Here is a 115,343-nt window from a genome sequence, read left to right on the forward strand (position 1 = left end):
GGACCCGGTGACGGGCTCGCTTCGCATCGCCCAGCAAAGATTAAAGAAAGAGCGGCTCCCTCTCCCCTCTGGGGAGAGGGTTGGGGTGAGGGGTGGGTGCTCGGGATCGCGTGGCTACGTAGCCTCCCGAGCCTCACATCATTAGCGCGACGGGCTATACCGCAACGTCAGATACGCCGTACGCCCCAGCTGGTTGTAGAAGCGCACCGTTTCATAGTGGTGGTCGAAGACATTGGCCACGCGTGCCTGCAGACTCCAGCCGGGCTGGAAGTTCCAGCTGGCGCGGAGGTCGACGGTGGCGTAGCCGCCGAGGCGTTGCAGGTTGGCGGCATCGTCGTAGCGGTAGCCTTCGCTGTTTACCGTGCCGCCGATGCTGAAGGCGCCGAGGTCGCGGTCGAGGTCGATGCGGGCGATGCGTTCGGGGCGGCGTGCGAGCAGGTTGCCTTGCTGGCTACCGGCGCTGCGGTTTTCGGGTTTCTGGAAGGTGAGGTAGCCGCGTACGTGCCAGCCGTCCACGTCGGCGCCGAGTTGGCCTTCGAGGCCGCGGATGCGTGCCTTGCTGACATTGATGGGTACGAAGTTGGCGTCGTAGCCGATGAGGTCGGTGATCTTAGTCTGGTAGGCGTTGACCGCCCAGTTCCACACGCCGGGGCGTCCGGACAGGCCGATCTCGGCGGTGCGCGACTTCTCCGGCTTCAGATCCGGATTGGCGGTGGGGAAGCCGAAGAAGGGCGGGAAGTACAGGTCGTTGAAGGTCGGTGCGTGGAAGGCGGTGCCGTAGGAGGCGGTGAGCTTCATCCCGTTGGTGAAGCTATAGCCGTAGGCAGCGGCGCCCGTGTTGTGGTTGCCGAACTGCTGGTTGTGGTCGTGGCGTGCCGACAACTGCAGCTCGTGCGCATCGAACTGGCCCTGGTAGAAGGCGAACACACCGGTGTTATTGCGCGAGGTGCGCAGATAGTCGGTGTCGCTGCGCAGATGTTCCTGCTGGTAGTCCACGCCCGCGCTGAGCAACTGGCCCGGCGCCAGCGTGACGTCGTTCTGCCACGAGGCCTGGTTGCGGCGGGAATACAGATAACCCTCGCGCACCATGTTCGCGCCGAGGTCGGCACGGTTGAGATAGTTGTCGGCGCGGTCCAGGTTCTGGCCGGCGCTCAAGCTCATCTTCCAGGCGTCGAGCACGGCGAAGCTCAGCTTCGTACCGGCCACCTGCTGCGAACGGCGCGTGTAGTTCTGGGAGTCGCCGTCGTACTCGATGTCGCCCTTGCTCTTGAGCAGGCTGGCGCTCAGTTCGGTGCCGTTGTCCCAGCGATAGCCACCGCTCAGGGCGCCGTTGTAGGTGCGATAGCCATCGAGGTCGGGCTCGTCGGTGAAGCAGCCGCCGACTTTCTTCGCGGCGGCACGGCAAGCGTTGATGCCGCGGGTGTACTGGCCACCGATGCTGGCGTTGTACCAGGCGTGCTCGGTGCCGCCGGAAAGACCGAACTGACCATTGACCAGACGATGGCTGCCGGCCGTCACGTTCAGTGACGGCGTCGGGTTCTCACCGGCCTGGCCGTGGCGCGTAAAGATCTGGATCACGCCACCGATCGCATCCGAGCCATACAGGCTGGAGCGCGGCCCGCGCACGATTTCGATGCGCTCGATCTGTTCCACCGGCAGCTGCTCGAAGGCCGGAATGCCGGCGCCGACGGTGCCAATGCGCACACCGTCCACCAACACCAGCGTGTGCGAGGAATTAGTGCCGCGCATGAAGAGCGAAGTCTGCTGACCGATGCCGCCCGCGTTGCCGAAGGCCACGCCCGGCAGGCCGCTCAGCAGATCCTGCACTGACTGCGGCTGCAGACGCTCGATGTCCGCGCGGGTGATCACCGTCACCGGCGCCAGCGTTTCGTCCACCGGCATCGCCGAGCGCGTGGCGGTCACCACGACGGGGGAAAGCTGCTGCGTGCCGTTCTGGTCGGCGGCATGTGCCATCGCGATGCACGACAGCAGCGCCGTCGCCAACAGGGTCTTCTTCATCTTGCGTTCCTCGCCGCGCCACGCGCACGGCTCATGAGTTCACGAGCTGGCGACGACGCAGGAGGGAAGAACGGAACGACGGCAGGCGACATGCGCCGACACGTGGTTCGACATCGCCCGCCGCGAGTCACCAGGTATGCATCCGGGCCGGTCTCCGGGCTCACGAGTGCGATGCATCGCGCATCGCTTTCCGCGGCAGCCTTCCCATGCCAAGGCACAGTGGCGTGTCGCCGCGAAAAAAATCTCTCGCTTACCGTTGCGGGGGCAGCGCCGGCATTGCCGCCAAGAGGCAAGGCGCACCGGCTTCCCGTTTCATCCCTTGGACATGCGGTCGTTGGGACACCCGAACAAACGCAACTTTAACGGTTGGAGTGAGGTGTTGGCAATTGAAGTGGCGCCACTCGAGCCTGCGGATGCGCTATTTCATGCGACCTCGTTTGGGCGTCTATACGTCTTCGATGAAGGAATTTGCGAACACTGCATGCGAGTAATAACCAGTGGATAGCAAGTTTCAAGCAAGCCACAAGCAAGTTTACAGAAAGCTTCATAAGTACTTGTTTAAGCGGTGAATGTAAGCTCCGCGCAAGCGTGAAATTTTTGTTGACGTGCGTCACTTCTCCCGCTTATGTTCGATGCGGAATCGCCAGAAATTACGTACCGGTTCATGGGGCATGGGGATGCCTCTTCTATCCAGAAGCCGGTGACTTACGACGGTCTCGACGTGTTCTTGCGATTCGTGTTCGGCGCTTGCGCCTATCGGCCTTAAGGCCATTTTGGGGAGAAAACTAATGATTAAGTACCAACACGCCCGTCGGGCGCCGTTGTGGCGTCAGACTGCGCTCGCAGCTGCCCTGAGCATGAGTCTGGCCGGTGTTGTCGTCGCTCAGTCGAACGCGTCGGGCACGATCTTTGGCCGTGCTGACGAAACGGGTGCGACCGTTCATATCGAGAACCTCGACAACGGTCTGATCCGCGATATCACGGTTGATTCGTCCGGTCGCTATCGCGCAGCGTCGTTGCCGGTGGGCCGCTACCGCGTGAGCCTCCAGAAGGACGGCAAAACCATCAACTCGCGCGACAACGTGCAAGTGGTCGTGAGCACGGGTACCGAGATTTCGTTTGCTGCCGCGGCCGCCGCGAATACGGGCGCGAAGAACCTCGAAGGCATCCAGGTCGTAGCCAACGCGTTGCCCGCTATCGACGTCTCGTCGGTCGACTCGCGTACGGTGTTGACTTCCGAACAGCTGCAAAAGCTGCCGATCCTCAATAACGTGAACGCAGCGGCATTGCTGGCGCCGGGCACCACCGGTGGCGACAGCCGTTACGGCAACGCGATCTCCATGGGCGGCGCGTCGGCTGCCGAGAACCAGTACTACATCAACGGTTTCCCGGTTACCAACCCGCTTACGGGCCTTGGCTTTACCAGCCTGCCGTTCGATGCCATCGATCAGGCGCAGGTGTTCACCGGTGGTTACGGCGCTGAATATGGTCGCTCCACGGGTGGTGTGGTCAACATCATCACCAAGCGCGGCACCAATACGTGGAAGGCGGGCGCCGAGGTCATGTGGACGCCGTCGGCACTGCGTTCTACTCAGCGCGCTATCTACTTCCCGGTGGGCAGCGGCCGTCCGACCGACGGCAAGGTCTTCTTCCGTCCGGATGAGAAGAGCACCCTGACGCAGTACGGCGTCTATATCGGCGGCCCACTGATCAAGGACAAGCTGTTCTTCTATGGCTCCGCCGAGCTGAACGATACTTCGGGCCTGACACAGTTCGGCCAGAACAATGGCACCACCGGCAACAGCACGAAGACCACGACGGATACGCGTCAGGTCACCCGCTGGATGACCAAGGTCGACTGGAATATCACCGACAGCCACATCCTTGAGTTCACCGGGCTGGGCGAGGATTCGATCCAAGATACCAACATCTATAACTACAACTACAACACGGGTGTTACCGGAACGCTGAAGGGCACGGAACACCAGAAGAACACCGGCATTGCCAATTCGGCACCGGGCGGCAAGGTTTATGTGGGCAAGTACACGGGTTACATCACCGACAGCCTGACGATCAACGCCTTGTATGGCGAAAGCAGCGCAGATCACGTGGACTCGGTGGCCGGCTCCTCTGGCGGCGTTTGCCCGAACATCACGGATAACCGCAAGACGGGCGGTCGCATCAGTTGCGCACCGGTCGGCGGCAATTTGCTCGTGCCAGGCGCCAACGATAAGACGAAGGCATTCCGCTTCGACGTCGAATACCACCTCGGCTCGCACACGCTGCGTGGCGGTATCGATAATCAGACGCTGGAGTCGTACTCCGGTCGAGCGACCCAGGGCGGCGCGCTGTGGACCTACTATGACGCTACGGACAACTTCTCCACTGTTCCGGGCATGCATGTGCCAGCCGGCGCAACCGAAGTCGCGCAGCGCACGATCTTTAGTGCGGCGGGCAAGGTGAAGGTCGAGCAGCAGGCGCAGTACATTGAAGACCATTGGCAGGTCAGCGATCGCTGGCTGGCCTATCTCGGCCTGCGCAACGAGCAGTTCAAGAACTACAACACCGACGGTGTCGTGTTCATCAAGCAGCGTCACCAGCTTGCCCCTCGCCTGGGTCTGACCTGGGACGTGTTCGGCGACTCCACGTTCAAACTGTACGGCAATGCGGGCCGCTACCATCTGGCTGTTCCGTCCAACGTGGCTATCCGCGGTGCGGGTCCGCAGCGTTTCGAGAACCAGTACTTCACCTATAGCGGTGTGGATCCGGCCACCAACGCTCCGATCAACCCGACGCCGATCAGCAATGTGTTCTTCGCGAACGGTGCGAACGGCACGGCGCCGAATCCGGTGACGCTCGCCAAGAAGGGCATCAGCGCCTACTACCAGGACGAGTACATCCTTGGCTTCGACAAGCAGCTGGCGCCTAGCTGGTCCTTCGGTGCGAAAGCTATCTATCGCAATCTGAAGAGCATCATCGATGACGTCTGCGACGCCCGTCCGTTCCTCAACCATGAGGCCGCTGCCGGTACGCCGATCACCAACCCTGCCTTCACCAATTGGGCGACCGATGGCGCACCCTGCCTGCTATTCAATCCCGGCAAGGGCGGCACCTTCACCATCGATCACGATGGCAAGGGCACGCTGAAGAACGTGACATTGTCGGCGAAGGAGTTCGGCTTCCCGGAGATGAAGCGCAAGTACTACGCCTTGAACGTGTACCTCGAACATCAGTTCGACCAGAAGTGGTACGGCAAGGTCGAGTACGTGTGGTCGCACAACTACGGTAATTCGGAAGGCCTGCTGCTCTCCGACATCGGCCAGATCGATCCTTCAGTGACCCAAACGTGGGACTTCAAGGAGATCATGTACGGCGCGACCGGCAATTTGCCGAATGATCGTAGGCATCAGGTCAAGGCCTATGGCTACTATCAGATCACGCCGGAATGGCTGGTTGGCGGTATCGTGCAGGTGTCTTCCGGTCGACCGAAGAACTGCCTCGGTATCTATCCGACCGATCCCTACCAGTACGGTTCGTCGTACTTCTACTGCAATGGTCAGACCGCACCGCGTGGCAGCCAGGGCACGCTGCCTTGGAACTACACGCTCAACCTGAGCACGGAATATCGCCCCGCCTGGGCTGGTCACAAGCTGGCGTTCAACCTCGATGTGTTCAACGTTTTCAACCAGCAGCGCGCACAGAACCAGATCGAGACGTATCAGTTGGGAAGCGGTGCTCGCAGCGGTACCTATGGCCGCGTGATCAGCTACTCGGCGCCGCGTTCGGTTCGCCTGGGCGCTCGCTACGACTTCTCGCTGTAAATAAAAACATAAGCGTCGGGGCAACCCGGTGCGATCTCCCCTTGAAGCCGCCGGTTCCCCCGGCGGCTTTTTTTATTTCATTTGCAGTGGCGCCATGGTTACGACGCATCTACCATCAATGCGACCGGGCGAATGTTGATCACCAGAGTGATCATGTTTGACCCGGTTGTTGATACCTGCAGGTTCGCTACGTTGCTTAATCACAAGGAGTGATTGCTATGAACCGTTCGGTTATTTCAGCTTCGATCTTGCTAGCAGTGGTTGCTGGTGCGTTTTCAGGATCGGTATCGGCTCAGTACGACTGCACCGCGTGCATGCGCAATTATTTGAACTGTCTGCAGCAGGGGCCTGGGAATCCGGCGCAGCAGGCCATTTGCGACCATGAATATGCTGGCTGCCTGGCGCAGTGCGATGGCCTGGAGGCCGCGCAAGTTAAAAGTCCTTTCAAGGACGAAGACGCCATACAGTTCAAGCAAAGCCCGAGTCAGGTAGCCAGTTGGCTCGATCATCGTTCTTGACCTATAGCTAGCGCTACGACCCTCATTGCTTGGTGCCATCGTTATCGCTATGAGGGTCGTCCTCTTCGCTGACTTTTGGGCCTCTCAACCGCATAAAAACGTGGCGCCACGCATGTGGGCCGCACGTTCCCACGCTTGTTTTGCGCGGCGGCGGCGATTGAGCGCAAGCTTGCGTTAAGCTTGGGTTCATGAATTTGGCGCCCGGCTTTACCCGCTGAAACCAATGAATATCAATGGATTGTGATGTAACAGATCGCACGCATTGGCGTGCGCGTCGCCCCTTTGAACCTTAATTTTTTGTTGACTCCTCTCCAAGAGCCCTCCTAAGGTCGGCCAGCGAGTCGTGAGAATTTGCGATGACGGACGGGCAAGGGGTTGCCCTCCGTCTGTGCAGCACCTGCGCGAAGCAGTGTTGCCGCAAGTCCCCGCGCCGCTTTGGGCGCACGACGCCCGTCCTTCTTGGATCGTCTTTGGGGAGATAGCACATGCATACGTTTCGACAACCCGGTTACGCGGCCGTCTGCCGCCGAACCGCATTGGCCATCGCGCTCGGTATGAGTTTTGCCGGTACGGTGATGGCGCAGTCCAACGCCTCCGGCGTGATTTTCGGTCGTGCGGCCGAGCCCGGTAGCACGGTCCAGATCCAGAACCTCGATACGGGCCTCAGTCGCGACATTGCAGTCGATGCCGAGGGACGCTACCGCGCTGGCTCGCTGCCGGTCGGTCGCTACAAGGTCACGCTGCAGAAGGATGGCAAGGCGCTGGAGACGCGCGACAACGTACAGGTCGCACTGGGTAGTGGTATCGATGTGTCGTTTGCTGGTGCTGCCAGCGCAAGCGGCGCTCAGACTCTGGAAGGTATCCAGGTTGTCGGCAATGCACTGCCGGCCATCGACGTATCGTCGGTGGACTCGCGCACCGTGCTTACCTCCGAGCAGCTGCAGAAACTGCCGCTGGCGCGGAATGTCACCGCCGCTGCGCTGCTGGCGCCGGGCGTAATTGCAGGCGACGCGCGCTATGGCAACGTGGCTTCGTTTGGCGGCTCTTCCGCCTCCGAAAACCAGTACTACATCAATGGCTACTCGGTAGCGAATGCGCTGACCGGCCTCGGCTTCGTCAGCCTGCCCTACGATGCGATCGACCAGCAGCAGATCTATACGGGCGGCTATGGCGCGGAATACGGCCGTTCCACCGGCGGCGTGATCAGCATTGTATCCAAGCGCGGCGGCAACACCTGGAAGGGTGGCGTCGGCATGTATGTGATCCCGCAATACTTCCGCGATTCGCCGCGCAGCATCTATCGCGAGAACGGTGTTCTCTACCAATACCGCGGCGACAACAAGAGCTCCTCGACGCAGTACACCGGCTACGTAAGCGGTCCGCTCATCAAGGACAAATTGTTCTTGTACGCCGCCGGGGACTTCACCCGCAGCACCGGCAAGGTCGTCAGCCCCTTCACGGCACCCCAGCTAAATAGGGAAACGTCCAAGGCCACCAAGTATCTGGCCAAGATCGACTGGAACATCACAGATAGTCACATCGTCGAGTTGACCGCGCTTTCGGACAAGACCAACACTGACCGAAGCATCTATGCCTACGACTACAAGACGTTGCAGGCAACCAACTATCTGGGTTCGGACAAGCTCAAGAATGCCGCGTCCTTGGCCGGTTCGGAGCCTGGCGGCGACGTTTATATCGGTAAGTACACCGGCTATATCACCGACGACTTCACGGTGAACGCACTGTATGGCACCAGTAAAACGGACCATGTGCGTAACCTCGCTTACGCCGCCAATCCGAATTGTCCCTGGATCACTGATCTGCGCAGGGGTGTAACCAACCCGATCATTGGTTGTGGTCTGGTCAACGGTACGGTGCTCAATGCTGGAGCAAAGGATAAGACGCACGGCTGGCGTCTCGATCTAGAGTATCGTCTGGGATCACACGATCTGCGTGCGGGCCTGGACAATCAGACGCTGGAATCCTACGCCGGCAACGTCTACGAAGGTGGTTATCGCTGGGTCTATCGGAATGCCGGAACGGTGCCCGGTCGCCCAGATGTCGTTCCGCCTCCCGGTACGCAGTACTACGCCGAAAAACGTCTATTTGAGACCGGTGCTTCGGTCAAAGTGGTGCAGGACGCGCAGTTCATTGAAGATCGCTGGCAGGTCAGCGATCGCTGGCTGGCTTATCTCGGCCTGCGCAACGAGCAGTTCAAGAACCTCAATGGTGCGGGCGACGTTTACGTCAAACAGCGCCACCAATTGGCTCCGCGCCTGGGCTTGACCTGGGATGTGTTCGGCGATTCCAGCTTCAAGGTGTATGCGAACGCTGGCCGCTACCATCTCGCCATTCCGTCCAACGTCGCTGTTCGCGGCGCTTCGGCTTCCACCTACTACAGCGAGTATTACGCCTACACCGGCGTTGGGCCAAACGGCGAGCCCACTGGCCTTACCCAGCTCGGTAATCGCTTTTACCTCAATGGCGAGGACGGCACTACGCCGGATCCGCGTTCGGTGGCCGCACAGAACATCAAGGCCTACTACCAGGATGAATACATTCTTGGTTTCGACAAGACGTTGGGCAGCGATTGGTCATATGGCGCCAAGCTGACCTACCGAAAGTTGAAGAGTTCGATCGACGACTTCTGTGATTCGCGTCCGTTCGAAAAGTACGCCGCCCGCAACAACATCGATATCAGCAACGCGAGCATCGCGGGTTGCTATCTGTTCAATCCGGGTCAGAGCAATACCTTCCTGGTCGACGTCAACGGTCAGGGCAACTTCGTTCCATTCAAGTTGACCAAGGAAGATTTCACGACGCCGGAAGGCGTGAGTTTCCCCGACCTCAAGCGCAAGTACTACTCGCTGGATCTGTACCTGGAGCATCAGTTCAATCAGCGCTGGTATGGTCGCGTCGATTACACCTTCTCGCGCAGCTACGGCAACTCGGAAGGCCAGCTGAAGTCTGACATCGGTCAGCTCGATCCGTCGGTGACGCAGGATTGGGACGCGCCGGAAATCATGCAGTACACCAACGGTCCGCTACCGAATGACCGCACGCATCAGCTGAAGGCATATGGTTACTTCCAGATGAATCCAGAGTGGCTCTTCGGTGCCAATCTGGCGGTGGCTTCGGGTCGTCCCAAGAACTGCATCGGTGTCGATCCCGTCGACGCGATCGGCTACGGAGCTTCGTACTTCGAGTGCGACCTGAAGGCCAGTCCTCGTGGTTCGAAGGGGCGTTTGCCCTGGACGTGGCGACTGGACCTGAATGCCGAATACCGTCCGGCATGGGCCGGGCATAATCTAGCGTTCACCGCGAACGTGTTCAATGCGTTCGGCAGCCAGAAGCAAACGGCGATTATCGAGGTTGCCGAAACCGGTTCTATCGGTTCCAACGGACAGCCGATCAAGAGCGACGATTATCGGCGTGCCGTGGCGTACCAGACGCCCCGCTACTTTCAGTTCGGCGTCCGCTACGACTTCTCGATGTAAGTGTCATACCGGTGCCGGGTGGTTACCCCGGCACCGTTTCCCCAGAGCCGCCGGCATTCATCCGGCGGCTTTTTTTGGGTGAGACTCACTGGAACGCGTACTTCGCACCAATCGTGTAGTACCGACCGATCGCACCGCTCGAATGCAGCGGGTTGTAGTTCATCGCGCCATAGGTGAGCGGATCCAGCGGGGCGACTTTGTCGGTCACGTTCTGGATCGAACCGAAGATCTCCCAGTTATCGGCCGGCTTCCAGCGACCGGAGAGGTCAATGGTGTAGAACGACGGGATCTTGCAACCGCGCGGTGCCGGTGTGCCATCGGCGAAGGTGTTGGCGCAGACGTCACCTTCGAACGCCACGTTCTTGAAGCTGCCGATGTAGTTGACCACCGCGCCGAAGTTGAACGACTTGATGTCCCAGCTGGCGCCGAAGTTGATGCGGTTCTTCGGCGTGCCGATGCAGTTGGTGGTATCGCAGTTGCCGTGGGTGCCGGCGTACTGGCGGGTCACACCGGCATCTTTGCGCTCGAAGGAGTTGGTGCGGCTCCACTGCAGGTCGAGCCGCAGCCTGCCGTAATCGCCCATTTCGAAGCGCTGGCGCACATCCAGGTCGATGCCACGCACCGTGGTGGAGGCGGAGTTGATGTAGCCCACCTGGGTCGCCAGCAGGCTGCCGCTGTTGGGAATGCCCGGCAGATTGTTGTCGCTGCGGATCACGTTGCCTGCGGCAATGGCGGCCGCCGTGTCACCCTGGTTGATCTCGTTGGTGCGTTTGATGCGCCAGGCGTCGATGGTCAGCGATGTGGTGTCGGTCGGATCGAGCACTACGCCAAAGGTGTAGCTCTTGGATTCCTCCGGCTTCAGGTTCGGGTTCGGCGAAGTGATGATGGCGATGGGCACCGCGCAATCGCCCTGCGTTGCACCCGGCGCGGGTGTGCCGCCCGGGCAGCGCACCGGATCGCGTGCCGTGCTGAAGGCCGCCAGGCCGCCCTTGCCGGACTCGGCCGGGTTCGGTGCGCGGAAACCTTCCGCGTAGGTGGCGCGCAGCGCGATCCATGGTGCCGGTGTCCACTTGACGCCCACCTTCGGCGTGGTCGAGGTATCGCCGTGGCGATAAGCGTCGACGCGTGCCGCGGCGGACAGCTCGATGGTTTTCGTCACTGGCGCTACCAGCTCGATATAACCCGCCGCGACCTGCTGCACACCCTTATAGGAGGAGTAGCCGAGGCCGATGATGTCGCCGATATCGGTATACGTCTGCGGAGACAGGTCAATCGATTGACGGCGATATTCGCCACCGATCGACAGGCCCAGCGGGCCGCCTGGCAGATCCATCAGCGAGCGCGAGACCTTGGCGTCGATCGAATCGAGCTTGCTGGTGGCGTCGGCCTGGATGTCCGGCGAGATGTAGTCGTACAGCGCCCTGCTGTTGAGGTAGGCGTTCTGCCCGATGCGCCAGTAGCCGACCGGGCTGTTCGGATCGCTCAACGCCGTGCGTACGTGGCTATAGCGCAGGAAACCATGACGCTTGTTGGTTATGCTGGTTTCGGAGTGCAGATAGCCGACGTCGTAATCCCAGTCGCCGAAGGTGCCTTTCACGCCGACCAGGAAACGATAGAAATCGTTGTCGGTAAGGATCCTGCGCGGGCCCACGTCCCAGGCGGAATAGCGCAGTCGGGCCGCCGCACCAAACGGGTTATCCGGGTGGCCGGCGCCAAGCACCACAGCGCCGGGGCCGCTGCTGGCATTCACCGGGCCGCCGGGGTAGCCCCACGAGCCGGACACACCCGACGGCGTGGTCTGGAACTTGGTCTTCTTGTTCGAATAGCCGAACTCGCTATACAGCTCGGCGTGATCCGACAGCGCATACGTGCCGCGCGCGAAGAAGTTGATGGTGGCGTCGTTCGGGGTCAGCGTGCGGAACCGGCCGACCTGCCACAAGCAGCCACCGCCCGGATCAGCTGGAGAGATAACCGGGCTGAAGGTCGAGCAGCCCGGCAGTGATTGATAGAGGCCCGTCTTCGGATTGCGCACGTTGCCCGTGGGCGAGTTGCCGCCGACCGTGCCACCGCCGGTAATGCCTCCGCCCAGATTCGGGCTGCCGGCCAGGCTGTAACCCCAGTGGCGCAGGTCGCCATTGCCGATCCAGTCGCGATCGCGGCGATCGTTGACGAAGACTTCTTCGGTTTTGGACGCTTCCAGGTTGAAGAACACGTTGTAGCGGTCCTTCGCCAGGGTGCCGGTACCCGCGGTGAGCGAGCCCTTCCACTGGTTGCCGTCGCCGTAGTCGGAAACACCATACGAGGCTTTCGCCACGGCGCCGGTGAAGTCTTTGCGCAGGATGATGTTCACCACGCCGGCGATGGCGTCGGAACCATAGATAGCCGAGGCGCCGTCCTTCAGCACTTCGACACGCTCCACCGCTTCCATCGGAATCGTGCTGAGATCGGTGAAGACTTTCTGGCCATCGTCGGCGAGGCCGAACGGCGCCATGCGGCGGCCATTCAACAGCACCAGCGTGGAACCTGCTCCGAGGCCGCGCAGCGAGATGCCCGCGCCACCGCCGGCGAAGCCGTTGCCGAACGTCTTGGGAATCGAACCCGCGCCATCCGAAGTCAGCGTCTGTAGATACTCGGCGATCGTCGCTTTGCCGGAGCGTTCGATTTCCTGCCGCGAAATCACCTGTACCGGCGACGCGGTTTCCGTATCGATACGCGGAATATTGGAGCCGGTCACCACGATGCGCTCGAGCGTCTTGGTGTCTTCGTCCTTGGTGGTTTGTTGTGCCGCTGCCGTGCTGGCGAAAACCGTGCTTCCTGCCACAAGCGCGAAAACAATCGAATCGCGCAATAACTTTGTCTTGAAACGCATGATGCTTTCCTCCCCAGAAGAAATAATCAGAAGCCAACGGCTTTCAAAGGTCTCCGCAGTGGGTTGCGGAGTGGCGGAAGAACTGGTCCGCGGCGGGGATGTAAGCACCGGTTACGAAAATTTCCTAGTGCCCGGCGTGTAAATTTTCTTGATTTATAACAGACAGTTACACGTAAGTTTCGGAGAATCGGGCAATCGCCGCAGGAAAATGCATGCTTTCGAGGGACTGACGAGTGCGATTTAAATGGATCTAATGCGGCAGAAAATCGCGATCAAAAATTCAATAATTTGCGTCATCGAATGGTCGCTGCAATTTCTTTCGATTCGCGCGACGGAGATCGGGCAAAGCGTGACGCATGGCACGCCCCGAAATTAATCAACAAAAAATCAACGCGACCACGAAAGCGGGCCAGATACGCCAGGCTAGGCTTCAGTCCGTCTGCAATTCGGCCACGAAATCGTAGATGTCGCCGCGATACCAGGAGGTGGTGAACTCCACCACGCGGCCATCGTCGAGGAAGCTGCGGCGTTCGATATTGAGTCCGGCACTGCCGGTGGGCACATGCAGCAGGCGCGCCTGTTGCGCGCCGAGCGATACCGCGCGCAGCCGCTGCAGCGCACGACGCGGACGGCAACCGAGACTTTCCAGCACTTCGTACAGCGAGTCGTGCACCAGCAGCGGGTCGGGCAACACGCTCGCCGGTACCACGGTGCGCTCGATCGCCAGCGGTTCGTCCCTGGCGTAGCGCACACGATGCAGGCGCGCCACCAGCGCGCCGGGCGACAGGTTCATCGCCATCGATTCTTCCGGCGTCACTTCGCCAATGCCGCGCTCGAAGAACTCAGAGCGCGGGTTGAGGCCGCGTGCGCGTAAGTCTTCGGTAAAGCTGGTGAGCCGCGACATCGGCTTGATGATGCGCTCGGCCACGAACGTGCCGGCACCGTGGCGCTGAGTGAGGATGCCCTCCTCGACCAAGCCGGCAATCGCCTTGCGCACGGTGACGCGCGACAGGCTGAGCGCGCGCGACAGGTCGCGTTCGCTCGGCAGCGCCTGGCCGGGTTCGATATCGCGGTGCTCCACCACATTGCGGATGGCCCGGCGCAAGCGCAGGTAGGCCAGTGGCTGGTGGGTGGCCGCATCGCGGCTGAGGCGGAGGTATTCGTTGGCCAGGGCGGTTTCCATGGCGGCCACGATACCAATGAGCATACCAATTCCACAAGCGTGCCTAAAAACGGGGCTGCGCGGGGGGTACCAGTTGCCCGGAAACCCGCCGCCAAGCGCGGTACCGCCAAACTTTCGTCGAAGTGGTGTTGTCTGGTATTTCAGTGGTACGGTACGATCCAGCGACAAGTCCGATAGGCGTTCCCCGGCCATAGGCCACGCAATACGTCGAGGTGATTGAAGTGACGGCTTCTCCCCAGCCGGTCGATGCGTTCGACCTGGTGATTTTCGGCGGCACCGGCGACCTCGCCGTGCGCAAGCTGCTGCCTGCCCTGTTTCATCGTTTTGTCGACGGCCAGATACCGGCCGGCAGCCGCATCATCGGCATCGCCCGCGAAGCGCTGGATGACGACGGCTATCGCGCCAGCCTGCGCACCGCGCTGATCGAAGCCGGCGGCGCCAAGGGCCAGGTCGAGGAATTCCTGCGCCACGTCAGCTACCGGCCGCTGGATGCACGCAAGGACGAGGGCTGGGATGCGTTCGCCGCGCTGATCGGCGAAGAGCCGGACCATGTGCGCGTGTTCTATTTGTCGACGTCGCCCGAACTGTTCGTGGATATCTGCAACCGCCTCGGCAGCTATGGCCTCAACCGCGGCAAGTCGCGCGTGGTGCTGGAGAAGCCGATCGGCCGCGACCTGGCCAGCGCCAACCAGATCAACGACGCGGTCGGTCGCGTGTTCGACGAATCGCAGACCTTCCGCATCGATCACTACCTCGGCAAGGAAACGGTACAGAACCTGCTGGCGCTCCGCTTCGGCAATGCGCTGTTCGAACCGCTGTGGAACTCGGGCCACATCGATCATGTGCAGATCACCGTCGCCGAAACGCTTGGCGTAGGCCGCCGCGGCGCGTACTACGACCGCGCAGGCGCGCTGCGCGACATGGTGCAGAACCATATCCTGCAATTGCTCTGCATGGTGGCGATGGAGCCGCCATCCTCGCTGTCGCCCGACGCGGTGCGCGACGAGAAGCTCAAGGTGCTGCGTTCGCTCAAGCCGATCGACGAGAGCAACGCCGCCCAGCTCACTGTGCGCGGCCAGTACCGCGCCGGCGCCGCCGAAGGGCAGAGCGTGCCGGGCTATCTGGAAGAGCTCGACGGCGGCAAGTCCAATACCGAAACTTTCGTGGCGCTCAAGGCGGAGATCGAAAACTGGCGCTGGGCCGGCGTGCCGTTCTATCTGCGCACTGGCAAGCGCTTGCCTGAGCGCGTGTCCGAGATCGTCGTGGTGTTCAAGGCGGTCCCGCATTCCATCTTCGGCGCCAGCGCCGGCCCGCTGGCACAAAATCGCCTGGTGCTGCGTTTGCAGCCGGATGAAGGCGTGAAGCTTTGGCTCACCATCAAGCATCCCGGCCCGGGCGGTTTGCGCCTGCGCCACGTGCCGCTGGACATGAGCTTCGCCGAAGCCTTCGGCGTGCAGCAGCCGGATGCCTACGAGCGGCTGTTGCTTGACGTTGTGCGCGGCAACCCCACGTTGTTCATGCGCCGCGACGAAGTGGAAGCGGCATGGCGCTGGGCCGATCCGATCCTGGCCGCCTGGTCCGCCAGCGGCGAAGCACCGCGTCCCTACACCGCCGGCACCTGGGGTCCGAGCGCCGCCGTAGCACTGATCGAGCGCGATGGCCGCACCTGGAACGAGGACAGCGAGTAAGTCGCCGCAACCAGCCCTGCAAGGTGTGGTCACAGATGCTTCACCGCGACCTTGCAGATCGCTGCCTACACTCGAACTCCACCGCCACGCGAGTTACCCATCCACCGCTAGCCATGTTGCCGTCATGCCCGCTTCGCTGAACGTCACCACCCACAGCTTCACCGATTGCGACGCACTGGCTCGCGCACTCGCCGAACGCATCGCCGAACGCCTGCGCCAGGGTATCGCCGAGCGCGGCAAAGCCTTGCTGGCGGTGTCGGGCGGCAGCACACCAGTGCGTTTTTTTCAGCAGCTTTCACGCATCGAGCTGGACTGGCCGAAGGTGCAGGTGGTGCTGGTGGACGAGCGCTGGGTGCCGGAGACGCACGAGCGCTCCAATGCGCGCCTCGTGAAAAGCGAATTGCTGCAGCACGCTGCGAGCGCGGCGCATTTCGTGCCGCTCTATGCGGACGCACCGACGCCGGAGGCCGGGATGGTCGCGGTGCGAGCCCGCATGGCGGCGCTGCCGTATCCGTTCGATGCGGTGGTGCTCGGCATGGGCACCGATGGGCATACCGCGTCCTTCTTCCCCGGTGGCGACCGCCTTCCGGAAGCACTGGACCTGGCCGGCACCACGCGTGTACTGCCGATGCGTGCGGCTGGAGCCGGCGAACCGCGCATCACGTTCACCCTGCCCGCGCTGCTCGACACGCAGGCGTTGTATCTGCATATCGAAGGCGAAACCAAGCGCCAGCTGCTGGCCGATGCCCGGCTTGGCCTGGGCGCCGCCAAGGATTACCCGGTGCGCACCGTACTGACTCAGACGCGTGTGCCCGTCGCCGTGTACTGGTGCCCCTGAGCATCAGGCCATGGGAGTGGGAAGCGGGCGGCCCTCAACGCTCGTTTCCCACTTCCGTCCTCTTTCCGGAATGAACCCATGACCACCTTGCATCCCGTTATCGCCGAAGTCACCGAACGCCTGCGCGAGCGCAGCCGCGAGACGCGCGCTGCCTACCTGCGGCGCATCGATGCGGCCGGCAGCGCGGGCACGCATCGCGAACGCCTTTCCTGCGGCAACCTCGCCCACGGCTTCGCCGCCTGCGGCCCGCACGACAAGGCCGCGCTGCGCGAAGGCCATGCGCCAAACCTGGGCATCGTCACCGCGTACAACGACATGCTCTCCGCACATCAACCGTACGAGCGCTATCCCGAGCTGATTCGCCAGATCGCGCGCGACGCAGGCATCACCGCGCAGGTGGCCGGTGGCGTGCCAGCGATGTGCGATGGCGTGACGCAGGGTCGCGCCGGCATGGAGTTGTCGCTGTTCTCGCGCGACTTGATCGCGATGGCCACCGCGGTCTCGCTCTCGCACGACATGTTCGACGGCGCGCTATACCTGGGTATCTGCGACAAGATCGTGCCCGGCCTGTTGATCGGCGCGCTGAGCTTCGGCCATCTGCCCGGCGTCTTCGTGCCCAGCGGCCCGATGCCCACCGGCATCACCAACGAACAGAAATCCAAAGTGCGTCAAGCCTATGCCGAGGGCAAGGTGGGCCGCACCGAATTGCTGGAAGCGGAAGCCTCCGCCTATCACGCACCGGGCACCTGCACCTTCTACGGCACCGCCAACTCCAATCAGATGCTGATGGAGATCATGGGCCTGCACCTGCCGGGAGCCAGCTTCGTCGCGCCGGATACGCCGCTGCGCGACGCACTTACCGTCGACGCCGTCCTTCGCGTCGCCAGGCTGAGCGAGCATGGGCCGCAACACGTGCCGGTGGGCCACATCATCGACGAGCGCGCCATCGTCAACGGCGTGATCGGTCTACATGCCACCGGCGGTTCCACCAACCACCTGTTGCATCTGGTGGCCATCGCAAAGGCTGCGGGCATTCAGTTGCGCTGGGACGATTTCGACGCGCTGTCCTCGGTAGTGCCGCTGCTGGCGCGCGTTTACCCCAACGGCTATGCCGACGTGAATCAATTCCACGAAGCGGGCGGCATGGGTTTCCTGATCGATCAGCTGCTCAGTGCGGGTCTGTTGCACGGTGACGTGAAGACGGTATTTGGCACCGGCATGGAGGGCTACGCACAGGTGCCGTCGCTGGATGCGGACGGCAACCTTGTGTGGCATCCGGTGGCAAAGGAAAGCGGCAACCGCGGTGTGTTGCGCGGCATGAGCGAACCGTTCCGTGCCGATGGCGGTTTGCGCATGCTCTCCGGCAACCTCGGCCGCGCGGTGATCAAGGTGTCTTCGGTGCCGGACGACCGTCTGGTGATCGAGGCGCCGGCCATTGTGTTCCACGACCAGGACGATGTGCGCAAGGCCTTCGAGCAAGGCGAACTCAACCGCGACTTCATCGCCGTGGTGCGTTTCCAGGGGCCGCAGGCGATCGGTATGCCGGAGCTGCATAAGCTGACGCCGACACTCGGCGTACTGCAGGATCGTGGCCATCGCATCGCACTGCTTACCGACGGCCGCATGTCTGGCGCCTCCGGCCGTGTGCCGGCGGCGATCCATGTGACGCCGGAAGCGGCCGCGCACGGCAACATCGCCAAGATCCGCGACGGCGACATGATTCGGCTGGATGCGGTGAACGGTACCGTCGATGTGTTGGTGGAAGCCGGCGAATTCGCGGCACGCGTGCCGGCTACCGCCGATCTGTCGTCGCATCACAGCGGCATGGGCCGTGAGCTGTTCGGCCTGTTCCGGCAGGCGGCGAGCGAAGCCGATCTCGGTGCTGGTGTTCTTTAATTTCGTGTAGGAGCGCACCCTGTGCGCGAAACGGTCCGTAAGGACCGGGCTTTTTGATTAATAGCCCTGCTGGCGCAAGGCTTTCGCGCACAGGGTGCGCTCCTACATCACACAACTTTTGCAGGAATCTCCATGAGCGCCATCGAAACCAAGCAACAGCAAGTCGAAGCCACTTTGCGTCTGGCGCCGGTGGTGCCGGTAGTGATCATCGACGACGCCAGGGCCGCGGTGCCGATGGCGCGCGCGCTGGTGGCGGGTGGCATTCCGGCGATTGAGGTGACGCTGCGCACGCCGGCAGCGCTGGAGGCGATTCGTGCGATTGCCGCTGAAGTCGAAGGCGCTGTCGTGGGCGTAGGCACGGTACTCACCGCCAAGGATCTGCAGGCCGCGCAACAGGCCGGCGCGCGTTTCGCGGTGTCGCCGGGTACGTCGCCGCGTTTGCTGGATGCGGCTGACGATAGTTCGTTGCCGCTGTTGCCTGGTGTTGCTACGGCGTCGGAGGCGATGAGTTTGCTTGAGCGCGGTTATCGCCATCTGAAGTTCTTTCCGGCGGTGCCGGCGGGTGGGTACAAGTTGCTTGGCGCGTGGGCGAGTCCCTTGCCGCAGATTCGGTTTTGTCCGACGGGTGGGATCAGTCTTGCTTCGGCGCCGGAGTTTCTCTCGTTGCCGAATGTGTTGTGTGTGGGTGGGTCTTGGTTGACGCCGGCGGACAAGCTCAAGGCTGGAGACTGGGCGGGGATTGAGGCGTTGGCACGCGAGGCTAAGGCGCTGCGCTAAAGATTGACTCCCTCTCCCCGCAGGGGAGAGGGTTGGGGTGAGGGGCGGGTGCTCGGCTCACCGTTTCTACTTCGTCATCCCTGCGTAGGCAGGAGGCGCTTTACAACAGCGAAGCTGGTCATCCAGTAGTGGTGCGCTTGGTTGTCGCGTCTGCGTGCTCTGGCTCGCCTGCCGCGGGCTTCCACTCGCTGCCGCGAGCCGGGTCACTTTCTCTTTGCTGGCCCAAAGAGAAAGTAACCAAAGAGAAATGGCCTGAAAAGCAGGCGGTGTGCTTTGTAGCTCCGCCTTTCTCCAGTGCCAGACGTCGGAATGGTTTTCTTCGGCCTTGTCGTCTTGCCCACATCGCGGCGCAGGAACTCGCTAGATCGCCAAGCGGCGTAATCACGCCAAGTGAATGCTTCCCTCGATCATGGTTTCGGTTGTTCCACCGATCCACGGCGTCCCCGTTTCGTCATAGCGAATACTCAACCGTCCATCGCGCTTGAGTGCGGTGCCCTGGCGCACGGTGTAGCTGTCGCCGGGGTGCAGGTTCTGTTGGCGTAGCAGGCAGGCGATGCCGGCGTTGGCGCTGCCGGTGACGGGGTCTTCTTCGATGCCGATGTCGCCACCGGTGATCAGGCAGCGGACTTCGAAGGTAGTGGGGCCATCGTTGGCATGGGGGCCGTAGAAGGCAAATTTGTGGATGCCGGTGTCGTAGGCGAAGCGTTCGAGCCGAGCGAGGTCGGGGTGCAGGGCGAGGCAGGCGTCGGCGGATGGCACGCGGGTGACTAGCCATGCGGGGCCGTTGTTGACCAGACATGGCGGTGCGCCGAGGTCGAGTGCATCGGTATGCCAGGCCTGCGCGAGTGCGGCGTGGTGTATGGCGTCCAGCGGCGTGAAGGTTGCCGGTGGTGCGGCGAAGGCCCAGTGGCCTGGCGCCTGTTCGGCGAGTTGCACCAGACCGATGTTGCACTGTTGCACCAGGTGTCCCGCGCGCTTGGGGCGATAACCGTTGGCCAGTAGCGCATGCGCGCTGCCAAGGGTGGGGTGCCCGGCGAATGGCATCTCATACGTGGTGGTGAAGATGCGCACGCGATAGTCGGCTTCCGGATCGGTCGGGCGCAGCAGAAAGGCGGTCTCGGACAGATTGGTCCAGCGCGCGATGGTCTGCATTTGTTCCGTATCGAGATCGTCGGCGTCGAACACCACGGCGAGCGGATTACCTTTGAACGGCGACGAGGTGAAGACATCGACCTGCATGAAACGAACACGGCGAGTGGGGCGCATAAGGGATGTAGCTCGTTGGGGTCAGCGATCTTCGGGCGCCACGCCTTTCAACCTGCTTGCGAACAGCGCGTGCGCGGCAAGGTCGACAGGCTTGTGCGTGACCTTGTCGGTGGCTGGATACTTGCCCAGAAAGACGCCACTGCGCCACTCATGGGCGGGACGCACGGGGCGGGCACTGAACCCGCCACCGCAGTTCGGGCAGACGTTGTGCAGTTGTTCGACGCAATCGCGGCAGAAGGTGCACTCGAACGAGCAGATCATCGCTTCGGTGGAAGCGGGCGGCAGCAGCTTGTTGCATTGCTCGCAGGTGGGGCGAAGTTCCAGCATGGCGGACTCTCTGGGTGTCTTGAGCAAGTATCGTGCAGCGCCCGCGTCGGCGATATCTCAGGCGCCCCGCTCCAGGCCGAAGCCTTCATCGATCCAGCCGGTAAGGCCGCCGATCATTTCCTTCACTGGCCGTCCCAGTTGCGCGAGCTTCACCGCCGCCTTGTTGGCGCCGTTGCAGTGCGGGCCGGCGCAGTAGACGACGAACAAGGTGTCGGCCGGGTACTCGGCGAGGCGCTGTTCGCTGATGGTGCGGGTGGGCAGGTTGAGCGCGCCGGGAACATGGCCGGCGGCGTACAGGGTGGGCGTGCGCACGTCGAGCAGCACGAAATCCTTGCTCTCGTGGTTGGTGGCGTAGAAGACATCGGCGCAGTCGGTTTCGTAGGCAAGGCGCGCTTGGAAATGAGCCAGGGCCTCGCTGCTGGCGGCGGCGGGAATGCGCTGGACGACACTGCTCATGATGCGGCTCCGGGTGGCTGGATGATGAGTGCAGTGTGGGCACTGGCATCTGTTTCCGACATTGGCAAGAATGCCAGTCACCATGAAAAAACCGCCAAAGCGTTCCGGCCCCGCCAATCGTTCCGTCGTCGCCCTGGTCTACGACGGCCTGTGTACTTTCGAGTACGGCATCGCGGTGGAGATGTTCGGGCTGGCGCGGCCGGAGTTCAGTCACTGGTACGAGTTCGCCTCCTGCGCGGTGGATCGCGGCCCAATGCGCGCCGCCGGAGGCCTTCTCTTACAGGCGGATGGTGGCCTGGCGCTGCTGGCGAAGGCGGGCACCATCATCGTGCCGGGCTGGCGTGGTGCGCAGGCGGAGCCGCCACCGGCCTTGCTCGATGCGCTGCGCGCGGCGCACCAGCGTGGCGCGCGGTTGCTGTCGTTCTGTTCCGGCGTATTCGTGCTGGCCGCGGCGGGCCTGCTGGATGGCCATGCCGCCACCACGCATTGGCGCTATGCCGAGGCGCTGGCCGCACGCTATCCCGGGATCCGCATCAAGCCGGATGTGTTGTACGTGGATGAAGGCAACCTGCTGACCTCGGCCGGCAGCGCCGCAGCCATCGATCTCTCCTTGCACCTGATCCGGCGCGATTTCGGTCCGCAGATCGCCAACCAGGTAGCGCGCCGCGCCGTGGTGCCCACGCACCGCGATGGCGGCCAGGCGCAATTCATCCCGGCGCCGTTGCCGGAACAAGGCGCGGCACTGGGCAAGTTGCTGGAGTGGATGCGCCGCCATCTCGATGAACCGCTGCCGCTGAGCCTGCTGGCCGAGCGCGCGCGCATGAGCGAACGCACTTTGTTGCGTCGTTTCGAGGAAGCCACCGGCTGTTCGCCCAAGCAATGGCTGACCCATGAGCGTCTGGCGCGTGCGCGCGAACTGCTCGAAGGCAGCGATCTCGCGGTGGAGCAGATCGCCGACGCCTGCGGCTTCGGCAGTGCGGATACCCTGCGCCATCATTTCCGGCGCAACTTGAAGTTGAGCCCGGCGCGCTACCGCGAACGCTTCGCGCATTGAGGAGAGTGGGAAACGGGGGATAGGGAACGGGGAATGAGAGCGGGCGCTTGCTATGCTCTGCCCGTTCCCCGTTCCCCGTTCCCCGTTCCCCGTCCATGACCTACATCTTCCTCGCGGTCCTTTGCAGCGTGCTGGTTTCCGTCCTGCTCAAGCTGGCGCGCCGGCAACAGGTGGATGTGGGGCAGGCCATCGCCTGGAACTATGTGGCGACCAGCCTGCTGACGGCGTGGATCTTTCATCCTTCTATGGCGATCCTGCAGGGTCCCGGTGTGCCGTGGGTGGGCCTGATCGGCCTGGGTGTATTGCTGCCGGCGATCTTCCTTGCGCTGGCGACCTCGGTGCGGCATGCCGGCATTGTGCGCAGCGATGCGGCGCAGCGACTGTCGTTGCTGATCTCGCTGCTGGCGGCGTTCCTGCTATTCGGCGAAGCGATCAATGCGACCAAGCTTGCCGGCATCGTGCTTGGCCTGGTCGCGCTGTTCTGCATGGTGTGGCGCAGTGGCGGCGACAACACCGGAAATGGCAAGGAGGCCTGGCTATGGCCCGTCGTAGTGCTCGCCGGTTTTGCCGCGATCGATATTCTGTTCAAGCATGTGGCGCAGGCGGGCACGCCGTTCGCGGTGTCGCTGCAGGCGATGTTCGCGCTGGCGCTAGTGGTGTCCTTCGCCATTCAAATAGGGCGGCGCCTGCGCGGGCAGATGCGATTCTCGCTGCGCAGCGCGCTGGGCGGTCTGCTGCTGGGTCTGGCCAACTTCGGCAATATCGTGTTCTACGTGCGCGCACACCAGGCGTTGCCGCAACAGCCGGCGCTGGTGTTTTCCGCAATGAATCTTGGCGTGGTGGCGTTGGGTGCCCTGGTCGGCACCCTGGTGTTCCGCGAGAAACTCAGCCGCCTGAATTTCGCCGGTGTGGCGTTGGCCGTTGCGGCGATCGCGCTGGCGACGCGCGCCTGATCGCTCAGGCTGGTTCCTGCTTCGGCGTCGCCGCTATCGGCAAATCGCTGCCCGGCAGTACGGGATCAACGGTCAGCGACGCATGGCCTGCGAGCAATGCACGTGCTTCGCTGCGCGACGTCACCGCCGGTGGCGAGCCGCGCAGCGGACGGCCCGCGGTCTCGCGCACGAACAACATGGTGACCAGGCCGACACCCGCCGCGGCCATCAGATAGTACGCCGGCACCAGGTGATCGCCGGTCGTCTGCACCAGCCACGCGGTGATCAGCGGCGTCGTGCCACCGAACAATGACACCGATACATTGAAGGCGATCGACAGCGCGCTGTAGCGCACCGGGGTATAGAACAGCGCCGGCAAGGTCGACGGCATCGAGCTGGTGAAACAGGCCAGCGCGGCGCCCAGGGTCATCAGGCCCGCGAACACCCATAGTTCGCTGCCACTGTTCACCAGCAGCATGCAAGGAATCGATAGCACGAGCAGCGCCGTACAGGCGCCGATGATCATCGGCCGGCGGCCGAGCCGGTCGCTCAGGAAACCGCCCATGATGTTGAGCGGCATCATCAGTGCCATCACCACCAGGATCAGCAGCAGCCCCTTGGCTTCCGGATAGCCCAGCGTCACCGAGAGATAGCTCGGCATATACGTGAGCAGCATGTAGTCGGTGACGTTGAACACGAGCACCAGGCCCACACACTTGAGCAGCTGGCGCCAGTGCACGGTGACCAGATCGCGCAATCCGTTAGTGGGCTTCTCGCGCTCGCGCTTGTCCAGCTCTTCCGCATACGCCTGGAACGCAGGTGTCTCTTCCAGCTTCAACCGCATATACAAGCCGAGCAAACCGAGCGGACCGGCGACCAGGAACGGCACGCGCCAGCCCCAGGCCAGCATGTCCGCCGGACTCAGCACGGTGGTGAGCAAGGTGACCACGCCCGCGCCGGCGATATATCCGCCCAGCGTGCCGAACTCCAGCCAGCTGCCGAGCATGCCGCGCTTGCGGTCGGGCGCGTACTCGGCGATGAAGGTCGCCGCGCCGCCGTATTCGCCGCCGGTGGAAAAACCCTGCACCAGACGCGCGAGCAGCAACAACACCGGCGCCCAGATACCGATGCGCTCATAGCTGGGAATCAGCCCGATCGAAAACGTGCCGGCCGCCATCATGATCATCGTGGCGGCCAACACCTTCTGCCGCCCATAGCGGTCACCCAACGGTCCGAACACCGCACCGCCGATCGGCCGCACCAGAAACGCCACGGCAAACGTCGCGAAGGTGGCCAGCAACTGCGCGGCAGGGTTGCCTGCGGGAAAGAACACCTTGCCCAGCGTCACCGCGATATAGCCGTACACGCCAAAGTCGAACCATTCCATGGCATTGCCCAGCGCCGCCGCACCCACGGCACGGCGCACCATCGGTTGGTCGACGATGGTGATGTCGTCCACCTGCACCTGGCGCGCGCGCTTGAACCAGCCAAAGTGGGAACGGTAAGGGTGATGTGGCGCCATGTAGTACTCCCTGTGGCATGCGGATGAACACACCGCGCTCGGGCCGTGCGGTGGCATGGCCGCCCAGGGCGACCTCGACATCCAGATGAAGCAGGTCAGGCGGATGCGGCATGGAAGGCATGCCAGTGAAACGACCTGCGAAGGCGACGCTGATGCGTCGGCGTAAAGGGATGGTACCGGACGAATGTCAAGATTTCGCAAAGCGCAGACTAGGAAAACGCCTGATTGCCGCATGCGATGCACGTCGCGAAACGCATGCAGTTAGGCATCGGCACGACCGCGACTGTGACTTCTGGCGTGTGAAAGCAGACGGCCGCAACACCTAAGCTCGCTGCTTCTTCCGCGAAGGAATGACTCATGCACAAGCGCTCTCTGGTCGCCGCCCTGGCTTCCTTGCTGTTGGTCAGCACCACGTATGCCGCCGACAAGCAGGAGGCCAAGGACAAGCCGGCGGAAGCCAAGCCCGATGCCGCGCTACTGCAGCCGCAGTCTTCCGAAACCACGGGCTCCGTGCGCGTCGAGGGCAAGAGCATCGACTACAAGGCGGTGGCCGGCACGCTGGTATTGCATGGCAGTGGCGACAAAGAACACGAGCCGCAAGTCAGCATGTTCTATACCGCCTACTTCAAGAAAGGCGCGGATGCGGCGAAGCGGCCGGTCACCTTCATCTACAACGGCGGCCCCGGTTCGGCCACGGTGTGGTTGCACATGGGTGCGTTCGGGCCGAAACGCGTAGTGACCTCCGACGACAGCCACACCCCCGCCGCGCCGTACAACCTGGTCAACAACGATTACAGCCTGCTCGACGCGTCGGATCTGGTGTTCATCGACGCCCCCGGCGCTGGCTTCAGCCGTTTGATCGCCGCCGAGGAAGACAGGGGCAAGCGCGAGGAGCAGATGAAGGATCGTCGCAAGACGATCTACAGCGTGGACGGCGACGGCCACGCTTTCGCGCAGTTCATCACGCAGTTCCTCTCCAAGTACGGCCGCTGGAACTCGCCCAAGTATCTGTTCGGCGAAAGCTACGGCACTACGCGCTCCGCCGTGCTCGCCAATATTCTGGAAAACGAATCCAGCGTCGATCTCAACGGCGTGATCCTGCTGTCGCAAATCCTCAACTTCGATACCAGCATCGATGGCCCGCAATTCAATCCCGGTGTCGATCTACCTTATGTGGTCGCCTTGCCCACCTTCGCCGCCGCTGCCTACTACCACCACAAGCTGCCGCAGCAGCCCGCCGCGCTGGAGCCGTTCCTGCGCGAGGTGGAGCAGTACGCGCTGGGCGACTATGCGCAGGCACTGATGGCGGGCTCGCGGCTGGACGCCACGCGCAAGCAGGCGGCGGCTGAGAAGCTGCATCAATACACCGGCCTGCCCGTGGCCTATCTGATGAAAGCCGACCTGCGCGTCACCGGCGGCATGTTCGAGCACGAACTGCAGGGCGACGGCGATCTCACCACCGGCCGCCTGGACAGCCGCTTCTCCGGCCCCTCGCTCGACCCGTTGAGCAAGGACTCCGAATACGACCCGCAGTCTTCCGCCATCAGCTCCGCCTATGTGGCCGCCTTCAACGATTACGTGCGCCGCCAGCTGAAATTCGGCGAGGGCCAGCAGTACCGCCTGTTCGCCGAGGTCGACCATTGGGACTTTGCACACAAGGCGCCCGGCGTCAGCGGCGAGGCCTTGCAGCAATCCACCAACGTCATGCCCGATCTCGCCATGGCGATGAAAACCAACCCCAACCTCAAGGTGTCGCTGCACGGCGGTTACTACGACCTGGCCACGCCCTACTTCGCCGCCGACTACGAAATGCACCACCTGCCGATCCAGCCCGCCCTGCAGAAAAACATCTCCTACGACTGGTACCCCTCGGGCCACATGGTCTATGCCCACGAGGACTCGCTGAAGAAGCTGCACGACAACGTGGCGCGATTCATCGGGGAGACCGATAACGTGAAGCGCTAGGCGGGAACGGGGAACGGGGAACAGGGAGCGGGGAACAGAAGCGCCAGGCTGATAAGCTCTTCCCCGTTCCCCGTTCCCCGTTCCCCGTTCCCAAGGTTCTACGCATGCGCGAACTCATCGACCGCTACATCGACGCCTATAACCGCATGGACGTGCCGGCCATGGTGGCCACCATGCATCGCGAAGTAGTGTTCGAGAACTACACCAAGGGCGTGCTCAGCGTGCGTACGCAGGGTGTCGAGGAACTGAGCCATCTGGCGCTGAGTTCGCTGCACCTGTTTGCGTCGCGGCGGCAGATCATCACCTCGTTCCGCGAGCATGGCGATACCGCCGCCACGGCGGACATCCTGTTCGACGGCACCTTCGCCATCGACCTGCCCAATGGCGTTCGCGCGGGGCAGACCATCTCCATGACAGGACGCAGCGAGTATCGCGTTACGAATGGGCTGCTGGCCTATATCGCCGATTACAGCGAGTAACCAACAGCGGGCCCAGGCAAGCCGCTTGCGATATGCTGGGCCGCCTTCATCGACGACGCAAAACCGTGGCTGAGTTTCCTTTCGATGCCGTCATCTTCGATTGCGACGGCGTGCTGGTCGATTCCGAACCCATCACCAATCGCGTACTTGCCGACATGCTCGGCGAACTGGGCTGGTCGATCAGTACCGCGGAAACCATGCGCATCTTTCTAGGCAAAACCGTGAAGGACGAGGCGGCACTGATCCAGGCGCGCACCGGTTTCGCGATCACCGCTGAGTGGCTGGCGCAGTTCCGGGTGCGGCGCAATGAGGCGCTGGACCGCGAGCTGGTGGAGATTCCCGGCGCGCCCGCCGCGGTGCGGGCCTTGCACCAGGCGCTGGACGGCCGCATCGCCGTTGCTTCAGGCGCCGATCTGCACAAGGTGGAAATGCAACTGGCGAAGGTCGGTATTCTCGATTGCTTCGCGGGGCGCGTTTTCAGTGGTCATGATCTGCCGCGCAGCAAGCCGCATCCGGATGTCTATCTGGCCGCGGCCGCTGTCCTGGGCGTGGATCCCAGCCGCTGTGCCGTGGTGGAAGACACGGTAACCGGGGCCACGGCGGGCCTCGCTGCCGGCGCTACGGTGTTCGGCTACAGCCCGCACCATCCCGGCCACAGCAGCGCCGAAGCCCTGCGCCAAGTCGGCGTGGCTCACGTGTTCCAGGACATGCGCGAGTTGCCCGCCCTGCTTGCGGAGTGGTCCATCGCCTGATGCGCGGACGGGCCTTATCCCGCGCGCGATAACGCGGCGTCAGGTTCCGGGCGCCGCAACAGCGCATGATGCCAGCGCTGTTGCTGTTCCTTGGTAGCTTCGATCAGCCACTGCGGCTTGTTGGCCACCAGCGCCGCCACGGGCACGCCATCCTCATACAGCACACGCGTACCGATCAGCGCAGGAAGGCGGTTACCGCTCAACACGGTGCCGACCAGATTCAGGGGATCGCAGCCGCTCAGGCAGATGTGTTGGCCATCATTCGGCTGCTGCCGCACCTGGCGCAGCTTGCCGATGGCTTCGGGCAGCGCGAATTGCTCGCCGACCAAACCTTCCACGAAACGGCCGCCGCGGATTTCGCCGCGCGCTTCCAGCCGATGGTAGACGCGCAACAGTTCGCGCCAGGATGGGAGCCAGGAAGCTTCGCGCTCCAGCAGTTTCCAGAACACCACGCCGTAGCGGCGCAGCAAGGTGCGTGCGATGTGCTCGATCGCTTCCGCTTTTGCCCCCTCTCCCCTCTGGGGAGAGGGCTGGGGTGAGGGGACACGTTGGTTCGAGGTTTCTAGTGAAGCATGCGTAATAGGCGAATTCTTCTCGAGCACCCGCCCCTCATCGGCCCTGCCGGGCGCCATCTCCCCCTTGGGGAGATGGGAAATAGGCTTGGGCTCCCCAGCGGGGAGAAGGGTTTTTACCAGCGACCACCGCCCTGCATCCTCGATCCCGCTCAGCATGTGCCTGCGCAAACGCTTGTGCCGATGCGCATCGCGCTTCGCCGCGGGGAGCAGCAAGGCGCGCAAACCCGCGAAGCTATCCGCCGTAACGCGGCCGGCGGCCACCAGCTCGCCCAGCGCATCCTCCAACTCGGTGCGCAACAGATGCGCCGCGCTCATCAACTCATCGAAGAACAGCGCGCCGTGCTCGCGCAATGCATCCGCCACTGCCTGCGCGCGCGACGAAAGCAGCACGTCCTGCGGGTTGTTGGTGCCCGCCATGGCGGTCCATAGCGGCATGCTCTTGCGCGGCAGCAGCACGATCGGCGTGGCACGCACCGGGCCGCCGCCACCGCCCGTACCGCCGCGCAGGCGGTTCCAGCCGATACGGCCGGCGCGGCACAAATCGTCCAGCCAGCTGATGGCGTAGTCATCGATGCGCGCGGGCAGGATCTCTGCCTCCCATGCACCGGCGGCGGCTTCGTAACCTTCAAGCTGGGTCAGTGCGGCTGGCAAGGCATCGGGGCCGCTCAGGCGCGTGCCGGGGACTACGTGCTGCCACTCGAACAGGAAGCGCATCAGGTCGCGTCGGCTCACCGGCTCGATCTCGCGGCGCAGCCGGCCGATGGTGTAGCGGTGGATGCGCGCGAGCAGATGGCGTTCGCACCATTCGGTGTCCACTGCCTCGAGCGTGAAACGTCCCTGCATCACATAGCCTTCGGATTGCAGGCTCAGCAAGGCGAGATCGACATCCGACGGCTCCACGGCCAGCGAAGCGGCAAGCTGCGCCACGGTCACCGGGCCGAGACCGACCAGCCGGCCACGCACCAGTTCCAGCAAGGCGTCCTCGCGACTCCACGCTTGCGCGGTGAACTCGGCTGGCGCTTCGACCGGTGGTTGCATCGCGGCGTCGGGGTGGATCGCTTGCAGCAGCGGCAACTTCTCGGCGCAGACCCAGAGTTGCTGTGCGGTCAGCAAGGTCGCCCGCCGCACTTTCGCCAGCGCCTGCAGCCAGCCCTCCCAACCCTGGTTGTCCGACGCCTCGGCCGCGGTGACGAAGCCGAGTACGTTCAATGCCTCATGCATTTCGTCAGTGCTGCGCACCTGCGGCCACGCTTCTTCCCGCACGGCCGCGATGGCATCGGGGTCGAGCCGGCCGAGGTCGTCGGCGCTTTCCGCATCGTTCCAGCGGCGCGTCTGCACCGCCTGGGTGCGACGTTCTTCCAGCGGCGCGTCGTCGAGGAAGGCGTAGGGCGCGGCGCTCAGCACTTCGCTGGCCAGCGGGCTTGGCGCGGTGAGGTCGCGTGCGACCACTTCGATCTCGCCGCCCTCCAGGCCACGCAGGATACGCAGCAGACCGTCCACGTCCATGGCTTCGCGCAGGCAGTCGTACAAGGTCTGGTTGACCAGCGGGTGATCGGGGATCTGCCGCTCGCCGACGATGTTCTCCAGGCAGGCCACCTGATCGGGGAACACCGTAGCCAGCAGATCCTCGCTGCGCATGCGCTGCAACTGCGGCGGCACCTTGCGGCCACCCTGGAAGCGCGGCAGCGCGAGCGCGGTTGTGGCATTCCAGCGCCAGCGCACCGGAAACAGTGGTGCGTCGAGCAGCGCCTGCACCAGCACATGCTCAGCCGTGTTGGAGTGCAGATAGCGTGCGACTTCTTCCAACGGGAAGCTGTGACTGGTCGACAGCGACAGCACGATGGCATCTTCCGTCGCCGCCGCCTGCAGCTCGAAATTGAACTGGCGACAGAAGCGCTTGCGCAGCGCCAGTCCCCACGCGCGATTGATGCGGCTGCCCCAGGGCGTGTGGATCACCAGCTGGGTGCCACCGGATTCATCGAAGAAGCGCTCGAACACCAGCGTGTGCTGCGTCGGCAGCACGCCAAGCGCGGCCTTGGCTTTCGCCAGGTAATCGGCGAGCTGTTGCGCGGCGGATTCGTTCAGGCCCAGCGTATGCTTCAGCCATTCGAACGCGGCCGCCGCGCCGCCTTCGTCCAGTTGCGTGGAGACTTCCTCGCGCAGGCGCGACACACCGAACGACAATTCATCCGTACGCCCCGGTGCCTCGCCGAGCCAGAACGGAATGCTCGGTGGCACGCCATGCGCGTCTTCCACGCGCAGGCGATCGCGCTCGACGCGCAGGATGCGATAGCTGGTGTTGCCAAGCTGGAAGATATCGCCGGCCAGGCTCTCCACCGCGAAATCCTCATGCACCGAGCCGATCACCGTGGCCTGCGGTTCCAGCACGACCAGGTAGTCGGCGGTATCGGGAATCGCGCCGCCAGAGGTGACGGCCGTCAGTCGTGCGCCGCGCCGTGCGCGCAACTGCTTGTGCACGGCATCGCGATGGATATACGCCGCGCGAGCGCCGCGCCGTGTCGTGAAGCCATCGGCCAGCATGCGCACGATGCCGTCGAACTGTTCGCGTGGCAGGTCGCGGTAGGGATGCGCGCGGCGCACCATCGCGTACAGCGCATCCTCGTCCCATTCACGGCAGGCTACTTCGGCAACGATCTGCTGGGCCAGGACATCCAGCGGCTGCGGCGGCAGGATCAGCGCATCCAGTTCGCCACGGCGCACGCAATCAAGCAGTGCCGTGCATTCGATCAGATCGTCGCGGGTGGTGGGGAACAGCCGTGCCTTGGGCGTGCCATCCACGGCGTGACCCGAACGGCCGGCGCGCTGCAGGAACGCGGCGATGGAACGCGGCGAACCAAGCTGACAGACCAGATCCACATCACCGATATCGATACCCAGCTCAAGCGATGCGGTAGCCACCAATACTTTCAGATCGCCGCGCTTGAGCCGTTGCTCGGCATCCAGGCGTTGTTCGCGCGCCAGGCTGCCATGATGCGCGGCCACCACTTCCTTGCCCATGCGCTCGGAGAGATGACGCGCCACGCGCTCCGCCATGCGGCGGGTGTTGACGAAGACCAATGTCGTGCGATGTCCCTGCACCAGAGCCGCGAGCCGGTTGTAGACCAGCTCCCAGCTGTCGTTGGACATCACAGCCTCGAGGGGTACCGGTGGCACTTCGATGGCGAGATCGCGGTGGCGCGTATGGCCAACGTCGATGATGTTGCAACGAGAACTCCCTCCCCTGCTTGCAGGGGAGGGTTGGGGAGGGGTGAGTACTTGAGAAAGCGCTTCGGGAGAGGTCTTCGCAAGAGCTTCACCCCCTCCCAACCTCCCCCTGCTTGCAGGGGGAGGGGCAAGAGCTGCTAGCGCCGCATCTTCACCCTCACCCACCAAAAACCGCGCCACTTCCTCAATCGGCTTCTGCGTCGCCGACAAGCCAATGCGCAGCAACGGCCGCTGGCACAGCGCCTCCAGCCGCTCCAGCGACAGCGCCAGATGCGAACCGCGTTTGCTTGCCGCGATGGCATGGATTTCATCCACGATCACCGTGCGTGTACCAGCCAGCATCGTGCGGCCGGATTCGGAGCCGAGCAGGATGTACAGCGACTCCGGCGTGGTCACCAGAATATGCGGAGGCACCTTGCGCATCAGCGTGCGCTCGACCTGTGGCGTATCCCCGGTGCGCACCGCCGTGCGGATGGCCACGTCGGGCAGGCCCAGCGCTTCCAGTTCGGCGCGGATGCCTTCCAGCGGCGCCTCGAGATTGATGTGGATGTCGTTCGACAGCGCCTTCAGCGGCGACACGTACACCACCGTAGTGGCATCCGGCAGCGCGCCGCCGCGAGCCACACCTTCGCGCACGAGACCATCGATGGCGGCGAGAAAAGCCGTCAGTGTTTTACCCGAGCCGGTGGGCGCGGCCACCAGCGTATGGCGGCCTTCGCGTATGGACGGCCAGGCGGCCAGCTGCGCCGCGGTGGGCGCAGGGAAGGTGCGCTCGAACCACTGGCGGGTAGCAGGGTGAAACTCGTGCAGGGACATGGACTTGGACCCGCATCGCGCAAGGCTGGAAGGCCATTCTAGATGGGGCCAGTCTCAACTGGCGGCAAGGGTTCGTAAAAACCCGCGCTTTCGTCTCTAGCAGCTTTGGATGACAATATTGCGGCACAGCAATGCTGAGGGATGCCCTGATCTATTCAGCGCGGGCGTCACCGGGTCTATCTGCTCGCAGCTCAAAGCGCACCGACGAAGGCAGGCTGGCTGCCTGCAGAGGAGGCGCGCTGCGGAGATGCGGGCAGATAGACCCGGCCCCACTGCTGAATTCAAAAGATGGGGTGATGTCCAGAAGGCTCGCAGGCCGCGGCGCGCGTCTTGCCAAGGCAGCCAGCCTTGGCTGCGCCACGCACCACAGCCTGCGAGCCTTCTGGACATCATGACGCCCGCGCTGAATAGATCAGGGCATCCCCACGTACTGCGTCCGTTGCTACACCGTTGCCTTCACTTCCAGGGAAAACCCATGACCGTCGCCCACCCGTCGCGGTTCGCCGTGCTTGCCGTTTCCATTGCCCTCGCCCTGTCGGCCGCCGCCGCGCAGGCGCAGGATGCCAACGCCCAGCAGGGCACCGCTCCCGCCAAGAAGAAGCCGGTGGAGCTGCAGGCGGTGAACGTCACCGCTGAAAAGCGCGTAGAGAATCTGCAGAAAGTGCCGATCTCCATGACCGTGCTGACCACGGAAAAACTCGAATCCTTCGGCCAGTCCGGCGACACCGTGCTGCAGCTCGCTTCGCGCGCGCCGAGCGTATACGCCGAGACCTCGTACGGCCGTGAGTTCCCGCGCTTTTACATCCGCGGCCTCGGCAACAGCGATTTCGATCTGAACGCGTCGCAGCCGGTGTCGATGGTGTACGACGACATCGTGCAGGAGAACCCGATCCTCAAGGGCTTCCCGCTGTTCGATCTGGAGCAGGTGGAAGTGCTGCGCGGCCCGCAGGGCACGCTGTTCGGCCGCAACTCGCCGGCCGGCGTGATCAAGTTCGAATCGCGCAAGCCGAGCCAGGAAACCAGCGGCTATGCCCGCGTTTCCTACGGCACGCTGGGTACCGCCAACGCCGAAGCCGCCCTGGGCGGCGCGCTCAGCTCGCATTGGTCGGGCCGCGTGTCCGCGCTGGCGCAGCATCGCGACGGCTGGATCGACAACGACTACACCGGCAAGAAGGATGCGTTGGGCGGTTACAACGACCGCGCCGTGCGCCTGCAGGCGCTGTACGAGAACGGCGACTTCAATGCGCTGATCAACGCCCACGCGCGCTGGCTCGACGGCAGCGCCATGGTCAACCGCGCCAATGCGATCGAGCTGGGCGAGAACAGCTTCGTGCCGGGCTTCGACCGCTACAAGGTGATCCAGGACGGCAAGAACAAGCAGCATCTCTTCAGCTGGGGCAGCAACCTGCACCTCAACTGGAAGCTCGGCGATTACACCCTCACCTCGATCACGGGCCTTGAGCGCGCCACCACCTACAGCCTGGGCGACGTGGACGGCGGCATCGCCATTCCGCACAACCCGAGCCAGCAGTCCGCAGTGACGCCGTTCCCGTCCGAGACCGCCGACGCGCTGCCGCATGATCGCCAGATCACCCAGGAATTCCGCCTGGCCAGCGATCCCAAGGAGCGCCTGAGCTGGCAGGTCGGTACCTACTACTTCGACGAAGACATCCAGATCAGCAACTTCTCGTACGACACGCTCAACAACCACGCGCTCAACGGCTACGCCAACCAGACCCAGCGCACCAAGGCCTGGGCAGTGTTTGCCTCCACTGACTACAAGATCACCGACGACTTCGACGTGCGCGCCGGTGCGCGCTACTCGCACGACTCGCGCACCTTCCGCGTGGATCGCCTGCTGTCGCCGATCGGCGGCGGCCCGCTGACGCTCGGCGCCGATCCGCATGACTCGCGCTGGAGCGGCGACCTCACCGGTACCTGGACGATCAACCCGAACGTCAACGTCTACGGCCGCATCGCCAATGGTTTCCGCGCGCCGAGCGTGCAGGGCCGCGTGCTGTTCGCCAACAGCATCTCGCAGGCCAAGCCGGAAACCATCACCTCGTACGAGCTGGGCATCAAGACCACCGGCATGGACAACCGCGTGCGCTTCAACGCCGACGTCTACGCCTACAACATGCACAACCAGCAGCTCACCGCGGTGGGCGGCGACATCAACGTCACCCGCCTGCTCAACGCCCGCAAGACCCAGGGCTACGGCGGCGAGTTCGACCTGGAGGCCTACCTCACGCCGAACTTCATCGTCACCGCCGGCGGCAGCTACAACCACACCAAGCTGAAGGATCCGACCCTGGCAGTTGCGCCGTGCGGTGCCCAGTGCACGGTGCTCAACCCGTTGGACGCGAACGGCAATGCACTGGTCAACGGCAACCCGCTGCCCAACGCACCGAAGTGGATCGGTACCCTCACCGCGCGCTACGGCATCCCCTATGGCGAGAGCGGCGAGTTCTTCGTCTACACCGACTGGAACTACCGCAGCGACGTGAACTTCTTCCTCTACGAGTCGAAGGAGTTCCAGAGCAAGCCGTTCCTCGAAGGCGGCCTGCGCGTCGGCTACAACTGGGACTTCGGCAAGCGTGAGGTGGCGCTGTACGGCCGCAACCTCACCAACAAGCGCGTGATCACCGGCGCCATCGACTTCAACAACCGCACCGCGTTCGTGAATGATCCGCGTGTGATCGGCGTGGAATTCCGCGCCGACCTGTAAGGCTGGAAACAGGTGGCGCCATCGCACCCGATGGCGCCACTCCCCGAATCGGTAGGAGCGCACCTTGTGCGCGAAACGGCCCGCCAGGGCCGTACTCTGGTTGGGTAAGGCAGCGGCCCTGCGGGCCGTTTCGCGCACAGGGTGCGCTCCTACGGGGGGAGCGCTTCCAGGGTCCTGCGACGGCCACCAATGCGCATGCAGACGACACAAGCCCATGTCACTATGCGCGCAGTTCGTCGCGAGCAGGATGCCCGGAGGGGGTGCCGGCGGCGGCTTCATGCGCGGGATACGTATGCACAAAGTGATGGGGTGGTTTGGACGGGCCGATGGAATGGCCTTGGCAGTGCTGCGTCGGGCGGCGGCGTTGGTCATCTGTTTGACGGCAGTGTCTGCCGTCCATGCCGCCAGTCTGGATGCCGGCCTGCTGCCCAGGATTCAGGGCGCCACCTTCGAAGTGGTGGCCGCCAAGCCGGTCAACGATCCGCTGACCTACGAAAAGCCCCTGCCGCTGGACCTGCTTCCCTATCAGGAGCGCAACGACAAGTACCACTCCATCGGCACCGCGTTTGCGATCGGCCATAACCGCTATGTGACCGCAGGCCATGTGTTGCTGGCCGGCGTCGACAGTTTGTGGGGCGCGCCGTCGCTGCGTGACGCGGGCGGCCACGTCTATGCCATCGACAAGGTGGAGAAGTTCGATCTGCGCCGCGACTTCGTGGTGTTCTCGCTGACCGGCGATCCGGCACCTTCTCCGCTGGACGTGGACACCAAGCCGGTGCTCAACCAGGAGGTCTACGCTGTCGGCAACGCGCTGGGTACCGGCGTGGTGATTCGCGATGGCCTGTACACCTCCGACACCCCGGAGCAGCAGGATGGCGCGTGGAAGTGGATGCGCTTCTCCGCCGCGGCCTCGCCGGGCAATAGTGGTGGCCCGTTGCTCAATAAAGAGGGCAAGGTCATCGGCGTGGTGCTGATGAAATCGGCCAACGAGAATCTCAACTACGCGCTACAGATCGGCGACGTACTGAATGCGCCGTCCGGCCAGGCGGTGCTCGACCAGCGTGTGCCGTATCAGTTGGACATTTTCAACACCACGCTGAGCAACCAGCTCAAGAGCCAGTTCGCATTGCCGCTCAGTCTTGCCGATTTCTTCAGTGAGTATCAGAAGCGGTTTGATGGTTATGTCGATGCGCAGCTCAAGGAAATCCTGGCCAAGGATGCCGACAAGATGTTTCCGCACGGCGAGAGTTCCAACCGGCTGCTGTACGGCCAATCCTGGACGAACACCGTGCCCGGCCTGATCGCACGTAGCAGCACTGGCGAATGGGGCTTGAGCGTCAAGGAAAGCAACCGGATGTCGCTGGCCGCGAACGGCTACGTGCAGGCCGGCGTGTTGAACCACACTTTCTTCTTCCATCTGCGGCGGCCGGACACCTTGCCGGCGAGCAAGCTCTACAGCGATCCGCTGGCGCTCGCCGAACAGCTGTGCAAACTCGGCATCTTCATGCGGCCGGTGGGTTCGGAGCAGATCCGCATCACCTCGCTAGGCAAACCGGTGACTGATACCGTGCACACCGACCAGTGGCAGCGCCGCTGGCAGTTGCGCGTGTGGGCGCTGCCGTTCGCCAATACCAAGGTGGTGACCTACGCGCTGCCGGTGCCGGATGGCTACGCGATGCTCATGCGTTTCGCCATGCCGGGCAACAGCTACGACACCACGGCCGACATGCGCGTGCTGACGGACTTTGTCTCGGTCGGTTACGACGGCACTCTGGCGCAGTGGAAGGAGTACCTGCAGAACACCTCGCTGCTGCCGTCTGCGTTCAAGGACATCCATATCGACATCGATTACCAGCACCGCTTCAGCTACACCTCGAAGCGGCTGGCCTTCGCCTTCGCGCCCGATCTGCAGAAGATCGAGCCGGACAGCGTGCTGACCCTGGGTGCGGGCTTCCTGCCCGACCACGGCAAAGTGGTGTGGGACGTCAACACGCTGTCGATGCGCGCCAACCAGCAAGACCCGGACCGCCTGCATATCGAGCGCAACGTGGCTCCGCCGGCCGACATGGACGACAGCTTCAAGAGTTATTGGGACAAGCTGCAGAAGCGTCGCCATCCCTATGAGGGCGTGGCCTACACCACCGACGGTGAGACCAATATCGCGGCGCCGGCCGGTGATGGTCAGAGCGCGTCGTCCGGTGTGCTGTACTCGGTGTTCTATGTCATGGCCGGCACGCAGTCGCAGGACACCATGAAGCCCAAGCTCGATCTGTTGCTCAAGGACATTCAGATCAAAGAGCATTGAACGGCGGTTCGCGCATCGGCGACGCTCGATAGCGTTCGCCCTTGCCGCGGCGGGCAACCACAGACAGTACGAACAGACCATGCAAGCAGCGACGGACAACGCCAACACGATGAGCTGGGCCACCATGTCCGACGGCTGCCAGCTGGCCGTACGCGACTGGCCACATGCGCGCATGCGCGGCGCCGTGCTGATCGTGCATGGCCTGGGCGAGCACAGCGGCCGCTACCAGCGATTGGCGCAGTGGTTTCATACGCGCGGCTATGCGGTGCGCAGCTACGACCAGCGCGGACATGGCCAGAGCGAAGGCCAGCGCGGCGCGCTGGATCATCCTGGCGATCTGCTCGAAGACCTCGCCGTGGTCTACAACAGCTACGCCACGCAGTTGCCGCAGGCGCCGCTGTTGCTCGGACACAGCATGGGCGGCCTGGTCGCCGCGCGCTGCGTGCTCGACCGCCGCATCACGCCGCCCGCGCTGATGTTGTCCTCGCCAGCCTTGCGCTGCCATGAGCCGGCGTGGCTGCAGAAGTTGGCCGGCTGGCTGGCCAAAGTGGCGCCGCGCCTGCCGTTGAACAACGGGCTCAAGCTCGACAAGTTGTCCCATGATCCACAGGTAGTGACGGACTATCGCGTCGATACGGCGTGCCACCGCCGCATCACGCCGCGCATGGCTGATTTCATCTTCAGCGCCGGAGCGGCCTGTATCGCCGACGCCAGTCGGCTCAACTTGCCGACGCTCTTGCTAGTGTCCGGGCCTGATGGTCTGGTCGATTCCTCCGGTAGCCGCGACTTCGCCAGCGCCGCCTGGGCCGGCAACCATCTCACCACGCGTTTCTTCGACACGCTCTACCACGAGCTCTTCAACGAGGCCGAGCCAGGACGCAGCCAGGTGCTGAAGCAATTGGGCGACTGGTTGCAGAAGCTGCCGTAATCGGCTGGCAAGGATGCCCTATGAATCTCGCGCTCTTCGATTTCGACGGCACCATCACCACGCGCGAAATGTTCGCGCCCTTTGTGCGTTTTGCCGTGCCATCGGGTCGGCGCATGCTCGGCAGTGTGGTGTTCGCGCCGATATACGCCGGCTACAAGCTGGGCGTGGTTTCCGGCAACGCGATCCGTTCCAGCGTCGTGCGCTTCAGTTTCAGCGGCGTTGCTGTGGACACGGTGCATGAGGCGGGAAGGCGCTTTTCCGACGACATCCTGCACGGTGTTGTGCGCCCGCACGCACTCGAGCGCATGCGCTGGCATCAGGCGCAGGGCGATACCGTGGCCATCGTTTCCGGCGGCCTCGATGTCTACCTGACGCATTGGTGCCGGCAGCACAACGTCGATCTGATCTGCTCGCGACTGGAAACCAGGGACGGGCATCTCACTGGCCGCTATATCGGCGAGCAATGTGTCGGCGAGGAAAAAGCCCGGCGCATACGCGAGCGTTACGACCTGGGCGGTTTCGGGCAGCTCTATGCGTACGGCGATACGCACGAGGACATGGCGATGCTCGCGCTGGCGCATCGGAAATATTACCGATGGGAAGAAATGGCCTGACCCGCGAATGCCTCGTGTCAGCTTCGCCGAAGCGCGAGCGCTGCAGTCGCCCTGATTAAGCCCGCAATAGCCACTAACGCGAAAAATGTGTCGCTAGTGGCATGCCAAGAAACAGAGTGTTGTGCTTCACTCCGGTAGACACACTTTGTGTTTGCGCGGCCTTCCCCCGGCCACATCTTCTGGCACATGCGCGGCGGTCGCCGCAGGTCGCCTACTCCGCGATCCGAAGGGTGGCGTCGGAGTAGCGTCATCAGGGATGTGGGTGAGTGTTTGGCTTGGCTTCTTTCGATGCGTTGCGAGGCATGTCATGAATTTCCCTGTGCGGACCGCCACCGTGTCCCGTCATCGACGATGGATTGGCTGGTGTGTGTTCGGCCTGCTGGCCCTTCCCTTTGCCGCGTGGGCGCAGAGTGCCCCGGTGGACTCTGCGCCGTCCGCGCCTGAACGGCAGTCGCGCGACAACGCGTGGTGGACCGGCCCAATGCTGGCGAACTCGGCGGCGACCTTGCCGCAAGGCCATTATCTGATCGAGCCTTATCTGTTCGATGCGCACTCGAAGCACGCTGACGGTTTCGGCTCGCTCACGTACATCAACTACGGCCTGATGGACCGGCTGACGATCGGCGCAATTCCGGTGTTCGGCTACAACCGCGTCGACGGTGGCCCCAGCGCGTCCGGTATCGGTGCGGGCGACCTGAGCCTGCTGGCGCAGTACCGGCTCACGCAGTTTCAGGAAGGCAGCTGGCTGCCGACCATCTCGATCCAACTGGAAGAAACCTTTCCTACTGGCAAGTACGACCGCCTGCGCAACCGACCCGCGGATGCGCAAGGCAGCGGCGCCTACACCACGATTCTGCAGATCAACACGCAAACGTATTTCTGGATGCCCACCGGACGCATCCTGCGCATGCGCTTCAACGTATCGCAGGCGTACTCACGACGGGTGGACGTCACGGGCGTCAGCGTCTACGGCACCGGCCAGGGTTTTCGTGGGCACGCCAAACCGGGCAGTTCGTTCTATGCCAACGCGGCATGGGAATACAGCCTGACGCAGAACTGGGTGCTGGCGCTCGATCTGACCTATCGCCATAACCGCAATACGCGGGTGAGCGGCACGGATACCTCCGATCCCCTCGGCCTGCCGGGGCAGCAAGTGGTCCGGGCGAACTCCGGACCCAGTGTCGCCTTCGCCTTCGCGCCGGCCATCGAATACAACATCAATGCCAACCTCGGCGTGTTGTTCGGCACGCGCGTGATCCTGGGCAATCGCCGCACCGAGCGCAGCGTCACCCCGGCGCTGGCCATCAACTACGTGCATTGAGACTGCGCTTTGGCGGTCTACGCTTCCAGTTGAACCACGTAGGTGTTCGCCACACGAATGAACGTGGTGAGTGCTTCGCCATACTCAGCGATGCCGTCGTTCTCTATGGCGTTCATCAGGTCCTTGGCGTGCTCTGCCAGATCCGCCTCGCCGATGTTGTCGACGGCACCGGCGATGCGGTGCAGCCTTTCGCGCACGATGAGTGCGTCGCCCGTGGTGATGGCGGTGTCCAGGGCGGCAAGGTCCTCACGCATGGCGGGAATCAGGCTGTCCACAATCTGAGTGACCAGCGACTCGGAGCCGAAACGCTGCAACAACGATGCTCTTGGCGGGGTCTGGGGCGCCGACGCCACGGACGATCCAGCCAGATCGGCTACGAGCCGCTTTGCCGCGGCAGACAGCCAGGGTGACGTGGCCTGCCGCAACTCCACCAGATTGACCGGCTTCACCAGGAAGTCATCCATGCCCGATTCGCGGCACAACTCGGACTCCCCACTGACCGCGCTTGCGGTCAAGGCGATGATGGGGATGCGCGGCAACGAACTACTTGCTTCCTCATGGCGACGCTCACGCGCAAAGGTATAGCCATCCATCACCGGCATGTGGCAATCGGTGATGACCAGGTCGTAATGCCGCATGCGCAAAGCTGCCAGTGCGGCGGCGCCATCTGCGACCACGTCGCAGGTCACGCCAAGCTGCTCGATGCGCCAACGCATCAGGGCCTGGTTGGTCGGGTGATCCTCGGCAATCAGCACGTGGGCGCCAGCCCAATCGGCCTGCATGATCGACGTGTCGGCCGGTACGCTGGAGTGCTTGCGGATGCTAGCCGCTTTGGCGTCGCCCTGGCAGGCCGGTAGCGTAAAGGTGACATCCACGCGGGTGCCCTGGTGCAACGCGCTGGTCAGGGTGATCTCGCCACCCATCAGGTGCGCCAGCCGTTGGCAAATGCTCAGGCCGAGGCCGGTACCGCCGTAATGCCGCTGCGTGGAGATCTCGGCCTGGGTAAACGGCCGGAACAGGCGCTCCTTCTGCTCGTCCGAAACGCCTATACCCGTGTCGATCACCGACAGGTGCAAATGCTGTTGCTGCGATTCCTCCTGCAGCACGGTCAGCAGGATTGTCACGCCGCCTTGGGGGGTGAACTTGATCGCGTTACTGAGCAGGTTGAACAGGATCTGCCGCAGGCGGACGCCGTCGGCCAGATGGGCGGTGGCTACCCGCGCGTCGATACTGTTGGTAATGCGCAACTGCTTGTCCGCCGCCTGCGCCGAAAGCATCTGCTGCACGTTGTCGATCACATCGCGTAGGTGAATGGGTGTGGCGTCCAGCGTCAGGGCGCCCGCCTCGATCTTGGAGAAGTCCAGGATGTCGTCGATGATCTGACGCAGCATCTGCGCGGAGTCTTCGATGGTCTCCAATACGCGCTTCTGCTCGCCGTCGAGACCGGTATGCGCCAGCACTTCAAGCATGCCGAGCACGCCGCTCATCGGCGTGCGGATCTCGTGGCTCATGGTGGCAAGGAATTCGGCTTTGGCGGCCGCGGCACGTTCGGCCTCGGCTTTGGCGGCGACGAGGGCTTCCGACTGAGCTCGTGCTTCGGTCACGTCGATCCAGAAACCGCTCCACAACTGCATGCCGTGATCGGATTCATGCAGCCGCCCGCGAGAACGGATCCAGCGCCAGCCCTCGCTGGATTTCGCGCGAAAATCGATGGCGACGTTGTCAAGCGTTGCCGATGCGCGCTCCAGCGCCTGCTGCAGCACGGGCTGGTCGTCCGGATGAACCAGCGAAAGCAGGTAGCGTTCGTCGCGTATCGCTTCATCGGCGGTCGTCCCAAACATCGACGGCATGTCACCCGCGATGAAGGGGAAGGAGAAATGTCCATCGGGCGTGCGGCGCAACTGATAGACCACCGCTGGCAAGTTGTCCGTTACCTTCGCAAGCAGCTTCTCGACGCGTCGCCGCTCCTCTACCTCGCGCCGCAAGCGCCAATAGCCGATGGCGGCGACCAATGCCGCGGTCAACAGCACCAGCACCAGGGGCAGCAACCACTTCAGCGTGGCGTGCCAGTCGATTCCGCTTCGGTACTCCACGCCCATCCATGCGCCGCGCAGTGATGCGCGCTCGCGCTGGGACATCATGCCGTGCATGCGATCGAATACCTGGGTCGCCGCCGCATATTCGGGGCGCACTGCAAAAGCAAGCTCGTCATTGATGCTGGCGGGAGCGGCGATATGCAAGCTGCCGGAGTAGTGCTCCTGCACCAGCCGGTCCACCACCGCGAGATTGCCGATGAAGGCGTCCGCGTCGCCACTGTTGACCAGCGACAAGCCTTCATAGACGTTGTGTGCGGGGACGATCCGCGCATTGGGTGCCTGCGCCAATACCGCCGGAGCCATGCGATCGGGGTCGGATAGCGCGATGCGCCCTTGACCAAGATCGTGGATGTCGCGCACGGGATAGCTGCCTTCGCGCGTGACGATAACGTCGGCCACCGTCGCGAAAGACTTGCTGAAGACCCATACGTTGTTGAGTGTGGGTGTGCCGATGGGCATGCCCATGACGGCATCGACGCTGCCCCTGTGGATCTTGTCCTTCATTTCCGCCAGGTCTTTCGCCACGATCACTTCAAACTTGACACCGGCATCGCGAAAACGGTGCAGATATTCCCCGGCGAGTCCGGTGGGCTCACCCTTTGCATCCAGAAACGACAAGGGCGGAAAGTTCGCCAGAAAGCCGATTCTGAGGGGCTTGGCAAGCTCCGCCGATTCGGAAGGCGTTAGCGAGGGCTGCTCGCCCGCTGTCCATGGCAGCGCCGGCAGCCAGCGCTGCCTGATGGCCAGCACCTGCGCCTGTGGCATGGCGGACAGCGCTGCATCTATAGCTCCTGCCAGCGGCTCCTTGGAGTGAGGCACGCCAAAGTGAAGCTTGGACAGCGGTATCTCGTTCTGCTGAATCAGGCCGAGCCCCTGGATGTTGTACTTGTGAACCAGCGCATTAATGAGATACGGGTTGCCTAGATAGACGTCCGCGTGTCCATGGGAAACCATGTGCAGGGCATCGGCGGTGTTGTCCGCCTCCAGCGGAATCGCATTCGGATAGCGTTCGCGCACGCCTTCGTTGGTATAGAAGCCACGCTCTACGGCGATACGCAGACCGGCCAGATTGGTGTTGACGGTCGGCCGCTCATCGTCGATACGGGCGGCCAAAGCCGCGGGCGTCTGGATGTAAGACTGCGTGAAGGCCAGGCACTTCGTGCGCTCTGCCGTGATCATCAGATTCATGATCACATCGATCTCGCCCCGACAGGCCGCGTCCAGTTCTTCGGCAAGGCTGTTGTACTTATGTGGCTCCACACGCAAGCCAAGATTCGCTGCAATAGCTACCAGGTAGTCGTAGCTGAAACCTTCGGGCCGTCCGTCGCGAAACACTTCAAAGGGCGGCGTATCGTCGCTGTACAAGCCCACTCTTATGACGGGGTGATCCTTCACCCATTGTGCTTGCTTCGGGTTAAGCGAGACCTCTAGGGCAGATGCGACGGTCGTGCCGGTGAGCCATAAAAAGACGGTCAGAAAATGACGAAAAGCAAGGCGATGGAACATCCGACGCGGATACCTGAAATATCCTAACGCCCTCCAGTCATCGCACTTTATTCCCCTACGCCTTGAGTCACTATTCATGTCTATTCGCATCATTCTTGCCGATGATCATCCCGTAGTCCGCATCGGTACGCGGGCTGTCATCGAAGCTAGTGGAGTTGGTGACATCGTGGCCGAAGCCAGCAATGTGGATGAGCTGCTGAGCCATCTGGGCAAGCATCCATGCGACGTCCTGGTGACGGACCTATCGATGCCAGGGAGCAAACATTCCGATGGCTATACGATGATGGAGCGAATCCGACGGAGCTATCCGACTCTTCCTATTTTGATGCTCAGCGTCTCCAGCAACGTCGGAATTCTCCGAATGGTGTCGTCACTCGGCGTGCTGGGGCTGATTGACAAAGGCTCTTCGATGAACGAATTGCCTGTCGCTATTCAGACGGTGCACAAAGGCAGCTCCTACATCAGCGGAACGCTAAAGAGGCTCGCCTCCGAGATGGACGTGTCAGGCATGTCTGGCGATGGAAAAAAACCGCTTTCGCCCCGTGAAATAGAAGTGCTCCGACTGATCGCTTCGGGTCTGAAGGTCAAGCAAATCGCCGATCAGCTTAACCGCGGCGTCACCACGATCAGCAAACAGAAAAGCGATGCTATGCGAAAGATCGGCATCCGCAACGATGCGGAATTATTTGACTACCTGAGAAGGCAAGGCTTCTCCAGCTGACTCCGATTCGCGTGGTGTAAATGCAGCATGCCGTTGGTGTCGGCGAAAGCGGATGGCGTGATTTCGTTGAGCGTGTCGGCCATAAACGTTTCTGATTAATTGTCGAATCTCACCTACGAACGCGGTTAGCACCCTCCCCGTGGGGCAAGCAGGGGGAGGAGAAAGGTGCGAACACCTGAGATTCCGCGCCAACCAGGTAGCCCTTTGTTCGCTCATATGCATAACGCATGCGATGCACGCCAACTATGAGACGGCGCGCATCGCAAGACACTTAGATCACGGCATGCGCATGCATCTTCTCATGCGGCAACACCAGGTTGGCGTTGAGCGATGCAACGTCGTACGTGGCAACACTCGCGCCATTCACGACGGCGATATCAGTCATCGCCGTTTCCACGTCATGCACGCCAAGCTGTGCGTTGTCATGGCTGTGATTCGTCATGAGAAAATCGCTATCTGCCGTACTAAATACATCATTCAAAGACGGCAGCCCATCCTGGCCGCTCGGCGTCGGTGCACTCTCGACGTTGATGACGAACTCGTCGCTGCTGGGCTGCCGTCGCTCACTGAAGCCGTGAAGACGTGCTTTCCATCCTGCAATGGCGACTCGGGCTTGAAACTCCAGTTGCCAAGATCGTCGGTACGCACCTCGCCCACGACATGTCCATCCATCTCGATCGACAACAAGGTGTTGGCGGCCCCTCTCCCGCGCAACCTCACATGCGTGCCGTCTGTGGATTCGCCATTGCGCACATAGCCGTGGATCGGGCCAAACGCATCAAGTCCATAGATGATGACCGGTGCCGCCACCGGCGGTGCTGGCACATCCGCGATGGTGATCTCAAAGGGCTCACTGGCCTGGCCGTACTGGGCGATCGCCTTGAGGTAATGCACCCCTGCGTCAAGGTGACCGTTGACCTGAAATGTCCAGTTGCCATAGGGCTCGGTGCTTACAGAACCCAATACCGTTCCGTGATCATCCACGATCGTCACCAGGGTGAACGGCTCGGCTGTGCCGCGCAACATCGGAGACGCATCATCGGTCGTCGCGCCAGAGGAAAGCTCGCCTTGTGGGCTACCTACGTTGTCGTAGGCAGCATCGATCGTCAAGGCCGACGGTGGCGCAAGTACATCGACAAAGATATCGAAAGGTTCACTGTCCTTGCCATCCACCGATGCGATCAGGCTATGTACGCCACGAGTCCGTTCTCGGGCATGAAGGTCCAATAGCCCCATGGGTCGGCCTGCGCTACGCCAAGCACGGTATCGCCATCCATGATCGTCACGTGACTGTTGGCTTCCGCCATGCCTTCCAACGTCGGGCGGGCATCGCCAGTGGATGCGTTCTTCTCCACATACTCACGATAGATGTCATCGTAGATGGCGTTGATCACCAGCTGCCCTGGCACGACGTGGGACGTGTCGATGGTGATCGCCACGTTGTCCGAAGGGTTACTTGTCCCTTCGTCGGTGGTGGCCGTCACATGGATGGAATGCGGGCCATCGCCCAGAGGTTTCGGTAGCACAAAGGTCCATTGGCCTGCGCTGTCGGCACGTGTCGTACCGATTACCTTGCCTTGATCGTCGTAAAGGGTGACCAGGCTGTCCGGTGTGGCTTCGCCGTCGAATCGGGGGCGTGCATCGTCTGTTTCGCCATGAACGAATCCTTGATGATCGCCAACCTTGTCGTGAATCCCGGTTATTTCTGCGTAGAGTGCATTGGCGTCGTTCATCATTCTCGCATCCCTTTAGTTATGTTTTGCCGCCATGTCATGGCGTTTTTCTTTACTGCGGGAAGAAGCCACCCCGGCCGGCATGGCCGGCCGGGGTGGCCGCGATGAAGCCCGAACGTGCGGATCACGGGAATCCGCACGTTCGGCACTCGCACCTACATCACATTACGGCGTGCGCATGCATCTGCTCATGCGGCAACACCAGGTTGGCGTTGAGCGAAACGCCATCGTGCGCGGCCACATTCACGCCATTCGCGACGTGACCGTCCACCGCCACCGCTTCCACGTCATGCACGCTCAGCTGAGTGTTGTCGTGGCTGTGATCCACCGCGAACAGTTCGCCTTCGCCGGAACCAAGCACGTCATTCAGCGATAGGCTGTTGGGCTGATCATGCCCGGTGGAGGTATGGCTGATCGAGAGATCAAATGGCTCGGTCGATTCGCCAGTGGCGTTATTGCGCGCCGTATAGTGGTGCTCGCCATCGTTCGTGCCTATGCCCCGGGGAATGTGGAAATCCCAGTGACCCATCGAATTCACGATGAAACCACCCAGCCAGGTATCGCCATCCCATATGGATACGCCAGTGTTGGGCGGTGCGTCGCCAAACAGATAGAGTTCGCCTTGATAGTCGACATGCCCGTTGTCCGACACAATGCCGTTCGGAGTATCTGCACCGTTAATGCTCAGCGTTGTTGGGGGCGGCGACACATGGGTGTCGATGTTGACCACGAACGGTGCGCTGGTCTGGCCATCCGTCACGGCAACCAGGCTGTGCGTACCATCCTGCAGAGCTTCCGACGGTTTGAACCACTACGAGCCGTCCTTGCTGACCTTGACGGCACCTACTTCGTGGTCGCCGTCATAGATGGTTACCACGCTCCCCGGCGTTCCCTTGCCGCTCAATGTCAGATGTGCATCGTCGGTGGTACCGCCACTGGACACGGAGCCAGTTGCGCCCACNCATAGATGGTTACCACGCTCCCCGGCGTTCCCTTGCCGCTCAATGTCAGATGTGCATCGTCGGTGGTACCGCCACTGGACACGGAGCCAGTTGCGCCCACGGCGTCAAACCCATAGTCGATCACCGGGGCCGGCACATGGGTGTCGATGTTGACCACGAACGGTGCGCTGGCCTGGCCATCCGTCACGGCAACCAGGCTGTGCGTACCATCCTGCAGAGCTTCCGACGGTTTGAACCACCACGAGCCGTCCTTGCTGACCTTGACGGCACCTACTTCGTGGTCGCCGTCATAGATGGTTACCACGCTCCCCGGCGTTCCCTTGCCGCTCAATGTCAGATGTGCATCGTCGGTGGTACCGCCACTGGACACGGAGCCAGTTGCGCCCACGGCGTCAAACCCATAGTCGATCACCGGAGCCGGCACATGGGTGTCGATGTTGACCACGAACGGTGCGCTGGCTTGACCATCCGTCACGGCAACCAGGCTGTGCGTACCATCGCTCAACGCCGCATCCGGCGTAAACGTCCAGACGCCCTGTTCATTGGCATGGGTCGTGCCCACCGGATTGCCATTGTCATAGATCGTCACCAGGCTGTCGGCAGCGGCCGTACCCTGCAACTGAGGACGGTTGTCGTCGGTGAATCCGCCCGACTGCACACCACCTTGATGGTTACCAGCGTCGTCGTACACGTTGCCGATGACCGGCGCGGGCGCGGGTACCTGGGCAGTGTCGATATTGATCACGTACGATTCGCTGGATTGGCCATCCACCACGGCAGTGAGCTTGTGCTGGCCGTCGCCTAGCGGCGTATCCGGCGTGAAGACCCAGTTGCCGCGGTCGTCGTAAAATTCAGCGTAGCCCAAGAAGTGGCCATTGTCGTAAATCATGACTTTGCTTCCCGGGAGCGCCGAACCCCACAGCTGCGGAGTGTTGTCATCCGTAGTCCCGCCCGGTTGCACGTCACCTTGCGTACTGCCCGCGTTGTCGTACACATCGACAATGACCGGTGGCACATGGGTATCGACGGTAAACACGAAAGGTGCGCCGGGCTGGCCATTTACTTCGGCGACGAGACTGTGCTGGCCGTCGCTCAGCGCGTTATACGGTGTGAAGAAGTAGTTCCATGCGCCGTTCGCATCGGCCTGGGCCGTGCCAACGATCTGGCCGTTGTCGTAGATCGTTACCGTGCTTCCTGGTGCTGCCGAACCGCTTAGCGCCGGACGGTTGTCATCAGTAGTGTCACCCGGGTAAAGGGTGCCCTGCTCGTTACCAACGTTGTCGTACAAATAAAAACCGATCTTCGGAGACGACTCTTGGGTGTCGTTGAAGAGTGGCGTCGAGAGAAGTTCGGTGAACTGTGGGTTGACTTGATCAGTCATGTTGTGAAGACCTCTTTCAATTTAAGGTGAAATGTCTGCCCGCGATTTGTTTCGAAGCAGTCCGATGGCCATCGGACTGCTTGCCCCCTCCTTGCGGTACGTCAGGAGGAAGCAGCGGATACCCGGGCGCGTCGACAGAACATCGAAGCGCCCGGCACCTGCACTTACCTCACATCACGGCATGCGCATGCGTCTGCTCATGCGGCAACACCAGGTTGGCGCTGAGCGAGCCAGAGTCATGCGTCGCGACACCCACGCCATGCAACGCTTCGCTGTCCACCGCCGCTGCATCTATGTCATGCACGCTCAGCTGTGCGTTGTCGTGGCTGTGATCTGCCGCGAACAGCTCGCCTTCGCCGGAACCAAGCACGTCATTCAGCGATAGCGCGCCGGCATGGCCCTGGGACGAAGGAACCGCGTCGACCTCGAGCTTGAAGATCAGGCTGTAGTTGTCATTGCTCGATGCCGCACTGAGATAGTGCGATCCGTTTTCCAGAGTGGTATCCGGCGTAAACGACCAGCGACCATCGGCACCGACCATAGCGGTGCCAATGGCGGACGTATGAGAGCCGCCGACGGCATCAATGAACAGGTCATAGATCGTCACGACGCTGTTGGGCGCACCCGTGCCATGCAGCGTGGCATGGGCATCGTCTGTGGTGGAGCCACTGGCCAGATCGCCTTGCGAATCGCCGACAGCGTCATGCGCATACGAAATCGTCGGCTGCGGTACGGAATGGTCGACGACAAGCGCAAACGGCGCACTGGCCTTTCCGTCGGGTGAGACCGCGCTGAGGTGGTGCACACCATCACCCAGGTCGGGCGGCGTAAACCACCAGTTGCCGGCGTTGTTCGCCCGCGCGGTGCCAATGGGCGTATCGCCGTCGTAGATCGTTACGAGGCTATTGCCGGCCGCCGTACCCTGCATCTGCGGATGGCCATCGGCCGTGGTGGCGCCATTGGCCAACTCGCCGTGGTAGTTCGGCGTACCAAGATGCTCTTGCACGTGGCTGATCACCGGCGCCGGTGAGACGTAGGGTGGCTGGGTGATGATGAGGAACTGACCGCTGGTCTGACCATCCACCGCGGCTGTCAGCGCATGCCCGCCCGTACCCAGCACCGGCGTGTCGAATGTCCAATGGCCCTGTCTGTCCGTTTGCGTCGTGCCGATCGGCGTTCTGCCGTCATAGATCGTCACGAGGCTGCCGGCCTTTGCCGTGCCTTCCAGCTTCACCTGCGAGTCGTGCGTCGTGCCAAAGGCCTTCATGTCGTGCGAGCCGTCGGCACCGTCGAACACGTGGCCGATCATCGGCGGCTCGGGCGGCGTGACGGGAGCCGGAACGTCGCGGATGTCCATACCGAACGTATTGCTGTCGATACCGTTGGAGTTGCTCACGGTGAAGTGATGCGCACCCGGGTCCAGATCCATCGGGAACGACCAGCGCCCCGTGCCATCGACCGTCGCCGTACCAATCGCCTGGCCGTTGTCGTAGATGGTTACCACACTGCCGGCCATCGCCGTGCCATTCAGGCGCGGATGGTGGTCGTAGATGGCGCCGCCACCCGCGGTGGCGGTTCCTTCATGCCCGTAAACATCGACAAACGTCATCGAATCAATATGGGGTGCTACCGATGCCTGACCGTCCACGATGAAGAAGATCGACTCGACTTCACCACCCGATCGCACCTCAAGCGTGTGAAAGCCGGATGTCAATGCGTCGGGCGTGTATGACCAGTAGCCGTTGGCATCGACCGGTACCGTGCCGAGAAATTGGCCATTCTCGAAGATCGCGACCGAGTCGTTAGGCTCGGCCATGCCATGGAAGGTCGGCTGAGCATCGTTGGTGTGACCACCATAGGCCATGTCGCTTTGCGAGGCGTGATCAAACGCCGACAACGTGAGCGGGTGCTCAAAGCTCGCGGTCCCGTTTGCACCGGGCACGGCGTTAAGCGACAACCCTTCAACGGTGATTTCGAAGGGTGCACTGGTAAGCGCACCATCGTTTGTCACGGCGACAAAGCTATGCGTGCCTTCCGACAAGGTTGCACCTGGCGTCCACGTCCACACACCACGGCTATCGACAAAAGCCGTTCCCACCGCTTCATTCCCTTCATAGATGGTCACGAAACTGTTGGGAGCACCCGTACCCGTGAAGGTCGGGCGGTCGTCATGGGTGGTTCCGCCCGTAAGCAACTGGTTGAGCTCATACGGACCGTCGTTACTGACAAGCGCGCCATTGATGATCGGCTCGGGGTGGATGTAATCGCCATGGACCACATTCAGGTCGAACGGTGCGCTGGCGCTGCCGCTTTCCGAAATAACGGACAAGTGGTGCCTGCCTTCGCCCAGCTCGCTTTGCCATTCCCAGAAACCCTGGTCATTCGTGCGCGCCGTGCCCAGAACCTGGTCACCATCCATGATGGTGACCACGCTGCCCGGCGCTGCCGTACCCACGATGTGGGGGCGCGTTTCGTCGGTGGTTTCACCGCTGGACAGATATCCCTGCACCGTACCGCTATGGTCCAGTACGGAGCTGATCGCCGGTGCTGAGACCTCTGGCGATTGAACGTTGAGCTGCTTCAGGTGCACATCGGCGGTCGTGCCCGATGCCACCAGCTCGTGTGAGTTATCGGCACTGTCGTGCGCATGGACGTTTTCTGGTGTCTGTGTGATTGGGCTTTCGACCAAAACGCCGAACGTATTACTGGTTTGGCCACCTGATCGCACTTGATACGAGTGAGGGCCCACGCTTAACGGCTCAGGCGTAAACGACCAGGTGCCATCAACGCCGGCAACGACCCTGCCCACAATCGTGTTGTATTCAAAGATAACCACCAGATTTCCGGGCGGTGCCGTACCGTGCAGCGTCGGCTGCGGATCGGAAGTGCGACCGTAGGTCGGCACGTCATGGCCGGAGTGATCCTCCGCCGAGGCGATGGTCAGTGCCACTTTGCCAGTACCACCGCTTATATCGAGCTTGAATGGTTCGCCTTGCGAGCCGCCCAGTGCGCTCACGGAATAGCTATGCACGATGTTGCTCAATGCACCTGAAAACGAATACGACCAATGGCCGTCTGCATCCGCCGTGACCGCGCCAATCACCTTGTTGGTGAGGTTGTCGCGAATCAACACGATGCTATTGGGTGCAGCAGTGCCATGCAGGGTGGGGCGTACGTCGTTGGTTGCATCACCGTTGTGAAGCTCGTTGCCTGCGTCGTCTGACGCATAAGCAATGGCAGGGGAAAGCGACGAGGTGTTGTCTGGAAACATGGAGTCCATGCTCATGGTTGGATATTCCTTGGGTAATGAAGTACGGAAGCCGTTTAGGTGAGTCAGATGTATTCCTAGTCGATCGCTCCTCGTTCATGACGAACACGGAATCACGGCAAACAGGAAATCTGGTGACGTGAGCTTCCTTGAATCAGCGCGCTATCCCCAGCCAATCCACCAGCTTTCCCGCTCCGTCGTAGGCGCTGAACACCGCCTCGTACGCATCGAACCGATTGCTGACTTCGCCGATCATGTCGTTGTAGTGATCGGTCTCCGACGTGAGCACGTCGAGCAGGCTGCGTTTGCCCAACTGGTACCACTGTTCGAACATCGCCTTGCGCACCAGCAGGGTTTCGTTGGAGAGATCGGCATACGCTTCAGCGCGCGCGAACGCGTCCACCGCGGTCTGCGCGGCGTCGCGCACCTGGTATTCGTAGTTGCGCTTGAGTACATCCACCTGTTGGCGGTTCGCATCCACACGCGCTAGCGCCGCGCGATAGGCGGCGCGGTCCGAACCGCCGCTAAACAACGGCCAGCTCAGTTGCAATGAGGTGGCCCAGGGTTGCTGCGGCCCCTGCGCATCGCGGAACGCGGTTTTGCTCACCACCCAGTCCAGGCGAGGCCGCTTGGATGCGCGTTGCGCATCGGCGCTTGTATCCGCGGCCTCCGCGGTGGCTTTGGCCTGCCGGATGGCGGGGTGGTCCTGAAAATCGGCAAGCAGGCGGTTCGCATCGGCCAGCTGGATCGGCCAGATGCCGTCGCCCGGCAACTCAACCGGATGGTCGCCGAGCAGAATGCTCATCTTGATTTCTAGCTGACGCACCTGCGCTGCGCTAGCATCGCGATTAGCCATGGCCTGCAATAACTGCGCCTTGGCCTGCACCCACTCGCTGCGTCGCCCCTGATCCGCTGCCGAAATCTGCGCCAGCATGTCGACCAGGGAGCGCATGCGTTTCACATAGGCGTCGCCAATGGTCGTCATGCTGCGGTACCGGCCCAGCTCCAGCAGAGTCTGGGATACATCCAGCGCGGTCGCTCCCAGCGTGGCTTGATAGCCCTGTTCCGCCGCGTCCGCGAGGTGCCGGGTGCTCTGCACTGCTTTGCGTCCAGTGCCCCAATCAAAGACCGGTGTGGTGACATTCACCGATACCGACGCACCGAGACTCGGGCTGCTCGCTGGCATCGGACCGCCGAAGGTGCGGGTGGGCGATTGGCCGCTGAGCTTTACCTGCGGCAGACGTTGCCCGCGCGCATTATCCACGTCGTAACGGGTGGCCTCCCATTGCGCCAACGCCTGCGTCACATTGGGGCTGCGCTCGGCGGCGATGCGGATCGCATCATGAAAACGCTGCCGCAGTTGGGCATCGGTGATGCCGGACGCATTGCGGCGTGCCGCCTCATCGACCGGCTGGTCGTCGAGCCATTGCGAGAACACCGCTGCTGACACCGTCTGTGGCGTGGTCGTGGACGGCGCACTCGCCAGATTCGACGTATGGACCGGTGCGATCCTGGCGATATTCGTCTCACGCAATGTCACCGGCAACGGTTCGGGCAGCGCCGTCACGGGAGCCGCCGGCTTGCCTGGCGTGGGTGATGCTGACGTCGCCCAGCTCGCTACAGGGCGTGAGGGGATGATCCCGGTGGTGGGAGTGCCCGCTTTTGGCGCTGCCGTTACCGTGCTCGCCGCAGCCACGCGTTCGACAGTGGCGACAGGCGAAGGCGTGTCATCGTCCGGAGTCGCAACAGCTTTGGCTAGTGTTGCCGCCGGTTGCGCAGGCGACGACGCCTTGGTTGCTCGCGACGAGCCGAAATGGATGACGTCAAACTCGTCGCGCCAGGAAGCGTACTTCTTCGGGGCAGCATCCGCCGCGGGTGTGGCGTCGCTGATCGCAGGCAGTGCGAGGCCAAGAAACGCAATGGCCACGGCCAGCGGTCGTCTTCTGATGACCACGTTGCGGTTTGCACTTGTTGTGTCGCACACGTTCACGTCTCTGTTGCTCCTGAAACCCGAAGCGTTGGTCGAGTACGCATTCGTCCGTCTTTCGGGTCTTCTTCGTTGCTTGTTTTCAGCGGTTACGCCCATCCCCTCCCGAATGGCCGGTTTTCGTAGATATCCAATGCAGCGCGGTGTTATCGCTCGCGAAATGCTTCACGCGCCTTGAACAGCGGCTTCAGGATGTAGTCCTGAATCGTTTTCTCGCTGGTGCGAATGTCGATGGTCGACACCATGCCGGGGATGATCGGCAGCTGTTTGCCACCTGCGGTCAGCGCATTGGCGTTGGTGCGCACTACCACGCGGTAATAGGTGGTTTCGTCACCCGGCTTTTTCTCGTTTTCGAGCGTGTCGGGGCTGACCCGTTCGACCTTGCCCTTCAGCGAACCGTAGATGCCGTAGTCGTAGGCCGAGATTTTCACCGTGGCCGGTTGGCCCGGATGGACAAAGCCCACATCGGAAGGCTTGATCTTGCCTTCCACCAACAACTGTTCGTCGATCGGCGAGATTTCCATAATGGTCTCGCCGGGGCGCACCACGCCGTCGACGGTCTTGATGCGGATGTTCTTGATGATGCCGCGCACCGGCGCAAGAATCGCTGTGCGGTCGACTACATCGGCATTGCCGGCCAGTTTTTCGGTGGTTTGCCCCAGCTCCAGCTGCGCCTGTGACAACTCCGAATTGGCGGTGGCCTTGAAGCGATTGCGCTGCTCCACGATCTGCATCTTGAAACTGTTGGCATCGCGGCGCATGCGCAGGATTTCGACTTCCGACATCAGGCCCTTGCGCATCAGCGGCTCGGACAGGGCGAGTTCCTTCATGGTCAGGTCGTAGCTTTTCTGCAAAGAGACCACGCTCTCGTCGAGTGCGCGGCGGCGTGCCTCGAACGTTTGCGTTTCTTCCTTGACGACCCGGGGATCCTTCAACACATCGTCGGGAAAGCTCAGCACCTGCCCATAGGCTTCGGCCTTCAGGCGCGCAACCGTGGCCTTGAGCCCGGTTACCTTCGATTGCACCTCGCGATAGCCGGCATTGGCGCGCGTGGGGTCGATCTTGAGCAGTAGTTGCCCCTTCGCCACCGTTTCACCTTCGTGCACCGGCATCTCTTCGATAATGCCGCCATCCAGGCTCTGTATCTGCTGCTCACCACCGGCGGAAATTACTTTGCCTTCTGCGCGCGTGACTTCCTCGACTCGCGCAAAATGCGCCCACGTCATGCCAATCATCATCACGATGGCAATCAGATACAACACGGCCTTCGCGCCTGGCGTGGATTGAGCGAGCATCGCCTCTTTGATGTCGCCGACATAGGCGGCATCGCCCGGATGCATGATCGACTTGGCGCCGCGCAGTCTTTCAAGCATTTTCATGTCGCGCTCTCCTGCGCCGGGGTTCGCGTTGTCTGAGCTTTCGGTGCGGCGGAGAGTTGCGCCAGTACGGCGGCCTTCTCGCCATCCAGTGCTACCTTGCCGTCGTCCATCACCACCACGCGGTCGACCAGCGTCAGCAACGAGGGACGATGCGTGACCAGCAGCAAGGTCTGCCCATGCATGACCTGTTTGAGTTGTTCGACGAAGCGCACTTCGGTCTGAGCATCCATGCCGCTGGCTGGCTCATCGAGCAGCAGCACTTTCGGACGCGCGATCAGCGCGCGCGCTAGCGCCACCAGCTGTCGCTGGCCACCGGATAGGCCTTCACCGGTCTCGCCGATCGGCAGGTTCACGCCAAGCGGATGGCGCGCAGCAATGCTTTCAAGGCCAGTCAGGCGCAGCACGTCGAGAAACTCCTGCGCCGTGGCGTTTGGCCGGCCAATCAAAATATTCTGGCGCAAGGTGCCGTAGAAAAGCCGCGAGTGCTGGCCCACATAGCCGACCGCATGACGCCAATCCGCCGGATCGATCTGCGAGGTGTTCAAGCCGTCGGCCAGCAGTTGCCCGTTGGTGGGCTCGTACAAACGTGCAATGAGGCGGAGTAGCGTCGATTTGCCGCTACCGACCTTGCCCACAATGCCGACGCGCTCGCCCGGTTGCACCGTGAAACTGATGTTACTGAGCATTGGCGGCGGCGCCGGCTGTCCCATCGGTACCGGATAGGAAAAGCCGATGCCCTGCAATTGAAGCTGGCCGGTGAGTTGATGGTCGGCGAGGTAATCCTGCCCGGCGTTGCGCTCGGTCGGCATCGCCATCAGCTGGTTCATCGACTTCAGCGCCACCTTGGCCTGCTGATAGCGCACGGCCAGACCGATCACCTGATTCAGCGGCGCGATGGCGCGGCTGGCCAGCATCACTGTGGCGATCAGCGAACCCTGCGTCAGCTCCTTGGCCTCGATCAAATACACGCCGATCACAATGATCACGACGGTCTGAATCTGCTGGAAAAAAGTGATGAGGCCCGTCGCCAGGCCGGACAGATGCCGCGACTTCATCGAGGTCGCCGCCGCCAGTCCGCTGAACCGATCCCAGCGGCGCTGCATGAAACTCTCGCCGCCGACGGCCTTCAAGGTCTCCAGGCCTTCGATCGATTCGATCAGCACACCTTGCTTGAGTGATGACTCGCGAAGGTTCTCGTTCATGATGCGTGCCAGCGGCCATTGCACCAGCACGCTGACAATGATCACGATCGGAATCAGCAGCAGCGGAACCCAGCCCAGCGGCCCGCCGACCGCGAAGATCACGCCAACGAACAGCAGCACGAACGGCAGGTCGGCAATAGCTGACAACGTTGCCGAGGTGACGAAATCGCGTACCGAATCGAACTCGCGCAATTGATTGGCGAAGGTACCTGGCGAGCTCGGCTTGTACTCCATGCGCACCGCCAGCGCCTGACGGAACAGCATGCTTCCCATCACCAGATCCGCTTTCTTGCCGGCGATATCCAAAATATAGCTGCGAATGAAACGCGACAGACCTTCGAATATCATGGCGATCGCCACGCCGATGGCCAGCGACCACATCGTTACCACGGCGAAGTTAGGCACCACGCGGTCGTACACATTCATGGTGAAGAAAATGCTGGCGAGTGAAAGCGCATTGACCAGTACCGTCGCCAGCGCCGCGTTGCCGTAATAGCGGCGGTAGCGCCACAGCGTGCTGATCAGCCAATGGCCGCTGCGTTCCGGCTCCGGTGTGCCGGCACGGTGATCCACCTTGGCTTTGGGCTTGGCAAGAATCGCGAAGCCGACATACATCGCATCCATTTCTTCGGCGTCGATCTCCACCGCATCGTCGCCGAGCTCCGGCAAGATCACGCGATAGCGCATGCCGCCATCGGTCTTTTGATGACTAAGCAATATGCAACCACCGTAGTCTTTCCTCAGCAGCACCACCGGCCACAAATGCGGCGAGATTTGCGCAACCTTGCGTTCCGCGACAGCAGCGGTCATGCCCGCCTGCTCAAGGGCTGTCAGCGCCAATGAGGGCTCCAGCATGCCCCCAACCGGCAGGCCGGCTTTCAATGCCTGCACACTCTTATCCATATGGTGGTGCTTGCACAGCCACATAAGGCTGCCAAGCAAGGTGTCCACCACCGCGGCGCGCGCGCGTATATCCAGGCGCGTTGCAGCCACGGCATCGGCGTTATTGGAATTCACTCTTAGACTCTCTAAATAGAATGGAATGGCACTACAAGGGCATGCGTGCCGCGTGTGCGGTACGGATCGATGGTCGTGTCAAAGCCTGACAACAGAGCCATTCATCGGACATAGAAGAAGTACGAAAGCGCGCACAAAGGCCCTGGTGTGCGGCGCGCGCCTTTAGCGTCGATTAAATCCAGATGAGGCGCGCTCCGATTTCAGAGCGTCCGAGCTTTATAGGAGAACGCCCTGCGTGCGGTCGCGTATAACGGCGACGCACCGTCACGTCGGCTCGCATATGGGGCGAGCTCCTAAAGAGGGGAATGCAATAACGCGGCACACTCTCTTAGAGAGTCGATCGTATTAATTTCGCCAGATGTCTGGTCGTCTATGCCATAAGAGAGTCACCTCTTGGCAGTAGCTTTCAGGTCCTTCTGACATGGGTGGCGGCGCCTTGCCTCGCTAGATCTTTAAGCGATGGTGCCCGCATATGCTTGTAGTGGAGCAGTGGTGTCGATGCGTTGCTCAGCGCTTCTTGCCAAGTGCTTCGCGAGCCACTTCGTTGTCAAGCATCGATTCCGCTAGTAGCCGTTTGAGGCGAGCATTCTCGGCTTCGAGCTCGCGGAGACGCTTGTTATCGGAGGCCTGATTGCCACCGAACTTGTTGCGCCATAGATAGTAGCTGGCCTCAGAGAAGCCATGGCGCCGACACAGTTCCTTTACTGACAAGCCTGTTTGGGCCTCACGAAGAAAGCCAAGAATCTGCGCTTCCGAGAAACGTTTCCTCACGTCCTATCTCCTTCATTCCATGGAAGTGGGAGCGGACTGTAACGCTTTGTGCTCATCAATTTAGAGAGCGTGTCGTCTCTACACGCACTTTAGAATTTCTTCTATAGGAGCGCGAAATCGCGCCGCCTAGACTGGCGCCGCACTCGAGGAAAGGGGTGCGGTTGTTGAATGACATGAAGTGCTGGGCCACGGAGCGGCAAAAGACTTTCAGGTGTACCCATGGGATGGAGCGCCTGCAGGACTTCCTGATGCATGTCGTCAAAGTTCATGTTTCAACCCTAAATCCATAGGTCGATCGACCTGCCGTAATTTCCTGCCTAGATGGCGGGTATTCAACTTAAAGGAATGTACAAATGAAGAACTTCAAGATTGCTTCCGCCATCGCGCTGGCCATGGGTATTGCTGTTGCCGGTTCGGCCAGCGCGGCTTCGAGCGCCGGCGGCACCATTAACTTCAAGGGTGCGCTGACCGACACCACCTGCACCATCCAGGGTGGCGAAAACACCGACGAGGGTACCGGTAACTTCACCGTGGAGCTCGACCCGACCCCGGCTTCCGACATGCAGGCTGCTGGTGACACGGCCGGCTACACCCCGTTCGGAATCAAGTTCGGTAAGGCGGGCGAAACCACCTGTCAGAACGGCAAGATCGCCACCCTGATGTTCGACAGCCTGGACACGCATATCGATGCCTCCACCGGTGCGCTGAAGAACGTGCTGATCAACGAAGCAACCAACGCCGAAATTCAGGTGATGGCGAACCCGACGACGGCCCTTAACCTGACCGACTCGGCCGCTGCGGTGGTGGTGCCGGCGATCGACAACAACCAGGCGAGCCTCCGCATGGGTGCGCGGTACCTGGCTGTGAATGCTGCTCCGACCGCCGGCCTTATCAGCTCGGCCGTGGTCTACAAGGTGACGTACAACTAATCCGTAGTTGTTCGTATGAAAGCGTTGGCGGCCGTGTAAACGGCTGCCAATTTCACGAATTCTCTTGAGGTGATGTATGTCTAACGTATTGCGCTATGCCATGTCGGGCCTGTTGCTCGCAACCGCCATGTTCGTCGGAAGCAGCCAGGCAAGCGTGGTGATCGGCGGCACGCGCGTGGTGTACCCGGCTCAGGAAAGAGAAGTGACCGTGCGTCTGACCAACCAGGGTAAAACGCCAGTACTGGTGCAGGCCTGGATGGATAGCGGTGACGATAAATCGACGCCGGATACCGCCAAAGTACCGTTTACGCTCACGCCGCCTATCCATCGGCTCGATGCGGGCAAGGGTCAGGCGTTGCGTATGGTTTATACCAAAGAGCCGTTGCCGACCGACAAGGAGTCGCTGTTCTGGCTCAACATACTCGAAGTGCCGCCGAAGGCGCAGTCGACCGGCGAAAAAAATTTGCTGCAGTTCGCATTCCGCACGCGTATCAAGGTGTTCTTTCGCCCGGGTGGGTTGCCGGGGAACGCGTCTGAAACATCCGACAAGCTGGTGTGGAAGCTTGTCAGCGGTAAGGATGGCAAGAGCTATGCGTTGGAAGTGAGTAACCCCACGCCCTACTACGTCAACTTTGCCAGTGTCGGCATCAAGGTCGGCGACCGCAGCATCAAGGAACAAGGCGGTGGCATGGTGGCGCCAAATGAAAACGCTACGTTCCCGATCAAGGAGTTGACAGCGCTCCCTGGTGGCAACGCGCGCGCGCAATTTACGGTGATCAACGACTACGGCGCCCTGGGCGAAAAGGAAGCACCGCTCCCGCCTTGAGCGCGGCTCTTCCCACGTCCTGCAATTACGTCAAGTCGATTTATCCAGAAAAGGTATGCCGTGCCCTTAGGGCGACGGCAGGGTTAGTTGCCGCCGCATGGCAGCGTAGGAGAAGTTTGTGTCACGAGTGGATTCCAGCAATCGTGCGACATCCTCGGTAGCAAGGGATGGCTTGCGGCTCGCACTATTGCCGACCTTGATCCTGGGTGCGTTGGTGCAGCCGGCTTATGCGGCGGTCGTGGATCCGATCGATCCAGCAGCGTCTGCCGATCCGGCAGCTCCCATCGATCCGGCGGCCCTCATCGATCCGGCAGCGCCATCGCCGGTACTCAGCTTCGACCAAGAGTTCTTCCCCGCATCGTCCGGACAGAAGGTCGACCTATCACGCTTCGAGAAAGATGGCATTACGGCGCCCGGCACGTATCACGGCGACGTCTATGTCAACAAAGCCTGGCGGGCGCGTACCGACATTGTGATGCGCAACGTGGCGAGCATGGAGTCGGCACAGCCGTGTTTCGATGCGGCCATGCTCACCAACTGGGGCGTGGATCTGCACAAGGTTGCCACGTACGTCCAGCCGGACCAGGTGCCCAGCCGTTCTGTTCCGGCTACGGGAGAGTTTTGCGGAGTCATCGGCGACTACATCCCGGGTGCCTCGACCGAGTTTGATAGCAACGAGCAGTCGCTCACGCTTTCCGTACCGCAGATCTACACGCTGCGCAACGCGCGCGGCTATGTCGATCCGTCGCAATGGGATGCCGGCGTCAATGCAGGCGTACTCAACTACAACACCAACCTCTACCGCAGTAGCCGGAATGGCCGCGCGGAGACCAGCGCCTATGTCGGGGTCAATGCCTCGTTGGACCTCGGCTCCTGGCATCTCGTGCATCAGGGCGCGGGCTCGTGGACCGAGCGCGACGGAGCCAGCTACCAGAACAGTGCTACCTATGCGCAGCACGATATCCCCGCGTGGAAGGCGCAGGCCGCGGCCGGCGAAATCTATACGGCCGGCGACATCTTCGACAGTGTGCGTTTGCGCGGTGCGCGCCTTTACGCCGATCCGCGCATGCTGCCCTCGTCAGAGCAGGGTTTTGCGCCGATCGTCCGTGGTGTGGCGAGCAGCAATGCCAAGGTGCAGGTTAAACAGCGCGGCTTCGTAATCTACGAGACCACGGTCGCGCGGGGTCCGTTCGTTATTGATGATTTGTTCCCCACCGGTTACGGCGGCGATCTGGACGTGGAGGTTCAGGAGGCCGACGGCCGCATTGAGCGCTTTAGCGTGCCGTATTCCGCGGTACCGCAGCTGCTGCGCCCGGGCCAAAGCACCTGGGAAGTGGACATCGGCAAGATTGCCGAATCGAATGCGCTTAATACGCCTTTCATGGCGCAGGCCACCTATCGACGCGGCTTGACTAACAATGTCACCGCCTATGGTGGCGCCAATTTCGCCACGGCGTATCACGCCATCCTGGGCGGTGCCGCGCTCAATACTTCTATCGGTGCATTCTCGGCCGACCTGACCCAGGGGCGTAACAAGGTCCCTGGCCAAAAGGGTACGACCGGCCTCAGTCTGCGCGTCGCCTACAACAAGAACATTGTCGAAACCGGCACCAACTTCGCGATGGCCGCCTACCGTTATTCCACCAGCGGTTTCGTCGGCCTCAATGACTCGGTGGCCATGCGCACCGCCGTGGCCCGCGGGCAGGGCAGCAATATCGTGGCGCGACCGCGCAGCCGTGTCGACGCCAGTATTTATCAGGCGCTGGGCAGTAGTGGAGGCCAGGTGTTCTTCTCCGGCTCGGCCAGTAACTACTGGAACCAGAGCGGACGCCAGGTCAGCTTTTCGGCGGGTTATAGCAACCAGTGGAAGTCGCTGAGCTACAGCTTCTCCGCGCAGCGTACGCGCGATACGTCGTCGTATGTCTCGCCGTTCTCCACGATCGGCCCCATCGACAGCATCCCCGGCGTATCAACACCGACGAATCCGATCGTCAACACGCGCCGCGATACCACCTTGTGGTTCACGGTGAGTGTGCCTTTCGGTGCCGGTGACCGCGCGCCGATGTTCAATGCAATGGCAAGCCACTCGGATATCACCGGCTCCAGCAGCCAGGCGGGTATCAGCGGATCGCTGGATAGAGACCATCGTTACAATTACAACGCTTCGCTGTCGCACTCAGGGGGGCGGAGCAGTGGCAGCCTTTCGGGTCAGTACAGCGGCAGTAGGGCTAATTTGTCCGCCGGCTACAGTCAGGGCAGTGGCTACCGCCAGTTCAGCGGTAGCGCCTCCGGTGCTGTGGTGGTTCATAGCGGTGGCATGACCCTGTCGCCGCCCACAGGCGACACCATCGGTCTAGTTTACGCGCCGGACGCCGCCGGTGCGGGTGTGGACAGCAATCGGGGATCCAGGGTGGACTCGCGCGGCTATGCCGTGGTGCCTTACCTGTCGCCGTATCAGCTCAATACCGTGTCGCTCGATCCGAAAGGCACGTCCGCCGAGGTAGAGCTGGAAGGCACCACCCAGAACGTGGCGCCACGCGCCGGCTCGGTCGTCCTTCTGAAATACAAGACCAAGGCCGGTCGTGCCCTGCTGATCGACAGCGCGCTGGAAGACGGCACGCCGATTCCGTTCGGTGCTGACGTCTTTGACGAGAACGGCAACAGCGTGGGTGTCGCCGGCCAGGCCAGCCGCGTGTTTGTTCGCGGTATCGAGAAGTCCGGCACTTTGACCGTGCGTTGGGGCGACGGGGCCAATGACAGTTGCCGTATCCAGGTGGCGCTGCCGCCGCTGGCCAAGGGCAAGCACATGGATTACGAAAAATTCCAACTGCCGTGCGCCCAGGGCGCGGGACAGGCCGTATCCGGCACCACACACCCATCGTCCGATGCGCAAGCGGATGCGGCGGAAACCGCACGCAAGGGTCGCGCCATCGTCAGCGCAGTCATTGCTTCAGGTCTGGGTCTTTCCGGTCCGGCAAATCAGCTTTAACAGGAGAATATCCATGGAACGTCGATTGAATCATTCGCGCAAGCCTGCGTCGCATCGCACCTTAGCTGGGCTATTGCTAGCCATGGGGTTGGCCACGGTGGCCGGAACCGCCGGCGCGGATGTGGCTAACGTCACCATCAACGGCACCATCGACGCCGGTACCTGCACAATTTCAGCAGGCGATGTCAACAAGAACGTCACCCTGGCGACCATCAAGACGTCCGATCTGCCGGCTGCCGGTGGCGTGGCGGCTCTTCAGAATGTCACGCTTACCGTCAACAACTGTGATGTGGGCCTGACCACCGCGAGCTTCACATTCACGGGCACGCCTGATGACACCGATAAGGTGCGTTGGAAGAACACAGGGTCGGCGCAGGGCGTGGCGGTGGAATTGGAGTCGAGCGCCGGCGTGCCTATTGGCGCCGATGGCACGAATAACCAGTTGATGGCGCAGATTACGGGTGGCCAGGCCGTACTCACTTTCCAGGCAGGGTATTGGCACCTTCCGGGCGTCACCGCAACGTCCGGTTCGGTGTCTGCCGTGGCAACGGTCAATACAAGCTACAACTGATACGAAGTCTATTGCATCAATCTGATGAGTCCCGCCGCTGCTGTTTCGCTACTGCAGCGGCAGGCCAAGTTCAATAGGCAAAGCGCAGTCACGGAGGATGCGCCCTTAGCGATGCGATGAGTTTTCTATGCAGGCCGGTAGAGTCATTTCATGACTGCTCGCAACGCTTTGCCAGCGACTTTTTGCAGCTAAATTGGGGCGTCTTTGGTCTTTATGGGCGCGGCATGCATCGAGCGATGCCGCAAATTTCTGAGGTTGAATCCAGTGTTAAGAGCGCACCGTAAATCGTTTCGCAACGCCGTCCGTATGATCTCGGGCTTTTTTGTTTTGCTGGGTACGTTGACTGGCGAAAGTGCGCTCGCGGCCAACTGTCATCCGGCAGAGTCACTGCCTACCGTACAACCTGTGAATTGGGTGAATACGATTACGGTGCCTAGCAATGGCGCGGTGGGTGATGTGCTCGCTACAGCTGATTGGACCTTCAATGGTCACACAGGGTATGTGTATTGCGATAACGCACAGTCCGCGGCCCTGACTAGCTATTGGGGTATTCCGGCCTATGGGAGATCTCTAACCGCTGTTTCCGGCATGTCTCCTTATACCTTGGAGCTGGATCATGCCGGCAGTGGAATCGGTGTCCGTATCTATCTCAACGGTCGACAACTCACAGATTATCAAAGCGGTCTAGCAGGATCGGTAGCGTCCCTCTTTGGTGGCTCATCTGTATTTTACGGTCCTGGTTATGTCACGGTGCCCAAGACTACCTACCACTTCGAACTGGTGAGGACCGCCGTCAGCCCGGTGAACCCTCTTACGGTCATTCCGACTCAGTCGATTGGCGGGAACGCCTATGTATCGGTAAATACGGGAGGGTTCCTTGGTGAAGTGGGTTTTGCCGCTTACAATTTGCGCCCCATTAATGTTGTGTGGCAGACATCGACTTGCACGATCATCGCTGGCGATGTCAATAAGTCGGTGACCTTGCAAAGGGTAAAGAGCAGCGACTTCAATAACAGCCCGGGTACGGGTGATGTGCCCTTTACCCTCACGGCGGCCAACTGCCAGAACGCGACGTCGGCCACCTTTACGTTTTCCGGTACGCCCGATAGCACCAACCCAGTGTTGTTCAAGAGCACCGGTGACGCGGCGGGCGTAGGCGTCCGCATTTATCCGGCCAGCGACAGCGGCCAGACCATCGGCGCCAACGGCACCAACAATGTACAAACAGTCGCGGTCAGCGGTGGCCAGGCGGTGCTGTCGTTGGGGGCGCAGTACTACAAGACGGGAACCACGGTTGGCGCGGGACAGGTCACTACCAGGGCCACTGTCACCATGAGCTACAACTGACTGTGTCCAGCACCATCCAAAGTCCGCGCTGCTTCATGTGTGCTCAGCTTTTTTTGCACGCCGCCACTCGCTTCGAAATCCAGTGAAGCAAATGGAATTTTTGCCAGTTACCCTATTTCGAAACTCATTATGAAAAACGGGCTTCATATATTCCTGCTGTTAACGATATTGCTTATACCCATCGATTCACCAGCGACTTGTGTCCCCACGCCGACAGGCGGTAATGCTGGTGACATGATTATATATACGATAGACAATTATGCACCACCACCCTTCGACCCCGATATTCCTGACGGAGCGGTTATTTACGCTGCACATGCATCGGATAACAACGGTGTTGGAGGAAAGTTATACTGCGACTCGTCTCGGGTCATCACATATAGGGGGACAACCGGGGCGCAAGGGCGTTATTCGACATATCCAACGGGTATTGGTGGCATCGGTATTAGATTTAGATTCTGGACAGACGCGATTCTTGGATATTGGCCGCAAACTCAATTTGTTTCGAGTGGTGGTACCTCCCTTGTTGGTGCCAGCGGATTAATAATGGTTGAGCTTGTCAAAACTGGCCCTGTCATGGGAGGGGAGGGGCAGCTTTCAGGGGAGGTTGCCGGCTATTTCAACAGTCACAATGGACAATTTGTATCCATTAGATTTAACAATCCCGTTCCGATCAAGCCAGCTATGCCCACTTGCACGATCATCGCCGGCGACGTCAATAAGTCGGTGACCTTGCAAACGGTTAAGAGCAGCGACTTCAACAGCAGCCCGGGTACGGGTGATGTGCCCTTTACCCTCACGGCGGCCAACTGCCAGAACGCGACGTCGGCCACCTTTACGTTTTCCGGTACGCCCGATAGCACCAACCCAGTGTTGTTCAAGAGCACCGGTGACGCGGCGGGCGTAGGCGTCCGCATTTATCCGGCCAGCGACAGCAGCCAGACCATCGGCGCCAACGGCACCAACAATGCGCAAACGGTCACGGTCAGTGGTGGCCAGGCGGTGCTGTCGTTGGGGGCGCAGTACTACAAGACAGGAGCCACGGTTGGCGCGGGTCAGGTCACGACCAGGGCGACCGTCACCATGAGCTACAACTGACATATAGATTTCGCGCGGACCTGGCTTCAATGCCGCGTCATACCGATCCAATATCGGCGCGGCGTCATATGCGCACGGGCCTTTTGTTGACGAATAAAGACGGACTATTCGGGTTTCTAACAGGCTGTTGAGAAGCGCAAGGTGTCAAAACATGGGTGGGCGAAACCTATGGATGGCTCAAAAATATATGAGCGTCAAAACGATGATTTTTCGGATAAATCATAGATGCCATCTATGAGAAAATTGCAGCTGCTGGTTTCGCACATAGACCGTTAATTCTTGCAAGTAATCTAGAGTGGTGGCATGAAAAAATTCTGTTATTTATTAATATCGATATGGTTGCTCATGCCGGTTTTTTCGCACGCGGCGCCGTGGTGTTATGTGGTCAATGGCATCTCGTTTCCTGCGGATCACAGTCGTCCGGCGCCATGGGTTATTAACGTGCCTCCCATTCCTCCTATTGTAGTTGGCGCGAATACACCAAATGGGTCCGTTATTGCAGAACTGCCTGCTGTGCCCTTTATAGGGCCGTATTCCCCTTGGTATCTACAGTGTGGGGGCATTGGAAGCACGCAGAATTTCACCTGGACTACCGGGGTGACGGCGATGTCTTCTTATGCGAATGTTTATACAACAAGCGTCCAAGGAGTTGGCTTGAAGTTTGTCTTGAGTTGTAGTGCTTGTGGTGGTGTGTTTCCATTTAAGTACGACAATAATTCTTGGATAAATCAGAATTTAGCCTTCGGTGCCGGCTCTCGTGCGCTCTACATAAAGGTGATAAAGATTGGACCAGTTGTCGAGGGCGGCAATATTTCTGGAACAATAGCCAAAGTAGCGCAGGCAGATTTTGGAGATTTGATTCTATGGAATGCCAATAGTCCTATCATCATCCAGCCGGACATACCGACCTGCACGATCATCGCTGGCGACGTCAATAAGTCGGTGACCTTGCAAAGGGTAAAGAGCAGCGACTTCAATAACAGCCCGGGTACGGGTGATGTGCCCTTTACCCTCACGGCGGCCAACTGCCAGAACGCGACGTCGGCCACCTTTACGTTTTCCGGTACGCCCGATAGCACCAACCCAGTGTTGTTCAAGAGCACCGGTGACGCGGCGGGCGTAGGCGTCCGCATTTATCCGGCCAGCGACAGCAGCCAGACCATCGGCGCCAACGGCACCAACAATGCGCAAACGGTCACGGTCAGTGGTGGCCAGGCGGTGCTGTCGTTGGGGGCGCAGTACTACAAGACAGGAGCTACGGTTGGCGCGGGTCAGGTCACGACCAGGGCAACCGTCACCATGAGCTACAACTGAGAGTTACAAGACAACTATATGTAAAGACGATAAGGCTCTTATGTCCGGAAGGAAAGCAAAAGCCATGTATTTATTGAGAAGAGTGGCCATGCTATTTGTCCTTTTCGGATGGTCGAATCATAGGTTCGCCCAGAGCTTCTGCAGTGCTTCCGCTCCGGAGTTGGTGAGTTTCTCTGTTCCTGCCATTAGGGTGGACAACGGCCTGCCGAATGGGTCGATCCTTTATCAAGCCACCAGATATTACTCCGGCAGCAACTTTAACTGCCCATCGGCAGGTCCGATAAGCATGGGGTTGATCGCCGCTCCGGCGGTAACTTATGCAAACTATTTTGTTGGATCAACTCAGATAGCTAACACCAATATTCCCGGCGTGTGATTCATTATTGACGATGGTGCGGGAAATCCACGGCGCGCTTATCCAGGCACGTTTGGTGACCTGTCCGCAGTTTTTCAATACACCATCGGTTTGTCAGGGCGCCCTCAGGCCCCTGCATCGAGAGCGATCCGATTGACCTATTACAAAACCGGCCCCATCACCCGGGGCGGGAGCATTGCCGTACCCCAGGGAGCGACCACCGGTGGTGGGTCTGCTTTCCCTGCTAATCCGGTGTTTGTGACTTTCAATAATGGCTCTGGGCAGATCATTGTTGAAAATCCCACTTGTGACATTAGTGCCGGTGACGTCAACAAGATAGTGACCATGGCCCCGGTCAAAGTCAGCGATTCAACAACAGCCCAAGCATTGGCGATACGCCATTCGCCCTCACCGTCAATAACTGCCAATACAACCCGTCCTTCGCTAATTTCACCTTTACGGGAACGGCGGATGGAAGCAATGGGGTGATCTTCAAGAACTCGGCGGATGCCCCGGGCGTGGGCGTGCGGCTCTTCACCACCAGCGACAACCAGACCATTGGCGCCAACGGCACCACCAACGTGCGCAGCGTTCCGGTGGCGGGTGGCCAGGCAGTGCTCGGGTTGACGGCGCAGTACTACAAGACCGGCGCGTCGGTGGGCGCAGGACAAGTGAGCAGCAGGATAACGGTTGCCATGAGTTACAACTGACGGTTGCACTACAACCGCTGGTTGCAGTTACCCGCGTGCGCCAGGCCGCGGATGCAAGATCTGTACGGCGATCCCGCAATATGGCAACTGGCACGACCTGATTAGCATCGAGTCTCGGCCGATGTATGAAGCGTCACATGTTGTCATTCCAGCGAAGGCCGGAATTCAGTCCGATAAGCTTCGTGCAGCACCCAATATGGATTTTGTGTGCTTCGCACGTATCCTTCACTGGATTCCGGCCTTCGCCGGAATGACGAGAGGGGAGCGTAGCTGAGACTTGGCGCTAACCAAGAGATACGTAGGGGTGACCGATGAAGGCTGAAAAATTTTCCTTGTGGACCAGCGTTCTATGGCTGGTGACGAGTACCGCGGTTTTCGCTGCTTCGCCTCCATCCGCTGCGAGCGATGAGGCAGCGATAAGGCAAGTGCTGACGACCACTGAAGCAGCGTGGAACCGCGGCGATATCGCTGGATTCATGAGTACGTACAAAGATGCGCCGGATACCACTTTCATCGGCGCCAAGGTGCGCAAGGGTTTTCAGCCCATCCTGGAGAGCTACAGGAAGAACTACGCCACCAAGGAGCAGATGGGCAAGCTGACCTACTCCGACATCGAGGTCCGGATGTTGCCTTGCGCGGATGGTCATGCCCAATACGCTGCCGCGACGGGGCGCTTTCATCTTGATCGCACGGCGCATGGCGCAGCCGCCAAAGATGACGGTGTGTTTTCGCTGGTGTGGGAAAAGACCAGGGATGGGTGGAAGGTGATTCTGGATCACAGCAGCTGATAGCTCCGCTGAGTGGGTATGGCGAGTTGAGCTTCATGCATTCGTGTGGGGCTTGACCCCACCCCGGCCCTTCCCTGCTGCGGCCGTAGTAGTCCCTGTGGGACACGCAGGGGAGGGAGCGTGTGGTCTGCTCATCCCTTGCTCGTCCCGCCGCGGTTCCTCCGATCACTGTGGCGATGGGAGGGGTGGTGTGTTGGTGTCCGCCAACTTGCTCAACCGCTGGGATAACACGTTCAACGCATCCCGCAGCGCCGGTGGCTGCCGCACGCAGAAATCAAACGGCAGTCTCGCCAATTGGCGCGCCAGCCAATCGAGCTCGTCCACCTGTGCGCGCAATAGCACGCCGTCTTCTACGGGCTCGAACAAACCCATGCTGCCGCCGAGCCGTTCAAGGGCATCTTGTAGCGTGGTGTGCAAGACAACCTCGGCGGTGATCGAGCGTGGCAGCGTAGCGATACTGAAAGTGAGATGCGCCACCGCGTCGAAATTGGACGGGCGCACGAAGCCGGCGTCGAGCATATCCACCTCCGTGACGCGGTCGAGACGGAACGAACGCAGCCCTTTGCGCAGATGGCACATGCCCACCACGTACCACTGACCGCCGCGATGGGCGAGGCCATAGGGATCGAACTCACGCTCGGACTCCTCACCCTCGGCGGAGCAGTAACGCAGATGCACGCGGCGATATTGCTGCGCCGCCGTGCTGAGGGTGAACAAGATATCGCTGGCGCCTGCGGCGGAAGAGCGTGAGACATCCAGCATCACCGTCTCCGCCACGGCACGTGTGCGCCCCTTGAGCCGCTCGGGCATCACGCGTTCCAGCTTCGCTTGTGCGCTGGCGACGGCGGCGGACGCTTCAGTGAGCCCCATGCTGCGCGCCGCGAGTAGTCCCACCGACAGCGCCAACGCTTCGTCGTCGGTGAACATCATCGGCGGCAGCTTGAAGCCGGCCACCAACAGATAAGCGCCGTGGCGGCCGCGCTCGGCGGTGATCGGAATGCCGATTTCTTCCAGCGTGGCGATGTAGCGGCGCACCGTGCGCGTATCCACCCCCAGCCGGCGCGCGATCTCCGCACCGCTGATGCGACGGTGTGTCTGCAGCAGTTCGAGTACGGCCAGGGCGCGAGTAGTGGGGTGGTACATGGCGCGGAGCATAGCCAACAAACAGGGCGGATAGCGCCCTGTTTGATTCGTAGGCTGCGCCCATTCCCTCTGAGGCGCTACGCCATGATTCCCTCCCTGCAACTGGGCATGTTCTTCCTCCTGGTGCTCGGCATCATCGTGTTGCCCGGGCTGGATATGGCGTATGTGTTGGGCAGTTCGCTGATGGGCGGGCGACGCAGCGGGCTAGCCGCGGTAGGTGGCATCATGGCGGGCGGGGTCTGCCACGTGGTGATGGCGACGCTGGGGATCAGCGTGGTGCTGCAACTATGGCCGGGCGCGTTCAATGCGGTGTTGTGGATCGGTGCCGCCTATGTCGCCTGGATCGGTTATGCGATCTGGCGCAGCGATGGCGCCTTCCTGCCGACGGCCGCCGCGGAACGCCATTCGCGGTGGGTCACGTTTCGCCGCGGCGCGCTGACCTGCCTGCTCAATCCCAAGGCCTATTTGTTCATGCTGGCGGTGTTCCCGCAGTTCATGCGACGGGAGAACGGACCGCTTTGGTCGCAAGCGATCGTGCTGGGTGTCGTGATCGCCCTCACCCAGCTTGCCGTGTATGGCTTGCTCGCCTGCGCGGCGGGCGGTGCGCAGGGATGGCTGGCGGCCCGGCCGACTTACAGCAAAGCCGTGGGGCGGATAGTGGGCGCGTTGTTGATCGCCATCGCCGTGGTGACCGCCCTTGAAGGTTGGCGCCGTTTGTAGGAGCGCACCCTGTGCGCGACGCCTTTCGCGCGCTCATCGCGCACAGGGTGCGCTCCTACAGTGCATAGTCGAACGTATAGGTGTGCTTTCCCTTGTCGTCGATATGAATCACCATCGCACCGCTCAAGCCCACCAGTTCACCCGTGCCGGAATCCGGCACCACCTGCACCGACCAATCCGGCACGCCGCGATGCATGGTGGCGCTGTGCACAAAGGTGAAGCTGCCGCGTTTGCCGTGCAGGGTGCCGGTGACGCGCTCGAGCGCCACATAAGCACCCGAGCCCTGGGTCTCTGTCATGGTGGCCACCATCTCGCCCTGGCTGCTGCCGTCGAGGTCGCCGTGGAAGTGCTTGTCGATGGTCTGCCGGCCAATGCTTGTGGCCTCGAGACCAGGGGTGGCGGGTTGCGGGGTCATCTTGACGTCAAAATCGCCGCTGGCGTGCATGATCGTGGTCTCCTTGGAATTGGCTTGTGCGGCGGTGGTCAGCGCCAGGGTCAGAATGATGGCAGCGGTTCGGGGGAATCGTACGTGCATGGCTGTCGCCCTACCCTATGGCGCGGCGTGCCTCGCCGCTTTTGGATATGACAACAGCATCGGTGCGCCAATGATTGGAAAAACGCGACAGCATCACGCGGAGCCGCAGCCATGAATGCCCAGGCGGGCAAGGCGCGTGGGGTGTTGCGCACCAAGCTGGAGCAAGGCAGCTTTCAGCATGAGCGTCGGCTGCCATGCCAGCCCTTGGCCTGGCTGGTGGAGCATTTCTGGTTTGTCGGCTGGGATCTGCGCGGCTTGCCGCCACAAACGCAGGAGACTTTGCCGCATCCCAACGTGCATCTGGTGATCGAGCCGCCTCAGGCACGCATCTATGGCGTGCATAGTGGCCGCTTTACTTGCGAGCTGAAAGAACAGGGCCGCACGTTCGGTATCAAGTTCAAGGCCGGTGGTTTCTATCCGTTCCTGAAAACCTCGGTCTCCACCTTGATGGACACATCGATGGCCGTGCCCGACGTGTTCGGCGCCGGCTCCGAGTCGCTTGAGGCAGGCGTGCTGGCCGCGCCGGATGTCGAGGCCATGATCGTCCTCGCCGAGCGCTTCCTGCTGGATCGCCTGCCGCCGCACGACGCGATGGTGGAACGCGTTAGCGCCATCGTCGCCCGCATTGCCGACGACCGTGGCATCACGTCGGTCGAGCAGATAAGCGAATACAGCGGATTGGGTACGCGCGCGTTGCAGCGGCTGTTCCAGCAGTACGTTGGTATCGGCCCCAAGTGGGTAATCAACCGCTATCGCCTGCACGAAGCCATCGCGCAATTGCAGGAAGGCCGCGCCGTCGCCTGGGCCGAGTTGGCGCTGGAGTTGGGCTACTTCGACCAGGCCCATTTCATCCGCGATTTCCGCAAGCTGGTGGGGCGCACCCCGGCGGAGTACGCACGGGTGGAGGTTGGGCACGACCGCTGAGGCGATTCGCCTTCCGGCTCGGCTATGCTCCAACGCCACGGAAGGAGGCCACAGGGGGCCACGGACGTATGGGGATGGCGCAGGTTTTGCGGCGGCGGTGGCTGTCCGCGTGGAGATGCAGGGGAAACGCGTTCGGGATCTTCAGCGTGGCGCTGCTCGCTGCGGCGGGCGCCGCACATGCGCAGCAGATCTCGGGCAGCGCATTGCCGGTGGCGGAGCCAGCGCATCTTGCGGCAGTGCCTGCTGCGGGAAGCTTGCGCGTCATCGGCCGCTATCCGGTGGATACGCTCCGGCAAGCCGCCATCGCGCGCCTGCCGGATGGCAAGGTGTTGGTCTATGGCATTTCGCCGGATGCCGGTTGGCGCGATGCGCAGGGGCAACCTGTGTGGTCGCTGCGCCGTCGCTCTCGCACCGTCAGCTTTCCTTACGCTCCCGAACCGTTGCTGTGGAATCCGCAGCGGCACGGTTGGTCGAAGCTCTCGTTGCCGCCCGAATGCCACGGCGCGGCCTACCTGCACACCCTCACGGCCCTGCCGGACAACAAGCTGCTGATCGCGGGCGGTCTGTGCGATCAGTCGAAAGACGGCGCGGACGACACGTCGCAGGCGCCCTATGCCAGGCTGTCGTTGTGGAACGGCACGACGGGCGAATGGGAGCACGCCCCTTCGCTGGAGCAGCCACGCATCTATCACACCGCCACCTTGCTGGACGACGGCAGCGTGCTGTTGATCGGTGGCGAATCTGATCCGGCGCTGTCACCTGAGCGCGAACCCGTTCTGGCCAGCGTCGAGCGTTACCGCGACGACCAGATCGAATCGTTTCCCGCGATGCATGTGGCGCGCGCGCGACACACCGCTACCGCGCTGCGCGATGGCTCCGTGCTGGTGGCTGGCGGCATCGACGAACACGGGGCCGCGATAGCCTCTGTTGAACTGTGGGATGCCTCGACGCGCGCCTGGCGGGAGCTGCCGCCACTGGCGCATGCGCGCTATGCGCATACGGCGACGTTGCTGGACGACGGCCGCGTGATGATCGCCGGCGGCAATGACGAGGCAGGCCATCCGCTGGATGCCGTCGAACTGTGGGACCCGCCGCACGCGCAATGGTCGGCCGGCACGCCGTTGCTGCGCCCGCTGCAGGGGCAGGCGGCGGTGCGATTGGCGAACGGCAATGTGCTGGTGACGGGTGGTCTCTCCGCCATGGAGGCCGGCGCCATCGATTGGGCTTTGCTCTGGGACAAGGCTACGGAAACGTGGCGGCCGGCAGGCAGAACCAAACCCAACTCGTTTTTCGACGTGGGCTACATACCGACCCTTATCGCCATGCCCGACGGCAGCGCACTGGTCTTCACCCAGCGCCAGATCCTGCAATGGCGTCCGGCGACAGCCGATGCAGCGACGGCCATGGAAACGCTGGACAGCAAGCCTGCGCTGGTTGCCCTGGCGAACGGCAAAGTGATGGCGATCGCGCGGACAGAGGGCCAGACCTGGAGCGCGCAAGTCTGGAATCCTGGCAACGACAGCTGGGCGTCCGCGGGCAAGCTGGCTTATCACGATGGACGCGACACCAAGGCGATCCAGTTGCGCTCGGGCCGCGTGCTGCATCTGGGCCTCGGCGGGCAGAACGATCTGTGGTGCGAGATCGGCGGCGAAGACAGCGAGCGGTGGGAAAGCTGCGGGCACATCCCACTGGAGAAAGTCTCCGACTCGCCGATCGGTCTTGGTCTGCTGCCCGATGGCCGCGTCGTGCTGGTGGCGAATGCGCAAGAGGCGTTCGTGTTCGACGAGCGAACCCGGCAGTGGACGGCCGCGCCGATGCAATGGAACGACCACGATCTGACCTATGGCGCACCGATTCGCACCGAACACCCACTGGCGCGGCTGCTCGATACGGAACGCAACAACTGGATCGACATCAGCGTTGCCGCTGCAAGCTACTGGGAGAACGTTGGTCCGCGCGTGGACATGACGCTGCAGTTTTCCAATGGGCAACAAAAGGCGATAAGCAGCCGCCCCAATCCGCCCAGCCTGCTATGGGACCCGGTAAGGCAGCGGTGGGCCTACGTGTTGATGTACCAAAAGATGGGCGCCAACGCGCAGCTGCTGCCGGATGGTTGTGCGCTGTCGTGGCCATTGTTGACACTGTTTGATGCGCGCACCGCCAAAGTCACGACGCTGCCCGACCCCGGTATCGGGGTCAGTTCGCCCGAAGGTGCGATGGTGGCGCTGGCCGATGGCACGGTGGCCGTGGCAGGTGCACCGGATGGCGGTGTGGGCAGTGGTTTCTTTCATCGCAAGGCGAGCTGTGCCGGTTTCGCCACGGCGCCGGAAGATGCGTTGCAGATGCCCGGCATCTTCAGCGACCGTTTGCCGCCCACACCGGCACAGACACCAGCCGCACCTGTAAAACCCACGCCGCCGCCGTCGCGCACCGCTGCGCTGGTCGCACGCGTCAAGGACAATCCGTGGCCCTGGCTGGCGCTGTTGGGCACGCTGCTACTGTACTTGCTGCTGCGCTATGCCGTGTTGCCGCTGGTGCGGTATGTCTCGCGGCGCACGATCCCGCAGAAGGCCAGGGACACGTTGACGCGCGATCTGCCCAGTCCGTTTGCGTGGGGCACGCGCATCGTGATCTACGGATTGCTCGCGCTGTTTTGTGTGGTGACGGTCAAGCCGTTCCTGCATTTCCGTCATCAGCGCGTGGAAGAAGAATGCAACGCGAGCGCGTCCGCCTGTGTCGATGCACAAACAGGTCTGTTGCAAAGCGAGCCCCGGCTGGAAGCGGCGCCCGATCACCCCAAGCCCAGGATTCCCTGCCGTTACGTCGGCGTGTGGTCATCGCGCAACGGCAACCTGATGTTCCGCCTCACGCTCAAGGACGATGGCACTTACGTCGAAGAGCCCAACGAAGCGGGCTTCGGTAATCCCACCGGTTACCGCGGCTACTGGATGGTGCAGGGCGACAACATGGTGTGGCGGGACAAGGCGCGTCCCCAATTGGGCGCGGACATCAATCCGCTGTTTCCGGAAAGCGACACCCGCTTCACCCTGGTGGAAGGCAACGGCAGCCGCACCCACTTCGAGTTGATCCAGGCGACGCCATCGAGCCGCTGCACGCCGTGATACTGCTGTCGTGTCACGCGAGGGGCATCGGTCATGCGTTTCTATGGCGTGACCGGATACGGCATATCGCCGAACGTCGTGTCGTGATAGCCCTTCGCGCCCACGGCCAACGCGAGTGGACTGCGGAAATCCTGCCCTGCCGCAAGACAATCCAGCACATGCGCAAAGTGATACTTCGGCTGCCAGCCAAGCTCCTGCCGTGCGAGGTCGTTGACATAAACACGGTCCACGCGCGGAAACATGCGCCATCCATGCGCGCTGTACAGCGCCTGGAAAGAAGGGAACAAACGCTGCACCACGGCGGGCGCATCGCGGTGCAGTAGCGCCAGGTCTTCCGCTGCGAACGGCGGGGTGGCGGAGATGATGTAGCGGCCAAAGCCAATGGCCGGCGCGCGCTCGATCGCGAGCAGATGCGCGCTCACCACATCCTCGATATCCGCGCGACGGTAGAGCAGTTCGTTCGCTTGCGCATTGGCGATGTCGTAGGCATCGCGTGTTTCGGCGTGATCGTCCGCCTCGGGAAAGAAGCGCGAGGTGCGCAATACCAGCACCGGTAGGCGCTGTTTGCGGTGAAACAGTTCACACAGGTTCTCGGCGGCGAGCTTGGTGGTGCCGTAGATGTTCTTCGGTATCGGCGCCACGCTTTCGGTGATCCACGCTGCCGGCTGATCCGTGCCGGGTGTCAGCGCGGCGCCGAAGGTGCTGGTGGTACTGGTGAATACGAACGCGTTCACACCGGCGGCAACGGCTTCCTCCAGCAACGCCAGGGTGCCGCTGATATTGGTGTCGATAAAGTCCTGCGCCGAGTGCGTGGCCACGTGCGGTTTATGCAGCGTGGCGGTGTGAATCACTGCACTCACGCCGCGCATGGCCTTGCGCACGAAAGCGCGATCCGCGATATCGCCAACCCGCTGCGTGAATGGCGAAGGTTTGCGATCGATGCCGATGGCGCTGCGCGAGGCGGCATGCAAGCTACGCATCAACGCTTCGCCGAGATGGCCGGCGCTGCCCGTCACCAGAATGGTCATGGTTGTTCTCTCGGTGTGTCAGCTTCCGGTCGCTTTAGTATGCCGCTTGGCTTCCACTTCCTGGAATGGTGGCAGGCTCCGCGATCAGCACGACAGTGCGAGCAATCGATCGAGCATGCCCGCGCGCCGCATCCGCTCGATCCACCAGCGCAGCGCGGCTCCGTCCTCGCCGGTGCGCCAGGCGAGATAGAAGGTCTCGGCCGGCTTCGGCTCTTCCACTTCCTTCACGATCAACTCGCCGCTGCGTACCGCCGCGCGCACATAGGGCTCCGGCAGAAAACCGAAGCCGAGACCGGCGCGCTGGTAGTCGTACTTGCTGCGGATGTCGGGCACGGTCAGCGCCTCCTGGCCATACAGCAGGCCCACGGTGCGCGATATCAGCTTGCGCGCCGTATCGCCGACCGCGATGGCGCGGTGCTGTTGCAGATCCAGCTTGCTCAGCGGATGTGGCACGGCGGCGAGCGGGTGGCCCGGCGCCACCACAAACACAAACGGCATCACGCCCATCGGCTCGGCGATATAGCCACCACCGGATGGCCCTTCGCCGGCCGCGCCGATCAACAGATCCGCGCGCCGTTCAAGCAACGCCTCCCAGGTGCCAGACAACGCCTCCTGTCCGATGCGCAGACGGGTGCGATCAGCTACCTGATAAAAAGCCTGCACGTCTTCCTGCAAAGCGATCGGTGCAAGCAGTGAATCGATGCCGATGGCGAACTCGGTTTCCCAGCCGGAGGCGACGCGACGTACGCGCGCTTCCAGATCCTGCGCAGCGCGCAGCAGATGCCGGCCTTCCTTCAACAGCTCCTGCCCGGCGCGGGTCAGTGCCACCTTTGGGCCACTGCGCTCGAACACCGTCACGCCAAGGTCTTCCTCCAGCTTGGCCACGGTGTAGGAGATGGTGGAGGGCACCCGGTGCAGCTCTTTGCCCGCCGCCGCGAACGAGCCGCGGCGGTCGATAGCGTCCAGGATCTGCAGGGCGTCGAGGCTGAGTCTGAGCATTCGAAAAATTCGATGATAGGGCGGAAATCTTTCCGCTTTTTGCCAGGGGTATGGGGGTTCATACTCTCTCCATCAACCATCGATGGCAAGGTTTTTCGGGGTTTATAGCCCGAAATGCCGGCCTCCACAGCCGCCATCGATTCCATTGCATATAGAGCCGGAGGTTTCCCATGTTGCACGTACGCAGAAGCGAAGAACGCGGTCTGGCCGAGCACGGCTGGCTGTCGTCCCGCCACACCTTTTCCTTTGCCGAGTACTACGACCCCAAGCACATGGGTTTCGGCCCGCTGCGCGTGATCAACGAAGACCGCGTGCAGGGCGGCCAGGGTTTCGGCACCCATGGCCACCAGAACATGGAGATCATCTCCTATGTGCTCGGCGGCGCGCTGGAACATAAGGACAGCCTGGGCACCGGCTCGGTCCTGCGCTATGGCGACGTGCAGCGCATGAGCGCCGGCACCGGTGTGCGCCACAGCGAGTTCAACCACGATTCGAAAGAAACCGTGCACTTCCTGCAGATCTGGATCATGCCGGAGCAGCAGGGCGTGAAGCCGAGCTACGAGGAGAAGCACTTCGACGAAGCGTCAAAGCGCGGGCAGTTGCGTTTGATCGTGTCGCCGGATGGCCGCGAAGGTTCGCTGCGCATGAACCAGGACGGGTATCTCTACGCGTCGATCCTCGACGGCGCCGACAAGCTTACCCATGCGCTGGCGTCGGGCCGTCTCGGCTATGTGCATGTGGCGCGCGGCAGCCTCATCGTCAACGGCACCCCGTTGAAGACTGGCGATGCGTTGAAGATCGAGAATGAAAGCGGCATCACACTGGAAGGTGCGGAGTCGGCGGAAGTGCTGGTGTTTGATCTGCCGCGGTAATGAGGGTGTGATCGTGGTGCCAGTCGAGCCGCCCCACCTCAGCCCCTAGCTCCCTCCCCTGCTTGCGACGCAAAGCTAGTCCCGTGGGACAGGGGAGGGTTGGGGAGGGGTGAGTACTTGAGAAGGCCTTTCCGTGTGAGCTTTTCCCAGGAGCTCATCCCTTCCCAGTTTCTCCCTACCCCACAGGACTAGCTTCGCGTCGCGAGTAGGGAGAAATGCCCGCTGAGATGCGCCACTCATCGAGACTCAGGGCGAGCCCGCTTTCGATGCACCCCGCGCCCCCGCCAACGGCCGCACATACTCCACCAGCGACATCAGCGTTTTCCCCGGCTCCTCATTCATCACCTCGTGCGCGGAGTCCTCAAACCACACCAGTCGCTTCGACGGCGCCCGCACCTTCTCAAACCACGCCGCGGCAAGGCTCGACGAAACGTTGTAGTCGTGCCTGCCCAGAAACAGGATCAGCGGGCAATCGAGCTGCCCGACCTTGCTCAGATCCAGCGTCACGGCATGGCTGAGCAACTTGTCGACCGAGTACCCGCTGGCCTCGCCGATCAAGGCAACATCACGATCGGTGTATTCGGGCGACAGTGACATGGCGGCGCTTTCCGCCTGGCCGCCCGTTCTGCGGTACACCATGCCGCCGTACTGGTTGAGCCACTTCCGCTGGATCATCAGATCCTTGAGTGCCACCGGTTTTGTTCCCTGGGCATAAGGAGCGATGGACCCCAGTTCCTTGATGGCTTCCGCATTGCCCGCCTTGCGCGCTTCCGTCATCGCGAACTGCCACCCTAGGCGCTCGCTCTCCGGCATGTTGGTCATCTGGCCGATCCCGATATAGGCGTACAGCCAGTCCGGATGCCGTCGCGCAACCTCAAGGCCGAGGTAAGAACCCCATGAATGGCCGAGCACAAAAATCTTCTCCTGGCCGAACTCCTTCCGCAGCCACGCCACCATTTCTTCGGAGTCGGCGACCATGCGTTCCGGCGTCATCGTAGGAGCCACTGCGGCAGGATCGTTGTCCGCATAAGTGCTGCCGGCGCCGCGCTGATCCCACTGCACCACGGTGAAGTATTCCTCCCAGCCACGCTGGAAATACCAGCTCATCGGCATCGAAACCCAACCGGGTCCGCCGTGCAGCACGAGCAGTACGGGGTTTCGCTTGTCATTGCCGCGAATGCTGACCCATTGATCGATACCGCCGATACGCACCTTCTCGTGCCGCTCCACACCATCAGGCGTCACGATGCGGCGCATGTCGGCGATGATCTTGATCGCCTCGGCACGGTTGCCAGGCGAAGGCGGCTCTTCGGCGCGCAGGCATGAACTGCCAAGGCACAAACCCAGTACAGCGACGAACGATAAACATCCAATGCGCATGGCACCCTCTCTCAGCAGAAGCGCTGTCGGGTCGGTGTAGCAAGACGCGTACCGACCTACGCTGATCGTTGTATCAAGCCATTTTCGTTGCGCTGTGGGCACCCATCCACTGTCCGCGGACAAACGCGCGGACGCCCGAGGGCAATGGACGCGTCGCCGACGCTCCATACGACGAGCGGTTGGATCCATGCAGAAACGGACCGGGTCTGCGTGCACTCTGACTGACATGCCGCATGTTGATGCGCACCGATTGGCAGACCTCTAAAACGATGGGCCGGCATCGCCGACCCATCGCAACCTGCACCGACCTGCTCAGGGTTGCTGATAAGCACCGATATCGATCAGGCCCGCGCTGCTCAGACGTGGCTGCCCCGCATAGTCCAGCGTGCCTACCGTGGTCGACGGCAGTAGCAGTCCTGTTCCCTTCGCCGGCGAAGTCGCGCTGACATGCAGGTCAGGTGGCGTCGTCGTGATGCTCTGGAACTGCGGATCCGCCAGCACCGTCGCCTGATCACTGTGGCTGGCCGACCGGTAGGCGCTCACACCTGTGTAGCTCTTACCCAGCCAAATCCAGTTGGCGTTATCGACACCGCCGTCGGCGAAATAAAGGTTGTGATCGATGGTGCCCGGGTTGCCATAACCCGCATTGCCTGACGCACCCGGCCAGAAGTTGACCAACAAGCCGTTGCTATTGGCATAAAGCAGGTTGTTCTCGAACACCGTGCCGCTGGCGTGGTACTGAATCTGGAACTCGCCGCTGCCCGTAGCCTGCGTGTCATTGCGGAACAGCGTGTTGTTGACGATGGTGGCGTTCTGCGTGCCGCCGTTGCTGCTGCTGGCGCCACCGATCGAAATGCCGGTCACGTTGGAAAACTGCACCAGATTGTTTCGCGCCGTGACGTTGCTGGTGAAGCGTCCTGACGTCTCGCAGGCCAGCTCAATGCCGATATCGGCCTGCTGCACCAGGTTGCGCTCGATCACAATGCGCGTACCGCCTTCCACGTAAATGCCGTCGCTGGAGAAATCCCCGGCAGGATACGCAGGATTGCCCTGCGAGCTGATGTTGTAAACCGTGTTGCCGCTGATCACGCCATCGCGCGCCTGGCTCCGGAACGTGCTGCCGCTGCTGGTCACCATGCTCTCGAAGCCGAGTGCGGCAATGCCGATATTGTCGTTGTCGTGCACTTTGTTATTGGAGATCGTCCACTGCTCGACATTACCGGTCAGCGACAACGACTCACTGCAGCCCAGGCGAAGATGATCAACTTCATTGCCATCGATGGTCAGGCCGCTGATCGACGTCGCCGGATCGTTCGCATACACCTCGATGCCAAAGGCATTGCCATTCGGGCAGCGCTCCAGCTTATTGACGATGTCATGGATGCGATTGCCGAGAATCTGCACCTGGCTGCCGCCGCCGGAGATATAAATGCCGACCGGCGTCGCCGTACTGCTGTTGGTGCTGTAGTAACCCACGTCAAAGCCCTGGATCGTCACATAGCTGACGTTGTTCAAATTCCACAACCCGCGCATGGCGCCGGCCGGCACCACCAGCCCGCTGCCATTCAATGCCGCCGTTTCACCCGGGTAACTGGCGAAAACAATCGGCCCGGCTGCCGCCGAACCCGACTGCCGCACATCGACCGTTTCCTTATAGATACCGCCGCGCACATAGACCGTATCGCCCGCCAACACACTGCGCGCCGCGCGCCCGATCGTGCGCCACGGCGCATCCAGCGTGCCGGCCGCATTGTCGTCACCGGTGGTGGCAACGTAATACGTATGACCCATACCGGCCCAGGCCGAAGGGGCCAATGACCACACAGCCAATGTCGCGCACAGACCATGCGCAAGCATCCGAACCTTGCTGCTCTTCATGCCGATCTCCATCTCTGCTTCAGGGGATGTCGCCACCCTTGCGGTAGCAACAGGGGAACTGCGCAGCAGACATGAAAGAAGAGGCGCGCGCCAAACGTAAGGATCGCGCAAGACTCTTTGAACACGACGACTGCGCAGGCGCCGAAGTCTGCGCGTCTGTGTGAATCGGTTCTATGACTGTGTTCTCAAGCCACGGTATCGATGTGAAGCGGCGTTTCCACGTGATCGGCCATACCAATGCTTCGAGGTTGGCGATCACGGCAAAAAGAAAGGGAGCGGATCATCGCTGATCCGCTCCCTTCTTGTTTTTGAACAGAGATCCCCGCGGACGGATCAGCCCAGGGGGGGCTGCAAGCTGATCCGGCTTGTCCGCCGCGCGCGTCACCGCGGGCACTTAGCCGTGTTGCCAAAACCCCACGTTCAGACAACTGCCAGTGGGAAATGACGGCCCGTTGATCCACAGTCCCTGCGTATCGCGTCGAGCCGCCCTCTCTGCCTTGATAGGTTGCCGACCTGTCGGTGCCACTTGAATCGGAACATTCCTAGCGAATGCGGGAAGCTCGCGGACATACAGCTACAAGACATCTTTGGAATAAAGAAGCGAAGTGGAGGCACCTGCCATCCGCTTCGCTCTGTCAACGTAAAACTTCTGGTCCGAGACTTACTGGGTCAGATCGGCTGGCAGCTTGCCGCCGTTCGCCGCCAGCGCCTGCATCAGCTGCCTGTGCAACCAGATGTTCATAGTGGCGGAGTCGTTGGTATCGCCGGTGTACTTGAGTTCCCCGGCGAGCTCCTTGCGGTGCGCCAGGCTGCTGTCGATACCCAGCGCCTTCATGGTGTCGACGATCGAGGTGCGCCAGTTCAATGTCTGGCCGCTCTCACTAACCAGCTGATCCATGATCGCGGCAATATCCACATCGGCCAGCGGCGCGGGCGCGGGCGGGGCGGCAGGGGTTGCGGCCTGCGTGGCCACCGGGTCGGGCGTGGGTTCGGCCGGGGCCGGTTCGCTGGGTTTCGCCTTGCCAAACAGCTTGTTGACGATGTCGCCGAAAATGCTCACTTCGCTCTCCTCAGGTGGGTCAGCGCGATAGTAAGGAGCAGGTGATGACAACTTGCCATCAGAGAATTCTGGTGACCGCTTCCGGAGCGAAACTGGGGTCCGAGCGGACCTTTCATGACGTCAGCCCCAAAGCCCAGGGCATGCTGTAATAAATGGACAACTCAAGCTGGAGCAGCCCATGCGCAGCGCCAATGCCCTACTAGTGTTTCTCCTGCCGGTGCTACTGCTCGCAAGCGGGCCGGCCATGTCCTCAGAGAAGGAGGACGTGCAACAGGTCCTGCAGGCCGAACGCGCTATCTGCGCGGCTTTCGAGCATGAAGACGCGGATTGGCTGGAGCAGCATCTGGATCCGACCTTCACCTTGACGAGCTCCACCGGCAAAGTCACCACGCGAGCGGATGAAGTCGCCGATTTGCGCAGCGGAACGAAGTACGAGGTGTTCCGCAATCGCGATTCGAAAGTGCGTCTGTATGGCGATGCCGCCGTGGTCACCGGCATCACGCGGGTGGAGGGCAAGAACGAAGGCAAGCCCTATGCATTGGATTTCCAGTTCACCGATACGTACGTGCGTAAGTCGGGTGGCTGGGTACTGGTGGCCAGCCATGCGTCGCGATTGGCGGATAGGAAGTAGCGGTTGTGCCTGTGAGACGCGGAATGTGGGTCTGGGGCCATCCGGTACTACAAGATTGGAGTTAAAGAAGCCGACTCTGACCCCGGTTTCACGTTTGGTGGCTGCTATGCCCCATTTGTCATCCGACTCATCAGGACGTCAGCAAAGCGTTCCGGCTGTTCTATATCCGGGAAGTGCCCGCAATCCGCAAAGCGCACGATCTCCGCGTGAGGCACGCATGCATGCAGAGAGCACGGATCGGTCTGCCGGTGCGAGCGATCCTGTTCGCCCCAGATCATGGTGCATGGCGTAGTCACGCCACATAGCGACGCCATCTGTTCTTTTGCCAAGCCTTGCACGACACCCGCCAGGCAAAAGCAGGCGCCGCTCTCCAGGGCGTCGAGAGCTTTCATCCGTAAAGGTTGTGGGTCGGTCGTTCTGGGCAGCGCCGCGCCGTACCAGCTTGAAGCCGCTTTGTTTCTGAAGATCCATGCAGCGACCTGACCGACGACAGGCATGCGCAGCGGTTTCGGTATGACGCGAGCAGTCCATGCGTGCATCGCCGCGAGCGACGGCGTCTGTGAAAGCAACAGATGCGACACGCGCGCCGGCGCGAGCTTGGCGGCGCGCAATGCGTAAAAGCCGTTGGCACAACTGAAAGCCAGCGTGGTGTGCTCGATGCCGAGGCTATCAAGCACGCCGAGCACGGCCTGCGCGCCTTGATCCAGCGAGTGCGTGTAAGAGCGCTGTGGAAGCGAATGACCAAAACCCGGCATGTCGAAGCACACCACGCGCCATTCCTGGGCAAGCCGGTCGATCAATGCGGCGTAGTGCTCGATGACGTTGGGGCCATCGGGCACCATCACGACACAGGGTTTTGCCGATCCCGAGTCATACGTGCGCACCGCGCCGACCGGAGTGTCGATGAAGCGAGTGGGCAGGCTCTTGCCGTGGCTGTGCTGGAGCTTGCGCGCCGACAGGTGTGTCAGCCAACTATCGATGGCACCGCCGATCATGGTCGGCTAACCGGTTCGACGAACAAGGGGTGGGCGATGTCTATGCTGGTCAAGCGGTGTTTTCCGGCTGGCATGGATAGGCGAAAGCGCGAACCGTCGTTAGCTGGCCTCGCGGGCTTTCATATAGCCGCTATAGAGTGACATGCCTTTTGATGTGGACGGCATTCGTGTGGCGGGAGACTTGCAGTAGAGTCTTGGCCCATGCCACGGCCGCATTGCTACCAGGCTTCCACACAGAGAACATCCGGCGTATCCCGCCGGAGCGTTTCGTGCGCCATACCATCGCCGTGCCATGGACATGGCCTTGTCCGCGGTTGAGGCGCCAGCGGCAGCCTTTGCGCTGGAGCGCGTCAGCAAGCGCTACGGCGCGGTGCGGGCGCTCCATGATGTGAGCTTTGCGGTAGCGCCCGGAAGCACCACGGCCCTGATCGGCAGCAGCGGTTCCGGCAAGTCGACTGCGCTGCGTTTGCTGCTGGGTCTGGACTGGCCCGATGAAGGCGTGGTCAAGTCGGAAGGCCGCGTGCTGGAGCGTTCGCAGGTGCTGGCCCTGCGGCAACGCGTGGGCTACGTGATTCAGGAGGGCGGTCTGTTTCCGCATCTCACGGTACTCGGCAATCTGGCGCTGCTGCCTCGCCACCTGGGGTGGAGCGCGGCGCACATTCGCCAGCGTGCGGAAGAGTTGGCCGAGCTGACGCATCTCCCGCACAACGTACTGGAGCGCTATCCCGCTGAACTCTCCGGCGGCCAGCGCCAGCGCGTCGCCTTGATGCGTGGCCTGATGTTGAACCCGGACGCGTTGCTGCTCGATGAGCCCCTGGGTGCGCTGGACCCCATCGTGCGCCACGAGCTACAGGATGAGCTCAAGTTGATCTTCGATCAGCTCGGCAAGACCGTGATTGTGGTGACGCACGATCTGGCCGAGGCGGCATGGTTTGCGGAGCGTTTGATCCTGCTGCGCGAAGGCCGGGTCGTGCAGGACGGCCGCATCGACGATCTGCGTCACCGGCCGGCGGATGCTTTTGTCAGCCGTTTCGTGGCGGCACAGCGTCGCTTGCCGGAGCCTTCCGCATGAGGCGCCTTCTGCTGCTGACGCTACTGCTGTTGTCGTCGATGCAGCTGGGCGCCGCGCCGGTTCGCATCGGCTCCAAGCAATTTACCGAGTCGGTGATCCTGGCCGAGATCGCCCGGCTCAACGCGCGCGACACGGGTGCGCCGGTACAGCACCAGCGCGAGCTGGGCGGTACCAGCATTCTGTGGAGCGCCCTGAAGCATGGCGATATCGATGCCTACCCGGAATACACCGGCACGCTGACGCACGAGTTGTTGAAAGACATCGCGCCCGATGCCGATATCGCGGCACTGCGCGCGAAGCTGAAGCCGCTCGGCATCGGCGTCACCGACTCGCTCGGTTTCAACGACACCTACGCCATCGGCATGCGCGAGGATCGCGCCACGCAGCTGGGCATCACGCGCATCTCCGAACTGGCGGCGCATCCCGAACTGCGCTTCGGGTTCTCCAACGAGTTCATGGATCGCGAGGACGGCTGGCCCGGTGTGCGCCAGCGCTACGGCCTGCCGCAGACGCAGGTGCGCGGCCTGGACCACAGCTTGTCGTATCGCGCGGTGGCGAGCCGCGCGGTCGACGCCATCGATCTGTACAGCACTGATGCCGAGATCGCGTATTACCACCTGCGCGTGCTGGACGACGACCGCCGCTACTTTCCGCGCTATGAGGCGGTGTTTCTCTATCGCCTGGAGCTTGAGCAGAACCAGCCGGCTTTTATCGCCGCGTTGCGCAAACTCACCGGCCGCATCGATGAAGCCTCGATGCGGCAAATGAATGCCGAGGCGAAGCTCAAGGGCGTCAAGGAGACGGAAGTCGCTGCGCGTTTTCTGGGTGTGCAGGCGGATGGCGACGATGCGAGCCTCGGCTCGCGCTTGCTCAAGCGCACCATCGAGCACGTGAAGCTGGTGATTCTTTCGCTCGGCCTGGCTGTGGTGCTGGCGATCCCGTTGGGCATTCTGGCGGCGCGGCGCAAGCGGCTGGGGCAGATCGTCATCGGCCTCACCGGCGTACTGCAAACGGTGCCGTCGCTGGCGATGTTTGTTTTCATGATTCCGCTGTTCGGCATCGGCACATGGCCGGCTATCGCGGCGCTGTTTCTCTACAGCCTGCTGCCCATCGTGCGTAACACCCATGCGGGGCTGGTCGGCATTCCGCATGACCTGCTCGAATCCGCCGCGGCACTGGGGCTGCCGAGCAGTGTGCGTTTGCGCCGCGTGGAGCTGCCCATGGCGATGCGCTCGATCCTCGCCGGCATCAAGACCGCCGCTGTGATCAACGTCGGCACCGCTACGCTCGCCGCCCTGATTGGTGCGGGCGGCTACGGGCAACCCATCCTCACCGGTATCCGTCTGGACAACATCGGGCTGATTCTTGAGGGGGCGGTGCCGGCAGCGCTGCTCGCCTTGATCGTGCAGGGCGTGTTCGAGGGCGTCGAGCGCTGGTTGACGCCTTATGGATTGAGGATTGAGGCGCGGCAGTAAGTTTTGGTGGCGTCTGATGGGTGTCGAATCTCGGCTCGACACGCTTTTCTCCTCCCCCTGCGAGCAGGGGGAGGCCGGGAGGGGGTAAGCCCTTGAGAAAACCTCTCCCGATACGCTTTCTCAAGTACTCACCCCTCCCCAGCCCTCCCCTGTCCCACGGGACTAGCTTTGCGTCGCAAGCAGGGGAGGGAGCTAATCACGCGGATAGCTGAGCTTCAACGCCAATCAAGTCACCGCGGAACAACCCCTACCTCGACTGCACCCAGGTCGATTCAATCTCGTCCTTCACCACCGCGTCGATTTCCGTGACGGGAATATCGGTGAGTTCGTTGATACGTCCGTGCCGCATGCCGAAAAAGATGCCATCGCGTCGATACGTGGCCGTCCAGGTGACACGGCCATGGCTGGCATGTTCGTAATCCCCTTCGTACATAAAGCCATTGCTGGTCTTGCCGGTGACACTGGTCATGATCGATACCCTGTCCATTGAAGAGCCATGGCGAATCCTGCTAATGCTCGTCCGGCTCTGTACTGGCATCCACGACATTCTCTCCATCCCAGTGATCCTCTCGCACGCCCTGCGGATCGATATCCAGGTGCCGGGATGAAGTAGCGGCCGTGGATGGCCAGCGATGATGGTGCCTGCGTTCAGCAGTTTCCTTCACAGGCTCAAAGCGAACCCGGTGCGGATAGAAGTACAGCGCGTTGGTTGGGTTGAAAACATACATGGTCAGGCCTTGCATGCATCGGATTGCACCAATACCAGCGGGTCTTCAGCCCGCCGGCCGCCAACCTTCCACAGGCCGTTCCGCTTGTCGCACTTCGGGCAGACGAAAAACATACCCTGCGCATCGATCTCGGGTGGTGCCGACGCCACGGCAAAACTCCCGCCGCATTGTTGACAGGTCCACCCAGATAGATCGGTCCGGCACTGGCTCATTTCGTATGACATCCGCGCACGACTCGAAGCCCATTAGATATGCGCGCAATGGTGTTACGCGGATGTAACGCGGCTGGCCGACGAGGCGCCCGAGCCCCACTGCCTGTCATAACAGCGCGGTAATGCCACTGGGTGCACTGTGGTAACAGCAACCAGCCCCTTCATGGAGCGATTGGCAGGTCTACTTCACAGGAGCGGCAAGCATGAACGCGCACGATGTATCCACGTCACGTATGCAGATCTACACCCAGGCGTTGCTTGCTCGTGTGCATGGGGCGATCCGGCGGATGGGCTTGCAGAAACCCATCCCTATCCCGCCGCCGCTGACGCGAAGGCAGCTGCTGTCGATGGCGCAGGATAAAAAGAAGGCGGAGGAGCGCGCACGCCACCTCGCGCTGGCCCGCCAGCTCAAGGCGCATGGCCGCTCTTGAGCGCTGCGGTCTATTCAAGCGAATCCAGGACCACATCCTCCGGCACATGACGGGTTTCGAGCCGCGTGCCACCGTCGCGCCTGTTTGCGCGATGCCTGTCGAGGCCTGGTCTCTCATGCAGTGATGGGACGCTGGCGGGACGGCCACGCTATCGGCTTCGATCCCACGGAGAGCGTCCATGTCCAGACTCATGCAGGTGGCTTCGCTAAGCATCGTGTCCTTGCTATGGCCCTTGTCGGCCGCGGCATGCGGCAAGTCGGCCGACCCGGCCGCGGTAGTGCAGGCCCAGGTGGATGCCTACAACGCCCACGATATCGACGCGTTCGCGGCCTGTTACGCGGACAACGTGACGATAAGCGACCTCAGCGGCAAGCGCCCGGAGATCAAGGGCATCGACGCGCTGAAGAAGGCCTACGCGTTTCTGGCCAAAGTGCCGAAGGCGTTTCACGTCGAAATTGTGCAGCGCGCCGTCACGGGCCCGACCGTGGCCGATTACGAACGCGTGATCGGTCTGCCGCCAGAGAAGGGCCAGCCCGAGGCGCTCGCCGTGTACGAGGTGCGCGACGGCAAAATCCTGAATGTGTGGTTCCCGCCGCACGGTTGAGCCACTGAGGCTTGAATTCATCCGCGCGCTTCCCAACCTGCCGGAGGTGCGCGGAAAAATCGAAGTATGCTTCCGCGCCTACGCTGCTTAACGGAGGAGTCGCGCATGGCGCAGGCGATCACTACGTTCCTGATGCACGAGGGCGTCGCCAAGCAGGCGATGCAGTTCGATGTATCGCTGTTCGGCCGTTTGGAAATTTATAGCCCGGACGAAACCGGCCCGGAAAGCGCGATGAGGCAGACGAACCTTACGCGGCGAATGGCGGTGTTCCGGCACCCCGATTCCAACGGCTTCAACCGATGACCGCACTGGCATCCAGGAACCCCATGAACGATCAAGTCACCACGGCAACGCACGCCGTTTCCATCCGCGGCATCAGCAAGACCTACAAGAACGGTTTTCAGGCACTGAAGGCGGTGGACCTGGATATCCGGCGCGGCGAGATATTCGCTCTGCTCGGGCCGAACGGCGCCGGCAAGACCACGCTGATCAGCATCATCTGCGGCATCGTGCAGCCGAGCAGCGGTACGGTGATGGCGGATGGCCACGACGTGCTGCGCGACTACCGCGCCACGCGCTCGCGCATCGGCCTGGTGCCACAGGAACTGTCGACGGATGCGTTCGAGACAGTCTGGGCCGCGGTGCGTTTCAGCCGCGGCCTGTTCGGGCGGCCACGCAACGACCAGCACATCGAGAAAGTGTTGCGCGCCCTGTCGCTGTGGGAAAAGAAAGACGCCAAGATCATGACCCTGTCCGGCGGCATGAAGCGCCGCGTGCTGATCGCCAAGGCGCTGGCGCATGAGCCGAGCATCCTGTTCCTCGACGAGCCCACCGCCGGCGTGGACGTGGAGCTGCGCCACGACATGTGGCAGATGGTGCGTGGCTTGCGTGATACCGGCGTCACCGTGATCCTCACCACGCACTACATCGACGAAGCCGAGGAAATGGCCGACCGCGTCGGCGTGATCACGCGCGGCGAACTGATCCTGGTCGAAGAGAAAGACGTGCTGATGCGCAAGCTCGGCAAGAAGCAACTCTCCATCAGCCTGCAATCGCCGCTACAGGCGCTGCCAGAAGGCCTCGACGGCTACGCGCTGGAGCTGGCCGACAACGGCGCCACCCTGACCTACACCTTCGACGCGCAGAGCGAAGACACCGGCATCGCCGCCTTGCTGCGCAAGCTGGGCGAGCGCGGTGTGGACTTCAAGGATCTGCACACACTGGAAAGTTCACTCGAAGACATTTTCGTCAACCTGATGCGGAGCACGCCATGAACATCCCTGCCGTCCGTGCCATCTACCGCTTTGAAATGGCCCGTACCTTCCGCACGCTGACACAAAGCATCGTGTCGCCGGTGTTGTCGACCTCGCTCTACTTCATAGTATTTGGCACCGCCATCGGCTCGCGCATGGGCGACATCGGCGGCACCAGCTACGGCGCCTTCATCATTCCCGGCCTGATCATGCTGTCGCTGCTCAACGAAAGCATTTCCAATGCATCGTTCGGCATCTACCTGCCCAAATGGTCCGGCACCATCTACGAACTGCTCTCCGCACCCGTCTCCCCGTTCGAAGCCGTGCTCGGCTACGTCGGCGCCGCCGCCACCAAATCCGTGATGCTCGGTCTGCTGATCCTGATCACCGCCCGCTTCTTTGTGCCCTACAGCGTCATGCACCCCGGCTGGATGCTCGCCTTCCTGCTACTGACCGCCGTCACCTTCAGCCTGTTCGGTTTCATCATTGGTCTATGGGCCGACGACTTCCAGAAACTGCAAGTGATCCCGCTGATGGTCGTCACCCCACTCACCTTCCTCGGTGGCGCCTTCTACTCCATCGGCATGCTTCCGCCGTTCTGGCAAAAAGTCGCCCTGTTCAACCCCGTCGTCTACCTCATCAGCGGCTTCCGCTGGAGCTTCTACGGCCAATCCGACGTCAACGTCATGGTCAGCGCAGGCATGACCATGGCCTTCCTATTGGTATGTGCGTTTGTTGTCGGGTGGATTTTTCGTACGGGCTACAAGCTGCGCGCATAACATCCATCGCTTCCGCGATGTCCAAAGAAAACCATCCGGACGTCTGGCACTGGAAGATGCGCAGCTACGAAGCACGCCGCCTGCTCTCAGGCCATTTCTCTTTGGTTACTTTCTCTCTAGGCCCCCTCGGGGGGTTGGGCCAGCAAAGAGAAAGTGACCCGGACCGCGGCAGCGGTTCGGAAGCCCGCGGCAGGCGAGCCAAAGCACGCAGACGCGACAATCGAAGCGCTTCACTACTGGATGACCAGCTTCGCTGTTGTGAAGCGCCTCCGGCCTACGCCGGAATGACGAGGTAGAAACGGCGTCGCAATTGTTGAAGCCTCACACCTAGCCCTCTCCCAGGGGAGAGGAACTAATCAAACGCATCCAGGCAACGCCCAAACACCTGCATCGCCTCCCCCAACTCCACGGTAGAAAGCGCGCAATACCCCAGAATCAACCCCGGCCGCGCAGGCCGCTTGAAGTAGTGCGGCCACATCGGATGCAGGCCAAGCCCACGCTCATGCGCATAATCGATCAATGCCTCCGCACGTGCGTGATCGTAGCCACGTAGCCACGCCACCATATGCATGCCCGCCTGCGAATTTGCGATCTCCACGCGATCACCGGCATGGCGATGCAACCCTTCGATCAACGCATCGCGTCGCGCCTTCAGCTCCTTGGTGGCGTGACGCAGATGCCGCTCAAAGCCGCCGGTCTCCATGAAGTGCGCCAGCGCGGCCTGCTCGATCGTCGGGCAGAAGAAATCACTGAGGTACTTGGCGGTGACAAAGTCGTCGCGCAGCGCCGAGGGCACCACCATGTAGGCCAGCCGCAGCGAGCCGAACATCACCTTGGAAAACGTGCCGACGTAGATCACGCGGTCGCTGTGGTCGAGCGAGCGCATCGCGGCAAGCGGGCGCGAGTCGTAGCGGAATTCGCTGTCGTAGTCGTCCTCCATCACCCAGCAGCGATGGTCGGAGGCATAGCGCAGCAAATCCAGGCGGCGCTGCAATGACAGCACCGAACCGCTGGGGAACTGGTGCGAGGGTGTCACATAGATCAGGCGTGGCGCCTTGCGCGGCAACGCGGAGCACACCAGGCCTTCCGCATCGGTGCGTATCGGCACCAGTTTGGCGCCGTGCGCGGCAAAGGCCTGGCGCGCGCCGAAGTAGGTCGGCTCCTCCATCACCACGGCGTCGCCTTCATCGAGCAGTACGCGCGCGGTCAGCGTAAACGCCTGCTGCGTGCCGCTGATGATCAGTACATCCTCCGGCCGCGCCTGCACGCCGCGACGGCGCGCCAGGTAATCGCAAATCTGCTCGCGCAAGGACAGCAGGCCCTGCGCCCGTGAGCCGCCCGGTTGTGGATAGGTCGCCGCGCGGGCGAGCTCTCGCGCCCACAGATCACTCAATGCGGGATGGGTCTGCGGATTGCCGTATTGCAGGTTGTAGCGCAGGCCGTGGTGTCGCAGACCGATGGTGCGGTCCTGCACGATGCGGGCGCGCCGCATGTAGCGCGAAGGCGCGGCGATGGTCCGCGCGGAAGGCGGTGGCGCGGGCTTGGTCTCGATCGCCGCCACATAGCTGCCCGAGCCTACGTGTCCCTCGATAAAACCTTCCGCACGCAACTGTTCGTAAGCCGCCAGCGTGGTAATGCGCGACATCTCCAGATCGCGCGCCAGGGCGCGCGTGGGCGGAAGGCGCGTGCCGGCGCCGAGGCGTCCGTCGAGGATGGCGGCCTTGAGTGCCCGCGTAAGTTGGGCATAGCGGGGACCTTGGCCATCGAGTTCCAGAAACACCGTTACGCCCTCCCCCGGCATTGGCTCTATCGGAAGCCGGAAAATTGGATATGGATGAAAGCCATTCGGGTGCCTAGCCTGCACTCGACGACCGGGACGCACAAGCGGCACCGCATACATCCGGGTGTATGCGGACCCCGTCGCCGTAAGCCGCTTATCCCCCGCGGACGGGCCCTCTCCCCCGGCCCTCATCCCCCACTAGAAAGTCCGCGGGGGAATTCTTTTTCGATCGGAGACGATTTGATGAGCACTGCGTTGTCGATGAAAGCCGGCCCCACACCACGGCCGGTCGCGATTCTGGTTGGCACGGGTTTATTGGTGGCGACGGTGGACGCGATCTTTGCGAGTACGTATTGGCATGTGGCGGCGGGTGTGCCGGCCACACGCATCCTTCAGGGCATTGCCGCTGGCCTGCTGGGCAAGGCGGCGTTCCAGGGCGGTGAGGCGACGGCATGGCTTGGCGCGGCGCTGCATTACGGGATGGCGATGGTGATGGTGCTGGTCTATTACCTTGCCAGTCGCTGGATGCCGGTGTTGGCGCGCCGGCCGTGGGTGTATGGGCCGCTGTATGGGTTGGTGGTTTATGCGGTGATGAATGGAGTGGTGTTGCCGTTGTCGGCGGCGGGGAAGCAGCCGCATGCGGTGGCTTGGGTGGTTTGTAGTGTGGTGGTGCATGTGTTGGTGGTGGGGGTGCCTAGTGCGTTGGCGGCGCGGGCGGCGCGTGGTGTGAGCGTCGGCGGCTGATAGCGCCTTTCTCCCGCTAGAGGGGGAGCGAGGGTTCGAGCCTTGCGATATCCCCTCCTACTCGTCATTCCGGCGTAGGCCGGAAGCGCTTCACAACAGCGAAGCTGGTCATCCAGAGTGTTGTCGCTCGGTTGTCGCGATGTCTCGCACTGGTCCGCCTGCGGCGGGGTTTCGTCCTCCTGCCGGAGGCCGAGTTACTTTTCTCTGCTTGCCCAGAGAAAAGTAACCAAAAGAGAGGGCACCCCTCTTGCGCGCCCTCCGGCTTCGCCTGCGACGCGAAGCTAGTCCCGTGGGGCGGGTCCGCGAGGGTTGGCCGGGCTTTTCGACACGACGTCCCTGTCGTGTCGAAAAGGCGCAGGCGTCCTGCCTGCGCCCCCTTCGGGGCCTGATCGTCCAACCCTCACCGCTCCACAGGGGGCCCGTTACGGGCTCGCTTCGCATCGCCTGTAGGAGCGCACCCTGTGCGCGATCCCCGCGCGCTGGGCGATCGGGGAATGTGAGGGATGATGAGTGGGTACTCGAGATGGCGTGACTACGGAGCGCTCATCGCGCTAGCTCTTCACTCTTGCAAATCCATCGGCACCAACAACCCCCGCTTCAACGTCCCCAGCGCCACTCGCGTCTGAAACCGTCTGACGTTGGCGTTTTCCGCCACCAGTCGTTGCATCAGCGTGTCGTAGTCTTCGACGTCTTTGGCGGTGACGATGAGTACGTAGTCGCCTTCGCCGGTGACGTACCAGGCTTCCTGGATGGCGGGTTCGGTGGCGATCCATTGCTTGAGGCTCGCCAGGAGTTCGGGGCGTTCGCGTTCGACTTCGATGTCGACGATAAGGGTGAGCGGACGGCCGGTGCGTTTGGGGTCGACGATGGCGACTTCGGCAGTGATGACGGCTTCGTCGCGCAGGCGGGCGATGCGGCGCTGGACGGCGGAGGCGGAGAGGCCGATGTCGGTGCCGATCAGTTCGGCGGAACGGCGCGCATCGGTCTGCAGAATGGCGAGGATGCGGCGGTCGAATTTGTCGAGTTCGCTGGGCATGGCCGCGTGCTGCTTCCAAGAAGCGGGGAAAGAACCCGCATCGCGGGGGTGATACGCGGCTGCGCCGCGCGGCGGAACCCTAGCATGGTTGACCATCGCTTCCGCAACGGTGCCTCGCATGTCTCCTATCGCCGATACCGCCAGCATGCTGGCAGCCGCTTCGCATATCGATCCAGTGTTCCTCGACTCGCCGCTGGTCAGCGACATCGGGCTGGATGCGGCGTTGGGTTGCCAGTTGCTGGCGAAGAACGAAACCGCCAATCCGATTGGCTCATTCAAGGGACGCGGGGCGGAACTGTTTGCGGCGACAGCACTACGACCCGGTGAGGCAGTGGTCTGCGCATCCGCCGGCAACTTCGGCCAGGGACTCGCCTACGCGGCGACGCGCCGTGGGCATGCGTGCATCGTGTTCGCCGCTAAGACGGCGAACCCGGTGAAGATCACAGCGATGCGCCGGCTGGGCGCGGAGGTGCATCTGGAAGGCGCGGACTTCGATGCCGCCAAACAGGCTGCGCGCACCTACGCCGACGCCAGTGGACTGCGTTTTGTCGAGGATGGTGCCGAGCCGGCGATTGCCGAAGGCGCGGGAACCATCGCGCTGGAACTGCACCGCGTGGCGGCGTTCGATGCGGTGCTGGTGCCGCTGGGCAACGGCGCACTGTTGGAAGGCATTGGCGCCGCCCTGCGCCAGCTCGCGCCCGCCACCGAAATCATCGCCGTCGTCGCGCAGAACGCGCCGGCGATGAAACGCTCCCTGGAAGCCGGCACCCCCATCGAAACCACCCGTGCCGACACCATCGCCGACGGCATCGCCGTGCGCGTGCCCATCGCTTCGCGCCTGGATTACCTGCGCCGCTGTTGCGACAGCGTAGCGGCGGTGTCGGAGGCGCAGATCTTCGAAGCCATGCGGTTGATCCACCAGCACCTGCATCTGACGGTAGAACCCGCCGGTGCGGTGGGCATCGCCGCCGTACTCGCCGATCCGTGGCGCTTCGCCGGCCGCCGCATCGCCACCGTGTTATGCGGCGGCAACCTCTCCGACCAGGTGCGCCGACGCCTGCTGGCGCTCGCCTGATCTCTCTCTTCTCTCCGCCAAACACTGCCCATGAAACTCCTTTACCAGACCCACTCCCCTTACGCCCGCAAGGTGCTCGTCGCCGCCCATGAAATGGGCCTGCAGGACAAGCTGGAAGTGATCCACCACGAAACCAGCCCCACGCGCCGTAACGAGGAAGTCTTCGCGCGCAATCCGCTCGGCAAGGTGCCGGTGCTGATCCGCGACGACGGATTCACGCTGTTCGATTCGAATGTGATCTGCGAGTACCTGGACGGCCTGCATCACGGTCGCAAGCTGATTCCCGCCGAAGGCGATGCGCGCTATCGCATCTTGCGCATGCAAGCGTTGGCGCAAGGCGTCGCGGATGCGGGCATCGACGTCCGCTGGGAGGCCGAACGCCGCCCCGAATCCTTGCGCTGGCCAGCACTGTGCGATGGGCATCTACAGAAGGTGATCGCTGCTTGCGATTTCGCCGAGCGGGAGATCGATGCGGAGGCACCGATCGATCTGGGCGCAATCGCGCTGGCGACGGCATTGAGCTGGATCGCTTTTCGCGATGTACATGATTTTCGCGCTGGCCGCCCGCGCCTTGCCGCCTGGTACGACCGTTTCGCGGAACGGCCATCGATGCGCGCCACCGCGTTGAGCGGCGCGACCCACGACTGACGAAACCCCTTCGGAGACTCTCATGCCCTCGCTCTGGACATCGTTGCTGTTCCTGCATGGTTACGTGGCCGACCCTCAACTCGCCCGGCAGCTTGTCGAGCGGGTCGAGGAGCCCGCTTCTTCGGATGCCGAGCCTGTCACCTATGGCACTGCCATGGACCAGCTTGTCGCGCGTGGCCGAGCGCTATCGCTGCGGTTGTGCCAGGGCATCGGCAGCGGGCTGGTGCATATGCAGTAGCGTCTCGACGGCATGCGATCCGGCGCTTCATCTATGCGACACTCGCCGCCTCAACATCGATGCCGTGGGGGCGACGCGATGCAATTTTTGGCACTCGAACATTTTGCGGGTCACGTCGGCGAGACGTTCACCGTAGCGCTGGATCACGATGGCAATGCGCCGTTCGCGCTGGTGGAGGCGCGGCCGCTGCCGGTACGCGAGTTCCAGGGCATGGTGCGCGCGCCGTTCTCACTACTGTTCCGCCACGAGGCGGCCATCGTATTCCCGCAGAAGATCTATCAGATGAAGCACGCGTCGATGGGCGAATTCGGCATTTTTCTGGTTCCGATCGCACGGGACAGCAGCGGGTTCATCTACCAGGCGCTGTTCAACTGAGTTCGGCCGCGGTGATGAGCCAGCGCATGCGCAGATGGCTGCCGATGTCTTCCTCGACGGCGAATCCCATGCGCTCATAGAGCTTGCGCGCGCCGGCATTGCGCTGTTCGACGTGCAGCATGACGCTTTGCAGACCGTCGCGTAGCGCGGTCCGCTGCACCAGCCGCAGCAGCGCCGAACCCATACCGCGCCCACGTGCCGCGCCGAGCAGCGCGATGTCGATGACGTTGGCTTCGTGCTCGTCTCGATACAGGTAAAGGCGGCCGATGGGCCTTCCTGCATCCTCGATCACCAGATAGTCCGCCGGCTGGTAGTGCGTGGTGTAGTGCCTGTGCTGCAGTGTGAACTGGCTGTCCAGGAAGGTCTCGCGCACGGCGTCTGGCCAAGGTATCGCGGCGAGTTCGGTGGCGCGGACGTCGGCGTAGAGCCGGCGGAAGAACGGCAGGTCTTCGTTTCGCGCATCGCGCCAGCTCAAGCCTGGCGGAAGGTCTTTCCCTTCTGCGGGCAGCCACGCTGCCCGCAGAAGGGGAAAGGTCAATGCTTCAACGGTGCTCACGGACGCTGGGGGAAGGTACCCGCCAACGAAATGCAGAAGTTCAGCGTGAGATACGGCTGCTGGTTCTCGTGCGGCTGGGAGTTGCCTGTGATGCCGATGGTCTGGACCGGAAAGGTCGTGTTGGTCGTGGTAGTGACGGCAAGTATCGTCACCGACTCCGGTGTAATGACGGCGTCGCCGCTAGCCGGGATGCCGCTGCGATTAGCCGAGGTCGGCTGGTTGTAGATACGGGCGCCGTGGGTATGCGCCGGCATCTGGTTGAGCAGCAGGGTGACGCTGTCGGAGCCGAAGGTTTCGCCCATCACGCGTGGCGTCAGTCCAGGCCCCGCGCCCTGGCCGCAGGCTGCATTGCCGATGTAGTTCGGCAGTTGATAATTGGATGTGCCGTTGCCGCCAAACGTGGTGCCCAGGAGAGAAAACAGCGCGGTGTTCTGCTGGATCGGCATCAACTGTCCCTGGCACATGGCCCAGTTGTAGGGCGCGAAGTTGAAGCCGTAGATCTGGATCTCGCCGATGAAGGGATCGCTCATGATGTTAGTCCTTGTAATCGGTCGATGACCGTCAACCCTGAGAGGGGAAGACGCCGGCCCACGCGATGCAGAAGCGTGCGACCAGCGAGGGCATGGTGTTGTCGTGAGGCTGGTTGCCTCCCGTGGAACTGACGGCCGACGGTGCCAGGTTGCCGCTGGCGATCCCGGTGGTGCTGTTCGTGTACAGCGTGTCCCCGCTGACCGAACCCAGCTGGAGATTGGCGGCCGGACTGGGCGAGCTTGCTGCCGAATCCGCGGCGTAGAAGGTATGGGTGTGGGCCGGTAACTGGTTGCTGATGAGCGTGACCTGCTCTGTACCGGACATCTGCCCCAGCACGTAGGTGCCCAGACCCAGGCCCGTGCCCTGATGGATCGGCACGCGGCCGCACAGATTGGGCAGGCCAAACGTGTTCACTCCGTCGCCGCCGTAGGTAGTGCCGAGCAGGGTGTACAGCACCTGGTAATCGGCGATGGAAAGCAGGCGACCGTCGCAGTCGAACCAGCCGTTAGGCGCGAAGCTGTAGGGAAACAGACGGATTTCGCCAACATAAGGTTGCGTCATGGCAGGAGCTCCGGTCAGCCGCGCGAGGGAAAGACGCCATTGAGCGCGATGCAGAAATTCAGCACCGTGTATGGCTGCAGGTTCGGGTGCGGCAGAGTCTGGCCCGCGTTGTCGAGCACGTTGAGCGGAATCTGTGCGCCGCCTGAGCTGCCGTAAACCTTCTGTGCGCCGGCCGTGCCCAGCAGGACGTTGCCAGCAGGAATACGCGTGGTGCCCGCATCCGTGGTCGCGCTGAAAGTGTGGTTATGCCCGGGAATCTGCGAGGTCTGCAACGTGACATTCTCGACACCACCGATCTGGCCGATGTCCGCGCCGTTGGTGGAGCCCACCGGCGTACGACTCTGCAGGTTGGGCAACTGGAAATTCGTCGTGCCGTTGCCGCCGTAATACGTGCCCAGCAGCGCGAACAGCGCCTGATTCTGACTGATGGGCAGCAACTGGCCGTTGCAGAAAGCGAAGCCTTTTGGCGCGAAATTGAACGCCACGGGCATCACCTGCCCGAGAAAGGGTTGCGACATAAGTTTTCCCCCTGGTTGTGCCGGCGAAAAGAGCCCCTTGCCGGATCGCCTAACTCTGGCTCACCTTCCGGCATCTTGACAAGCTATCCATACGGCGGATCAATGTCGCGTTGGTCGCTTCGCGGAAAGCGATCGCGTGAAGGAAAGGTGGAGGACTGCTGGCGCAAAAAGTTGCGCGCTGGCGGAGGGGGCCGGCACCGCGACTGCTTGTTACGAGTTACGGCAGCTTTCACACACATGCGCCGCCAGGCGCCGTCCGTTGGAAGCGGACACAGGGGACAATCATGTGGCACACGGAGTCGAAGCATCGCGACGCGATGCGCCATGGGCTCGGCCGTAGCGTATTCGGCCGTTGGATAGCGTTCCTGTTGCTGTGCAGCATGCTGGCGATGCCAGGCCTGTCGCGCGCAGTCTGTACGGCCTATACGCCACCCAATGCCTCTGCCGGATCGCCCATGACTGCCGGCGGCACGATCAGCATGAATGTCACGGCGTGCAGTTCCGGTTTCGGCATCGGCAATATCACGACGACGGCCCAGCATGGCACGGCGACCGTGACTAACCACGCGAGCGCGGATATCAGTTACAGCAACAGCGGTGACGGCGCTACGACAGATACGTTCAAGTACGACGATGGCTCGGGCACCAATTTCGTCACCGTGACGGTGTACATCGCCCCGGCGACCTCGCCGATCACCATTTCGCCGTCGACCATGCCTTCGGGCACTGTGGCTATCGCCTACCCTGGAGTCACCCTGAGCGCATCCGGTGGCACCGGGGGCTACAGCTATGCCGTCAGCAGCGGCTCCTTGCCTCCCGGCCTGACGCTCACGGGCAGCACCATCTCCGGCACGCCTACTACGCAGGGCACGTTCCCGTTCTCGATTACGGCGACCGACAGCGCCAGCACTCCCGTCACCGGTACGGCGAGCTACTCGATCACGATCGGGGCGCCGAACATCAACATCACCAACACGCCCACGAACGCGGTCATCGGCTCGCCCTACAGCTTCACGCTGACCGCATCCGGCGGCAACGCGCCATACACCTATACGCTGGACGGCGGCACCACACTTCCGAACGGTCTGGTGTTGGCGAGCAACGGAACGATCAGCGGCACGGCCACCGCGACGGGCACAACGAACTTCACCGTACGCGCCACGGACAGCAGCCTGCCAAGCCATTTCTTCTCGGCCAACAACTTGTCCATCACCGTGGTGAACCTGCCACCTCCGGTCGCCAACCCGGTAAGCGCCACGGTCGCCTACGACAGCACCAACAACCCGATCACTCTCAACATCACGGGTGGCGCACCGGCCTCCGTTGCCGTCGGCACCCAGGCCGCGCACGGCACGGCCACCGCCAGCGGTACCTCGATCACGTACACGCCCACAGCGGGCTATGCCGGTCCGGACAGCTTCACGTATACGGCCACCAACAGCGGCGGCACGTCGACTCCTGCGACGGCGACCATCACCGTCTCGTCGCCAACTATCACCTACACGCCAGCCGGCCCAGCTGCGGGCACTGTCGGCGTGGCCTATAGCCAGTCGGTCGCCGGTGCCAGTGGCGGCGCGACGCCGTACACCTACGCTGTCGCTTCCGGCAGCCTGCCCGCAGGCATCACGCTGGCGAGCAACGGCACGCTGTCCGGCACGCCTACGGCGAATGGCACATTCAACTTCACGGTGCGGGCCACCGACAGCAGCACCGGCACCGGGCCGTTCAGCGCGACCAGCGGCACGCTGACGTTGACCATCAACGCGCCGACCATCGCTTACGCACCGGCCAATCCATCGGCGGCCGCGGTGGGCATCGCCTACAGCCAGTCCGTGGGGAGTGCCAGTGGCGGCACGGCACCCTATACCTACGCCATCGCATCCGGCAGCCTGCCCGCGGGCATCACGCTGGCGAGCAATGGCACGTTGTCGGGCACGCCGACCGCGGGTGGCACTTTCAATTTCACGGTGAAGGCAACCGATAGCAGCACCGGCACCGGACCGTTCAACGCTACCAGCGGCACGCTGACGCTGACGGTCAACGCGCCGACCATCTCGCTTGCGCCGGCTTCGTTGACGAACCCGAGCGTGGGGGTGTCGTACTCACAGAGCGTGGCCGCCTCCGGCGGTACCGGCCCCTACACCTACGCCATCACTGCTGGCGCGCTGCCGGCCGGTTTGAGCATGAGCGGCGCCGGTGTGTTTTCTGGCACGCCCACCAGTGCCGGTACATACAACTTCACCGTCACCGCGATCGATAGTAGCGGCGGTACCGGTCCCTATACGGGTAGCCGCGCCTACGCCATCACGGTGGGCGCGCCGACGTTGACCATCACGCCTTCGTCGGGTACGACCTTCAACGGCTCCGTAGGCAACGCGGTGAACCTCACGTTCGCGGCCGGCAACGGCACAGCGCCGTACAGTTACTCACTGACGGTCAACACCGGCACGCTGCCCACAGGCGTGAGTTTCAATAGCAATGGCACGCTTAGCGGCACGCCGACGACGGCTGGCACGGTCAACTTCAGTGTCACTGCGACGGATAGCACGACCGGTACAGGCGCGCCATTCTCCGTCATGGGCAGCTACACACTGACTGTGGCCGCGCCCACCATTACGGTGGCGCCCGCCACGCTGCCGGCACCCACCATCGGCACCGCCTATAGCCAGACCATCACCGCATCCGAAGGCATGCCGACCACGTTCACCTATGCGGTAACCGCCGGCGCGCTGCCGGCGGGCCTGTCGCTGAGCGGATCTTCCGGCGTCCTTAGTGGCACGCCTACGGCGGCGGGAGCCTTCAACTTCACCGTCACGGCGACCGATAGCGGAAGCTTCACCGGTAGCCGCGCGTACAGCGTCACGGTGGGCGCCGGCACGGTGGTGCTCAGCCCTGGCACCTTGAGCAACGCGACGGCGGAGGCGGCCTATACCCATACCTTCACTGCGAGCGGCGGCACGTCGCCCTATAGCTACTCGCTGACCGCTGGTGCGTTGCCTCCGGGCCTGTCGCTGTCGTCCGCGGGCGTGCTGTCCGGTACGCCGACGGCGGCGGGGACCTTCAACTTCACGCTGAAGGCCACCGACAGCAGCACCGGCATCGGCGCGCCGTTCTCGGCCAGCCAGGCCTACACGCTCACCGTGGCCGCGCCGACCATCACGGTCACACCGGCCACGCTGCCGGCGGGTACGGGTGGCGTCGCCTATAGCCAGGTGCTCAGCGCGAGTGGCGGTAGCGGTGGCTACACCTATAGCCTCGCGGCCGGCGCGTTGCCGCCGGGCATGTCGTTGAGCAGCGCGGGCAGTTTCAGTGGCACTCCGACGACGGCTGGCACTTACAACTTCACCGTGACCGCGACCGATGGTTTCGGTTTTAACGGCAGCCAGGCCTACACGTATACGGTGCAGGCGCCGTCGATCGCTATCACGCCGGCCGCGCTGCCAGCGGGAGTCGGTGGCGTTGCCTACAGCCAGACGCTCAGTGCGACCGGCGGCAATGGCGGTTACACCTATAGCCTCTCGGCGGGTGCATTGCCGCCAGGCATCGCGCTCAGCAGCGCGGGTCATGTCGGCGGTACGCCGACGACGGCCGGCACGTTCAACTTCACCGTCACGGTGACCGACGGCTTCGGCTTCACTGGCAGCCAGGCCTACACCTTCGCCGTGAATGCGCCGACTATCACCATCTCGCCGGCCGCGCTACCGGGCGGCCAGGTCGCTGTCGCCTACAGCCAGGCGCTGAGCGCGAGTGGTGGCAGCGGCGGCTACACCTACAGTCTGGTATCCGGCGCACTGCCGCCGGGCGTTGCGTTGAGCAGCGCAGGCGGCCTGTCCGGCACACCGAGCGCGGCGGGCAACTACAGTTTCACCGTCAAGGCGACGGACGGCCTGAGCTTTAGCGGCACCCAGGCGTACACGCTTGGCATCAACCAACCCGCGCCGATCGTGGTGAACGACACTGCCACGACTCCGGCCAATGCACCCGTCACCATTGCGGTGACCACCAACGACACTGGTCCGATTACCACCATCGCGGTAGCGCAAGCGCCTGCGCATGGCGGTGCGACGGTCAACGGCCTCAACGTGGTGTACACGCCGACGACGAACTTCTTCGGCAGCGACAGCTTCACCTATACGGCCACTGGTCCGGGCGGCACTTCAGCGCCGGCGACAGTGAGCGTGACGGTGACGCCGCTGGCGGTGCCGGTGGCGGCCGCACAGGCCGTCACGGTGTTGGCGGGCAAGTCGGTAACGGTCCACGCGACGGCGGGTGCCACCGGCGCACCGTTCACCGCAGTAGCGATCACTACAGCGCCTGCCTCGGGTACGGCAACAGTGAGCGGCACAGACATCGTCTACACCGCACCGCTCGATGCCTCTGGCACGATGGGCCTCGACTACACCCTGTCCAATCCGTTCGGCAGTTCACAGCCGGCGCACGTCACCATCACGGTGAACCCGGTGCCCTTGCCAGCGGTATTGAGCGCCAACGTGGTGGCCGGGCGCACGGTGCAGGTGGACCTCACCAGCGCGGCACGTGGCGGTCCATTCACTGCCGCCACGCTGGTCGCGGTCTCGCCGTCCACTGCGGGCAACGCCGTCATCCACAGCTTGGGATCGGGCTACTCGCTCAACTTCACCGCGAGCACTACGTACAACGGCCAAGCGCAGGTCAGCTACACGCTGAGCAACGCCTACGCCACCTCGGCCACGGCGACGGTGACGATCACCGTGACCGGCCGCAGTGATCCGTCGAAGGATGCTGAGGTGCTGGGCATCCTGCAGGCGCAGGCCGATTCGGCGCGACGCCTGGCGATAGGCCAGATCAACAACTTCCAGCGTCGCCTGGAGATGCTGCACACGGGTGCGGGCGGTGGCGGTTTCAGCAATGGCATCAGCTTCAATTCGGCCAGCGCGCGACAGAACCGCGATCCACTGGCAGGCTTGCATGGACGCGACGACGACTGGAGCAAGCGTTTCCTGGTCCAGCCGGATGAGCCGTCACCGGGCCAGGGCCAGCGTGCTCAGTCGACAGGACAGCCGGGCGAGTGGTCGGTGTGGACTGGCGGCGCAGTGAACTTCGGCAAGACGCAGCCGGGGGCCAGCGATAACGGCATCGACTTCACCACCTCGGGCATCAGCATGGGTGCGGATCGCGCCTTCGGTGACAAGTTCGCGCTCGGTGCAGGTGTGGGTTATGGCCACGACACTTCGGACATCGGACGCCACAACAGCCGCAGCACCGTCGATAGCTACAGTGCGGCCGTATACGGCAGCTACCGTCCGGTACCGCTGGTGTATGTCGATGCGCTGGTTGGCTACCAGAAGCTGTCGTTCGATGCGCGCCGCTACGTCACCGACAATGGCAATACGGTGAATGGCAGCCGCGATGGCAAGCAGCTGTTCGCCTCACTGTCGGTGGGTTACGAACATCGCACGGAAGACGGCATGCTGATGTCGCCCTACGGCCGCTTCGATTTCGCCCGCGCCAGTCTGGATGCCTATACCGAGCATGGCGATGACGTCTACGCGTTGCGCTACGAACGGCAGACGGTAAAAACCAGCACCGGCGTGCTTGGCGTGCGCGCGCAATGGACGGCCAAGCGCGACTACGGTGTGTGGATGCCGCAGCTCCGGGTGGAATTCCGCCATGACTTCCAGGGCGCGAGTGTGGCGGCGATGCGCTATGCCGATCTGCTGGGCGGGCCGCTGTACGAGGCGATACTGCCGAGCCAGAACCGCAACCACACGCTGGTCGGCGCGGGGGTGATGCTGCAGACGCTGCATGGGTTGTCGCTGCGTGTGGAGTATCAGAACCTGCTGGACAACGGCACCAAGGACAACCAGTCGATCCAGCTGGGCGTGGAGAAGAAGTTCGATCCGTAATCGGGTGCTGCCGCGGGGCGTTTCAGGTGCCCCGCGGCTTCTAAAGGCACATGCTGCGGCGCGGCCTATCGATAGCTTTGCTATCGTTTGAACATGCGTGTGCTGTGCGATTCGTGCTGTTGCGCTGAAGCACACTACGGTGCATGACCATCCAGCTGCCCGTAGCCCATGCGTAGCAAACTGTTCGTGCCAGGCGCGCGGCCGGAGTTGTTCGCGAAGGCCTTGGCGGGCGATGCCGATGCCTTGTCGTTCGACCTCGAAGACGCCGTACCCCTGCACCTGAAAGGCGCCGCGCGCACGGCGATAGCGAGCTTTCTCGCCACGGATGCCGCACTGCAGTCGCCCAAGGTGATGATCGTGCGCACCAATGCGCCGTCCACGCCGTACTTTGCCGACGACGTGAACGAGGTGATGGGCGAAGGTGTGGCCCTGCTCAATCTGCCCAAGGTGGAGTCCGCGGCGGAAGTGCGTGCCGCGGTGGATGTCATCGCGCTTGCTGAAGCGACGCATGGTCTGCAGCGGCGCACGCGCCTGCTGGTGAATATCGAAACCCCGCGCGCGCTGGCGCATGCCGCGGCGATTGCCGGCGCGCATCCGCGCGTGGCGGGTCTGCAGCTGGGCTTGGCGGATATGTTCGAGCCGCACGGCATCGATCGGCACGATCGCGCCAATCTGCACGCCATTCTGTTCGCCGTACGCATGGCGGCGGCGCAGGCTGATGTGTTCGTGCTCGACGGCGCATACGCGGATATCGCTGACGAGGAGGGTTTCCGCGAGGAGGCAGCGATGGCGCGCCGGCTGGGTTATCTCGGCAAGAGTTGCGTGCATCCCAGACAGGTGGCGCTGGCGAATGCGGCCTTTGCGGTGTCGGAGCACGAGCTCGATACCGCGCGGCGTATCGTCGAAGCCGCCCAGGCGCCAGCCAATCAGGGTCGCGGTGCCTTCATGGTCGATGGCAAGATGATCGACCTGCCGTTCCTGAAACGCGCGCAGGCGTTGCTTGCGGCAGCGCACAAGTCGTGACGCCGCCGAGGGATTCCGTGCGGAAGCGAGTTCCGCATCAGCATCGAGAGGTTTGGCCGCGCGTGTTCCGCCTGTATCTGTTCTGCCTTGCCTGGCTTGTGCTGGCGCTTCCGCTGCACGCCGAAAGCCTCACGCCGCTGCGCAGCGTAAGCCTGCCGCCGCTGGAAAGCGCGCAACCGCTCGCCGGTCTGGCGGTGATCGACGGGCTGACCGTGGCGGTCGCGGCGGGTCACGCGTGGCGGCTCGATAATGCGGGCAAGGCGTGGATTGCGCTGGCCTGGCCGGCGGCTGTGCCAGCCGGAAACATCAGCGTGATCCAGGATGGCGCGCGCGCCTATCTGCTGTGGTCCGCCGAAGGACGCAGCGCATTCGCGGAGCTACACCTGCGCGACGACCGCCTCGACGCGAACACGCTGCCGCCGCTACCCGAACCCATCACGGATGCACGCGGCGCCATCTCCACTGATGCGCTGTTCGTTGCCGGCATGGCTGCCGATGGCAAGCCGCGTGTCTGGCAGGCGAATCCCGTCGACCTGCGCGCGGGCTGGCAGGCCGTGCCGGCCTGGCCGGGCGGAGCGCCCGCGCGGACGCTGGTGGTGCGAAATCAGAATCTATTCGTCACCGTCGAAGCGAGTGGCGCTGAACGTTTGCTGCGTTGGTCTGCACTCAAGGGCTGGGCCGATGCGGGTGCCGTGCCCGGCGAGATCGTGCCAGGCAGCGGCCGCGCGTTGGGGCAGGCGCATCTGCTCTATCTGGTGCGCGGCGCCGAGGGCGTGCGGCCGATGACGTATCACGGCATCACCGGTTCCTGGGCGGTCCTGCCCGGCGCCACCATCGCCGGCAACGCGCTGGTCGCCGCATGGCCGGACGGCCTGCTATGGGCACAACCGGATGGTGCGCACTACGCGGTGAGCACGGCGCAGCTGCAATCCGGCAAGCTGTTGCTGAGGTGGCTGGACTGGATCGTGATCCTGGTCTACCTGGCGAGCATGTTCGGCATTGGCCTGTATTTCTATATCCGCGAGAAGCGCAACTCCACCGCGAACTTCTTCGTCGGCGGCCGCAGCATTCCGTTCTGGGCCGCGGGTGTCAGCCTGTATGCGGCCAATACCAGCTCGATCAGCTTCATCGCGATTCCAGCCAAGGCGTTCGAAAGCAACTGGCAGTACCTCACCAATAACCTGATCGCGGTGCTGGGATTGGCTTTCGTCGCGGTGTGGATCGTGCCGTTGCTGCGCCGGCTGGATCTGATGTCGGTGTTCTCGTATCTGGAAACACGCTTTCATCCGGCGATCCGCATGCTGGCGAGCGCGCTGTGCATCGTCACCCAGATCGGCAGCCGCATGAGCGTGATCCTGTTCCTGCCTGCGCTCGCCATCGCCACCATCACCGGCATCAGCGTGACCTTGAGCGTGGTGCTGATGGGCGTGTTCACCATCATCTACACCGCCATGGGCGGTATGAAAGCGGTGATCTGGACCGATTTCGTGCAGGTGATCGTGAAGATGGGCGGCGCGCTGTTCGTGATCGGATTCATCGTCTGGCACCTGCATGGCGGCCTCGGCGAGTTCATGCATACCGCCACGGCCGACCACAAGATGCACCTGCTCGACTTCAGCTTCGACCTGACCAAGGCCACGGTGTGGGGCTTTGTGTTCCTGGTGCTGTTTGACGTGGTGCTGACGTTTCCGAAGGACCAGGTGCTGATGCAGCGCACGCTGTCCACCGAATCCGACAGGGAGGCCGGCCGTTCGATCTGGATGTTCGCGGCGATCATGATTCCCGGCGGCTTCGTGTTCTACCTGATCGGCACCGCGTTGTTCGTGTTCTACAAGGCGAACCCGGAGCGTATGAATCCACTGTTGCCGATCGACGCGACGTTCCCGCTGTTCATTGCGGCGGAGTTGCCGATGGGAGTCACCGGTTTGATCATCGCCGGCATCTTCGCGGCGGCGATGGCGACGTTATCCGGCATCATGAACAGCGTGGCCACGCTGATCTCGGTGGACTTCTACGAGAAGCTGGCGAAGCACTCGTCGCCCAAGAAGAGTGTATTGATGGCGGAGATCATGACGGTGGTGGTGGGCTTGGTGGGTATCGCCACGGCGCTATTGCTGTCACGCTTTGATATCCATTCGCTGTTTGATGTGTCGATTGAGCTGGCTGGCTTGCTGGGTGGCGGTTTTGCCGGGGCGTATACGTTGGGGATGTTTACGCGGCGGGCGAATTCGCCGGGGGTGGCGATCGGGATCGGGTCGAGCATTGTGTTGACGTTGATTGCCTGGTCGTTCCATCTGGTGCATCCGTACTTCTATCTGGCGATTTCGATTTTGCTTTGCATTGTTATTGGGTACTTGGCGAGTCTTTTGTTTCCGGCGCCTAAGCGGTCGCTGGAGGGGCTCACTATTTATTCGAGAGCACCGTCGAAGTAGTGCGCTTTTGCAGAAGCCAATCAAATGTGGTCATCGCCGATCTGATGCCAAATGTGACCATCATGGGCATCAGATCGAGGATAAGAAGGATGATGGGCAGAATTTTTTGGCAACTTTCAGTTCAGTAGCGACGACTGAAAGCGCTCGGGGTCTCTAATGAAGTCGTGAACTTCAATGCTGCGCAACCTTACATAAATACCCGGCCGCCCCTTGGCCGCGCACCCTCTGCCACGGCTGACCACGCCTACCTGTACCAATTGCCGTTTATCCCCGACAGCTTTGAACAGGGGGCCTCCCGAATCCTTTTGACAGCTATCGAATCCCTCGGAGCCGGCACATAGATCCACCTCTCTATTGCCAGACATCAGCTCGGTGTCCGAATAGGCGGCAAGACATTCGTCATAGGCCACGGCGGGTACCTCCACTTCCTGCAGTCGGTCAGTACCCCGCGGAGAAGCATGTCGGGTATGACCCCATCCGATAACCGTGAGTGGCGTCCCGGGCACTTCCAGCACATCGCTGCCTGGCACCGCCAGGGCAATAGCTCCATAACCTAGGATTTTGTTTTTCAGACGCAGCACAGCGACATCGTAACCCTGATCGTCCAGATAGCGTGGGTGCACGAATATCTTCGATATGCCCATCCGCATCCCTTGATTTTCATTGGTCAATACCGTCCTTCCAACAATCACTGAAAGCCGCTCAGGGGGCAAAATACTCCCCAAATGCACCACACAGTGAGCTGCCGTGAGTATGGTTTGCTGATCTATCAGTGAGCCACCGCATCTATGGCCGTGCAGGGCACTATCAGCCGATCCCTGCAATGTCACCATGAATGGATAGGCATCGTCGCGCACGTCATGGCCGCCAACGATATAGGGCGAGATATTCGAGACTTCTTGCTTCTGTTCCGCCGCTTGCGCAGCATCCACGGACATCAAGAAAATGCCAAGCACTCCAATCAGGGAAGCACGGAATGATGTGACTCTTTTCATTTAAAATCTCCTACAGCAATGGTCAGCCTCTATAGTCAGGAGAGGCATCATCGGAGTTCAACGGTGCGGCAGCACTGAAGAACGTAGGCGAACATTGCGCCGTATGTGTGGAGATGAAAACCGTGGGGAGGCTGTAAAACATACAAATACGACAGAAATAGCAACGCTCGTTACAAACATATACAAATGAACACATCTGCTATTGCCTGTTAACGAACCCGACTCCAAGAAAAAATCGGGGTTGATTACGGGGGGGCAACTCATATGCGCGTAGTAGTGGTCTTCCATTTTTCGGCCCTTGACGCCCCGATACCACTCTTCCATGGTTCGAGCACCGGTCTACCTGTTTGGTAGTTATCTTTTAGCGCGAGTGAGCTGCCGTGGAAACGCAATTTCTGAATACGTTTGTGACTGTGGTGGATCAGGGGTCGATGGCGGCGGCGGCGCGGGTGTTGAATGTGACGCCGGCGGCGGTGGCGCAGCAGCTGCGGACGCTGGAGCGTGAGTTGGGGGCGACGTTGATCGCCCGGGTCGGGCGCACAGTCAGCGTGACGGAGCAGGGGTCGCGGATTCTGGAGCGGGCGCGGGAGATGCTGCGCGCGGTGGCGGATTTGCGCAGTGTCGCCAACGATAGCGCGGTGTCGGGGGAGTTGCGGTTGGGAGCGTGTCCGACGGCGCTGGCGGGGATGTTGCCGGATGTGCTGGCACGGATGGTGGATGCGTTTCCGCAGATCAACGTGTTTATCAAGCCGGGATACTCGGTGGATCTGTATCGCGCGGTGGAGGCGGGAGATCTGGACGCGGCGGTGGTGTTGCAGGCGCCGTTTCCGTTGCCCAAGACCTGCGAATGGCTGTTGCTGCGCGAAGAGCCGCTGATTGTGCTGGCGCCGAAGAGCATGGCGGGGCGCGATCCACATGAGTTGCTGGCGACGCAGCCGCTGATCCGCTACGACCGCAATCAGTGGGGTGGGCGGCAGGCGGATGATTATCTGCGTGCGAACGACATCGTTCCGCGCGAGCGTTTCGAACTCAATGCGCTCAACGCAATTGCAGTGATGGTGGATCGCGGGCTCGGTGTATCGCTGGTGCCGGATTGGGCGCAACCGTGGCCGGAGGGTTTGCAACTCACGCGCATTCCGCTGCCGAACCCCGCCGTGCCGCGCCGCATCGGCATCGTGTGGTCGCGTTCAAGCGTGCGCGTACGCCTGGTGACGGTGTTGCTGCAGGAGAGCAAGAAAGCCGTGCATGTAGGAGCGCACCCTGTGCGCGACAAACCGGCATGAAGCCGGTTTGCACGACGTCAGTCGCCCGTAGGGTGAGGGGCATGGATGCCCCGAATGAAAGCCCTGCAAGGCAGGGCCGCTAACGCGTCCCTCTCGCGCACAGGGTGCGCTCCTACAAAAGCAGTGGTGTGTAGATGATGCTGCAACGCCGCATACTTTTGCTTCCTTCGTAAGCAACAAAAACTAGCCTCTGAACATAGTCCGCATCGGTTCTATGCCGAGAGCGAAGCGCATAGGCTCGCTCGCACATTAGGGCCGTCGGGACGCTGGGGGAGGCGTCGCCAGTCCAAGACGCCGCATACCGTCCCTGGTGCATCGCATGCGATGCATGGTCCAGCTACGCGTTGGACCGAAGCGATCAGCAGAACAATGAGAAGCGACATGATCAAACCACTCACCGCAGCGATCAGCAGCATCCTGCTGCTCTCCGTGATCGGCAGCCACGCGCAGGCGCAGGACGCCACGCCCGCCAACAGCAATGACACCAGCAAGGATGCGAAGAAGACGGACAAGGATAAGAGCGCCGTCAATCTGCAGCAGGTGATCGTTACCGGTACGCGCAGCCCGAAGGCGGTGGACGAGATTCCCGGTGCGATCACGGTGGTGTCGAAAGAAGAAATCCAGCACACGCTGCTGGTGACCGAGGATGCAACAGCGGTGCTGGCGCGTTCAGTGCCGGGCTATGCCGAATCCTCGCAGGCGATGAGCAATACCGGCGAGACGCTGCGCGGCCGCATTCCGCTGCGCCTGTTCGACGGTGTGCCGCAGGGTTCGCCGCTGCGCGAAGGTACGCGCAATGGCACCTTCACCGACATGGGCATCGTCGGCCGCGTGGAGGTGATCAACGGTCCTTCCGCGTCGGAAGGCATCGGCGCGGCAGGTGGCATCATCAACTACATCTCCAAGGTACCGACCAAGGAGGGTAACGAAACCACCCTCACCACGCGCTACCAGACCCAGGGCTACAGTGACAGCGGCAGCTGGAAAGTCGGCGCCACGTTCGCGCGCAAGCAGGACAACTACGATGTGCTCTTGGCCGGTTCGTATATCGACCGCGGCATCACCTACGACGGCAACGGTCGCCGCATCGGCTTGAACACCAGCGGCTCGCTGTCTGATTCCACCTCAAAGAACGTGTTCATCAAGGCCGGCGTCAACTTCGGCGAGAACAACGAGCAGCGCCTGCAGTTCTCCTTCAGCAAGTTCCGCATCGCCGGCAAGGGCGAATACATCCAGGTGCTCGGCTGCCGCGGCCCCACCGATACGCCGCCGTGCGCGGTGCCGCGCACCAATACCTCGGAGAAGGGACATATCTTCGGTTCGAAGGACGCCTTCAACGACTTCAAGCAATACAACCTGCAATACACCAACGAAAAGTTCTTCGGTGGCTTCCTGGACATCAACATCTACAAGGCCGACCAGTCCATGCGCTACCTGCCGGAGAACACCGAGGACAAGCAGGATCCGCTGATCGCGCCGCTCAATACTTTGTACGACCAGTCGGAAATCGTGGCGCACAAGAAGGGTATCCGTACCTCGTGGACGCGCCCGGATATCTTCAACATCACCGGGCTGGAACTGCATACCGGTATCGACTTCGTGAAGGATCAGGCGCAACAGCGGCTGGCGCTGACCAACCGTCTGTGGGTGCCGCCGATGAACTACAAGAGCGTGGCGCCGTATGCGCAGCTCTCATGGGATATCGGCCCGGTCACGCTGAGCGGTGGCTATCGCCGTGAGGACGACAAGCTCGACGTCAACAGCTACACCACCACCTACTACCGGAACCGCGTGTTCGTGCAGGGCGGCGGCTTGAAGTACAAGGAAGGGCTGAAGAACCTCGGCGCGATCTGGCGCGTCAACGACGAGTGGTCGGTATTCACCTCGTACAGCGAGGGCTTCACCCTGCCCAACATCGGCATCCCGCTGCGCAATATCAACGTGCCGGGGCAGTCGGTGTCGCGGATCCGCGACCTCAACGCGATCATCTTCAAGAACTACGAGGCGGGCTTTAACTGGCGTGGGGAGCAGGGCGCGTTCGGTGCGACGCATTATGTCTCGAAGTCGCCGTTTGGCGCGTCGCTGGCGATCGACCCGCACACCAGCGACTTCATCCTATCGCGTGCACCGGTACGCATCGAAGGCACCGAGCTGACCGGTGAGTGGCGCTTCAATCCAGAGTGGAAGGTCACCGGCCTATACTCGCACATCGCCGGCAAGACCTCGTTCTGGTCGGCCGATCCGGCTGGCCGCTACGGCTCGGGCGGTATGAACAAGCCGCTGGGCGTGCTCGACATCAACCCGGACAAGCTGGCTGGCGCGCTGACCTGGAAATTCCTGCCGCAGGCGGATGCCACGCTGGGCTTCACCTCGCTGTTCGGCCGCCATGTGTCCGGCAGCGACACGCGTGCCTACGACGGCGCCAAGTTCAGCTACAGCGAGCAGACTCATGGCTACACCTTGTGGGACCTGGGTGTGAACTACGACCTGCAGCGCTACGGCAAGCTCTCGCTCGGCGTGGAGAACCTGACCGACAAGCAGTACATCCTCAGCTGGTCGCAGCTAGCGGGCTATCAGAACTATTGGGCTGGCCGCGGCCGCGTGACCTCGCTGACCTACACCATCACTTTCTGACCACGCTCTTTTGAACTGGCGCGCTGTACCGATGGCCGCGACACAGGCGTCGCGGCCATCGCAGGGAAACTTTGATGAGCGAAGTCCGCAAAAAGCTGCATGGGTCCATGATTTTGGTGGCCTTGCTGCTGTGCGCTGCCCTGCCGCACACCGCCTCGGCGTCGTCACCGAAAGCTTCGCAGGGCATTCCGTCGGAACGCTTGCAGCGATTGCACGAGTACATGCGGAAGGCTACGGACGCCAACAGTTATCTCGGTGGCGTCACCCTGCTGATGCGCAACGGCAACGTCGTCGACTGGCAGGCCTATGGCTATAGCGATCTCGCGCGTCGCGTGCCGATGCACAAGGACGCGATCTTCCGCATCTATTCGATGACCAAGACCATCACGTCCGTCGCGGTGATGATGCTGGTGGAGGAAGGCAAGCTCTCATTGGATGACCCGCTGTCGCGTTACCTGCCTGGCTTTGCGGCTCCGCAGGTGCTGGCCGGCGGCACTGCCGAGGCGCCTCAGCTTCGTGCAGCCACCAAAGTGCCGACCCTGCATGCGTTGCTGACTCATACCGCGGGTTATCCCGCTGGCCTGAAGGGCGACGAGCAGGCGGTGAAGCTGATGGAGCGTGTTGATCCACATGGCGCCTCCGATCTGCGCGACTTCGCCGCGCGCATGAGCCGTGTGCCGCTGGCCGCGGATCCGGATACGCGCTTCGGCTACGACGGTGCCTCGCTGGAACTGCTGGCGCGCGTGGTGGAGGTCGCTTCCGGGCAATCCTTCGAGAGCTTCCTGCAGCAGCGCATCTTCACGCCCCTGCATATGCGCGACACGGGTTTCAGTGTGCCGACGGCGGAGCGCGGGCGCGTGGTGGATCTCACCATCATGGGCAAGGACGGCAAGCTGGCGCTCGCGTCCACGGAAAGCGCACGCCATCCCGGCGTACCGCTCAACGCGTACACCAGTGGCGCCGGCGGCTTGTATTCCACCGCAGCTGACTACGCGCGCTTCGCGCAGATGCTGCTCAATGGCGGCTCGCTGGACGGCCAGAGCCTGCTCAAGCGCGAGACGGTGGCGCTGATGATGCGCAACCAGCTCACCATGCTGCATCCGCCTGTCACTCAGTTCAGCGATGCGGAAGGTTTCGGCATAGGCGGCTATGTGGTGCTGGATCCGGTCCGGCGCGGTCAGCTGGGTTCGGTGGGGCAGTACGGCTGGAGCGGTGCGGCGTCGACGACCTACACCATCGATCCGAAGGAGCATCTGGTGGCCATCCTGTTGCTGCAGCATGTGCCGCGCGAAGATGGTGGCAAGGATCTGCCGCGCATCAGTCGGCCCTTCTACAACCTCGTGTATCAGGCTTTGCAACCGTGATGACGGCATCCCAAGGCAGCGTGCTGGTGGCCGGCTCGGCCAATCTCGATTTCGTGGTGCGCGCAGCGCATGTGCCTGAGCCCGGTGAAACCGTGCTGGGGCGCGATTTCGATACATTCCCTGGCGGCAAAGGCGCGAATCAGGCCGTGGCCTGTGCGCGTGCCGGCGGCGCGGCGACGAGCATGCTGGTGGCGCTGGGCGACGACGCTTTCGCTGCGCCACTTGAAGCCTCATTGCGCGATGCGGGCGTAACGCTCGATATCGTGCGCGCGGGGCAGCCCACCGGAGTGGCTTTCGTCTGTCTCTCCGATAGTGCGGAGAACGCCATCACCGTCGCCCCGGGCGCCAATGGCGCGCTGCGGCCGGAGCATCTGCCTTCGCTCACCGGCGTGACACATCTGCTGCTGCAACTGGAAACGCCGTTGCCTAGTGTGGAAGCCTGGGCCCGCGCTGCACGCGCGGCTGATGTCGCCGTGGTGCTCAATGCGGCGCCTGCGCAAACG

At 62.2% G+C, this 115,343-nt stretch carries 84 protein-coding genes, 5 pseudogenes and 1 riboswitch (1 of these 90 running past the window's edge); of the genes and pseudogenes, 52 read left to right on the forward strand and 37 right to left on the reverse strand.

Annotated features, from left to right (window positions below; genetic code table 11):
- Window positions 1–141: 141 nt before the first annotated feature.
- Entirely contained in the window at window positions 142–2,019 is a 1,878-nt protein-coding gene (btuB, locus tag ISS97_RS02010) for a TonB-dependent vitamin B12 receptor (protein WP_379984682.1), read from the reverse strand.
- 128 nt (window positions 2,020–2,147) lie between these two features.
- Window positions 2,148–2,381: riboswitch (cobalamin riboswitch) on the reverse strand.
- Between the two features lie 426 nt (window positions 2,382–2,807).
- On the opposite strand from btuB, the gene ISS97_RS02015 reads away from it, so the two are divergent.
- The 3 genes from ISS97_RS02015 (at window position 2,808) to ISS97_RS02025 (ending at window position 9,855) form a co-directional block, all read left to right on the forward strand.
- Window positions 2,808–5,840: a TonB-dependent receptor gene (locus ISS97_RS02015; protein WP_379984683.1), complete on the forward strand. Its 3,033-nt coding sequence runs from the start codon at window positions 2,808–2,810 to the stop codon at window positions 5,838–5,840.
- A gap of 218 nt (window positions 5,841–6,058) precedes the next feature.
- Entirely contained in the window at window positions 6,059–6,358 is a 300-nt protein-coding gene (locus ISS97_RS02020; protein WP_379984685.1) for a hypothetical protein, read from the forward strand.
- Between the two features lie 485 nt (window positions 6,359–6,843).
- Window positions 6,844–9,855 (forward strand): TonB-dependent receptor, encoded by a 3,012-nt coding sequence (locus ISS97_RS02025; RefSeq protein WP_379984686.1) that lies wholly within the window; start codon window positions 6,844–6,846, stop codon window positions 9,853–9,855.
- Window positions 9,856–9,940: 85 nt separating this feature from the next.
- Here the strand turns inward: ISS97_RS02025 and ISS97_RS02030 are convergent, their stop codons facing one another.
- Window positions 9,941–12,724 (reverse strand): TonB-dependent receptor, encoded by a 2,784-nt coding sequence (locus tag ISS97_RS02030; protein WP_379984687.1) that lies wholly within the window; start codon window positions 12,722–12,724, stop codon window positions 9,941–9,943.
- 430 nt (window positions 12,725–13,154) lie between these two features.
- Entirely contained in the window at window positions 13,155–13,907 is a 753-nt protein-coding gene (locus ISS97_RS02035; protein ID WP_379985002.1) for a GntR family transcriptional regulator, read from the reverse strand.
- 221 nt (window positions 13,908–14,128) lie between these two features.
- Here ISS97_RS02035 and zwf point away from each other — a divergent pair, with 221 nt between their 5' ends.
- From zwf to ISS97_RS02055, 4 genes are all read left to right on the forward strand, one after another.
- The gene (gene zwf / locus ISS97_RS02040; protein WP_379984689.1) at window positions 14,129–15,595 is read left to right on the forward strand and encodes a glucose-6-phosphate dehydrogenase; all 1,467 of its coding nucleotides are present in this window, start codon (window positions 14,129–14,131) and stop codon (window positions 15,593–15,595) included.
- Between the two features lie 124 nt (window positions 15,596–15,719).
- Window positions 15,720–16,433 carry a 6-phosphogluconolactonase gene (gene pgl, locus ISS97_RS02045; protein WP_379984690.1) on the forward strand — a complete coding sequence of 238 codons (714 nt, stop codon included), beginning with the start codon at window positions 15,720–15,722 and terminating at the stop codon, window positions 16,431–16,433.
- Between the two features lie 78 nt (window positions 16,434–16,511).
- Window positions 16,512–18,329 carry a phosphogluconate dehydratase gene (edd, locus tag ISS97_RS02050; protein ID WP_379984691.1) on the forward strand — a complete coding sequence of 606 codons (1,818 nt, stop codon included), beginning with the start codon at window positions 16,512–16,514 and terminating at the stop codon, window positions 18,327–18,329.
- A gap of 132 nt (window positions 18,330–18,461) precedes the next feature.
- Window positions 18,462–19,106: a bifunctional 4-hydroxy-2-oxoglutarate aldolase/2-dehydro-3-deoxy-phosphogluconate aldolase gene (locus ISS97_RS02055; protein WP_379984692.1), complete on the forward strand. Its 645-nt coding sequence runs from the start codon at window positions 18,462–18,464 to the stop codon at window positions 19,104–19,106.
- A gap of 381 nt (window positions 19,107–19,487) precedes the next feature.
- On the opposite strand, the gene ISS97_RS02060 is transcribed toward ISS97_RS02055, so the two are convergent.
- From ISS97_RS02060 to ISS97_RS02070, 3 genes are read right to left on the reverse strand one after another with little or no spacing between them, the layout of a single operon-like run.
- The gene (locus ISS97_RS02060) at window positions 19,488–20,372 is read right to left on the reverse strand and encodes a PhzF family phenazine biosynthesis protein (protein ID WP_379984693.1); all 885 of its coding nucleotides are present in this window, start codon (window positions 20,370–20,372) and stop codon (window positions 19,488–19,490) included.
- 21 nt (window positions 20,373–20,393) lie between these two features.
- Window positions 20,394–20,699, reverse strand: a complete 306-nt coding sequence (locus ISS97_RS02065) for a DUF1272 domain-containing protein (protein WP_379984694.1) — start codon at window positions 20,697–20,699, stop codon at window positions 20,394–20,396.
- Window positions 20,700–20,756: 57 nt separating this feature from the next.
- Window positions 20,757–21,155 carry a rhodanese-like domain-containing protein gene (locus ISS97_RS02070; protein WP_379984695.1) on the reverse strand — a complete coding sequence of 133 codons (399 nt, stop codon included), beginning with the start codon at window positions 21,153–21,155 and terminating at the stop codon, window positions 20,757–20,759.
- Between the two features lie 82 nt (window positions 21,156–21,237).
- Between ISS97_RS02070 and ftrA the strand changes: the two genes are divergently transcribed.
- The gene (ftrA, locus tag ISS97_RS02075; protein ID WP_379984696.1) at window positions 21,238–22,209 is read left to right on the forward strand and encodes a transcriptional regulator FtrA; all 972 of its coding nucleotides are present in this window, start codon (window positions 21,238–21,240) and stop codon (window positions 22,207–22,209) included.
- Window positions 22,210–22,304: 95 nt separating this feature from the next.
- Complete coding sequence (locus ISS97_RS02080; RefSeq protein WP_379984697.1) at window positions 22,305–23,162, forward strand: EamA family transporter; 858 nt, start codon at window positions 22,305–22,307, stop codon at window positions 23,160–23,162.
- A gap of 4 nt (window positions 23,163–23,166) precedes the next feature.
- On the opposite strand, the gene proP is transcribed toward ISS97_RS02080, so the two are convergent.
- On the reverse strand, window positions 23,167–24,663 hold the full coding sequence (proP, locus tag ISS97_RS02085) for a glycine betaine/L-proline transporter ProP (RefSeq protein ID WP_379984698.1): 1,497 nt from the start codon (window positions 24,661–24,663) through the stop codon (window positions 23,167–23,169).
- Window positions 24,664–25,020: 357 nt separating this feature from the next.
- Between proP and ISS97_RS02090 the strand changes: the two genes are divergently transcribed.
- From ISS97_RS02090 to ISS97_RS02100, 3 genes are all read left to right on the forward strand, one after another.
- On the forward strand, window positions 25,021–26,628 hold the full coding sequence (locus ISS97_RS02090; RefSeq protein WP_379984699.1) for a S10 family peptidase: 1,608 nt from the start codon (window positions 25,021–25,023) through the stop codon (window positions 26,626–26,628).
- Between the two features lie 104 nt (window positions 26,629–26,732).
- Complete coding sequence (locus ISS97_RS02095) at window positions 26,733–27,107, forward strand: nuclear transport factor 2 family protein (protein WP_379984700.1); 375 nt, start codon at window positions 26,733–26,735, stop codon at window positions 27,105–27,107.
- A 65-nt stretch (window positions 27,108–27,172) separates the two neighbouring features.
- Complete coding sequence (locus tag ISS97_RS02100) at window positions 27,173–27,859, forward strand: HAD family hydrolase (protein WP_379984701.1); 687 nt, start codon at window positions 27,173–27,175, stop codon at window positions 27,857–27,859.
- 14 nt (window positions 27,860–27,873) lie between these two features.
- On the opposite strand, the pseudogene ISS97_RS02105 reads toward ISS97_RS02100, so the two are convergent.
- A pseudogene (locus tag ISS97_RS02105) lies at window positions 27,874–31,659 on the reverse strand (Lhr family helicase); the annotation flags it as partial.
- Between the two features lie 117 nt (window positions 31,660–31,776).
- Window positions 31,777–32,475 (reverse strand): annotated as a pseudogene (locus tag ISS97_RS02110) (DEAD/DEAH box helicase); the annotation flags it as partial.
- 475 nt (window positions 32,476–32,950) lie between these two features.
- Between ISS97_RS02110 and ISS97_RS02115 the strand changes: the two are divergent.
- The 5 genes from ISS97_RS02115 to ISS97_RS02135 all read left to right on the forward strand — a co-directional run bounded on the left by ISS97_RS02115 (window position 32,951) and on the right by ISS97_RS02135 (window position 40,371).
- Window positions 32,951–35,203 (forward strand): TonB-dependent receptor, encoded by a 2,253-nt coding sequence (locus ISS97_RS02115; protein ID WP_379984702.1) that lies wholly within the window; start codon window positions 32,951–32,953, stop codon window positions 35,201–35,203.
- Between the two features lie 331 nt (window positions 35,204–35,534).
- The gene (locus ISS97_RS02120; protein WP_379984703.1) at window positions 35,535–37,508 is read left to right on the forward strand and encodes a S1 family peptidase; all 1,974 of its coding nucleotides are present in this window, start codon (window positions 35,535–35,537) and stop codon (window positions 37,506–37,508) included.
- A 79-nt stretch (window positions 37,509–37,587) separates the two neighbouring features.
- Complete coding sequence (locus ISS97_RS02125; protein ID WP_379984704.1) at window positions 37,588–38,436, forward strand: alpha/beta hydrolase; 849 nt, start codon at window positions 37,588–37,590, stop codon at window positions 38,434–38,436.
- A gap of 20 nt (window positions 38,437–38,456) precedes the next feature.
- The gene (locus ISS97_RS02130) at window positions 38,457–39,050 is read left to right on the forward strand and encodes an HAD family hydrolase (RefSeq protein WP_379984705.1); all 594 of its coding nucleotides are present in this window, start codon (window positions 38,457–38,459) and stop codon (window positions 39,048–39,050) included.
- A 334-nt stretch (window positions 39,051–39,384) separates the two neighbouring features.
- Entirely contained in the window at window positions 39,385–40,371 is a 987-nt protein-coding gene (locus ISS97_RS02135; protein WP_379984706.1) for a transporter, read from the forward strand.
- A gap of 17 nt (window positions 40,372–40,388) precedes the next feature.
- On the opposite strand, the gene ISS97_RS02140 is transcribed toward ISS97_RS02135, so the two are convergent.
- Window positions 40,389–43,832: an ATP-binding protein gene (locus ISS97_RS02140; protein WP_379984707.1), complete on the reverse strand. Its 3,444-nt coding sequence runs from the start codon at window positions 43,830–43,832 to the stop codon at window positions 40,389–40,391.
- Window positions 43,833–44,049: 217 nt separating this feature from the next.
- Here ISS97_RS02140 and ISS97_RS02145 point away from each other — a divergent pair, with 217 nt between their 5' ends.
- Window positions 44,050–44,694 (forward strand): response regulator, encoded by a 645-nt coding sequence (locus ISS97_RS02145; protein WP_379984708.1) that lies wholly within the window; start codon window positions 44,050–44,052, stop codon window positions 44,692–44,694.
- 271 nt (window positions 44,695–44,965) lie between these two features.
- Here ISS97_RS02145 and ISS97_RS02150 read toward each other — a convergent pair whose 3' ends face one another.
- The 10 genes and pseudogenes from ISS97_RS02150 to ISS97_RS02195 all read right to left on the reverse strand — a co-directional run.
- Complete coding sequence (locus ISS97_RS02150) at window positions 44,966–45,136, reverse strand: hypothetical protein (RefSeq protein ID WP_379984709.1); 171 nt, start codon at window positions 45,134–45,136, stop codon at window positions 44,966–44,968.
- 35 nt (window positions 45,137–45,171) lie between these two features.
- The gene (locus ISS97_RS02155) at window positions 45,172–45,867 is read right to left on the reverse strand and encodes an Ig-like domain-containing protein (protein ID WP_379984710.1); all 696 of its coding nucleotides are present in this window, start codon (window positions 45,865–45,867) and stop codon (window positions 45,172–45,174) included.
- 8 nt (window positions 45,868–45,875) lie between these two features.
- Complete coding sequence (locus tag ISS97_RS02160) at window positions 45,876–46,427, reverse strand: Ig-like domain-containing protein (protein WP_379984711.1); 552 nt, start codon at window positions 46,425–46,427, stop codon at window positions 45,876–45,878.
- Window positions 46,428–46,587: 160 nt separating this feature from the next.
- Window positions 46,588–47,187 carry a hypothetical protein gene (locus tag ISS97_RS02165; protein ID WP_379984712.1) on the reverse strand — a complete coding sequence of 200 codons (600 nt, stop codon included), beginning with the start codon at window positions 47,185–47,187 and terminating at the stop codon, window positions 46,588–46,590.
- A gap of 146 nt (window positions 47,188–47,333) precedes the next feature.
- Window positions 47,334–48,770 (reverse strand): Ig-like domain-containing protein, encoded by a 1,437-nt coding sequence (locus ISS97_RS02170; RefSeq protein WP_404580015.1) that lies wholly within the window; start codon window positions 48,768–48,770, stop codon window positions 47,334–47,336.
- 169 nt (window positions 48,771–48,939) lie between these two features.
- Window positions 48,940–52,056: an Ig-like domain-containing protein gene (locus ISS97_RS02175; RefSeq protein WP_379984714.1), complete on the reverse strand. Its 3,117-nt coding sequence runs from the start codon at window positions 52,054–52,056 to the stop codon at window positions 48,940–48,942.
- A 136-nt stretch (window positions 52,057–52,192) separates the two neighbouring features.
- On the reverse strand, window positions 52,193–53,965 hold the full coding sequence (locus tag ISS97_RS02180; RefSeq protein ID WP_379984715.1) for a TolC family protein: 1,773 nt from the start codon (window positions 53,963–53,965) through the stop codon (window positions 52,193–52,195).
- Window positions 53,966–54,171: 206 nt separating this feature from the next.
- Window positions 54,172–55,404, reverse strand: a complete 1,233-nt coding sequence (locus tag ISS97_RS02185; RefSeq protein WP_379984716.1) for an HlyD family type I secretion periplasmic adaptor subunit — start codon at window positions 55,402–55,404, stop codon at window positions 54,172–54,174.
- Window positions 55,401–57,623, reverse strand: a complete 2,223-nt coding sequence (locus tag ISS97_RS02190) for a type I secretion system permease/ATPase (RefSeq protein ID WP_379984717.1) — start codon at window positions 57,621–57,623, stop codon at window positions 55,401–55,403. Before ISS97_RS02190 ends, ISS97_RS02185 begins: the two co-directional genes overlap by 4 nt.
- Window positions 57,624–58,139: 516 nt before the next feature.
- Window positions 58,140–58,394 (reverse strand): annotated as a pseudogene (locus tag ISS97_RS02195) (transposase); the annotation flags it as partial.
- Window positions 58,395–58,747: 353 nt separating this feature from the next.
- Between ISS97_RS02195 and ISS97_RS02200 the strand changes: the two are divergent.
- The 10 genes and pseudogenes from ISS97_RS02200 (at window position 58,748) to ISS97_RS02245 (ending at window position 69,321) form a co-directional block, all read left to right on the forward strand.
- On the forward strand, window positions 58,748–59,323 hold the full coding sequence (locus tag ISS97_RS02200; RefSeq protein ID WP_379984718.1) for a fimbrial protein: 576 nt from the start codon (window positions 58,748–58,750) through the stop codon (window positions 59,321–59,323).
- Window positions 59,324–59,399: 76 nt separating this feature from the next.
- Window positions 59,400–60,149, forward strand: a complete 750-nt coding sequence (locus ISS97_RS02205) for a fimbrial biogenesis chaperone (protein WP_379984719.1) — start codon at window positions 59,400–59,402, stop codon at window positions 60,147–60,149.
- Between the two features lie 118 nt (window positions 60,150–60,267).
- Window positions 60,268–63,138 carry a fimbria/pilus outer membrane usher protein gene (locus ISS97_RS02210; RefSeq protein ID WP_379984720.1) on the forward strand — a complete coding sequence of 957 codons (2,871 nt, stop codon included), beginning with the start codon at window positions 60,268–60,270 and terminating at the stop codon, window positions 63,136–63,138.
- Between the two features lie 13 nt (window positions 63,139–63,151).
- Entirely contained in the window at window positions 63,152–63,709 is a 558-nt protein-coding gene (locus ISS97_RS02215) for a fimbrial protein (protein WP_379984721.1), read from the forward strand.
- Window positions 63,710–64,015: 306 nt separating this feature from the next.
- Entirely contained in the window at window positions 64,016–65,056 is a 1,041-nt protein-coding gene (locus tag ISS97_RS02220) for a fimbrial protein (RefSeq protein ID WP_379984722.1), read from the forward strand.
- Between the two features lie 234 nt (window positions 65,057–65,290).
- Window positions 65,291–65,680: pseudogene (locus ISS97_RS02225) on the forward strand (hypothetical protein); the annotation flags it as partial.
- A 60-nt stretch (window positions 65,681–65,740) separates the two neighbouring features.
- Complete coding sequence (locus ISS97_RS02230) at window positions 65,741–66,154, forward strand: fimbrial protein (protein ID WP_379985003.1); 414 nt, start codon at window positions 65,741–65,743, stop codon at window positions 66,152–66,154.
- Between the two features lie 345 nt (window positions 66,155–66,499).
- On the forward strand, window positions 66,500–67,468 hold the full coding sequence (locus tag ISS97_RS02235; protein ID WP_379985004.1) for a fimbrial protein: 969 nt from the start codon (window positions 66,500–66,502) through the stop codon (window positions 67,466–67,468).
- A gap of 729 nt (window positions 67,469–68,197) precedes the next feature.
- Window positions 68,198–68,533, forward strand: a pseudogene (locus tag ISS97_RS02240) (fimbrial protein); the annotation flags it as partial.
- A 311-nt stretch (window positions 68,534–68,844) separates the two neighbouring features.
- The gene (locus tag ISS97_RS02245) at window positions 68,845–69,321 is read left to right on the forward strand and encodes a YybH family protein (RefSeq protein WP_379984723.1); all 477 of its coding nucleotides are present in this window, start codon (window positions 68,845–68,847) and stop codon (window positions 69,319–69,321) included.
- A 165-nt stretch (window positions 69,322–69,486) separates the two neighbouring features.
- On the opposite strand, the gene ISS97_RS02250 is transcribed toward ISS97_RS02245, so the two are convergent.
- Entirely contained in the window at window positions 69,487–70,464 is a 978-nt protein-coding gene (locus ISS97_RS02250; RefSeq protein WP_379984724.1) for a helix-turn-helix transcriptional regulator, read from the reverse strand.
- An 84-nt stretch (window positions 70,465–70,548) separates the two neighbouring features.
- Here ISS97_RS02250 and ISS97_RS02255 point away from each other — a divergent pair, with 84 nt between their 5' ends.
- Window positions 70,549–71,184, forward strand: a complete 636-nt coding sequence (locus ISS97_RS02255) for a LysE family translocator (protein ID WP_379984725.1) — start codon at window positions 70,549–70,551, stop codon at window positions 71,182–71,184.
- A gap of 55 nt (window positions 71,185–71,239) precedes the next feature.
- Here the strand turns inward: ISS97_RS02255 and ISS97_RS02260 are convergent, their stop codons facing one another.
- Window positions 71,240–71,719: a DUF3224 domain-containing protein gene (locus tag ISS97_RS02260; RefSeq protein WP_379984726.1), complete on the reverse strand. Its 480-nt coding sequence runs from the start codon at window positions 71,717–71,719 to the stop codon at window positions 71,240–71,242.
- A gap of 111 nt (window positions 71,720–71,830) precedes the next feature.
- Between ISS97_RS02260 and ISS97_RS02265 the strand changes: the two genes are divergently transcribed.
- Together ISS97_RS02265 and ISS97_RS02270 are read left to right on the forward strand one after the other, a co-directional pair.
- Window positions 71,831–72,643 (forward strand): DUF6597 domain-containing transcriptional factor, encoded by an 813-nt coding sequence (locus tag ISS97_RS02265; protein ID WP_379984727.1) that lies wholly within the window; start codon window positions 71,831–71,833, stop codon window positions 72,641–72,643.
- Between the two features lie 146 nt (window positions 72,644–72,789).
- A complete protein-coding gene (locus tag ISS97_RS02270) occupies window positions 72,790–75,765 on the forward strand; it encodes a Kelch repeat-containing protein (RefSeq protein WP_379984728.1) in 2,976 nt (991 codons plus the stop codon).
- Window positions 75,766–75,806: 41 nt separating this feature from the next.
- Here ISS97_RS02270 and ISS97_RS02275 read toward each other — a convergent pair whose 3' ends face one another.
- Window positions 75,807–76,793 (reverse strand): NAD-dependent epimerase/dehydratase family protein, encoded by a 987-nt coding sequence (locus ISS97_RS02275; RefSeq protein WP_379984729.1) that lies wholly within the window; start codon window positions 76,791–76,793, stop codon window positions 75,807–75,809.
- Window positions 76,794–76,877: 84 nt separating this feature from the next.
- The gene (locus ISS97_RS02280; RefSeq protein ID WP_379984730.1) at window positions 76,878–77,792 is read right to left on the reverse strand and encodes a LysR substrate-binding domain-containing protein; all 915 of its coding nucleotides are present in this window, start codon (window positions 77,790–77,792) and stop codon (window positions 76,878–76,880) included.
- Between the two features lie 170 nt (window positions 77,793–77,962).
- On the opposite strand from ISS97_RS02280, the gene ISS97_RS02285 reads away from it, so the two are divergent.
- Complete coding sequence (locus tag ISS97_RS02285; protein ID WP_379984731.1) at window positions 77,963–78,664, forward strand: pirin family protein; 702 nt, start codon at window positions 77,963–77,965, stop codon at window positions 78,662–78,664.
- A 246-nt stretch (window positions 78,665–78,910) separates the two neighbouring features.
- Here the strand turns inward: ISS97_RS02285 and ISS97_RS02290 are convergent, their stop codons facing one another.
- From ISS97_RS02290 to ISS97_RS02300, 3 genes are all read right to left on the reverse strand, one after another.
- Window positions 78,911–80,146 (reverse strand): alpha/beta hydrolase, encoded by a 1,236-nt coding sequence (locus tag ISS97_RS02290; RefSeq protein WP_379984732.1) that lies wholly within the window; start codon window positions 80,144–80,146, stop codon window positions 78,911–78,913.
- Window positions 80,147–80,356: 210 nt separating this feature from the next.
- A complete protein-coding gene (locus tag ISS97_RS02295; protein WP_379984733.1) occupies window positions 80,357–81,922 on the reverse strand; it encodes a right-handed parallel beta-helix repeat-containing protein in 1,566 nt (521 codons plus the stop codon).
- 661 nt (window positions 81,923–82,583) lie between these two features.
- Complete coding sequence (locus ISS97_RS02300) at window positions 82,584–82,982, reverse strand: DUF3597 domain-containing protein (protein WP_379984734.1); 399 nt, start codon at window positions 82,980–82,982, stop codon at window positions 82,584–82,586.
- A gap of 178 nt (window positions 82,983–83,160) precedes the next feature.
- Between ISS97_RS02300 and ISS97_RS02305 the strand changes: the two genes are divergently transcribed.
- Window positions 83,161–83,613: a nuclear transport factor 2 family protein gene (locus ISS97_RS02305; RefSeq protein WP_379984735.1), complete on the forward strand. Its 453-nt coding sequence runs from the start codon at window positions 83,161–83,163 to the stop codon at window positions 83,611–83,613.
- A gap of 104 nt (window positions 83,614–83,717) precedes the next feature.
- Here ISS97_RS02305 and ISS97_RS02310 read toward each other — a convergent pair whose 3' ends face one another.
- The gene (locus ISS97_RS02310) at window positions 83,718–84,608 is read right to left on the reverse strand and encodes an alpha/beta fold hydrolase (RefSeq protein ID WP_379984736.1); all 891 of its coding nucleotides are present in this window, start codon (window positions 84,606–84,608) and stop codon (window positions 83,718–83,720) included.
- Between the two features lie 298 nt (window positions 84,609–84,906).
- Between ISS97_RS02310 and ISS97_RS02315 the strand changes: the two genes are divergently transcribed.
- Complete coding sequence (locus ISS97_RS02315) at window positions 84,907–85,680, forward strand: ATP-binding cassette domain-containing protein (RefSeq protein WP_379984737.1); 774 nt, start codon at window positions 84,907–84,909, stop codon at window positions 85,678–85,680.
- Window positions 85,677–87,155 (forward strand): ABC transporter permease/substrate-binding protein, encoded by a 1,479-nt coding sequence (locus ISS97_RS02320; protein WP_379984738.1) that lies wholly within the window; start codon window positions 85,677–85,679, stop codon window positions 87,153–87,155. Before ISS97_RS02315 ends, ISS97_RS02320 begins: the two co-directional genes overlap by 4 nt.
- 247 nt (window positions 87,156–87,402) lie before the next feature.
- Here the strand turns inward: ISS97_RS02320 and ISS97_RS02325 are convergent, their stop codons facing one another.
- Both ISS97_RS02325 and ISS97_RS02330 read right to left on the reverse strand, forming a co-directional pair.
- A complete protein-coding gene (locus ISS97_RS02325; RefSeq protein WP_379984739.1) occupies window positions 87,403–87,624 on the reverse strand; it encodes a TonB-dependent receptor in 222 nt (73 codons plus the stop codon).
- Window positions 87,625–87,664: 40 nt separating this feature from the next.
- Window positions 87,665–87,898: a hypothetical protein gene (locus ISS97_RS02330; protein WP_379984740.1), complete on the reverse strand. Its 234-nt coding sequence runs from the start codon at window positions 87,896–87,898 to the stop codon at window positions 87,665–87,667.
- 400 nt (window positions 87,899–88,298) lie between these two features.
- Between ISS97_RS02330 and ISS97_RS02335 the strand changes: the two genes are divergently transcribed.
- From ISS97_RS02335 to ISS97_RS02355, 5 genes are all read left to right on the forward strand, one after another.
- Entirely contained in the window at window positions 88,299–88,526 is a 228-nt protein-coding gene (locus tag ISS97_RS02335) for a hypothetical protein (RefSeq protein WP_379984741.1), read from the forward strand.
- A gap of 178 nt (window positions 88,527–88,704) precedes the next feature.
- Window positions 88,705–89,130: a nuclear transport factor 2 family protein gene (locus tag ISS97_RS02340; RefSeq protein ID WP_379984742.1), complete on the forward strand. Its 426-nt coding sequence runs from the start codon at window positions 88,705–88,707 to the stop codon at window positions 89,128–89,130.
- Window positions 89,131–89,235: 105 nt separating this feature from the next.
- On the forward strand, window positions 89,236–89,433 hold the full coding sequence (locus tag ISS97_RS02345) for a VOC family protein (RefSeq protein ID WP_379984743.1): 198 nt from the start codon (window positions 89,236–89,238) through the stop codon (window positions 89,431–89,433).
- A 23-nt stretch (window positions 89,434–89,456) separates the two neighbouring features.
- A complete protein-coding gene (locus ISS97_RS02350) occupies window positions 89,457–90,404 on the forward strand; it encodes an ABC transporter ATP-binding protein (protein WP_379984744.1) in 948 nt (315 codons plus the stop codon).
- Window positions 90,401–91,162, forward strand: coding sequence for an ABC transporter permease (locus ISS97_RS02355; RefSeq protein WP_379984745.1), 762 nt, complete (start codon window positions 90,401–90,403; stop codon window positions 91,160–91,162). The genes ISS97_RS02350 and ISS97_RS02355 overlap by 4 nt, the downstream gene beginning before the upstream one ends.
- Window positions 91,163–91,514: 352 nt before the next feature.
- Here ISS97_RS02355 and pdxR read toward each other — a convergent pair whose 3' ends face one another.
- Window positions 91,515–92,942, reverse strand: a complete 1,428-nt coding sequence (gene pdxR / locus ISS97_RS02360; RefSeq protein WP_379984746.1) for a MocR-like pyridoxine biosynthesis transcription factor PdxR — start codon at window positions 92,940–92,942, stop codon at window positions 91,515–91,517.
- A 243-nt stretch (window positions 92,943–93,185) separates the two neighbouring features.
- On the opposite strand from pdxR, the gene ISS97_RS02365 reads away from it, so the two are divergent.
- The gene (locus ISS97_RS02365; RefSeq protein ID WP_379984747.1) at window positions 93,186–93,686 is read left to right on the forward strand and encodes a hypothetical protein; all 501 of its coding nucleotides are present in this window, start codon (window positions 93,186–93,188) and stop codon (window positions 93,684–93,686) included.
- Window positions 93,687–94,245: 559 nt separating this feature from the next.
- On the opposite strand, the gene ISS97_RS02370 is transcribed toward ISS97_RS02365, so the two are convergent.
- Window positions 94,246–94,722, reverse strand: coding sequence for an Lrp/AsnC family transcriptional regulator (locus tag ISS97_RS02370; RefSeq protein ID WP_379984748.1), 477 nt, complete (start codon window positions 94,720–94,722; stop codon window positions 94,246–94,248).
- 118 nt (window positions 94,723–94,840) lie between these two features.
- On the opposite strand from ISS97_RS02370, the gene ISS97_RS02375 reads away from it, so the two are divergent.
- The 4 genes from ISS97_RS02375 to ISS97_RS02390 all read left to right on the forward strand — a co-directional run bounded on the left by ISS97_RS02375 (window position 94,841) and on the right by ISS97_RS02390 (window position 97,058).
- On the forward strand, window positions 94,841–95,797 hold the full coding sequence (locus tag ISS97_RS02375; protein WP_379984749.1) for a threonine ammonia-lyase: 957 nt from the start codon (window positions 94,841–94,843) through the stop codon (window positions 95,795–95,797).
- 30 nt (window positions 95,798–95,827) lie between these two features.
- The gene (locus ISS97_RS02380) at window positions 95,828–96,445 is read left to right on the forward strand and encodes a glutathione S-transferase family protein (RefSeq protein ID WP_379984750.1); all 618 of its coding nucleotides are present in this window, start codon (window positions 95,828–95,830) and stop codon (window positions 96,443–96,445) included.
- Between the two features lie 22 nt (window positions 96,446–96,467).
- Window positions 96,468–96,683 (forward strand): hypothetical protein, encoded by a 216-nt coding sequence (locus ISS97_RS02385; protein WP_379984751.1) that lies wholly within the window; start codon window positions 96,468–96,470, stop codon window positions 96,681–96,683.
- Between the two features lie 78 nt (window positions 96,684–96,761).
- Complete coding sequence (locus ISS97_RS02390; RefSeq protein WP_379984752.1) at window positions 96,762–97,058, forward strand: DUF6916 family protein; 297 nt, start codon at window positions 96,762–96,764, stop codon at window positions 97,056–97,058.
- Here ISS97_RS02390 and ISS97_RS02395 read toward each other — a convergent pair.
- From ISS97_RS02395 to ISS97_RS02410, 4 genes are all read right to left on the reverse strand, one after another.
- The gene (locus ISS97_RS02395) at window positions 97,051–97,533 is read right to left on the reverse strand and encodes a GNAT family N-acetyltransferase (RefSeq protein ID WP_379984753.1); all 483 of its coding nucleotides are present in this window, start codon (window positions 97,531–97,533) and stop codon (window positions 97,051–97,053) included. The genes ISS97_RS02390 and ISS97_RS02395 overlap by 8 nt on opposite strands.
- Window positions 97,534–97,610: 77 nt before the next feature.
- Window positions 97,611–98,144: a phage tail protein gene (locus tag ISS97_RS02400; protein ID WP_379984755.1), complete on the reverse strand. Its 534-nt coding sequence runs from the start codon at window positions 98,142–98,144 to the stop codon at window positions 97,611–97,613.
- Between the two features lie 31 nt (window positions 98,145–98,175).
- Window positions 98,176–98,706, reverse strand: a complete 531-nt coding sequence (locus ISS97_RS02405; RefSeq protein ID WP_379984756.1) for a phage tail protein — start codon at window positions 98,704–98,706, stop codon at window positions 98,176–98,178.
- A 14-nt stretch (window positions 98,707–98,720) separates the two neighbouring features.
- The gene (locus ISS97_RS02410) at window positions 98,721–99,224 is read right to left on the reverse strand and encodes a phage tail protein (RefSeq protein WP_379984757.1); all 504 of its coding nucleotides are present in this window, start codon (window positions 99,222–99,224) and stop codon (window positions 98,721–98,723) included.
- A 284-nt stretch (window positions 99,225–99,508) separates the two neighbouring features.
- Between ISS97_RS02410 and ISS97_RS02415 the strand changes: the two genes are divergently transcribed.
- The 3 genes from ISS97_RS02415 (at window position 99,509) to ISS97_RS02425 (ending at window position 108,564) form a co-directional block, all read left to right on the forward strand.
- Window positions 99,509–105,109 carry a putative Ig domain-containing protein gene (locus ISS97_RS02415; protein WP_379984758.1) on the forward strand — a complete coding sequence of 1,867 codons (5,601 nt, stop codon included), beginning with the start codon at window positions 99,509–99,511 and terminating at the stop codon, window positions 105,107–105,109.
- A 168-nt stretch (window positions 105,110–105,277) separates the two neighbouring features.
- Window positions 105,278–106,132, forward strand: coding sequence for an HpcH/HpaI aldolase/citrate lyase family protein (locus ISS97_RS02420; protein ID WP_379984759.1), 855 nt, complete (start codon window positions 105,278–105,280; stop codon window positions 106,130–106,132).
- A 17-nt stretch (window positions 106,133–106,149) separates the two neighbouring features.
- Entirely contained in the window at window positions 106,150–108,564 is a 2,415-nt protein-coding gene (locus ISS97_RS02425; protein WP_379984760.1) for a sodium:solute symporter, read from the forward strand.
- Between the two features lie 116 nt (window positions 108,565–108,680).
- On the opposite strand, the gene ISS97_RS02430 is transcribed toward ISS97_RS02425, so the two are convergent.
- Complete coding sequence (locus tag ISS97_RS02430; RefSeq protein WP_379984761.1) at window positions 108,681–109,559, reverse strand: S1 family peptidase; 879 nt, start codon at window positions 109,557–109,559, stop codon at window positions 108,681–108,683.
- Between the two features lie 380 nt (window positions 109,560–109,939).
- Here ISS97_RS02430 and ISS97_RS02435 point away from each other — a divergent pair, with 380 nt between their 5' ends.
- From ISS97_RS02435 to ISS97_RS02450, 4 genes are all read left to right on the forward strand, one after another.
- Window positions 109,940–110,842, forward strand: a complete 903-nt coding sequence (locus ISS97_RS02435; protein ID WP_379984762.1) for a LysR substrate-binding domain-containing protein — start codon at window positions 109,940–109,942, stop codon at window positions 110,840–110,842.
- A 381-nt stretch (window positions 110,843–111,223) separates the two neighbouring features.
- Entirely contained in the window at window positions 111,224–113,476 is a 2,253-nt protein-coding gene (locus ISS97_RS02440; RefSeq protein WP_379984763.1) for a TonB-dependent receptor, read from the forward strand.
- Window positions 113,477–113,550: 74 nt separating this feature from the next.
- Window positions 113,551–114,840, forward strand: coding sequence for a serine hydrolase domain-containing protein (locus ISS97_RS02445; RefSeq protein ID WP_379984764.1), 1,290 nt, complete (start codon window positions 113,551–113,553; stop codon window positions 114,838–114,840).
- Window positions 114,840–115,343, forward strand: the 5' portion of a protein-coding gene (locus tag ISS97_RS02450; protein WP_379984765.1) for a ribokinase. Its footprint extends 435 nt past the window's final position; 504 of the gene's 939 nt are visible here — the first part of the coding sequence; the start codon lies at window positions 114,840–114,842; its stop codon lies off the right edge, out of view. The genes ISS97_RS02445 and ISS97_RS02450 overlap by 1 nt, the downstream gene beginning before the upstream one ends.

Source organism: Dyella koreensis (assembly GCF_044904565.1).
Classification (GTDB): domain Bacteria; phylum Pseudomonadota; class Gammaproteobacteria; order Xanthomonadales; family Rhodanobacteraceae; genus Dyella_D; species Dyella_D koreensis.

Excerpts from the sequence above, each read along its gene's own strand:
- btuB (WP_379984682.1), bottom strand. The coding sequence starts at position 2,019 with ATGAAGAAGACCCTGTTGGCGACGGCGCTGCTGTCGTGCATCGCGATG.
- ISS97_RS02015 (WP_379984683.1), top strand. The coding sequence starts at position 2,808 with ATGATTAAGTACCAACACGCCCGTCGGGCGCCGTTGTGGCGTCAGACT.
- ISS97_RS02020 (WP_379984685.1), top strand. The coding sequence starts at position 6,059 with ATGAACCGTTCGGTTATTTCAGCTTCGATCTTGCTAGCAGTGGTTGCT.
- ISS97_RS02025 (WP_379984686.1), top strand. The coding sequence starts at position 6,844 with ATGCATACGTTTCGACAACCCGGTTACGCGGCCGTCTGCCGCCGAACC.
- ISS97_RS02030 (WP_379984687.1), bottom strand. The coding sequence starts at position 12,724 with ATGCGTTTCAAGACAAAGTTATTGCGCGATTCGATTGTTTTCGCGCTT.
- ISS97_RS02035 (WP_379985002.1), bottom strand. The coding sequence starts at position 13,907 with ATGGAAACCGCCCTGGCCAACGAATACCTCCGCCTCAGCCGCGATGCG.
- pgl (WP_379984690.1), top strand. The coding sequence starts at position 15,720 with ATGCCCGCTTCGCTGAACGTCACCACCCACAGCTTCACCGATTGCGAC.
- edd (WP_379984691.1), top strand. The coding sequence starts at position 16,512 with ATGACCACCTTGCATCCCGTTATCGCCGAAGTCACCGAACGCCTGCGC.
- ISS97_RS02055 (WP_379984692.1), top strand. The coding sequence starts at position 18,462 with ATGAGCGCCATCGAAACCAAGCAACAGCAAGTCGAAGCCACTTTGCGT.
- ISS97_RS02060 (WP_379984693.1), bottom strand. The coding sequence starts at position 20,372 with ATGCGCCCCACTCGCCGTGTTCGTTTCATGCAGGTCGATGTCTTCACC.
- ISS97_RS02065 (WP_379984694.1), bottom strand. The coding sequence starts at position 20,699 with ATGCTGGAACTTCGCCCCACCTGCGAGCAATGCAACAAGCTGCTGCCG.
- ISS97_RS02070 (WP_379984695.1), bottom strand. The coding sequence starts at position 21,155 with ATGAGCAGTGTCGTCCAGCGCATTCCCGCCGCCGCCAGCAGCGAGGCC.
- ftrA (WP_379984696.1), top strand. The coding sequence starts at position 21,238 with ATGAAAAAACCGCCAAAGCGTTCCGGCCCCGCCAATCGTTCCGTCGTC.
- ISS97_RS02080 (WP_379984697.1), top strand. The coding sequence starts at position 22,305 with ATGACCTACATCTTCCTCGCGGTCCTTTGCAGCGTGCTGGTTTCCGTC.
- proP (WP_379984698.1), bottom strand. The coding sequence starts at position 24,663 with ATGGCGCCACATCACCCTTACCGTTCCCACTTTGGCTGGTTCAAGCGC.
- ISS97_RS02090 (WP_379984699.1), top strand. The coding sequence starts at position 25,021 with ATGCACAAGCGCTCTCTGGTCGCCGCCCTGGCTTCCTTGCTGTTGGTC.
- ISS97_RS02095 (WP_379984700.1), top strand. The coding sequence starts at position 26,733 with ATGCGCGAACTCATCGACCGCTACATCGACGCCTATAACCGCATGGAC.
- ISS97_RS02115 (WP_379984702.1), top strand. The coding sequence starts at position 32,951 with ATGACCGTCGCCCACCCGTCGCGGTTCGCCGTGCTTGCCGTTTCCATT.
- ISS97_RS02120 (WP_379984703.1), top strand. The coding sequence starts at position 35,535 with ATGGCCTTGGCAGTGCTGCGTCGGGCGGCGGCGTTGGTCATCTGTTTG.
- ISS97_RS02125 (WP_379984704.1), top strand. The coding sequence starts at position 37,588 with ATGCAAGCAGCGACGGACAACGCCAACACGATGAGCTGGGCCACCATG.
- ISS97_RS02130 (WP_379984705.1), top strand. The coding sequence starts at position 38,457 with ATGAATCTCGCGCTCTTCGATTTCGACGGCACCATCACCACGCGCGAA.
- ISS97_RS02145 (WP_379984708.1), top strand. The coding sequence starts at position 44,050 with ATGTCTATTCGCATCATTCTTGCCGATGATCATCCCGTAGTCCGCATC.
- ISS97_RS02150 (WP_379984709.1), bottom strand. The coding sequence starts at position 45,136 with ATGACGAATCACAGCCATGACAACGCACAGCTTGGCGTGCATGACGTG.
- ISS97_RS02160 (WP_379984711.1), bottom strand. The coding sequence starts at position 46,427 with ATGAACGACGCCAATGCACTCTACGCAGAAATAACCGGGATTCACGAC.
- ISS97_RS02175 (WP_379984714.1), bottom strand. The coding sequence starts at position 52,056 with ATGAGCATGGACTCCATGTTTCCAGACAACACCTCGTCGCTTTCCCCT.
- ISS97_RS02185 (WP_379984716.1), bottom strand. The coding sequence starts at position 55,404 with ATGAAAATGCTTGAAAGACTGCGCGGCGCCAAGTCGATCATGCATCCG.
- ISS97_RS02200 (WP_379984718.1), top strand. The coding sequence starts at position 58,748 with ATGAAGAACTTCAAGATTGCTTCCGCCATCGCGCTGGCCATGGGTATT.
- ISS97_RS02205 (WP_379984719.1), top strand. The coding sequence starts at position 59,400 with ATGTCTAACGTATTGCGCTATGCCATGTCGGGCCTGTTGCTCGCAACC.
- ISS97_RS02215 (WP_379984721.1), top strand. The coding sequence starts at position 63,152 with ATGGAACGTCGATTGAATCATTCGCGCAAGCCTGCGTCGCATCGCACC.
- ISS97_RS02220 (WP_379984722.1), top strand. The coding sequence starts at position 64,016 with ATGATCTCGGGCTTTTTTGTTTTGCTGGGTACGTTGACTGGCGAAAGT.
- ISS97_RS02230 (WP_379985003.1), top strand. The coding sequence starts at position 65,741 with ATGCCCACTTGCACGATCATCGCCGGCGACGTCAATAAGTCGGTGACC.
- ISS97_RS02235 (WP_379985004.1), top strand. The coding sequence starts at position 66,500 with ATGCCGGTTTTTTCGCACGCGGCGCCGTGGTGTTATGTGGTCAATGGC.
- ISS97_RS02245 (WP_379984723.1), top strand. The coding sequence starts at position 68,845 with ATGAAGGCTGAAAAATTTTCCTTGTGGACCAGCGTTCTATGGCTGGTG.
- ISS97_RS02250 (WP_379984724.1), bottom strand. The coding sequence starts at position 70,464 with ATGTACCACCCCACTACTCGCGCCCTGGCCGTACTCGAACTGCTGCAG.
- ISS97_RS02255 (WP_379984725.1), top strand. The coding sequence starts at position 70,549 with ATGATTCCCTCCCTGCAACTGGGCATGTTCTTCCTCCTGGTGCTCGGC.
- ISS97_RS02260 (WP_379984726.1), bottom strand. The coding sequence starts at position 71,719 with ATGCACGTACGATTCCCCCGAACCGCTGCCATCATTCTGACCCTGGCG.
- ISS97_RS02265 (WP_379984727.1), top strand. The coding sequence starts at position 71,831 with ATGAATGCCCAGGCGGGCAAGGCGCGTGGGGTGTTGCGCACCAAGCTG.
- ISS97_RS02275 (WP_379984729.1), bottom strand. The coding sequence starts at position 76,793 with ATGACCATTCTGGTGACGGGCAGCGCCGGCCATCTCGGCGAAGCGTTG.
- ISS97_RS02280 (WP_379984730.1), bottom strand. The coding sequence starts at position 77,792 with ATGCTCAGACTCAGCCTCGACGCCCTGCAGATCCTGGACGCTATCGAC.
- ISS97_RS02285 (WP_379984731.1), top strand. The coding sequence starts at position 77,963 with ATGTTGCACGTACGCAGAAGCGAAGAACGCGGTCTGGCCGAGCACGGC.
- ISS97_RS02295 (WP_379984733.1), bottom strand. The coding sequence starts at position 81,922 with ATGAAGAGCAGCAAGGTTCGGATGCTTGCGCATGGTCTGTGCGCGACA.
- ISS97_RS02305 (WP_379984735.1), top strand. The coding sequence starts at position 83,161 with ATGCGCAGCGCCAATGCCCTACTAGTGTTTCTCCTGCCGGTGCTACTG.
- ISS97_RS02310 (WP_379984736.1), bottom strand. The coding sequence starts at position 84,608 with ATGATCGGCGGTGCCATCGATAGTTGGCTGACACACCTGTCGGCGCGC.
- ISS97_RS02315 (WP_379984737.1), top strand. The coding sequence starts at position 84,907 with ATGGCCTTGTCCGCGGTTGAGGCGCCAGCGGCAGCCTTTGCGCTGGAG.
- ISS97_RS02320 (WP_379984738.1), top strand. The coding sequence starts at position 85,677 with ATGAGGCGCCTTCTGCTGCTGACGCTACTGCTGTTGTCGTCGATGCAG.
- ISS97_RS02325 (WP_379984739.1), bottom strand. The coding sequence starts at position 87,624 with ATGACCAGTGTCACCGGCAAGACCAGCAATGGCTTTATGTACGAAGGG.
- ISS97_RS02330 (WP_379984740.1), bottom strand. The coding sequence starts at position 87,898 with ATGCAAGGCCTGACCATGTATGTTTTCAACCCAACCAACGCGCTGTAC.
- ISS97_RS02335 (WP_379984741.1), top strand. The coding sequence starts at position 88,299 with ATGAACGCGCACGATGTATCCACGTCACGTATGCAGATCTACACCCAG.
- ISS97_RS02340 (WP_379984742.1), top strand. The coding sequence starts at position 88,705 with ATGTCCAGACTCATGCAGGTGGCTTCGCTAAGCATCGTGTCCTTGCTA.
- ISS97_RS02345 (WP_379984743.1), top strand. The coding sequence starts at position 89,236 with ATGGCGCAGGCGATCACTACGTTCCTGATGCACGAGGGCGTCGCCAAG.
- ISS97_RS02350 (WP_379984744.1), top strand. The coding sequence starts at position 89,457 with ATGAACGATCAAGTCACCACGGCAACGCACGCCGTTTCCATCCGCGGC.
- ISS97_RS02355 (WP_379984745.1), top strand. The coding sequence starts at position 90,401 with ATGAACATCCCTGCCGTCCGTGCCATCTACCGCTTTGAAATGGCCCGT.
- ISS97_RS02365 (WP_379984747.1), top strand. The coding sequence starts at position 93,186 with ATGAGCACTGCGTTGTCGATGAAAGCCGGCCCCACACCACGGCCGGTC.
- ISS97_RS02370 (WP_379984748.1), bottom strand. The coding sequence starts at position 94,722 with ATGCCCAGCGAACTCGACAAATTCGACCGCCGCATCCTCGCCATTCTG.
- ISS97_RS02375 (WP_379984749.1), top strand. The coding sequence starts at position 94,841 with ATGTCTCCTATCGCCGATACCGCCAGCATGCTGGCAGCCGCTTCGCAT.
- ISS97_RS02380 (WP_379984750.1), top strand. The coding sequence starts at position 95,828 with ATGAAACTCCTTTACCAGACCCACTCCCCTTACGCCCGCAAGGTGCTC.
- ISS97_RS02385 (WP_379984751.1), top strand. The coding sequence starts at position 96,468 with ATGCCCTCGCTCTGGACATCGTTGCTGTTCCTGCATGGTTACGTGGCC.
- ISS97_RS02390 (WP_379984752.1), top strand. The coding sequence starts at position 96,762 with ATGCAATTTTTGGCACTCGAACATTTTGCGGGTCACGTCGGCGAGACG.
- ISS97_RS02400 (WP_379984755.1), bottom strand. The coding sequence starts at position 98,144 with ATGAGCGATCCCTTCATCGGCGAGATCCAGATCTACGGCTTCAACTTC.
- ISS97_RS02405 (WP_379984756.1), bottom strand. The coding sequence starts at position 98,706 with ATGACGCAACCTTATGTTGGCGAAATCCGTCTGTTTCCCTACAGCTTC.
- ISS97_RS02410 (WP_379984757.1), bottom strand. The coding sequence starts at position 99,224 with ATGTCGCAACCCTTTCTCGGGCAGGTGATGCCCGTGGCGTTCAATTTC.
- ISS97_RS02415 (WP_379984758.1), top strand. The coding sequence starts at position 99,509 with ATGTGGCACACGGAGTCGAAGCATCGCGACGCGATGCGCCATGGGCTC.
- ISS97_RS02420 (WP_379984759.1), top strand. The coding sequence starts at position 105,278 with ATGCGTAGCAAACTGTTCGTGCCAGGCGCGCGGCCGGAGTTGTTCGCG.
- ISS97_RS02430 (WP_379984761.1), bottom strand. The coding sequence starts at position 109,559 with ATGAAAAGAGTCACATCATTCCGTGCTTCCCTGATTGGAGTGCTTGGC.
- ISS97_RS02440 (WP_379984763.1), top strand. The coding sequence starts at position 111,224 with ATGATCAAACCACTCACCGCAGCGATCAGCAGCATCCTGCTGCTCTCC.
- ISS97_RS02445 (WP_379984764.1), top strand. The coding sequence starts at position 113,551 with ATGAGCGAAGTCCGCAAAAAGCTGCATGGGTCCATGATTTTGGTGGCC.